Annotated in this window: 60 protein-coding genes and 3 pseudogenes; 42 read left to right on the top strand and 21 right to left on the bottom strand. The window is 74.2% G+C overall.

What is annotated here, in order from left to right; all coding sequences use genetic code 11:
• Nucleotides 1–91 precede the first annotated feature (91 nt).
• Together ACFYWL_RS28210 and ACFYWL_RS28205 are read right to left on the bottom strand one after the other, a co-directional pair.
• Nucleotides 92–532 carry a MarR family winged helix-turn-helix transcriptional regulator gene (locus ACFYWL_RS28210; protein ID WP_386978767.1) on the bottom strand — a complete coding sequence of 147 codons (441 nt, stop codon included), beginning with the start codon at nt 530–532 and terminating at the stop codon, nt 92–94.
• A gap of 26 nt (nt 533–558) precedes the next feature.
• On the bottom strand, nt 559–2,277 hold the full coding sequence (locus ACFYWL_RS28205) for an alkaline phosphatase D family protein (protein WP_386978765.1): 1,719 nt from the start codon (nt 2,275–2,277) through the stop codon (nt 559–561).
• 150 nt (nt 2,278–2,427) lie between these two features.
• Between ACFYWL_RS28205 and ftsY the strand changes: the two genes are divergently transcribed.
• The 9 genes from ftsY (at nt 2,428) to ACFYWL_RS28160 (ending at nt 15,272) form a co-directional block, all read left to right on the top strand.
• Nucleotides 2,428–3,615, top strand: a complete 1,188-nt coding sequence (gene ftsY, locus ACFYWL_RS28200) for a signal recognition particle-docking protein FtsY (RefSeq protein WP_386978762.1) — start codon at nt 2,428–2,430, stop codon at nt 3,613–3,615.
• A 7-nt stretch (nt 3,616–3,622) separates the two neighbouring features.
• Nucleotides 3,623–4,486, top strand: a complete 864-nt coding sequence (locus tag ACFYWL_RS28195) for a phosphotransferase (protein WP_386978759.1) — start codon at nt 3,623–3,625, stop codon at nt 4,484–4,486.
• Nucleotides 4,487–4,669: 183 nt separating this feature from the next.
• Nucleotides 4,670–6,079, top strand: a complete 1,410-nt coding sequence (locus tag ACFYWL_RS28190; RefSeq protein ID WP_386978756.1) for an ammonium transporter — start codon at nt 4,670–4,672, stop codon at nt 6,077–6,079.
• Between the two features lie 25 nt (nt 6,080–6,104).
• The gene (locus tag ACFYWL_RS28185) at nt 6,105–6,443 is read left to right on the top strand and encodes a P-II family nitrogen regulator (protein ID WP_176734061.1); all 339 of its coding nucleotides are present in this window, start codon (nt 6,105–6,107) and stop codon (nt 6,441–6,443) included.
• A 14-nt stretch (nt 6,444–6,457) separates the two neighbouring features.
• Nucleotides 6,458–8,773, top strand: coding sequence for a [protein-PII] uridylyltransferase (locus ACFYWL_RS28180; RefSeq protein ID WP_386978753.1), 2,316 nt, complete (start codon nt 6,458–6,460; stop codon nt 8,771–8,773).
• 193 nt (nt 8,774–8,966) lie between these two features.
• Nucleotides 8,967–10,523 carry a signal recognition particle protein gene (gene ffh / locus ACFYWL_RS28175; protein ID WP_386978750.1) on the top strand — a complete coding sequence of 519 codons (1,557 nt, stop codon included), beginning with the start codon at nt 8,967–8,969 and terminating at the stop codon, nt 10,521–10,523.
• A gap of 72 nt (nt 10,524–10,595) precedes the next feature.
• On the top strand, nt 10,596–11,675 hold the full coding sequence (locus tag ACFYWL_RS28170; protein ID WP_386978747.1) for an amidohydrolase family protein: 1,080 nt from the start codon (nt 10,596–10,598) through the stop codon (nt 11,673–11,675).
• A 424-nt stretch (nt 11,676–12,099) separates the two neighbouring features.
• Nucleotides 12,100–13,506: a proline--tRNA ligase gene (gene proS / locus ACFYWL_RS28165; protein WP_386978744.1), complete on the top strand. Its 1,407-nt coding sequence runs from the start codon at nt 12,100–12,102 to the stop codon at nt 13,504–13,506.
• Nucleotides 13,507–13,709: 203 nt separating this feature from the next.
• Complete coding sequence (locus ACFYWL_RS28160) at nt 13,710–15,272, top strand: chloride channel protein (RefSeq protein WP_386978741.1); 1,563 nt, start codon at nt 13,710–13,712, stop codon at nt 15,270–15,272.
• Nucleotides 15,273–15,300: 28 nt separating this feature from the next.
• Here ACFYWL_RS28160 and fxsT read toward each other — a convergent pair whose 3' ends face one another.
• From fxsT to ACFYWL_RS28130, 6 genes are all read right to left on the bottom strand, one after another.
• Complete coding sequence (fxsT, locus tag ACFYWL_RS28155; RefSeq protein WP_386978738.1) at nt 15,301–18,291, bottom strand: FxSxx-COOH system tetratricopeptide repeat protein; 2,991 nt, start codon at nt 18,289–18,291, stop codon at nt 15,301–15,303.
• A 103-nt stretch (nt 18,292–18,394) separates the two neighbouring features.
• Nucleotides 18,395–19,615 carry an FxsB family cyclophane-forming radical SAM/SPASM peptide maturase gene (locus ACFYWL_RS28150; protein WP_386978735.1) on the bottom strand — a complete coding sequence of 407 codons (1,221 nt, stop codon included), beginning with the start codon at nt 19,613–19,615 and terminating at the stop codon, nt 18,395–18,397.
• Nucleotides 19,612–19,842, bottom strand: coding sequence for a hypothetical protein (locus ACFYWL_RS28145; RefSeq protein ID WP_386978732.1), 231 nt, complete (start codon nt 19,840–19,842; stop codon nt 19,612–19,614). The genes ACFYWL_RS28150 and ACFYWL_RS28145 overlap by 4 nt, the downstream gene beginning before the upstream one ends.
• A gap of 159 nt (nt 19,843–20,001) precedes the next feature.
• On the bottom strand, nt 20,002–23,385 hold the full coding sequence (locus ACFYWL_RS28140; RefSeq protein WP_386978729.1) for an SAV_2336 N-terminal domain-related protein: 3,384 nt from the start codon (nt 23,383–23,385) through the stop codon (nt 20,002–20,004).
• Nucleotides 23,385–24,395, bottom strand: a complete 1,011-nt coding sequence (locus tag ACFYWL_RS28135) for an AAA family ATPase (RefSeq protein WP_386978726.1) — start codon at nt 24,393–24,395, stop codon at nt 23,385–23,387. Before ACFYWL_RS28135 ends, ACFYWL_RS28140 begins: the two co-directional genes overlap by 1 nt.
• Nucleotides 24,396–24,430: 35 nt before the next feature.
• A complete protein-coding gene (locus tag ACFYWL_RS28130; protein ID WP_386978723.1) occupies nt 24,431–26,347 on the bottom strand; it encodes a trypsin-like peptidase domain-containing protein in 1,917 nt (638 codons plus the stop codon).
• A 295-nt stretch (nt 26,348–26,642) separates the two neighbouring features.
• Between ACFYWL_RS28130 and ACFYWL_RS28125 the strand changes: the two genes are divergently transcribed.
• The 12 genes and pseudogenes from ACFYWL_RS28125 to ACFYWL_RS28070 all read left to right on the top strand — a co-directional run bounded on the left by ACFYWL_RS28125 (nt 26,643) and on the right by ACFYWL_RS28070 (nt 34,599).
• The gene (locus ACFYWL_RS28125; protein WP_386978720.1) at nt 26,643–27,290 is read left to right on the top strand and encodes a DUF402 domain-containing protein; all 648 of its coding nucleotides are present in this window, start codon (nt 26,643–26,645) and stop codon (nt 27,288–27,290) included.
• 254 nt (nt 27,291–27,544) lie between these two features.
• Nucleotides 27,545–27,997: a 30S ribosomal protein S16 gene (gene rpsP, locus ACFYWL_RS28120; protein ID WP_386978716.1), complete on the top strand. Its 453-nt coding sequence runs from the start codon at nt 27,545–27,547 to the stop codon at nt 27,995–27,997.
• Nucleotide 27,998: 1 nt separating this feature from the next.
• Nucleotides 27,999–28,232 carry an RNA-binding protein gene (locus tag ACFYWL_RS28115; protein WP_036374728.1) on the top strand — a complete coding sequence of 78 codons (234 nt, stop codon included), beginning with the start codon at nt 27,999–28,001 and terminating at the stop codon, nt 28,230–28,232.
• Nucleotides 28,232–28,789: a ribosome maturation factor RimM gene (rimM, locus tag ACFYWL_RS28110; RefSeq protein ID WP_386978712.1), complete on the top strand. Its 558-nt coding sequence runs from the start codon at nt 28,232–28,234 to the stop codon at nt 28,787–28,789. The genes ACFYWL_RS28115 and rimM overlap by 1 nt, the downstream gene beginning before the upstream one ends.
• Nucleotides 28,790–28,808: 19 nt before the next feature.
• A complete protein-coding gene (trmD, locus tag ACFYWL_RS28105; protein ID WP_386978709.1) occupies nt 28,809–29,597 on the top strand; it encodes a tRNA (guanosine(37)-N1)-methyltransferase TrmD in 789 nt (262 codons plus the stop codon).
• A 140-nt stretch (nt 29,598–29,737) separates the two neighbouring features.
• Nucleotides 29,738–30,094 (top strand): 50S ribosomal protein L19, encoded by a 357-nt coding sequence (rplS, locus tag ACFYWL_RS28100; protein WP_043962345.1) that lies wholly within the window; start codon nt 29,738–29,740, stop codon nt 30,092–30,094.
• Between the two features lie 193 nt (nt 30,095–30,287).
• Nucleotides 30,288–31,159: pseudogene (gene lepB, locus ACFYWL_RS28095) on the top strand (signal peptidase I).
• Between the two features lie 9 nt (nt 31,160–31,168).
• On the top strand, nt 31,169–31,804 hold the full coding sequence (lepB, locus tag ACFYWL_RS28090) for a signal peptidase I (RefSeq protein ID WP_386978706.1): 636 nt from the start codon (nt 31,169–31,171) through the stop codon (nt 31,802–31,804).
• Between the two features lie 70 nt (nt 31,805–31,874).
• Nucleotides 31,875–32,387, top strand: coding sequence for an NUDIX hydrolase (locus ACFYWL_RS28085; protein WP_386978703.1), 513 nt, complete (start codon nt 31,875–31,877; stop codon nt 32,385–32,387).
• Nucleotides 32,381–33,193: a ribonuclease HII gene (locus tag ACFYWL_RS28080; RefSeq protein ID WP_386978700.1), complete on the top strand. Its 813-nt coding sequence runs from the start codon at nt 32,381–32,383 to the stop codon at nt 33,191–33,193. The genes ACFYWL_RS28085 and ACFYWL_RS28080 overlap by 7 nt, the downstream gene beginning before the upstream one ends.
• Nucleotides 33,190–33,513 carry a DUF2469 domain-containing protein gene (locus ACFYWL_RS28075; RefSeq protein ID WP_007075222.1) on the top strand — a complete coding sequence of 108 codons (324 nt, stop codon included), beginning with the start codon at nt 33,190–33,192 and terminating at the stop codon, nt 33,511–33,513. The genes ACFYWL_RS28080 and ACFYWL_RS28075 overlap by 4 nt, the downstream gene beginning before the upstream one ends.
• Nucleotides 33,514–34,131: 618 nt before the next feature.
• Nucleotides 34,132–34,599 carry a murein hydrolase activator EnvC family protein gene (locus ACFYWL_RS28070; protein ID WP_386978782.1) on the top strand — a complete coding sequence of 156 codons (468 nt, stop codon included), beginning with the start codon at nt 34,132–34,134 and terminating at the stop codon, nt 34,597–34,599.
• 139 nt (nt 34,600–34,738) lie between these two features.
• On the opposite strand, the gene ACFYWL_RS28065 is transcribed toward ACFYWL_RS28070, so the two are convergent.
• The 5 genes from ACFYWL_RS28065 to ACFYWL_RS28045 form a co-directional block, all read right to left on the bottom strand.
• Nucleotides 34,739–35,920 carry an aminotransferase class V-fold PLP-dependent enzyme gene (locus tag ACFYWL_RS28065; RefSeq protein WP_386978695.1) on the bottom strand — a complete coding sequence of 394 codons (1,182 nt, stop codon included), beginning with the start codon at nt 35,918–35,920 and terminating at the stop codon, nt 34,739–34,741.
• Nucleotides 35,921–36,017: 97 nt separating this feature from the next.
• Complete coding sequence (locus tag ACFYWL_RS28060; protein WP_386978779.1) at nt 36,018–36,989, bottom strand: tyrosine recombinase XerC; 972 nt, start codon at nt 36,987–36,989, stop codon at nt 36,018–36,020.
• Nucleotides 36,990–37,161: 172 nt separating this feature from the next.
• A complete protein-coding gene (locus ACFYWL_RS28055; RefSeq protein ID WP_386978692.1) occupies nt 37,162–38,346 on the bottom strand; it encodes a DNA-processing protein DprA in 1,185 nt (394 codons plus the stop codon).
• Nucleotides 38,343–39,863, bottom strand: a complete 1,521-nt coding sequence (locus ACFYWL_RS28050; protein WP_386978689.1) for a YifB family Mg chelatase-like AAA ATPase — start codon at nt 39,861–39,863, stop codon at nt 38,343–38,345. The genes ACFYWL_RS28055 and ACFYWL_RS28050 overlap by 4 nt, the downstream gene beginning before the upstream one ends.
• 13 nt (nt 39,864–39,876) lie before the next feature.
• Nucleotides 39,877–40,236 (bottom strand): YraN family protein, encoded by a 360-nt coding sequence (locus tag ACFYWL_RS28045; RefSeq protein ID WP_043962354.1) that lies wholly within the window; start codon nt 40,234–40,236, stop codon nt 39,877–39,879.
• Between the two features lie 208 nt (nt 40,237–40,444).
• Between ACFYWL_RS28045 and ACFYWL_RS28040 the strand changes: the two genes are divergently transcribed.
• The 8 genes from ACFYWL_RS28040 (at nt 40,445) to ACFYWL_RS28005 (ending at nt 49,569) form a co-directional block, all read left to right on the top strand.
• Nucleotides 40,445–41,770 (top strand): hypothetical protein, encoded by a 1,326-nt coding sequence (locus ACFYWL_RS28040; protein WP_386978685.1) that lies wholly within the window; start codon nt 40,445–40,447, stop codon nt 41,768–41,770.
• A gap of 202 nt (nt 41,771–41,972) precedes the next feature.
• Entirely contained in the window at nt 41,973–42,824 is an 852-nt protein-coding gene (gene rpsB, locus ACFYWL_RS28035; protein ID WP_386978682.1) for a 30S ribosomal protein S2, read from the top strand.
• A gap of 152 nt (nt 42,825–42,976) precedes the next feature.
• Nucleotides 42,977–43,804: a translation elongation factor Ts gene (gene tsf / locus ACFYWL_RS28030; protein ID WP_386978679.1), complete on the top strand. Its 828-nt coding sequence runs from the start codon at nt 42,977–42,979 to the stop codon at nt 43,802–43,804.
• 194 nt (nt 43,805–43,998) lie between these two features.
• Nucleotides 43,999–44,766: a UMP kinase gene (gene pyrH, locus ACFYWL_RS28025; RefSeq protein WP_043962358.1), complete on the top strand. Its 768-nt coding sequence runs from the start codon at nt 43,999–44,001 to the stop codon at nt 44,764–44,766.
• A gap of 81 nt (nt 44,767–44,847) precedes the next feature.
• Complete coding sequence (frr, locus tag ACFYWL_RS28020; RefSeq protein ID WP_043962359.1) at nt 44,848–45,405, top strand: ribosome recycling factor; 558 nt, start codon at nt 44,848–44,850, stop codon at nt 45,403–45,405.
• Between the two features lie 324 nt (nt 45,406–45,729).
• A complete protein-coding gene (locus ACFYWL_RS28015; protein WP_386978776.1) occupies nt 45,730–47,058 on the top strand; it encodes a phosphatidate cytidylyltransferase in 1,329 nt (442 codons plus the stop codon).
• A 104-nt stretch (nt 47,059–47,162) separates the two neighbouring features.
• Nucleotides 47,163–48,314, top strand: a complete 1,152-nt coding sequence (gene rlmN / locus ACFYWL_RS28010; RefSeq protein WP_386978674.1) for a 23S rRNA (adenine(2503)-C(2))-methyltransferase RlmN — start codon at nt 47,163–47,165, stop codon at nt 48,312–48,314.
• A gap of 31 nt (nt 48,315–48,345) precedes the next feature.
• Nucleotides 48,346–49,569: a DivIVA domain-containing protein gene (locus ACFYWL_RS28005; protein WP_386978671.1), complete on the top strand. Its 1,224-nt coding sequence runs from the start codon at nt 48,346–48,348 to the stop codon at nt 49,567–49,569.
• A gap of 110 nt (nt 49,570–49,679) precedes the next feature.
• Here the strand turns inward: ACFYWL_RS28005 and ACFYWL_RS28000 are convergent, their stop codons facing one another.
• Entirely contained in the window at nt 49,680–49,901 is a 222-nt protein-coding gene (locus ACFYWL_RS28000; protein WP_386978668.1) for a DUF2631 domain-containing protein, read from the bottom strand.
• A 294-nt stretch (nt 49,902–50,195) separates the two neighbouring features.
• Here ACFYWL_RS28000 and ACFYWL_RS27995 point away from each other — a divergent pair, with 294 nt between their 5' ends.
• Nucleotides 50,196–51,758 (top strand): Rieske 2Fe-2S domain-containing protein, encoded by a 1,563-nt coding sequence (locus ACFYWL_RS27995; RefSeq protein WP_386978665.1) that lies wholly within the window; start codon nt 50,196–50,198, stop codon nt 51,756–51,758.
• Nucleotides 51,759–51,834: 76 nt separating this feature from the next.
• Here ACFYWL_RS27995 and ACFYWL_RS27990 read toward each other — a convergent pair whose 3' ends face one another.
• The gene (locus ACFYWL_RS27990; protein WP_386978661.1) at nt 51,835–53,460 is read right to left on the bottom strand and encodes a phytoene desaturase family protein; all 1,626 of its coding nucleotides are present in this window, start codon (nt 53,458–53,460) and stop codon (nt 51,835–51,837) included.
• Between the two features lie 239 nt (nt 53,461–53,699).
• On the opposite strand from ACFYWL_RS27990, the gene ACFYWL_RS27985 reads away from it, so the two are divergent.
• Nucleotides 53,700–54,866: an alkaline phosphatase PhoX gene (locus tag ACFYWL_RS27985; RefSeq protein WP_386978658.1), complete on the top strand. Its 1,167-nt coding sequence runs from the start codon at nt 53,700–53,702 to the stop codon at nt 54,864–54,866.
• Nucleotides 54,867–56,792: 1,926 nt separating this feature from the next.
• On the opposite strand, the pseudogene ACFYWL_RS27980 reads toward ACFYWL_RS27985, so the two are convergent.
• Nucleotides 56,793–57,398, bottom strand: a pseudogene (locus tag ACFYWL_RS27980) (DNRLRE domain-containing protein); the annotation flags it as partial.
• Nucleotides 57,399–58,846: 1,448 nt separating this feature from the next.
• On the opposite strand from ACFYWL_RS27980, the gene ACFYWL_RS27975 reads away from it, so the two are divergent.
• Nucleotides 58,847–66,640, top strand: coding sequence for a ricin-type beta-trefoil lectin domain protein (locus ACFYWL_RS27975; protein ID WP_386978655.1), 7,794 nt, complete (start codon nt 58,847–58,849; stop codon nt 66,638–66,640).
• A gap of 540 nt (nt 66,641–67,180) precedes the next feature.
• On the opposite strand, the gene ACFYWL_RS27970 is transcribed toward ACFYWL_RS27975, so the two are convergent.
• Entirely contained in the window at nt 67,181–67,555 is a 375-nt protein-coding gene (locus tag ACFYWL_RS27970; protein ID WP_386978652.1) for a helix-turn-helix domain-containing protein, read from the bottom strand.
• Between the two features lie 219 nt (nt 67,556–67,774).
• Between ACFYWL_RS27970 and ACFYWL_RS27965 the strand changes: the two genes are divergently transcribed.
• From ACFYWL_RS27965 to ACFYWL_RS27955, 3 genes and pseudogenes are all read left to right on the top strand, one after another.
• Nucleotides 67,775–67,909, top strand: a complete 135-nt coding sequence (locus ACFYWL_RS27965) for a hypothetical protein (protein WP_386978785.1) — start codon at nt 67,775–67,777, stop codon at nt 67,907–67,909.
• Nucleotides 67,870–68,037: pseudogene (locus ACFYWL_RS27960) on the top strand (hypothetical protein); the annotation flags it as partial. The gene ACFYWL_RS27965 and the pseudogene ACFYWL_RS27960, both read left to right, overlap by 40 nt.
• Before the next feature lie 90 nt (nt 68,038–68,127).
• Entirely contained in the window at nt 68,128–68,307 is a 180-nt protein-coding gene (locus tag ACFYWL_RS27955; RefSeq protein WP_386978773.1) for a DUF397 domain-containing protein, read from the top strand.
• Nucleotides 68,308–68,347: 40 nt separating this feature from the next.
• Here the strand turns inward: ACFYWL_RS27955 and ACFYWL_RS27950 are convergent, their stop codons facing one another.
• Complete coding sequence (locus ACFYWL_RS27950; protein ID WP_386978649.1) at nt 68,348–69,187, bottom strand: YhjD/YihY/BrkB family envelope integrity protein; 840 nt, start codon at nt 69,185–69,187, stop codon at nt 68,348–68,350.
• A 51-nt stretch (nt 69,188–69,238) separates the two neighbouring features.
• Here ACFYWL_RS27950 and ACFYWL_RS27945 point away from each other — a divergent pair, with 51 nt between their 5' ends.
• From ACFYWL_RS27945 to ispG, 5 genes are all read left to right on the top strand, one after another.
• Nucleotides 69,239–69,787, top strand: a complete 549-nt coding sequence (locus ACFYWL_RS27945) for a GNAT family N-acetyltransferase (RefSeq protein ID WP_386978646.1) — start codon at nt 69,239–69,241, stop codon at nt 69,785–69,787.
• 95 nt (nt 69,788–69,882) lie between these two features.
• Nucleotides 69,883–70,503, top strand: a complete 621-nt coding sequence (locus ACFYWL_RS27940) for a Uma2 family endonuclease (RefSeq protein WP_386978643.1) — start codon at nt 69,883–69,885, stop codon at nt 70,501–70,503.
• Nucleotides 70,504–70,555: 52 nt separating this feature from the next.
• Nucleotides 70,556–71,824 (top strand): 1-deoxy-D-xylulose-5-phosphate reductoisomerase, encoded by a 1,269-nt coding sequence (dxr, locus tag ACFYWL_RS27935; RefSeq protein ID WP_386978640.1) that lies wholly within the window; start codon nt 70,556–70,558, stop codon nt 71,822–71,824.
• Nucleotides 71,824–73,074 carry a M50 family metallopeptidase gene (locus ACFYWL_RS27930; protein ID WP_386978637.1) on the top strand — a complete coding sequence of 417 codons (1,251 nt, stop codon included), beginning with the start codon at nt 71,824–71,826 and terminating at the stop codon, nt 73,072–73,074. Before dxr ends, ACFYWL_RS27930 begins: the two co-directional genes overlap by 1 nt.
• Before the next feature lie 9 nt (nt 73,075–73,083).
• A complete protein-coding gene (gene ispG, locus ACFYWL_RS27925) occupies nt 73,084–74,256 on the top strand; it encodes a flavodoxin-dependent (E)-4-hydroxy-3-methylbut-2-enyl-diphosphate synthase (RefSeq protein WP_386978634.1) in 1,173 nt (390 codons plus the stop codon).
• 180 nt (nt 74,257–74,436) lie between these two features.
• On the opposite strand, the gene ACFYWL_RS27920 is transcribed toward ispG, so the two are convergent.
• Nucleotides 74,437–75,042 (bottom strand): PadR family transcriptional regulator, encoded by a 606-nt coding sequence (locus tag ACFYWL_RS27920; RefSeq protein WP_091277487.1) that lies wholly within the window; start codon nt 75,040–75,042, stop codon nt 74,437–74,439.
• Between the two features lie 175 nt (nt 75,043–75,217).
• Here ACFYWL_RS27920 and ACFYWL_RS27915 point away from each other — a divergent pair, with 175 nt between their 5' ends.
• The gene (locus ACFYWL_RS27915; protein WP_386978629.1) at nt 75,218–76,057 is read left to right on the top strand and encodes a GNAT family N-acetyltransferase; all 840 of its coding nucleotides are present in this window, start codon (nt 75,218–75,220) and stop codon (nt 76,055–76,057) included.
• Nucleotides 76,058–76,325: 268 nt separating this feature from the next.
• The gene (locus ACFYWL_RS27910; protein ID WP_386978626.1) at nt 76,326–79,880 is read left to right on the top strand and encodes an ATP-binding cassette domain-containing protein; all 3,555 of its coding nucleotides are present in this window, start codon (nt 76,326–76,328) and stop codon (nt 79,878–79,880) included.
• Nucleotides 79,881–80,035: 155 nt separating this feature from the next.
• Here ACFYWL_RS27910 and ACFYWL_RS27905 read toward each other — a convergent pair whose 3' ends face one another.
• Nucleotides 80,036–81,103 carry an NADH:flavin oxidoreductase/NADH oxidase gene (locus ACFYWL_RS27905; RefSeq protein ID WP_386978622.1) on the bottom strand — a complete coding sequence of 356 codons (1,068 nt, stop codon included), beginning with the start codon at nt 81,101–81,103 and terminating at the stop codon, nt 80,036–80,038.
• Between the two features lie 21 nt (nt 81,104–81,124).
• Entirely contained in the window at nt 81,125–82,429 is a 1,305-nt protein-coding gene (locus tag ACFYWL_RS27900; RefSeq protein WP_386978770.1) for a dicarboxylate/amino acid:cation symporter, read from the bottom strand.
• Nucleotides 82,430–82,798: the final 369 nt, after the last annotated feature.

Here is an 82,798-nt window from a genome sequence, read left to right as displayed (position 1 = left end):
CGAGGCGACCTTCCCCACCAACGATCCTCCAACCAGCCCACCTACACGGTCAAGCCAGCCGGCATCTTGACAACCGATCCCCGATAGGGAATCAGTCGAGGGCGTCGTTGAAGCGGCGCAGGAGGCGGCCGAAGTCCTCCACGTCCCGTCTCGACCAGCTCTCCACTATGCGCCGGAACAGGGCGAGCCGGGTCGCCCGGGCGGCGTCGAACCGGCGCTGCCCCTCCTCGGTCAGGGTGAGCCGCCACGCCCGCCGGTCCTCCGGCTCCGGCTCCCGGCGCACCAGCCCGAGCGCCTCCAGGCCGTTGATCTGCCGGCTCAGGGTCCCCTTGCTGATCCCGAGCCGGGCGGCCAGGTCGGTCAGCCGGGTCGCGTCCGACCGGCGCAGCCACAGCAGCAGCCCGTACGCGTTCTGGTCCAGGTTGGGGTGCACCTCGCGGGCGACCTCGAAGGAGAGCGAGCGGCCCCGGCGCAGCAGCGCGGTCAACTCGTGCTCGACGAACCGCAGGGTTTCCGGGGAATGATCGTCCACGCCGCAAGGGTACGGGCGCGACGGGCTCAGCCCTCGGAGGCGAGCCGCCTTCGGAAAACCGTGCGCAGGCGTCCGTCGCCGGTGGTGCCCTCGATCGTCACGTCGGCGGTGCGGCCGGTGTGGGCGAGGGTGGCCACCGCGTTGCCGAAGAACGGGCCGGCCAGCTTGCGCCAGCGCACGCTCGGGCGGCGTACCCCGGCGCAGCGGGCCAGCGCGCGGGCGGCCCCGGCCGGCCCCGGCGACCAGCCCAGCCGCATCAGCGGGCGCATCGCCGCCGGCACCTGGTTGTGGATCGGCGAGCAGGTGAGCTGGTGCACGGGGGTGCGCACCCCCGGGTCGGCGAAGCGGGCCCGGGCCACGTACGAGTGGTGCACGTCCCCGGAGAGCACGCTGATCGACGCCGGCGGGGGGTACGCCGGCCCCGCGCCGACCCGGTCGCCGGTGTGCCCGGCCGGGCCGCTGCCCAGCCGCGCGAAGAGCGCGCCGAGGGCGTCGAAGGAACGCCGGAACGCCGCCCAGTGCTCCAGGTCGAGCGCCCGGCGCAGCCGCTCGGCGAAGGCGGCCACCCAGCGGTGCCGGGAGTCGGCGAGCTTCTCGTTCCACGCCTCGACGTGGTGGATGCCGGGCGGCAGCAGCCAGGGCAGCGACGCGCCGACGACGAGGTGGTCGTAGACGCCGTGCGCCCGGTCGAGGAACCAGGACCACTCGCCGGGCGGCAGCATCGCCCGGTGGCCCCGCTCCAGCACCCGGCTGCACCGGTTGTCCAGCATCACCAGCCGCGTGCGCCCCAGGTCCAGGGCGTAGCTCCACTGGTATTGCACGGCGCGCCAGCGCTCGGTGTCGTGCGCCTCGTCGGCCTCCCGGTCGACCCGGGCGCCGAACTCGCGCAGGACCTCGGTGGCGTCCGGGGCGGCGGCGGTGACCTTCGCGTACACGGGGTCGGCGGCGATCTCGTCGGGGGCGAGATTGCCCAGGTGCTGGTAGACCCAGTAGGAGGCCAGGCCGCTGCCGATCCGCTCGGCCCACCAGGGTTGGGCGCGCATGTCGTCGCGCCACGACGCGGAGGTGTTCCAGTCGTCGATCACCTCGTGGTCGTCGAAGATCATCACGCTGGGCACGGTGGAGAAGAGCCAGCGGATCTCCGGGTCGCGCCACGACTCCAGGTAGAGCTTGGTGTACTCGTCGAAGCTGACCACCTGCGTCGCCGGTGCGCCCTCCGGCCGCCTGCGCCGCCGCTTGAGCAGCCGCCGCACCGTCGGCGAGGTCTCGTCGGCGTAGACCTGGTCGCCGAGCAGCACCAGCAGGTCGGGCTGGGCGGCGGCCAGGTCGGGGTCGGCCATCAACCGCCGGGCGTACGCGTCGAGCGCGTCGGGGGGCAGCTTGCGGGCGGTGGAGTGCTGGGTGGTCTCCCGGCAGGAGCCGAAGACCAGGCGCACCGGCTGGTCCCGGTCGTCGGCGGCCCGGGTGCGGATCACGCTGGGCGGGAAGGCGGAGCGGGGCTCCGGCCAGGCCACCTCGTCGTCGAGCAGCACCTCGTACGTCGTCGCGCTGCCGGGGGCGAGCCCCTCGACGACGACGAGCGCGTAGTGGTGGTCGTACGCGGAGAAGGTGGCCGCCGTGCCCTCGGCGCCGTCGGCCGTGCGGACCCGGACCGTCGCGGGCGCGCTGGTCTCCACCCAGACGGTGGCCCGCGTGCCGACGACCCGGCGCAGCAGCGGGCCGATGAGCAGGCGGGGAGCCGGCATGGGGAACCTCCAGGAGGACGAGACGATCTCATCATTTCTACCCGGCCGGCCGTCGCGCCACCCCTGGCCGCCGCGAGCGTACCCGCAGCTCGCACCCCCGTCGGCAGCGGTGGCTGGGACGTCGTCGCCGGCATCTGACAGGATTTCGGCATGACGGAATACCTCCTCATCGCGCTCGCCCTGCTCGGCGTGCTGATCCTCGGCGGCCTCGGGCTGGTGGTGCCGCGGCTGCGCCGGCGTCCGCAACCGCCGCTGCCGGAGACGGAGGTGGACACCCGCGCCGGCCGGGACCTCGCCGGGCCGCCCGTCGAGGCGCCCGAGACGGACCTTTCCACGGGGATCCTGGTCGAGCCCTCGCCCGTGGTGGAGGCGCCGCCCGCCGTCGAGGTGCCCGAGCCGACCGCCGGCCGGCTGGTGCGGCTGCGGTCCCGGCTGTCCCGCTCGCAGAACGCCTTCGGCAAGGGCCTGCTCGGCCTGCTCAGCCGGGACCGGCTCGACGAGGACACCTGGGAGGAGATCGAGGACAGCCTGATCACCGCCGACGTCGGCATCGACGCGACCCGCCAGATCGTCGACCGGCTGCGGGAGCGGACCCGGGTGCTCGGCACCCGCACCGTCGACGAGCTGCGCGCCCTGCTCGCCGCCGAGCTGGTCGAGGCCCTCGACCCGGCCCTGGACCGGTCGCTGCGCACCGCGCCGTCCGACGGGGTGCCGGCGGTGGTGCTGGTGGTCGGCGTCAACGGGGCCGGCAAGACCACCACCTGCGGCAAGATCGCCCGGGTGCTGGTCGCCGACGGCCGCAGCGTGCTGCTCGGCGCGGCGGACACGTTCCGCGCCGCCGCCGCCGACCAGTTGGAGACGTGGGGCGGCCGGGTCGGCGCGGAGACCGTCCGCGGGCCGGAGGCCGCCGACCCGGCCAGCGTCGCGTTCGACGCGGTGAAGCGCGGCATCGACACCGGCGTCGACACGGTGCTGATCGACACCGCCGGCCGGTTGCAGAACAAGGTCGGCCTGATGGACGAGCTGGGCAAGGTCAAGCGGGTCGTGGAGAAGCACGGGCCGATCGACGAGACCCTGCTGGTGCTCGATGCCACGACCGGCCAGAACGGCCTGGAGCAGGCCCGGGTCTTCACCGAGGTGGTCAACGTGACCGGCGTGGTGCTGACCAAGCTCGACGGCACCGCCAAGGGCGGCATCGTGATCGCCGTGCAGCGCAAGCTCGGCATCCCCGTCAAGCTGGTCGGCCTCGGCGAGGGCAAGGACGACCTGGCCCCGTTCGACCCGGCGCAGTTCGTGGACGCGCTGCTCGGCACCGAGCCGCTCGCCCGCGACGCGTAACCTCGCAGTGACCAGTGACGATCGCGCCTACGCCGGGTGGCGCGAGGACCGCCACCCGGCGCCGGGCCTCGGGAGACCGTACGTGACTTCGCAGGAGATCCCGCTGCACGGCGGGAACGTCAGCACCGTCGTCCGGGTCGGCGACACCGTTCGGCGCAACGCCGGCCCGTGGACCCCGTCCGTGCATGCGCTGCTGCGCCACCTGGAGTATGTCGGGTTCACCGGCGCGCCCCGGGCGCTCGGCATGGACGAGCGCAACCGGGAGGTCCTGTCTTACCTGGAGGGGGAGTGCGGGGAATACCCGCTGGCCCCGCACTGGGTCACGGACGAGGCGCTGGTGACGGTCGCCACGATGCTGCGGATGTTCCACGACGCCCAGTACGGTTTCGCCCCGCCGCCCGGGGCGGTGTGGCGCTCGTTCGGCCCGCCCCCGCCGGACACCGAGGTGATCTGCCACCACGACGCCGCCCCGCACAACGTCATCTGGCGGCCGGACGGCACCCTCGGGCTGATCGACTTCGACCTCGCCTCGCCGGGCGCGCGGATCTACGACGTGGCGTACGCGGCGTGGACCTGGGTGCCGATCTTCTCCGACCGGGACTCGATCACCCTGGGTTGGCGGCACCCGGACCGGCCGCGCCGGCTGCGGCTGTTCGCCGACGCGTACGGGCTGATCCCGCGCGACCGGCACCGGCTGGTGCGCACCATCCGCAAGCGCGTCGTCGACCACGTCGAGGGCATCCGCCGGATGGCCGCCGCGGGTGAGCCGGCGTTCGTCCGGATCGTGCACAAGGGTCACCTTCGCCGCCCGATGCGCGACCTTCGCCTGTTGGACTACGAACGGCACGCTCTCGAGCACGCGCTGCGCTGAACCGCCGCCCCGGCCGGCGGCGGTGAGGTTTTCTTCACACGTCCGAAACACAGCGTCACGGGCTGGAAATCGCGTGGTGACGCTGAAGGAAACAGGAGGCGACCAAGCTTCCGCGCAACCGGCGTACGGGCGACGCTGCCCCGGAAGCCGCGAAGGAGGGAACTTCACCTTTAGGAGGCCAGCGTGCCTGAAGCACCGACGATCGACGGCGGCAACACCGTTTGGCTGCTGGTTTCGACCGCGCTCGTGCTGCTCATGACGCCCGGACTGGCGCTGTTCTACGGCGGGCTCAACCGGGCCAAGGGCGTGCTCAACATGATGATGATGAGCTTCTCCGCCATTGGGCTCATCTCTGTTCTGTGGTGGTTCTACGGTTTCAGCGTCGCCTTCGGGACCGACGTGAACGGCTTCTGGGGCGACCCGGGGGCGTACCTCGGCACCAAGACCTTCCTGGCCGAGACCGACCTGTGGGGCGCCACGGCGGAGAACCCCAGCGGCATCGGGGTCCCGCTCTACGTGTTCATGGCGTTCCAGATGGTCTTCGCGGTGATCACCGTCGCGCTGATCAGCGGCGCGATCTCCGACCGCGCCAAGTTCGGCGGCTGGCTGCTGTTCGCCTTCGGGTGGGCCACGCTGGTCTACTTCCCGGTCGCCCACTGGGTGTGGGGCGGCGGCATCATCGGCGGTGACATCCACGCGCTGGACTTCGCCGGCGGCACCGCCGTGCACATCAACGCCGGTGCGGCGGCCCTGGCCGTGGCGCTGGTGCTGGGCAAGCGGCTCGGCTGGCCCCGCGAGGGCATGAAGCCGCACAACATCCCGCTGGTCGCGCTCGGCGCCGGCCTGCTCTGGTTCGGCTGGTTCGGGTTCAACGCCGGCTCGGAGCTGACCGTCGACTCGGTCGCCGGCCTCGCCTTCATCAACACCCAGCTCGCCACCGCCGCAGCGGTGCTCGGCTGGCTCGCGGTGGAGTGGATCAAGGACAAGAAGCCGACCATGGTCGGTGCGTCCTCCGGCGCGGTCGCCGGCCTGGTCGCCATCACCCCGGCCTGTGGCTTCATCGCCCCGTGGGCCGCGGTCCTGCTCGGCATCGTCGCCGGTGCGGTCTGCGCCCTCGCCATCGCCCTGAAGTACAAGCTCGGCTACGACGACTCCCTCGACGTGGTCGGCGTGCACTTCGTCGGTGGCTGGATCGGCTCGCTCTGGCTCGGCCTGTTCGCCACCAACTCGGTCAACTCCGCGATCACCGACGTGGTCGGCGCCTCCGACGGCCTGTTCTACGGCGGCGGGGTCACCCAGCTCGGCCGCCAGGCCATCGCCGGCCTGATCGTGACCGTGTGGTCCTTCGGGATCGCCTGGCTGCTCGCCTTCGCGATCGAGAAGACGATCGGCTTCCGGCTCAAGCCCGAGGCCGAGGTCGAGGGCATCGACCTCGCCGAGCACGCCGAGAGCGGTTACGACCTCTCCGTGGCCGGTGGCAGCGGCGGCGGCAGCGCGTTCGCGCTCGCCGGGATCGGGACGCCGGCGGGCGTCGCCGGCACCAAGCCGGCCGCGGACGAGTCCGAGCCGGTCAGCGAGAAGGTCGCCGGTTAACGTTCCTGGGATGGAGGGGTTGGACATGAAGCTGGTGACCGCGGTCATCAAGCCGTACCAGCTGGACGCGGTGAAGGAGGCCCTGCACGCCCTCGGCGTGGCCGGGCTGACCGTCAGCGAGGTCCAGGGCTACGGCCGGCAGAAGGGGCACACCGAGGTCTACCGGGGTGCCGAGTACACGGTCGAGTTCCTGCCGAAGATCCGGGTCGAGGTGCTCACCGACGAGATCGACGTCGAGAAGATCGTCGACGCGATCGTCGGCGCCGCCCGGACCGGCAAGATCGGCGACGGCAAGGTGTGGGTGACCGGCGTCGAGGACGTCGTCCGGGTCCGCACCGGCGAACGCGGCCTGGACGCCCTCTAGGCCGGCCCGACCAGATGACCTCGTTGATCAAGGGGAACGCGTCGGACAAAGCCGGCGACGGCGACGCGAACCTCTTGATCAACGAGGTCGTCGGCGTTCCCGGGGGGATCGGGGACGCGGCGCGCCGGGCGCGGGCCGCCGCCTTCGACCGGTGGCTGGCGCCGCTGCTGCCGGAGAGCTCCGGCATCGCGCTGGTCGCCGTGGGCGGGCTCGGGCGGCGGCAGTGCGCCCCGTACGGCGACCTTGACCTGGTGCTCGTGCACGCCGGGGTGCCCGGCATGGACGAGCTGGCCCCCAAGCTGTGGTATCCGATCTGGGACGCCGGCCTGCGGCTCGACCATTCGGTGCGGACCCTGGCCGAGGCGCTGTCGGTGGCCCAGGACGACGTGAAGGTCGCCCTCGGCCTGCTCGACGCCCGGTACGTCGCCGGCGACCGGGAACTCGCCGACACCCTCGCCCGCACCGCCGCCGACCACTGGCGGCGCACCGCCGTCCGTCAGCTGCCCGCCCTGCGGGAGATCACCGAGGCCCGCTGGCAGGCCCACGGCGAGCTGGCCTTCCTCCTCGAAGGCGACCTCAAGGAGGCCGCCGGCGGGCTGCGCGACGTGGGCATCCTGCGCGCCATCGCCACCGCCGGCATCACCGACGCGCTGCGTCCCGCCGTCCGGGCCGCCCACCTGCGCCTGCTCGACACCCGCGACGCCCTGCACGAGCAGGCCGGCCGCCGCGTCGACCGGCTGGTCGCCCAGGAACGCGACGGCGTCGCCGCCCGGCTCGGCCTGCGCCAGCCGGCGGGCGACGCCGCCTCCGGGGCCGTGGCCGCGCACGACGGCGACGTGCTGCTGCGCCGGGTCGCCGGGGACGCCCGCACCGTCAGCCACGCCCTCGACGACGCGTGGCGGGCCGCCGACCGGCTGCGCTCCCGCCGCCGGGGGGCCGACCCCCGCCCGGCGCGCCGCCCGGTCGCCCGGGACGTCGTCGAGCACGACGGGGAGCTGGTGCTGGCCCGCACCGCGATCGGCGCGCGCCCCGACCCGAGCCTGTCCCTGCGGATGGCCGCCGCGGCGGCCACCACGCGGCTGCCCATCGCCCGCGCCACCTGCGAGTGGCTGGCCGCCTACTGCCCGCCGCTGCCGTCACCCTGGCCGGCGGAGGCCCGCGCCGCCCTCATCACCCTGCTCGGCGCGGGTCCCGGCCTCGTACCCGCCTGGGAGACCTGCGACCGGTACGGGCTGATCGACGGCTGGCTGCCCGAGTGGACCCGGCTGCGCAGCCTGCCCCAGCACAACCCCGTGCACCGCTACACCCTCGACCGGCACCTGGTGCAGGCCGCGTACGAGGCGAGCCGGCACACCCGCGACGTGGACCGGCCGGACCTGCTGCTGCTCGGCGCGTTCCTGCACGACATCGGCAAGGGGCTGCCCGGGGACCACAGCACCGTGGGCGCGCCGCTGGCCGAGGCCGTGGTGGCCCGCATCGGCCTGCCCGAGCCCGAGGTGGCGCTCATCGGCACGCTGGTCCGGCTGCACCTGCTCCTGCCCGACGTGGCCACCCGCCGCGACCTGTCCGACCCGGTGACCATCGCCCGGGTCGCCGAGGCCGTCGGCGACGGCGCCACCCTCGACCTGCTGCACGCCTTGGTCCGCGCCGACGCGGCGGCCACCGGCCCGGCCGCCTGGTCGGACTGGAAGGGCCGCCTCGTCGCCGAGCTCGTCGCCCGGGTCCGCACCGCGCTGGACACCGGCGTGCTGCCCGCCCCGCCCGCCCCCGACCCGGAGCTGCTCGACGGGCCGCTGCCGGTCGTACACCTGACGGGGGACCGGGTGGCGGTGGCCGCGGCGGACCGGCGCGGCCTGCTCGCGACGGTGGCCGGCTGCCTGGCCCTGCACCGGCTGGAGGTGGTCTCCGCCGACGCCTCCACCGTCGACGGCCGGGCCTTGGTGGAGTGCCGGGTGCAGCCCCGCTACGGCCTGCCGCCCGACCCGATCGCGCTCGGCGGCGACCTGCGCCGGGCGGTCGCCGGGGACGTCTCGGTCACCCAGCGGCTGCGGGGCCGGGCGCTCGCCGCGCGCGGCTCCGGCGCGGCACCCCGGGTCGTGTGGCACCGGGACGCGGCCACCGACGCGGTGCTGCTGGAGCTGCGCGCCGCTGACGCCGCCGGCCTGCTCTACCGGGTGACCTGCGCCCTCGACGAGGCCGGCGCGCAGGTGCGCGCGGCCCGGATCTCCACCCTCGGCGGGGACGTGGTGGACGCGTTCTACCTGGTGGGCGGCTGGCCGTCGGACGACGAGCGGGCCAGCCTGGAGGCGGCGGTCCTCGCCGCCGTGTAAGGAGGGGCCCCTTGTTAACGCTTCCGGTAGAGGAAGGGCCCCCTGCTAACCGCCGATCCCCGCGAGCGCGAGCGGGCGCGGGTGCTGGGCGGGCCGGAGCGCGGGTGCGGCCGTCGGGCTACCCTAGCGATGGCCGGACACCTGCGCCCGGTCGCGTTGTGCCCGCCGAAACACTGACAAACGGGATGTTCGCGTGTTTGACACCTTGAGTGACCGCCTCTCCGGGATCTTCACCAAGCTCCGCGGCAAGGGCCGGCTCACGGACGCCGACATCGACGCCACGGCGCGCGAGATCCGCCTGGCGCTGCTGGAGGCCGACGTCGCCCTGCCGGTGGTCAAGGGCTTCATCGCGAACGTCAAGGAGCGGGCGCGCGGCGCGGAGGTCTCCCAGGCGCTCAACCCGGCCCAGCAGATCGTCAAGATCGTCAACGAGGAGCTGATCAACGTCCTCGGCGGCGAGGGGCGGCGGCTCCAGTTCGCCAAGCAGCCGCCGACGGTGATCATGCTCGCCGGCCTCCAGGGCTCCGGCAAGACCACCCTGGCCGGCAAGCTGGCCCGCTGGCTCAAGAGCCAGGGCCACCAGCCGCTGCTGGTCGCCGCCGACCTCCAGCGCCCCAACGCCGTCGGGCAGCTCCAGGTGCTCGGCGGCCGGGCCGGCGTCGAGGTGTACGCCCCGGAGCCCGGCAACGGCACCGGCGACCCCGTGCAGGTGGCCCGCGCCTCGATCGAGCACGCGAAGCGGGCCGCCCGGGACATCGTCATCGTCGACACCGCCGGCCGGCTCGGCATCGACGCCGAGATGATGCAGCAGGCCGCCGACATCCGCGACGCGGTCGACCCCGACGAGGTCATCTTCGTCATCGACGCGATGGTCGGTCAGGACGCCGTGCGCACCGCCGAGGCGTTCCGCGACGGCGTCGGCATCACCGGCGTGGTGCTGTCGAAGCTCGACGGCGACGCCCGGGGCGGCGCCGCGCTGTCGGTGCGCGAGGTGACCGGGCAGCCGATCCTGTTCGCCTCCACCGGCGAGAAGCTGGAGGACTTCGACGTCTTCCACCCCGACCGGATGGCCAGCCGGATCCTCGGCATGGGCGACGTCCTCACTCTGATCGAGCAGGCCGAGGCGGCCTTCGACACCGATCAGAAGGAGAAGATGACCGCCAAGCTGATGGGCGGCGAGCAGTTCACCCTGGAGGACTTCCTCGACCAGCTCATCGCGGTGCGCCGGATGGGCCCGATCGCCAACGTGCTGGCCATGATGCCGGGCATGGGGCAGATGAAGGACCAGCTCGCCGAGCTGGACGACAAGCACTTCGACCGGGTCACCGCGATCATCCGGTCGATGACCCCGGCCGAGCGCACCAACCCGAAGATCATCAACGGCTCGCGCCGGGCCCGCATCGCCAACGGCTCGGGCGTCACCGTGATGGACGTCAACCAGCTGCTCAACCGCTTCGCCGATGCGCAGAAGATGATGAAGCAGATGGGCGGCATGATGGGCCTGCCCGGCGGCGGCCGGCGCAAGGCGACGAAGTCGCCGAAGAACAAGCGCAAGGGCACCAAGGGCGGCAACCGGCCGCGTACCGGGGCGGGTGCGGGGATGCCGGGCGGGTTCCCGGGCGGGATGCCGCAGCTCCCGCCGGGCCTGGACCCGGGCGACCTGGCCGGCGGCCAGGGCCTGCCCCCGGGCTTCAAGCTGCCGAAGATCGACTTCAACAAGCTCGGCAAGGGCGACAACCGGCCCCGCTGACGCGTGTCGGTGGCGGTGGGCGACCACGGGCCGCTCGCCACGGACGGGGAGTGATCGGGTAGGACTGTGCGCATGGCTCTGCATGTGCGCGGTGTGCTCCTGCCCGACGACGAGGTCCGGGACCTGTGGCTGGTCGGCGACCGGGTCACCTTCGACCCGGTGCCCGGCGCGGAGACCGTCGTCGACGGCGGTTTCGTGCTCCCCGGGCTGACCGACGCCCACTGTCACCTCGGCATCGCCCGGGGCGGCGCCCCGATCACCTCCCTCGACCAGGCCCGGGCGGCGGCCCACGTCGACGTCGACGCCGGGGTCCTCGCCATCCGGGACGCGGGCTCGCCGTACCCGTATCCGGAGCTCGACGACGACCCGGGGCTGCCGCGACTGGCCCGCGCGGGCCGGCACGTCGCCCCGCCGCGCCGCTACCTGCGCGACATCGGGGTCGAGGTCGACGCGCCGCAGGTGGCCGCCACCGTCGCCGCGCAGGCCGCGGCCGGCAACGGATGGGTCAAGCTGGTCGGCGACTGGATCGACCGGGACGCCGGCGACCTCGCGCCCGCCTGGGACGCCGACACGATGACCGCCGCCGTCGCCGCCGCGCACGCCGCCGGGGCCCGGGCGGCGGTGCACACGTTCTCCGAGGCGGGCGTCGAGATCATGGTGCGGGCCGGGGTGGACTCCGTCGAGCACGGCACCGGGCTGAGCCTCGACCTGATCGACCTGATGGCCCGGCAGGGCACCGCCCTGGTCCCCACGATGATCAACATCCGGACGTTCGGCGGGATCGCCGAGCAGGCCCGCGCGAAGTTCCCCGGGTACGCCGACCACATGCTCGCCCTGCGCGACCGCTTCCCCGAGGTGGTCCGGTCGGCGTACGAGGCGGGGGTGCCCATCTACGTCGGCACCGACGCGGGCGGCGGCATCGACCACGGGCTGGCCGCCGAGGAGATGCTGCTGCTGCACTCCCAGGCCGGCATGCCGGCGGTGGACGTCCTCGCCGCCGCCTCCTGGCGGGCCCGGGAGTGGCTCGGCTTTCCCGGCCTGGTCGAGGGCGGCCTGGCCGACCTCACGGTCTACCCCACCGACCCCCGCCGCGACCTGAGCGTGGTGCGCACCCCGAGCCGCATCGTCCTGCGCGGCCGGGTCCTGCGCTGACCGTCGCCGGGCGAGGACGCGGAGCCCGCCGCATTGCTCGCGCTCCGTGATGGCCCGCTGGCCTGTGCCCGGATGCCCGGCCGCCCCTACGGTCCGTCACGCCCTCCTGGCCGCACAGGACGTCCGCGTCCCCCTTTGCTCTGCACCCACTGCCGCAACACGTTGCCCGAACAGGGCGGATGCAGGAACCGGCGGGTGGAGGCGGGTGAGGTCGTGTCGCGCTGCGTGACCGTTGCGCATGTGGGTGCAGAGCAAAGGGGTCCGCTGATCGGTGGTGCCGCCGGTGGGCGGGGTTGCGCCGCGTCACGGTGCCCCGAACGGGCCCCTGCCGTGACGGGTGACGATCCGGTCCGAGCGGGACGGCGCGGGCCACGAGCGCGCCCGCCGACGGCGTCGCGCGGCGGGGCGCATAGGATGTGCGGTCATGGCACGCGTGCTCACTCCCCGGGCGGAGGACTTTCCCCGCTGGTACCAGGACCTGATCGCCAAGGCGAAGCTGGCCGACAACGGCCCGGTCCGGGGGACCATGGTCATCCGACCGGCCGGCTACGCCATCTGGGAGCGGATGCAGGCCGAAATGGACGCCCGGATCAAGGCGGCCGGCGCGGAGAACGCGTACTTCCCGCTGTTCATCCCGGAGAGCTACCTCAAGCGCGAGGCCGAGCACGTCGAGGGCTTCTCGCCGGAGCTGGCGGTGGTCACCCACGGCGGCGGCAAGCAGCTCGCCGAGCCGGTGGTGGTGCGCCCCACCAGCGAGACGGTGATCGGCGAGTTCATGGCCAAGTGGATCGACTCCTACCGGGACCTGCCGCTGCTGCTCAACCAGTGGGCGAACGTGGTCCGGTGGGAGCTGCGCCCGCGCGTGTTCCTGCGCACCAGCGAGTTCCTCTGGCAGGAGGGGCACACCGCCCACGCCACGCGGGACGACGCCCGCGCGTACGCCCGCAAGATCCTGCACGAGGCGTACGAGGACCTGATGGTCAACGTGCTCGCCATTCCGGTCGTGGTGGGCCTCAAGACCGCCCGGGAGCGCTTCGCCGGGGCCACCGCCACGTACACGTGCGAGGGCATGATGGGCGACGGCAAGGCCCTCCAGCTCGGCACCAGCCACGAGCTGGGGCAGAACTTCGCCAAGGCGTTCGACATCAGCTACTCCTCGGCCGAGGGCGGCCGGGAGCACGCCTGGACGACGTCGTGGGGCACCTCGACCCGGATGCTCGGCGGCCTGATCATGGCCCACGGCGACGACAACGGCCTGCGGGTCCCGCCGAAGCTGGCGCCCGTGCAGGCGTACGTGATGATCGTCAAGGACGGCGAGGGCGTCGGCGAGGCGGCGGCCAAGCTGCGCGACGCGCTGCGCGACGCCGGGGTCCGGGTCGCGCTCGACGATCGCACCGACACCGCGTTCGGCCGCCGGGCCGTCGACGCCGAGCTGCGCGGCTATCCGGTACGCGTCGAGGTCGGCCCCCGCGACCTGGCCGCCGGCAACGCGGTCGTGGTCCGGCGCACGGACGGCTCGAAGTCCCCGACCCCGGTCGCCGACGTGGTCGGCGCGGTGCTGGCCGCCCTGGAGGCCGACCAGCGCGCCCTGCACGACCAGGCGCTGGCCCACCGCGAGTCCCGCACCGTGGAGGTGGCCACGCTCGCCGAGGCGATCGAGGCGGCTGCCACCGGGTGGGCCCGCGTGCCGTGGTCGGCGGTCGGCGTGGCCGGCGAGGCCGAGGCGAACGGCCAGGGCGTGACGGTGCGCTGCCTGCTGCGCGCCGACGGCTCCGTCCCCGACTCGGAGGACGAGCCGGACCTGGTCGCGATCCTGGCCCGCGCCTACTGACCCACCGCCTTTCCGAGGGGCGGCCGGCACGTTCCGGCCGCCCCTCGGCGCGTCCGCAGGCCGGGCGTCACCCGGGCGCGGCGCGGGCGTTGGTCCGGTCGGGATGCCGACTCGTCGAGCGGGCACCGCGCCGACGGATCGGTCGCTATCATCGGGCACGCACCGCCTCGTGCTCCGAGGCACGCTGGTGATGGAGTTTGCCGATGCGCGGTAGCCGCGGGCCGGGGGCCCTGCGCCGGTGGCTTCCCCTGGCCACCCTCACCGGCGCGCTCTCCGGCCTGGCCGCCGCCGCGTTCGCCGAGCTGCTGCACCTCGGCAACGAGCTGCTGCTGCGTGGCATCGGCGGGCACGAGGTGCCGGGCCTGGCCGGCGAGGGCGGCCCGGCCGAGTCCGGTGGCTTCCCGACCCCGCTGCTCATCCCGCTGCTCGTCGCCGCCGGGGCGTTCGTCGCCACCGCCCTCGTGGTCTGGGTCGCGCCCGAGACCAGCGGGCACGGCACGGACGCGGCGATCCACGCCGCCCACCACGACCCGACCGGCATGCGGGCCCGGGTGCCGGCGGTCAAGATGCTCGCCTCCGCGGTGCTGATCGGCTCGGGCGGCTCCGGCGGCAGCGAGGGGCCCACCGCGCAGATCACCGCCGCCCTGGCCTCGGTGGTCGCCCGCCGGTCCCGGCTGACCTACGAGCAGGCCCGGATCACGGTGGCGATGGGCCTCGCGGCCGGGGTGGGCGCGATCTTCCGGTCCCCGCTGGGCGGGGCGCTGCTCGGGGCGGAGCTGCTCTACCGGGCCGACGTCGCGTCCGGCGTGGTCGTGCCGGCGCTGCTCGCCTCGGCGGTGTCCTTCCTGGTCTTCGGCCTGTTCCACGGGTTCGAGCCGATCTTCGGCACGGTCACCGGCACGGGGTGGGACCAGCCGGCCCAGTGGCTGGTCATCCCGCTGCTGGGCCTGCTCGCCGGCCTGCTCGGCCGGCTCTACGCCTGGGCGTTCTACGCGACGGCGGGCTTCTTCTCCTCGGCCCGGCTGCGCCGGCTGCCCCGCGTGCTGCGGCCCACCCTCGCGGGGCTGGTGGTCGGCGCGATCGGGCTGGCCGTGCCGGGCGTCCTCGGCACCGGCTACGGCACCGCCCAGCGCGCCTTCGACGCCGAGGCGATGCTGTCGACCTCCGTGTGGGTGCTGCTGGCGATCCCGCTCGTCAAGATCGTGTCGACCTCGCTGTCGGTCGGCTCCGGCGGCTCCGGCGGCATCTTCGGCCCGGGGCTGGTGATCGGCGCGACCGCCGGGGCGGCGGTGTGGCGGCTGCTGGAGCCGCTCGGGCTCGCCCCCGGCTCCCCGGCCCCGTACGTGATCATCGGGATGGCGGCGTGCCTCGGCTCCATCGCCCACGCGCCGCTCGCGCTGGTCGTGATGGCGGCCGAGACCACCGGCAACCTGAGCCTGCTCTTCCCGGCCATGCTGGCCACCGGCATCGCCTGCCTGGTCGTCGGCGACCGGACCCTCTACCGCAGCCAGCTTCGGGACCGCTCGGAGGACCCGCCGGCCCCGGGCAGCGCGCTCAGCGGTCCCGCCGTGGTCGGGCCCCGGGTGCCGGCCTCCGGGCCACCGGCCGGCCGTGCCCCGGCCCGGTCCGGGCGACGCCCGACGCGTCGGCCCCGCGACCGCCAGCCCGCCGCGGCGGCCCGCGTGCCACGCCGCTGGACGGCCCGCCGCTACCCGCCGGCCGACCCCGCCGGCAGGGCCGGCGAGCTGACCGGCCGCGAGGGCTGACCGGCCGGGCCGGACAGGCGCACCCGGCTCAGGTCGGCGGCGGCTCCACGTCGCAGTCCAGCCGCGTGCGGGCCGCCGCCGCCTCCGCCTCGGGATGGCCGACCCCCAGCGTCCGCTCGTAGCCGGCCATGGTCTCCCGCAGCAGCTCGCGGGCCCCCTCGTGGTCGTCGTCGGCCCGCCGGTCGTCGGCCAGGTTGGCCGCGCAGGCCAGGGTGTACGGGTGTGCCGCGCCGCGCACCCGCCGCAGGCGGTCCAGCAGTTCCTCGCCGAGCCGCCGCGCCGCGCGCACCTCGCCCAGCGCCCGCAGGTCGCTGGCCAGGTTGGTGGCGCAGGCCAGGGTGTACGGGTGGTCCGGTGCGAGCACCTCCGCCAGCCCCGCCCGGGTGCGCTCGTCGAGCCGGCGGGCCTCCTCGGGCTCGCCGGACAGCCGCAGGCAGATCGCCAGGTTCACCGCCGCGCAGAGGGTGTACGGGTGCTCCTCCCCGGCGGTGGCGCGCAACCGGTTCACGGCCTCCTCGGCGCGGGCCCGCGCCCCCGGCGCCTCGCCCAGGCAGCGCAGGTCGTTGGCGAGGTTGGTGGCCGCCGCCAGCGTCTCCGCGTAGTCCGGCCCGAACCGGTGCCGGTGCCGCGCCAGGCAGCCGCTGGCCAGCCGGTACGCGTCGAGGTAGTGCCCCGCCTTGCGACGGGTGACCGCGAGGTTCTTCATCGCCCGCAGCGAGTCCGGGTGGTCCGGGCCGAAGAACACCCCGTACCGCTGGAAGACGCCCTCCTGCATCTCCCACGCCCGCGCGTACTCGCCGCACTCGCGCAGGTCCCGGGCGACGTTGTTGGCGGAGAACAGGGTCGACCGGTTCTCCTCGCCGCCGAACCGGATCCGGTAGCGGCGCAGCGCCTCCTGGTCCAGCTCCAGCGCCTTGGGGAACTCGCCCATCATCCGGTGCGACACCGCGAGGTTGTGCGCGGTGAGCAGGGCCCGCGGATGGTCCGGGCCGAGCGCGCGCAGCGCCTGCTCGTGGGCCTGCCGATCCAGCTCGTACGCGGTCCGCCAGTCGCCGAGCCGGCGCAGGCTGGCCGCCAGCCCGTTCGCCGCGCCGAGCGTCTCCGGGTGCCCCTCGCCGAGCTCCGCGCGGGCGCGGGCCAGGTTCGCCTCGTCCAGCGAGCGGGCCGCCCGGTATTCGCCCCGGCTGCGCAGCGCGTTGGCCAGCGTGACGCTCAGCGCCACCACGTCGGGGTGGCTGCGCTCGATCACCTCCACCCAGGCCGCCCGCGCCCGGCTGCCCAGGCGCTGGCAGGCGGTGTACTCGCCCCGCGAGAAGAGGTAGCGGCACAGGTTGATCACCAGGGCGCGTACCGCCGGGTCGTCCGCGGCGGCGGCCACGTCGGCGGCCTCGGCGTGCACCAGCAGGTCGGCGTACCGGGGGCGGTGGGCGATCTGGTCCGGCTCGCCCGGGTCGGCGGCGGCGAGCAGCCGGCGGGCCGCGCGGGCGTACGTCCGGCGCTCGACCTCGGTGAGCTGCTCGCGGAGGAACTGCTGGAAGACCCGGTGCAACTGCACCGTCTCCCGGCCGTCGCGCTCGCCGATGCGGGCCAGCCCGCAGGCGCTGATCTCCCGGAAGATGTCCCCCCGGGACATCACGTCCCCGATCTCCTCGTCGAGCGGGGCGGGCAGCTCGACGGCCGGCCGGCTGCCGCCCGGCGGGCCCAACAGCAGGGTCAGCGGCACCGGCTCCGGGCCGAGGAACGCGCACAGCCGCAGCAACTGGGCGGCCGACCGGCGGCGTTCCCGCAGCCGGTTCATCGGCAGCACCCAGGCCATCACCACCTGCCGCTCGTACGACGCGACCCGGGTCTGGCTCAGCAGCGCCGTCATCCGCTGCTCGCTCTCGGCGAGGTAGTCCCGCACGGGCAGGTGCGAGGTCGACAGGTAGCCGGCGCTGGCGTCCAGGGCGAGCGGCAGGTCACCGAAGCGGTCGGCCAGCTCGACCGCGTCCGGCTCGGTCAGCCGGGGCGCGCGCCGGCGCAGGAAGTCGACGCTCTCGGCCCGCCGGTAGACGTCCACCTCCAGCACGTCGGCGCTGGACCGCCAGCCCTCGTCGCGCGAGGTCACCAGCACGTGGCACCGCCCCCGGGGCGCCCGGCCGGTGGGCAGCAGGCGGGTCAGCTCCTGCGGGGTCGGCGCGTTGTCGAAGATCAACAGCCAGTCGCGCACCGGCTCGCCACGGCGCAGGGCGTCCAGCACGGTGTCGGCGGTCACCCCGAGGTCGTCGCTGATCCGCAGGCCCAGCGAGGCGGCCAGCCCGGCGAGGTCGGCCCGCACGGTGGCGAGCTGCTCGCTGCGCACGTACCAGATCAGGTCGTAGCAGGCGGCGAAGCGGTACGCGTACTCGATCACGAGCTGGGTCTTGCCGACCCCGGCCGTGCCCAGCACGGCGGTCGGCACCACCGACGTCACCCCCTCGGTGAGCCGGTCCCGCAGCTGCGCCAGCGCCTCCTCCCGCCCCGTGAAGTGCGGGTTGCGGGACGGGAAGGGCTGGCTCCAGTGCCGGGGCTGGCCGGGCGGCCAGGGCGTGCCGGAGGGCCGCTGCCGCTCCGGGGCGGCCAGCCCGAACAGGGCAAGGACCTCGCCCTGGGCGTCGGCCTCCTCCATCGCGCCGAGCACCGGGCACTGCGCCGGGGTGAGGAACGCCGGCCGGCGGGAGCCGACCGAGACCGGCCGGAACGCCTCGCCCCGTTCCGCCCGCAGCGCGGTCACCGCCTCCGCCCACCCGGGCGTCGGCCCGCCGCCCGCGCGCAGCAGCGCGTCGCTGAGCACCAGCAGCAGGCCGGCGTCGTCGCCCGCGGCGGCGCGCAGCAGCGCGGCGGCCTCGTCGGTGGCCCGGGGCTCGACCCGCTGCGCGACGGCGTCGGCCCCTCCGCGTTCGAGCTGCTCGCACAGCCACTCCGCCCACAGGCGGTCCGTGCCGGCGTGCGCCACGACGATCCGTCGCCGGCCTTCACCGGCGGTGCGCTGAGCGGTCATCGAGCCTCCCCCGTGCCGGCCGTCGGGCGCACCGCGGCCCGGTTGGCGCGGTCCGGAGCTCCGAGGATAGTTTCCGTCGTCCCCACCGCAGCGCCCGTCCGTCCTATCGGGAACCCGACAGCGGGCCGGCCGGGCGTGCGCGCACCCCGTCGGGCCGGGCCGGACGACAGGCGGCGTCCGGGGCGCCCGCGACCCGCCGGGCCAGGTGCTCGATCAGCCGGTAGAGGTCGGGGCAGTAGACCGACGGGTTGTCGAAGCCCTGCCCGGCGCGGAACCGGTGCGGGTACAGGCCGCCGCCGCAGACCCGCCGCGCGGGGCAGGCCCGGCACGCCGTGGGCAGCCGCGCCGCGCCGCGCTGGCCCGCCCGCACGGCCGGGTGCGCCAGGGCCGCGTCGAACCGGTCGGCGTGCACGGTCAGCCCGGTCGCGGCGGCGCCCGGATAGGCCGCCTTGAGCGTGTCGACCAGCTCGATCTCGCCGTCGGTCTCGACCACCACGTACGCCGTGGGGGAGAGCCCCACGGACTCGATCCGGCTCGCCCCGCCCAGCAGCAGCACCAGGATCTCCTCCAGCATCCGCACCCCGGTCTCCCGCTGTGGCGCGGTGTACCAGCGTTCGAAGACCGCGATCAGCCAGTCGGCGTACGGCGTGCGGGCCGGATCGGCGGGGCGGCCCGGCGGCGGGGCGGACCAGGTGCCGTGGGGCAGCAGGAAGTCGACCGTCGGCGGGGCGAACTCCAGCAGGGACTCGTAGGCGCGCACCGGGTCGGTGGCCAGGTCCACGGTGGCCAGCAGGCCGGCGAAGAGCGGCCGGTAGCGCGGCCCGGTCAGCAGGCCCAGGGCGCGGACCGTCGCCGGGTGGCTGCTGCCGCCGTCCGGGCGACGACGGTGCCGGTCGGTCGCGGCCCGGTCGCCGTCGAGGCTCACCCCGACGCGGACGTCGTGCCGCCGGAACAGCTCCAGCATCCGCCGGTCCAGCAGGGTGCCGTTGGTCTGCACCACGAAGGAGAGCGTGATCCGTGGCCCGGCCAGCCGGCGCAGCTCCGTCACCAGCCGTTCGAGCCGGTGCGCCCCGGCCAGCAGCGGCTCCCCGCCGTGCAGCACCACGGTGGCGGCGGTGAGCCCGTGCCCGCGCAGGTGCTCGGCGATCCGCTCCCCGGTGCGCCGCACCACCGCCGCGCTCATCACCCGGGGCCGGCGGGCCCAGCTCTGGTCGGCCATCTCGTAGACGTAGCAGTAGTCGCAGGCCAGGTTGCACCGACTGTGCACCTTCAGCACGAACTCCTGGAACGGCACCGGCGCGTCCTGCGGGTCGTCGGCCCTCACCGCCGGTGCTCGTCGGGCCCGGCGGTCGGGTCGCCCCGGCCCGCCGCGTGCGGGACCGTGGGCACCCCGCCGTTCTGGTTGTTGAACCGGGCGACGGCCGGGGCCCCCGCCTCGGCCCGGACCCGTCGGATCGCGTGTCGGAGCACGTCCGGGCCGGTGCGTTCCCACTCGTCGAGGAGTTCGTCCGGCAGGATCGTCGGTGCGGGCCCGACTTCGGCTTCCCTCATGCGCTCGGCCATCCTTCCGCCAAGTGCCGCAGGCCGCGCTCCGACGGGCGACCAAGATATGAACTTCGATGCCAGAAGCCGAGGATATCTCCTGTGCGCCCGCCGAAGGGCCCGAGCGGGCCGGGCGCCCGGCCCCACCCGCCCCGGGCCGGCCCGGTGTCAGCCCTCCCCGGCCAGCCGGTCCAGCGACTCGCGGGTCGCCACCGCGTCCGGGTCGTCCCCGCCCCCCTGGCGAACCTGCCCGGCGAGCACCTCCCGCAGCTCGCGGCGGGCGCCGTCGAGGTCACCGAGCCCGGCCAGCGCCCGCGCCGCCGCGTGCCGGGCGGCGAGCGTACGCCGATGCTCCGGCCCGAGCCGCTGGGTCAGGACGTCGACCACCGCCCGCAGCTCGTCCCGCGCCTCGGCGAACCGCCCTGCGTCGATCAGCGCCACACCGAACGCGGCCCGCGCCTCCACCGTCCGGTCGCCGTCCGGGCCGTGCCGGCGGCCGTACAGCTCGACCGCCCGCCGGTAGCACGAGACCGCCGCCGCGCGTTCGTGCAGCGCGACCAGCACCTCGGCCAGCAGCCGGACCCGGTCGGCCGAGCGGGGATCGGCGGTGGGCGTCGCCTCGACCGCGCGAACCAGGGCAAGGCGCGCGGCGTCCAGGTCGGCGCGGGAGCCGAAGCGCCCGGCCCGGGCCCGCAGCGCGTCGCTCAGGTCGGTGAGCAGCTCCGCGAGCCGCGGGCCGTTCGGCGGCGAGAGCCGCACCGCCTCCTCGAACCGGGCACACGCCTCCTGGATGTCGCCGGCGTCGCCCTCCACGCCGTATCTGAGGCGGAGGGCGTCGCCCAGCGTGGCGAGGTGGTGGTGCCGGTCCGGATGGGCGCCGGGCACCGCGTCGAGCAGCCGGCGGGCGGCGTCGACCAGCTCGTCCAGGTCGTCGGCGCGGCGGTCCAGGGCGGCGCGCGGTCGCAGCACCCGGGCGAGGGTGGCCAGGCATTCGGCGTGCGCCAGGTCGTCCCCGCCGCTGGCCGCCACGGCGGACCGCGCCGCCGCCAGCGCCGCGTCCAGCTCGGCCGGGTCGCCGGTCGCGGCGAACAGCTCGCGGTGGGTCTCGGCGAGGCCCCGCAGCACCCGGGCGTCGCGGTCGCGGCCGGCGGCCTTCGCGTAGAGCTGCGCCGCGCGGCGCAGGAGGCCCGGCTCGCCGTCCGCGGCCCGGCGCAGCAGCTCGGCCAGGCGTACCTGCCGGCTGAGCCGCGCCGGGGTGTCCGCGGCGGCGCCGGCCACCGCGTCCGCCCGGTGCAGCGCGGCCCGGTCGCCGGTCAGCACGAAGCGGCGCAGCAACGCGTCGACCGCCCGCAGCCGCAGGTCGTCCCGATCCTCGCCGGTGGCCGTGCCGGCCGCCGCCAGATAGAGCTGCACCGCCTCGTCGAGGTCGGCCACCGCGCCGAGCCGGTCGGCCCGCACGACCAGGGCGCGGGCCAACCCGACGGCGGCCCGCGAGGCCGCGGATCCGGGCCCGCCGCCGGCGACGACGCCGCGGAACAGGCCGACCGCCTCGGTCAGGTCGCCCGCCGTGCCGCGCTCGGCGAACAGCGCCAACCGGACCTCGGCGAGGTCGAGCACCGGCTCCGGGTCGCCCGCGCCCCGGCCGCCGCGCACCACCTGCTCCAGGATGGACGCCGCCTCCAGCAGGTCGGCGGAAGCGCCGGTCAGCCGGAACCGGGCACGCAACGCGCGGGCCAGCTCCGGCAGGTCCACGTGGGCCGGGTCCCCGGCCGTCGCCCGGCGCAGCGACCCGATGGCCGCGTCCAGGCCGGCGAGGTCCCGCTCCTGCACGGGCGGGTCCGGCTCGGAGCTGCCGGGCGGGAGCTGGATGGTCGAGGGCTTGCCGTTGACCCGGGACCGCGGCTCCTGGGTCCCGTCCTCGACGAACGCGATCAGCTCCCGGTGCCGGCCGCCCAGCCGGGTCAGCACCGTGGCCGGGAGGCGACCGATGGGAGCGCCGAGGGCCGCGTGGCCGGCCGTCCCCGACGGCCCGCTCAGCGCCGCGGCGAACTCCCGCATGCTGATGCCCATCTGCCCGGCCAGGAACCGGGCGATCTCGTGCCGCAGCCGCACCAGGTCGGTGTGCAGCAGCAGTTCCCGAAGCATCGGCCGGACGCCGGCGTGGAAGTCGAAGCGCAGGTCGCCAGGGGGGCCGGGCTGGCGGACGAGCAGCCCGCCGAGCAGCACCTCCGCCAGGTGCGCCGGGTGGGTCGGCGTCGCCGACGCCTGCTGCACCAGGCGCATGACCGGCAGGGTGACCGGCAGCTCGGCGAGCTGCGTGGCGAGCCGCAGCGCCTCCGGGCTGGCGGTGGCCCGGAACCGGCGCAACCGGTGGGCGGCGGCCTCCGGCCCGCCCCCCGGTGCCGGCTCGGTGGCGGCCGGCGGCCCGGGCTGCGGCGGCAGGGTGATCACGGCGTCGATCGAACCGGCCCCGGTCCCAATCAGCCGGGCCCACCCGGCCAGCCAGTCCGGCTGGATCTGCAACACCGGCACCGGCACGATCCCGGTCAGGTCGCGGCCGGGGCGCCACTGCCGGGGCGTGAACCGGAGCTGCCGGTTCCCGACGCCGCGGTCCGTCGCCGTCAGCCGGCCCCGCACCGGCACCAGACCGCTGCGCCGCCACATCCGTTGCGGCAGCGGTTGCAGGATGGCCACCGTCTCCCGCCGGGCCCAGTCCTGCACGGTGCGGAACATCGACCCGTCGTGCCACTGCGGCCCGGCGCAGTCGCTGACGACGAGGATCAGCCGGCGTCCCCTCGGGTCGAGCAGCTCCCGCGTCGAGTGCCCGGTGACGGCCGGGCCGCCGGCCGTCCCCGCCTCGAACCGCTCAGCCGGCCCGGACGGCAGCCGCACCCGTTCCACGCGCCGGAACGCCCGCAGCCGGGTGAGCGCCGTCGCCAGGTCGTCGACCAGCGGGTGCCACACGGCCATCGACGCCCCGGCGTCCACGGCCAGGGTCAGGTCGAACCAGGGCCGCCGCACCTGCCGCAGGACGGGCAGCCACAGGCCCTCCTCGACGATCCGCGTCGCGGTCGCCTCCTCGTCGACGACCACGGTGCCTGGGTCCGGCACCCGTCGCCGCAGCGGACGCAGGCTGCGGGTCAGCGCGCGGGCACCCAGGGCGGGCGGCTCGGGGGCGCGCACCGGCAGCCCCGCGCCACTGCCGCCGCCCGTGTCGCCCTCGCCCGCGCCGGGGGTCGCCAGGCCCGGCAGGTGCAGCCCGACCCAGGGCCGCGAATCGGCCGCCCCGGGCTCCGGCGGCTCGGCCCCGCCCTCGGCCGGGCGGACCCGAGAGCCCCGTCCCGGCCCCGCCCCGGGGTCGGCCGCCTCCGGCGGGTCGGCTTCGCCGGCCGCGGCGGACCCCGGCGACCCAGGCGTTGGCGGCTCCCCCCGCGACGGCGACGCGCCGCCGCCGGGCAGGAACCGGGCCAGCCACAGCGCCTCCGCGATCTCCCTCGGCAGCGCGTCGAGGCCACCGCCGCGAAGCGCCTCCACCAGCCGGGCGGTGCGCATCAGGAATCAGGCCCCGCGTCGAGCTGCCGCAGCACCAGGTCGGCCAGCCGCTCCCGGTCGGGCCGCCCGCCGTCGGGCGCCTGGACGGTGAGGTAGATGGCGTTGAGGAGCTGGTCCGTCGCGAGGGTGCCGCGTTCGCGCCGGGCCAGGAAGAGCTCCACCAGCTCGGCCGTCCCGGCTGTCGGCTCGGTGCCGAAGTGCGCGGCCACGATGGCGCCGAGCTGCTCGGCGTCCGGCTGGCCCAGATCGAGCCGCAGGCACCGCCGGTGGAAGGCGGGGGAGAACTCCCGCTCGCCGTTGCTGGTCATCAGCACCAGCGGGAAGGCGTTGCACCGCACCACGCCCCGGTGCACCCCGACCAGGTCGTCGCTGCCCTCGATCGGCAGCTCCACCCGCGGCTGGCTGGCGGCGATCCGTTGCAGCTCCGGGATCGGGTACTCGCCCTCCTCGAAGATGTTGAGCAGGTCGTTCGGCAGGTCGACGTCGCTCTTGTCGATCTCGTCGATCAGCAGCACCCTCGGGTGCTCGTACGGCAGCAGGGCCGTGCCCAGCGGACCCAGCCGCAGGTAGCGGCCGATCTGCAGGTCGCCCGTCGTGCCGAGCTGGTGGTGCAGGCTGGCCTCCTGGAGCCGGCCGATCGCGTCGTAGCTGTAGAGCCCCTCGGCCAGGGTGGACCGGCTGGTGATCGGCCACCGCAGCACCGGGCCGAGGGCCAGCTCGTGGGCCACCGCGTACGCGAGGGTCGACTTGCCCACCCCGGGCTTGCCGGTGATCAACAGCGGCCGGCGCAGGTAGAGCGCGGCGTTGATCAGCTCCAGCTCGTCCGGGCGGGGCTGGTAGCTCACCGCCCGGTGCAGCTCACCGAGCCGTCGCCCGGCGTCGCCGTCCAGGCTCGACGGCGGCGGCACCAGGGGGGTGCCGTCGAACACCCGCCAGGGCGGGGGAGGCGGGAGCCGGAGTATCCCGGAGTGGGGCCGACCCGTGCCCCGGTAGATCCACCAGTCCTGCACGTCTCTTCCCTCCTGTCGGCCGGCCCGCGCCGGTCTCACCACTGCGCGTCGAGCGTCGAGGAGCCCCGGAAACGCCGAAACGGGTTGTCCCAGAGCAGGACCAGCCGGTGCCCGCAGTGGTTCTCGTCGCGTGCCTCCACCGCCGCGGCGCGCAACTGCCGGACGTCCAGGGGCAGCGCCCCGATCGGCCGGTGCCGCAACCGGGGCGCCAGGTCCGCGAGGAACGCCTCGCCCCGGCAGCCGCCCGTGCCGCCCGTGCCGTCGTGCCGCTCGCAGCCGACCCGGCTCCATAGCGCCACCGGCGGCCCGGCCCGCAACGCGACCTCCAGCAGGGTGCGCCGGGCCCGGTCCGTGGTCGGGCCGGGCAGCAGCACGCCCGCCGGGTTGGTGCGGGTGAGGTGGGCGTAGAACCAGGTCGGCCCGACGTCGACCCCGCAGCCGACGGCGGCGAACGACATGCCGTCGGCGTCCGCCGACAGCGCGTCCCAGCGCTCCTCGGCCTCCGGCCGGGACCCCGAGTCCTCGTCGTCGGCGAGACGCACCAGCACGGGCCGGACCAACCCGAGCGGGACGGGGTCGTGGTCGAGGACCCATTCGTCGACCGGCAGGTCCAGCAGCTCCGGCGGGAGGGTCAGCTCGACCATCACCCGGCGGCCCCAGCCGAGGTGACCCAGACCGAGGCGCAGCAGCCGCCGCAGCGCCGCCTCCAGCTCCGGCAGGGGGATCGGCTCGTCCTGCTGGGCGAGGCAGCGGACGTCGTCCCGGCTGCGGTACACCGACATCGACAGCAGGTACCGCTGCTGATCGTGGCCGGCCGGGGTGACCTCCAGGAGCACGGACGGCAGCTCGGCGGGCGTCGGCGTCCACGCGGTGGTGTGCCCCGCGAGCTGCCCCCGCTGGCCGAGGCGGACGGCCAGGTCGTCGATCCAGGCCCGCAGCACGGCCCGCTCGGCCGCCGGGTAGCGGGGCATCAGCTCGGTGGCGAGGACCAGCAGCGGGTGGAGCTCCCCGCGCCGGGCCCGCGCCACGTCGTCGAGGGCGGCGATGACGTCGCGCCGGTCCAGCAGCGGCTGCGCCGGCATCGGCGCGGCGGGCCCGCCGCACGCCCGCTCGTAGAGTTGGTACGCGTCCTCGGCCACCGGCAGCCGGGCCAGCAGCCCCCGCAGCCTCGCCTCCTCGGTGGCGCGCAGCACCGGCAGCCTGGCCGCCGGGTCCAGCAACTCCGCGACCTCGGGCCGGACCGTCTCGGTCCGTCGGTCCCGCAGCCGGTCGATGGCGTACGCCCAGCTGCCGTCGGCCCCGTGGTGCCGGTCGTGTCCGCGCCACAGCTCGCGCAGCAGGGCGATGGGCAGCCCGCGCAGCTCGGCCAGGGGGATGGCCAGCCCGCCGTCCGCCTCGCCCGGGCGGTGGGTGGTCTGCACCATCGCGCACACCTCGCCGGTGGTGAGGTCCAGCACCGGGCTGCCGGGGCTGCCCTTGGCGAGCTCGTCGCCGCGCAGCCGCAGCGCGGTGCCGCCCCGGACGCCCTGCGGGCCCGCCGACCTGGGCCAGGCCGGGGTGGACTCGGCCGTGGCGTGCTCCCCGGCGAAGCCCACGGTGTGCAGCGGCGTGCCCTCCGGCGGCGGCTGCTCGCCGAGCCAGACGCACGGGTGCCCGGCGGGCGCGTCGGTCACCCGCAGCACGGCGAGGTCGGGCGGGGACCAGCCCGGCCGGCCGCCGGGCGAGGACGGGGCGGCGTGCACCACCCGCGCGGTCAGCGCCCGGCCGTCCCAGCGCACCGGCAGCACCTCGCCCTCCCGGCCGCCCACCACGTGCGCGCAGGTCAGCGCGAACCCGGGGGCGACGAAGAAGGCGGTGCCGCCGGGGCCCGCGCCGGGGAGCACCTCGAGCACGGTGGAGCGCAGGACCCGCCCGAGGTCGTCGAAGCCGTCGGTGACCAGTGGAGCTCCCATGTGCCGCCCCTCAGTCGTCCGCCCCGGCGGACGCGGGGCGGACGGCCCCGCCCCCGCGCCGGCCCGGCTGCGGGACCCGCACGTCCTCCGACACAGGCTCGTCCTTCCCTCGACGACGCGCGCCCATCACACCGTAGCGATTCAGTGACGGGGATCGACAGCCCGCAACGGCCGATCGGGTGTCGGAACATGGGCTCGCCGCCGTACCGGCCCGCCGCCCGCCGCCGTACCGGCCCGCCCGCCGCCGGCCGGTGCCGCAGCGGGCCGGGACCGCCCGCCCGATAGGGTCGGTGCCATGAGGTTCGAGCCCGGCCGGCTGATCGTGCACCGCAACGTCCGGCGCGGCCGGATCGGCTGGGCCCGAACGGGGCGGGTGGTCAGTGACGACGAGCGCGGCCTGCTGGTCTACGTCGCCCGCGACTCGCCGGTGGCCACCGAGGTGACCGCGGCCGGGCTCGGCCTGCGGGGGGTGCCGTTCGCCGAGTGGATCACCTCGTCCTACCGGCTGGCCCTCGGGCGGTGGAGCGGGCCGGCGCTGCTGAAGTTCCTGCCCGTGGGCGAGGCGCACTCCGTCTGGTGGTTCTCCGACGCCGCCGGCCGGTTCAGCCACTGGTACGTCAACCTGGAGGAGCCCGGCGTGCGCTGGGACGACGGCGACGTGGCCGGGGTGGACATGGTCGACCAGGACCTCGACGTGGTGATCCGGCCCGACCGCACCTGGGAGTGGAAGGACGAGGAGGAGTTCGCCGAGCGCCTGGCCTTCCCCGCCGACTACTGGGTGGCCGACGAGGCGGCGGTCCGGGCCGAGGGCAAGCGGGTGATCGCCCGCGCCGAGGCCGGCGAGTTCCCGTTCGACGGTACCTGGTGCGACTTCGTCCCGCCGCCCGGGTGGGACGTGCCGGCAGAGCTGCCGCCCGGCTGGGACCGCCCGCCCGCCCGCTGACGCGAACCACCGCAAACAGCGCGAAGCGCGCGTTCCGGTGCCGTCGGGCGGTGGCGCGGGCGGCCGATGTGAGGAATCCCGGCCCGATCTGGCAGAATGGGTCGCTGGTATCCGGCGCGCGTCCGGCGCCCTCTACCCCGGGCGCGTCGCCAGTCCACCGAGCAGTCTCCGGCCCAACCCCACTGTGCCGGTCGGCGCTCACCCGTGCACCGCCCGGACCGGGCCGGTGAGATCGCAACAGGAGCGAAACAACTGTGGCCGTAAAGATCCGGCTCCTGCGGATGGGCAAGATCCGCAACCCGCAGTACCGCATCGTCGTCGCCGACTCGCGCTCCAAGCGTGACGGTCGCGCGATCGAGTTCGTCGGTGTGTACCAGCCGAAGGAGGACCCTTCGGTGATCGAGGTCAAGTCGGAGCGGGTCCAGTACTGGCTGTCCGTCGGCGCGCAGCCGAGCGACGCGGTGCAGCGCCTGCTGGAGCTGACCGGTGACTGGCAGAAGTTCAAGGGCCTGCCGGCCCCGCCGCCGCTGAAGGTCGCCGCCGAGCGCGCCGACCGCAAGGCGGCGTACGAGGCCGAGGCGAAGGCCGCCGCCGGCCTGGCCGACGCCCCGGCGAAGCCGGCCAAGAAGGCCGCCAAGGCCGAGGCCCCGGCCGCCGAGCAGGCGCCGAAGGCCGAGGAGCAGCCCGCCGCCGGCGAGCAGGCCTGACATGGCACTGCGTCCGGCGCTTGAGCACCTGGTCAAGGGCATCGTCGACCACCCGGACGACGTCCGGGTCCGGCTGGTCGACAACCGTCGGGGCAAGCGGCTGGAAGTCCGCGTGCACCCGGAGGACCTCGGCACGGTGATCGGGCGGTCCGGCCGGACCGCCAAGGCGCTGCGCCAGGTGATCGGCTCCATCGGTGGGCGCGGCGTGCGCGTCGACATCGTCGACTCGTACTGATGCGGCTCATCGTCGGCCGGATCGGCAAGCCGCACGGCATCCGCGGTGAGGTCACCGTCGAGGTGCGCACCGACGAGCCCGAGGCACGCTTCGCGCCCGGCTCGGTACTCGCTACCGAGCCGGGCGCGGTGCCGCCGGCCAACCCCGCCCCCGGCCCGGGCGTGCCCTTCCGCGTCCCGGCCGAGCTGACCGTGGAGTCCGCCCGCTGGCACCAGGGGCGGCTGCTCGTCGCCTTCGAGGGCGTCGGAGAGCGCGACGTCGCCGAGGCGCTGCGCGGCACCCTGCTGGGGGTGGACAGCGCCGACGTCGCCCCGCCGGAGGATCCGGAGGAGTTCCACGACCACCAGCTCGTCGGGCTGGCGGCCGTCACCCCGGCCGGCGAGCACCTCGGCGAGGTGGTCAAGATCGACCACGCGCCCGCGTCCGACCTGCTGGTGCTGCGCCGCCCCGAGGGGCGCACCGCGCTGATCCCGTTCGTCAGGGCGATCGTGCCCGAGGTCGACCTCGCCGGCGGTCGCGTCGTCGTCGACCCGCCCGGCGGCCTGCTCGACCTCTAGGCCCCTGGAGCACCCGCGCATGCGCGTCGACGTCGTGTCAATCTTCCCCGAGTACCTCGCCCCGCTCGACCTGTCGCTGATCGGCAGGGCCCGGGCCGCCGGCACGCTGCGGCTGGCCGTACACGACCTGCGGAGCTGGACCCACGACGTGCACCGCACGGTCGACGACACGCCCTACGGGGGCGGGCCCGGCATGGTGATGCGGCCCGAGCCGTGGGGCGAGGCGCTCGACGCCCTCGCACCGGCCGAGCTGGCCCCCGACGGCGTCACCCTGCCCCGGCTGCTGGTGCCGTCGCCGGCCGGGCAGCCGTTCACCCAGGCCATGGCGCACGAGCTGGCCGCCGAGTCGCACCTGCTCTTCGCCTGCGGCCGGTACGAGGGCATCGACCAGCGGGTGCTCGACCACGCCGCGACCCGGATGCGGGTGACCGAGGTCTCCCTCGGCGACTACGTGCTCTTCGGCGGCGAGGTGGCCGTGCTGGTGATCCTGGAGGCCGTGACCCGGCTGCTGCCCGGGGTGCTCGGCAACGCCGGCTCGCTGGACGAGGAGTCGCACGCCCACGGGCTGCTGGAGGCGCCGATGTACACCAAGCCGGCGACCTGGCGCGGCCACGAGGTGCCGGAGGTGCTGCGCTCCGGCGACCACGGCCGGATCGCCCGCTGGCGGCGCGACGAGGCGCTGACGCGCACCGCCGCCCGCCGGCCCGACCTGCTCGCCGCGCTCGACCCGGCCAGCCTGGACAAGCGGGACCGGGCGGCCCTGGACCGGGCCGGATTTCCGCTGCCGGCGGGAGATGTGGCAAAGTAGGGAGGTTGCCGTGACCGCCCGCGCCGCGGGCGGCTGCGAGGATCCTCGACCGGGGCCGCCCGCGGTCGCCACCCGGGGATCAGAATCACCCATCCGCGCACCGACTGACGGTGCGCCGTGAGCCTCACGAGGACGCAGCGATGAACATCCTGGACGCCCTTGACGCCCAGTCGAAGCGGGTCGACATCCCCCAGTTCCGCGCCGGTGACACCGTCAAGGTGCACGCGCGGGTCGTCGAGGGCAGCCGGTCCCGGGTCCAGATCTTCCAGGGCGTCGTCATCCGCCGCCAGGGTGACGGCCTGCGCGAGACCTTCTCGGTCCGCAAGATGAGCTTCGGCGTGGGTGTCGAGCGCACCTACCCGGTGAACAGCCCGGCGATCGACCGGATCGAGATCGTGACCCGTGGCGCCGTGCGCCGCGCCAAGCTCTACTACCTGCGCGAGCTGCGGGGCAAGAAGGCCAAGATCAAGGAGCGCCGCGAGAAGCAGCCGAGCTGACTTCCCGCTCGCCACGCCGCCTGAGCTGCGCGGATGTCGTACGGGCCCGCCCCGGTTACGCTGGTCGCACGGGCGCAGGCGGGCATCGATGCGTCGCGGCGTCAGCCGTGGTCGCGGATCGTCCCACTACCGCCCGTGGGGCCTCGTCGAGGCTCCCGGGCGGTAGTGGCGTTTCTGCGAACCGGGGAGTGGCATGGCGCGCACGCTTGACGAGGGCGACACGGTCGATCCGTGGCGTCGGCGGGAACGACGTTCCCGCCGGCAGATGCCGCTGTGGCAGGAGCTGCCGCTGCTGTTGATCGTCGCCTTCTGCCTGGCGGTGCTGATCCGCACCTTCCTGCTCCAGGCGTTCTTCATCCCCTCCGGCTCCATGGAGGACACGCTGCTCGTCAACGACCGGGTGCTGGTCAACAAGGTCGTCTACGACGTCCGCGACCCGCAACGCGGCGAGGTGGTGGTCTTCCGGGGCACCGACAAGTGGGTCGCCCAGGAGGTCCAGGAGCCCGAGCCCGGTATCGTCGGCAAGGTCGGCCGCACCGTCGGCGACCTGGTCGGGGTGAGCCGCCCCGGCGAGAAGGACTTCATCAAGCGGGTGATCGGCCTGCCCGGGGACCGGGTCCGCTGCTGCGACGCCCAGGGCCGGGTCACCGTCAACGACATCCCGCTCGACGAGCCGTACGTGATTCGGGACTCGCCGCTGGACCTGCCGCCCAACCCCGGCGAGTGCCGGTCGCGGCGCTTCGACGAGGTGGTCGTCCCGCCCGGCCAGATCTTCGTCATGGGCGACCACCGGCTCGTCTCCCAGGACGCCCGCTGCCAGGGCCCGGTGCCGATCGACAACGTCGTCGGCCGGGCGTTCGCGGTGGTCTGGCCGTCGTCGCGGTGGGCGTCGCTGCCGGTGCCGGAGACCTTCGCCACGGTCACCGGGCCCACCCCGGCGGCCGGGCAGCCCCTGGCCCCGGTGCGGCCCAGCGGCACGGGCGGTGTGCTGCTGCTCCTCCCGGTCCCGGCCGCGCTGTCCGTTCTCGCGCGTTCCGGGCGGCCGGTCCGCCCGCGGCGACGTAGGCTCCACCCGTGATTGACGAGCAGACCGACAAGAAGAGCGGCTCCTTCTGGAAGGAGCTGCCCATCCTCCTGGGCGTGGCGATCCTGGTAGCGGTGCTGGTGCGGGCCTTCGTGCTCCAGACCTTCTACATCCCGTCGCCGTCCATGGAGAACACCCTCCAGATCAACGATCGGGTGCTGGTCAACAAGCTGGTCTACGACTTCCGATCACCGCACCGGGGCGAGGTCGTGGTGTTCAAGGCGCCCACCGAGTGGAGCGGAAACCCCGACGGCGAGGACTTCATCAAGCGGGTCATCGGCGTCGGCGGCGACCACGTCGTCTGCTGCGACCCGCAGGAACGGATCATGATCAACGGCAAGCCGATCGACGAGCCGTACATCTACTCCGCCAACGGCCAGCAGGACAAGGCGGCCGACCAGGAGTTCGACATCACCGTGCCGCAGGGGCGGCTGTGGGTGATGGGCGACCACCGTTCGGCGTCCGGCGACTCGCTGGAGCACTGGCAGCAGTCGGGCCAGAACATCGACAGCGCCACCATCCCCGAAGACCAGGTGGTCGGGCGGGCGTTCACCGTCTTCTGGCCGGTCGACCGGGCCACGTGGCTCACCGTGCCGAAGTCGTTCGACGGCGTGCCGAACCCCTGACGCGCCCCCGCGACCCCAACGGCCCCGGGTGGGCATGGGCGTCGAGGGCCGCGTCTGGCAGGCTGGGACGGTGACGGTCTACACCCCCCGACGCGCGGCGCGCGTGCTGCTCGTCGACGCCGCCGGCCGGGTGCTGCTCCTCGCCGGGCACGACCCGGCGCGGCCCGAGCACCGATACTGGCTGACCCCCGGCGGCGGGCTGGAGCCGGGCGAGTCCCCGGCGGCCGGCGCGGCCCGGGAGCTGGCCGAGGAGACGGGCCTGCGGCTGACCCCGGCCGAGCTGGGCGAGCCCGTGGAGCAGGAGCGGATCCGGTTCCCGTTCGGCGGCGTCCACTACGAGCAGGAGCAGCAGTTCTTCCTGGTCCGGGTCCCCGGGTGGGAGGTCGACACGGCGGGCTTCGACGCCGTCGAGCGGGCCAGCATCACCGGGCACCGGTGGTGGCCGCCCGACGAGCTGGCGACCTCCGCCGAGCGCTACTACCCGGCCGACCTGCCGGCGCTGCTGCGCCGGGCGCTCGCCGCGCGCCCCGAGGTGTCCGGCCCCCCGGCCGCCGGGTCCACCGCCGGGGGCACGCCGTGCTGACCCCACCGCGCACCGTCGTGCGCCGCGAGGCCGGGCTGTACGCGCTGGAGCGCGCCCTGCAACGCCGGGGCTTCCGGCACGTGGCCGGCGCCGACGAGGCCGGGCGGGGCGCCTGCGCCGGCCCGCTCGTGGCCGCCGCGGCGGTGCTGCCCGAGGGGCGGCGCGGCGAGATCGACGGGCTGGCCGACTCGAAGCTGCTCACCCCGGCCAGTCGGGAGCGCGTCTACGACCAGGTGGTCGCCCGCGCCCTCGCGTACGCGGTGGTGGTGATCCCGGCCGACGAGGTCGACGCCCGGGGCCTGCACGTGTGCAACCTCGCCGCGATGCGCCGGGCCCTCGCCTCGCTGGCCACCCGCCCCGACTACGTGCTGACCGACGGCTTCGGCGTCGACGGCCTGGACGTGCCGGGGCTGGCGGTGTGGAAGGGCGACCGGGTGGCAGCCTGCGTCGCGGCGGCCAGCGTGCTCGCCAAGGTCACCCGGGACCGGATCATGGTCGAGCTGGACGGGTCGTTCCCCGGCTACGGCTTCGCCGAGCACAAGGGCTACGTCACCGCCGAGCACACGGCGGCCCTGCGGGAGCGCGGCCCCTGCCCGGAACACAGGTTCTCGTACGTCAATGTGGCCGCCGTCTCCGGACTGGACGGGCGGCCACCCAGATCGCGCCGACCGGTGGGTGCGCGGCCGGTCGAGCCGATGGAGCGTTTCGAGGCGGCAAAGGGTACCGTCGGCGTGGCGTTGGGCGAGCAGCCCCGACCTCCCGCGCCGGTGGGGGAGGATGTGGTCATGGAAGGCGGAGTGCGATGAGCGCGGAAGATCTCGAGAAGTACGAGACCGAGATGGAGCTCCAGCTCTACCGGGAGTACCGCGACATCGTCCGCCAGTTCTCGTACGTGGTGGAGACGGAGCGCCGCTTCTACCTGGCCAACCAGGTGGACCTGCACGTGCGCAACTCCGACGGCGAGGTCTACTTCGAGGTCGAGATGCACGACGCCTGGGTGTGGGACATGTACCGTCCGGCCCGGTTCGTCAAGAATGTCCGGGTGATGACGTTCAAGGACGTCAACGTCGAGGAGCTGGAGAAGCCCGACATCTCCCTGCCGGCCGACTCCGGCTTCGGCGGCTGACAGCCCCCACCGCCCCCCCGTCCCACCGCCCGTCCGACGCCGGGCTCGCCGGCACGTGTCCTCCCGGCTGCGCCAGCCACTCGAAGCGCCACCGTCGCCACGCCCCACCGCCCGCCCGCCCGCCGGCGGAGTCCACCACCGCCGGCACCCACCTCGCCCCGCCGGCGGTGGCACCCACCGATGCCGCCCGGAGGCGGCCCGCGCCCACCGGACATAGCAGATCATCGGGCCCGGCGGGGGTTGTCCACAACGACGCCGGCTGTCCACAGGCGAGCCGGTGTGCGGTGGCGGGCGCCCCGGGGAGTCCGGCACGCTGCCGGCATGCGGACGAGGCACGAGCCGGGCGGTCCCGGCCTGGTCAGGAACGCCGGCGACACCGGTACGGGTGGCCCCGGTGGGGGCGGCGTCGCGGACCGGATCGGGGATCCGCCGGTCCTGCGCCGGTCGCGGTCGGCGGCGGTGGTCGGGGCCGTCCTCTGCGGCTTCCTCCTCGCGGCCACCTCCGCCTCCGGCACTTCCGCCTCCGGCCCAGCCGCTTCCGGCCCAGCCGCTTCCGGTCCGGTCGCTTCCGGTCCGGCCGCTTCCGGCCCAGCCGGCTCCGGCGCAGCCGCTTCTGGCCTGGTCGCTTCCGGCTCGGTCGTTCCTGGCCCGGTCGGTTCCGGCTCCGGTGCCGGATCCCCTGCCTTCAGGTGGCCGCTCGACGGGGCACCGCGACTCACCCGCCGCTTCGAGCCGCCGCCGCAGCCATGGCTGCCCGGGCACCGGGGCGTCGACCTGAGCGCCGAGCCCGGGGCCGCGGTCCGCGCCGCCGGGCCCGGGGTGGTGCTCTTCGCCGGGCAGGTCGCCGGCCGTCCGGTGATCACCGTCGGGCACAGCGCCGGGCTGCGGACCACCTACGAGCCGGTGGCACCCGACGTGCGGGCCGGCGACCGGGTGGCGGTGGGGGCGCCGCTGGGCCGGCTGCACCCCGGGCACGTGGGCTGCCCGGACCGGGCCTGCCTGCACTGGGGCCTGCGCCGGGGCGAGGAATACCTGGACCCGACGGCCCTGCTCGGCCTCGGCCCCGTCCGGCTGCTGCCGCTCTGACCGTCGCACCGGCCCGGGGCGCTCGGCTGCCCGGGCGCGCTCGCCTGTCGGCGTCATGGCGGCGACATGGCGGTATCCCGGCCTCACGATGCCCCCATGTCGCTGGCACGGCGGGGCAGGGGGCAGCCCGGGCAGGTCGTCAGCGCTGGGCGAGCAGCGCCGGCAGGCGCGCGGCGAGGCGCTCGTACTCGTGCGGCGCGTTGTAGACCTGGCCGCACAGCCGCAGCCAGCCGCGCCCGTCCCAGGACATCACCGCCACCTCGGCCGACAGCTCGTCGGCGATCCGGTTGCGCAGCGCACGGGCGGCGTCGATCGTGGTGGCCAGCCCGGCCGGCAGCGGGACGAGCCGCATGGCCACCGTCGGCCCGCCGGGCTCCGGCAGGTCGGCCGGCGTCACCCCCAGCGCGTCCCCCAGCACCCGCTGCCCGTACGCGGCCAGCGCGGCGTTGTGCGCGCGTACCCGTTCGACGCCGAGGCTGCGCAGGGTCCAGACCCCGGCGGGCGCGGCGAGCCACGACGTGTAGTCCAGGGTCGCCTGCCACTCGACGTTGCCGGGGAAGCCGGCATCCTGCTCCCAGGAGACCACCAGCGGCTCCATCCGCTTTCGCCACGTCGGCGTCACCACCAGCGCGGCGGTGCCGCGCGGGGCGTACCCCCACTTGTGCAGGTTGCCCACCCAGAAGTCCGCGCCGATGCTCGCGACGGGGGTCGCCAGCATGCCCGGCGCGTGAGCGGCGTCGACGAGCACCGGCACCCCGTGTGCGTGCGCCGCCGCGACGATCGCCGCGACCGGGAACAGGCGGGCGGTGGCGGAGGTGACCTGGTCGACGACGAGCAGCCTGGTGCGGCCGGGGCGCAGCCCGGCGCGGATGATCTCGACGACCTGCTCGTCGGTCGCGGCCAACGGCACCGGCAGGATCCGCCGGGTCGCCCCGGTGCGCCGGCACTCCCGGTCGACGGAGAAGCCGACCGCGCCGTAGCCGTGGTCGGTGGTGAGCACCTCGTCGCCGGGGCGCAGGCCCAGCGACTGGAGCACCACGGCGACGCCGGTCGTGGCGTTGCCGACCAGGGCGGTGCCCTCCGCGTCGGCGCCGAGGAAGGCGGCCAGGTGCCGGCGGGTGTGGGCGATCCGGTCCACCAGGCTGAGCCCGAAGAAGCGCAGCGGGTTCGCCTCCATCTCGTCGCGCAGCCGCTGCTGCACGCGCTGCACGTTGACCGGCACCGCGCCGAACGAACCGTGGTTGAGGTGGCTCACGGCCGGGTCGAGCGAGAAGAGCAACCGGGCGCCGGGGATGGGTTCGGGCGGCTGCGGCGCGCTCATCTGATGATCGTAGCCCGGCAGGGTGGGCCGCGCCCTCCGACGAGGACGGGACCGCGACGGGGCCGGCCCTCGTCGCCGGGGGGCGTGACCGGCCGGCTCAGGCGCGCGGGTGGGCCTGCCGGTACGCGGCCCGCAGCCGCTCGACCGACACGTGGGTGTAGATCTGCGTGCTGCCCAGCGACGAGTGCCCCAGCAGCTCCTGCACCGCCCGCAAATCCGCGCCGCCCTCCAGCAGGTGGGTGGCGGCCGAGTGGCGCAGGCCGTGCGGGGTGGTCCGGGGCAGGCCGGCGGCCTCGGCGTACCCGGCGACGACCCGCCGCGCCGCCGTCGGGTGCAGCCGCCCGCCCCGCGCCCCGAGCAGCAGGGCGTCCCCGGAACCGGGGCCCGCCAGGGCGGGCCGCCCGACCCGCAGCCACTCGTCGAGGGCGCGTTGCGCCGGCACCCCGTACGGCACGGACCGCTCCCGGGAGCCCTTGCCGAGCACCCGCACCACGCGGCGGCCGTGGTCCACGTCGGCGGTGTCCAGGCCGCACGCCTCGCTGATCCGTACGCCGGTGGCGTAGAGCAGTTCGAGCAGGACCCGGTCCCGCAGCAGCACCGCGTGCGCCCCCTGCCCGCTGCCGACGGGCGCGGTCGGGCAGATCCTGGAAGGACGAGGCCCCTCCGGGGGCGCTCCGCTTCGAGCATCCTCCACGAGGGCCGGGGCCTGCATCAGGGTGGCCGCCTGGTCGGCGCGGAGCACGGTCGGCAGCTCCCGGTGGGCGCGGGGGCTCGCCAGCGGCGCGGCCACGTCGGTGGGCAGCAGCCCGGCGCGGTGCGCCCACGCGCTGAAGGCGCGCGCCGCGGCGGCCCGCCGCGCCATCGTGGTGCGGGCCGCCCCGGTCGTGCGCTGTCTCGCCAGCCAGCTACGCACCACGCCCAGGTCGAGGTCGGCCACCTCGGCGCAGCCCATCCGCGCGGCGTGGTCGAGCAGGAAGACCAGGTCGCCGACGTACGCGCGGACCGTGTGCGCCGAGCGGTTGCGCACCCGGGCCAGGTGGTCGGCGAAGGCGTCGACCGCCTCCCGCATCGGTGCCGGCAGGGCCGCGTGGGTCGCCCGGCTGTCGGGGCCGGCGCGGCTCACCGGGGGCCGCCCCGCGCGCCCGCGGCCCGCCGCCGCCCCCGTCCGTCGCCTCGCACCGGCTCAGCTTACGAGCGCCCGGCGAGCCCGGCCCGACACCGGCGTCGGGACACCGCACCCGTCACGTCGCCGGAGTAGGGGCGGGGCCGGTGGCCAGCGCGTACCCGTCGTCGCGCCGGCGCACCAGGCCCAGCTCCTCCAGCAGGGAGAGCTTGCGCAGGGCGGTCCGGACGTCCACCCCGGCGCGGGCGGCCAACCGGTCGACGCCGACCGCTCCCCGGCGGGGCATCGACTCCAGCACCTGCGTCGCCTCGTCGTCGAGCAGGTCCCGGGGCCGCTGCGGGGCGCGCGCGGGCGGGGCGAGGTCGGCCCCGATGCGGCCGACCTCCTCCAGCACGTGCGCCACGCCGGTGACCAGCCGGGCCGACGGGTGCTCGCGCAGCAGCTCGTGGGTGCCGACCGACATGGCGGAGGTGACCGGCCCCGGCACCACCATGGCGCGCCGGCCGGCCGCGAGGGCCCGGTTGACGGTCTGCGTCGCGCCGCTGCGGGCCGACGCCTCCACCAGCACCGTGCCCCGGGTCGCCGCCGCGATCACCCGGTTGCGGATGAGGAACCGGGGACGCAACGGCTCCGCCCCGGGCAGCCACTCGCTCACCAGCAACCCGGTCTCGCCGATGCGGTCGAACAGCGCGGCGTTGCCCATCGGGTACGGCCGGTCGATCCCGCAGGCGAGCACCGCCACCGTCAGCCCGCCCGCGTTGAGCGCGCCCCGGTGCGCCGCCGCGTCGATGCCGAACGCGCCGCCGGAGACCACCGTCCAGTCCCGGTCGGCCAGCCCGTAGCCCAGCTCGGTGGCGACGTGCACCCCGTACGGGGTGGCCGCCCGCGCGCCCACCACCGAGACCGCCCGGTCCAGCGCGTCGCCGAGCGGCCACGCGCCGCGTACCCAGAAGCAGAGCGGGGGCGCGGTCTCGACGTCCACCCGGCGGGTGGCGCTGGGCAGGGCCAACCGGCGCAGGTGCTCCACGGTGGCGGGCCACTCCCCGTCGGCAGGGGTGACGAGCCGGGCGCCCAGCCGTTCCGCGCGGGCCAGGGCGTCGGCCGCCACGGCCCGGGCGTCCCCGTCCCGGCAGCGGGCGGCCACGGCGGCGCGCAGCCGGTCGTCCGGCGCGTCGCCGCGCAGCAGCAGCTCCAGCGCGCCGGCCGCGCCGAGCTCGTCGACCAGCCGGTGCACCGAGCGGGTGCCGGGCTCGGCCAACCAGGTCAACGCCACCCGGGACTGCCGATCCTCGTCGCCGCTCATGCCCCGTCCCCCAGCCTCAGTTGCAGCGCCTCCCGGACGTCGTCGGCGTGCGGGCGGTCCCGCCCGTCGAGGTCGGCGATCGTCCACGCCATGCGGACGACCCGGTCGAACCCGCGCGCCGACAGCGACCCGGAGTCGAGCCGCCCGCGCAGCTCCCGGGTGTCCCGCTCGGGCAGCCGCCACGGCGGCCGGCGTAGCCAGGGGCCGGGCACCTCCGCGTTGACCCGCCAGCCGCTGCCCGCCCAGCGGTCCGCCGCGGCCCGGCGGGCGGCCGCCACCCGGGCCGCGACCGTCGTCGACGACTCGCCGGTGACCCCCGCCTCCATCAGCTCCGCCGCCCGCAGCGGCGGAAGGGTCACCTGCACGTCGATGCGGTCCAGCAGCGGCCCGGAGAGCCGGCCGAGGTAGCGGCGGCGGACCAGCGGCGCGCACTCGCAGTACGCGTCGCCGGCCGGCCGCGCGCAGGGGCACGGGTTGGCGGCGAGCACGAGCTGCGTCCGGGCCGGGTATTCCGTGCCGCCCCGGCTGCGGGCGAGCTGCACCCGGCCGTGCTCCAGCGGCTGCCGCAGCGCCTCTAGGGCCCCCTTGCCGAACTCCGGCGCCTCGTCGAGGAACAGCACCCCGCGGTGGGCGAGCGACACGGCGCCGGGGCGGGCCAGCCCGGACCCGCCGCCGACCAGCGAGGCCACCGTGGCGGTGTGATGCGGGGCCTGGAACGGCGGGCGGCGCAGCAGGCGACCGCCGGCCGGCAGCAGCCCGGCGATCGAGTGCAGCGCGGTGACCTCCAGCGCCGCGTCGTCGTCCAGCTCGGGCAGGATCGACGGCAGGCGCTCGGCGAGCATGGTCTTGCCCGCCCCGGGCGGCCCGAACAGCGCGAGGTGGTGCCCGCCGGCCGCGGCCACCTCCAGGGCCCGCCGGCCCAGCGCCTGCCCGGCCACCTCCGACAGGTCCGGCCCGTCCGGCCCGTCCGCCGGGGCGGGGCCGGGCGGCTCGATCAGCGGCGTGCCGTCCCGGACGAAACCGACCATCCGGTGCAGCGTGTCCACGGCGCGGACCCGGACGCCCGGGATGACCGCCGCCTCGGCGGCGTTGCCCACCGGGACGACCACCCGGTGCAGCCCGGCCCGCGCGGCGGCGGCCACCATCGGCAGCACCCCGCGCACCGGCCGGACCGTGCCGTCGAGCCCCAACTCCCCGAGGACCACCACCCGTTCCAGCGGCAGCAGCGGCAGCTCGCCGGAGCCGCCGAGCAACGCCACCGCGATGGCCAGGTCGAAGGCCGAACCGAACTTCGGCAGCGTGGCCGGCAACAGGTTGAGGGTGATCCGCCGGTTGGGCCAGCGTTGGCCGGAGTTGACGATCGCGGCGCGGACCCGGTCGCGGGCCTCGTGCAGGGCGGTGTCCGGCAGCCCGGAGATCGCCACGGCCGGCAGCCCCGGCGCGAGGTCGGCCTCCACCTCCACCACGTGCCCGGTCACCCCGACCAGGCCGACGCAGAGCACCTTCGCGTAGCTCACGCCCGGCCGCCCATCAGAACGCGCCCTTGAGGTGCTCGACCCGGGCCGCACCGGCGTCGGGCAGCTCGACGGAGAGGACGTCGAAGCGCACCTCGCCGGCCGTGGTGCCGGTCTCGGCGAGCCAGCGCGCCGCCAGCCCCCGCAGCCGCCGTGCCTTCGCCGGCACGACCGCCTCGGCCGGCGTCCCGTAGTGGGTGGTGCGCCGGGTCTTCACCTCGCAGAAGGCGAGCACGGGGCCGTCCCAGGCGATGATGTCGATCTCGCCGGCGGGGCAGCGCCAGTTGCGGGCGACCGGGCGCAGCCCGGCCCCGATCAGGTGCCGGACGGCGCATCGTTCCCCGTACGCGCCGACGGCCTGGTTCCGCTTCGTCATGGGCCGCACCATGCCGAACCGCCGTCGCCTGCGCCGTACGCCTGTGGATGACGGAGGCGGTTGTGGACGAACGGACGATCATGCCCTTGCTGTGCTATGTGCGGACGGCCGGCCGACGCCCGTTTCGGCGTACTCCTGCGGTTCTCGTCGCCGGCGCGCCGTCCGTCCGGATGGCGCGGGGGTGCGCCTGTCACATACGGTGCCGATCGTGAACGCACGACGGAGCTTTCCCGAAGATCAGGAGTCGCGTTGGTACCCCGGCGAGCGCGGGTACGACGAGTCGGACTGGCGTCCGGCGGGCGAAGACCGCTATCGAGCGGACGAGTTCCGCGTCCCTGACCAGCGCGGCGACACCGGCGAGCGGCGTTACGACGAGCTGACCGACCCACCGGTGGGCCGGTACGGCGAGACCGGGCGGCACGGCGCGGACGACGCGTTCGGGACCGGCGACCCCGATACGGACAGTTACCGTCCCGCGCGGTCCCGCCGGGCCGACACGGGTTCGTTCGGGGTGTCGCTGGACGAACTCGCCGCCGAGCGGGAGGCGCGCCGGGCGGCGCGGGCCGCCGACCCGGCCCCGTCCGCCGACGCGGCGCTGCCGGCCGGTCAGCACTCCGTCGCGTTCCCGCTGCCGCCCGCCCGGCGGGCGGTCGAGTTCCCGCTGACCATCGGGCAGCGCCCCGCGCCGCCCTCCGCCCCGGCGCACGAGGACCGAGCCCTGTCAGCCCCGCCCCACGAGGACCGAGCCCTGTCCGGTCCGGCGCGGGAGGGCGCCCTGCTGTCCGGTCCGCCGCGCGAGGCGGGTCCCCGGGACGCCCCGCTCGATGCGGACCCGCTCGGCGTCGACCCGGCGGGGCGCGGGCCGGAGCCGTCACGCCCCGCGCCGCTCGGCGGATACCCGATCATCGAGCCCGGTCGCCCCGGCGAGTCGGGTCGTCCGGGCGAACCCGGCCGTTCCGGCGAGTCGAGCCGCCACGCCGAGCCCGGCCGCCCGGACGAGCCGGCGGACCGGGGCGTGGGGGAGTGGGGCCCGGTCGACCGGGGCGCGGGCGTCGCCACCGGGGAGCTGGCGCGCGCCGCCGATCCGGGTCGCCCCGCCGAGCCGCATCCGCTGGACCTGCCGACCGGGCCCATGCCCCCGGTGACGCCCCGTCCGGACCTGCCGCCGCCCGGCCTGGACCAGGCGTACGCCCCGGACGGGCTGCGCCGTCCGGGGCCGGCGCCCTCCGACGGCGTCTACCGCACCCGCCGCCCGGCGCTCGCCGTGCTGATCGCGGTGCTGGTGGCGGCCTTCGAGGTCCCGGCCCTGCGGGTGCTGCTCCACGGCGTGCTCGGCGACCCGCTGTCGGCGGCCGACGTCGTGGTGGGCATCTTCCTGGTCGGCGGGCTGCCGATCTTCGGCATCGGGCTCTACGGGCTGCGCACGGGCGGTCTCGCGCTCGCCGAGGGCGGCCGGGGCTGGCTCCGCCCGCCGACGGCGTACCTGACGGTGGGTCTGGTGCTGTTCCTCGCCGCCGCGCTCGCCGCCCGCTGACCGGCGGGCCGGGCAGGGGCGTACACTGGGCGCTTGGCGACCGCCTCGCGCGGTCGACCTCGCGCGCCCTCCCCACGTCCCGTGGGGCGGCGGCCTCCCTGGTCCCGATCCTCGTCGGGCCCACCACGGCCGGCGACCGGGCGCCAGGACGCCCGGCCGCCGGCCGGGCGACGCAACCAGGGATCACAAGGAGTACCCCACCATGGCCGTCGTGACCATGCGTCAGCTGCTGGAGAGCGGTGTCCACTTCGGGCACCAGACCCGGCGCTGGAACCCGAAGATGAAGCGCTTCATCTTCACCGAGCGCAACGGTATCTACATCATCGACCTGCGCCAGACCCTCGACTACATCGAGAAGGCGTACGACTTCGTGCGCAACACGGTGGCCGAGGGCGGCAGCATCCTCTTCGTCGGCACCAAGAAGCAGGCCCAGGAGGCCATCGCCGAGCAGGCGACCCGGGTCGGCCAGCCGTACGTCAACCACCGCTGGCTCGGCGGCATGCTGACCAACTTCCAGACGGTGTACAAGCGGCTCCAGCGGATGAAGGAGCTGGAGGCGCTGGGTGACCTGAGCGGCACCGCCGCCGGTTACACCAAGAAGGAGACGCTCCAGCTCTCCCGCGAGAAGATCAAGCTCACCCGCACCCTGGGTGGCCTGCGGGACATGCAGAAGCTCCCGGCGGCGATCTGGGTGGTCGACACCAAGAAGGAGCACATCGCCGTCGACGAGGCCCGCAAGCTGGGCATCCCGGTGATCGCGGTGCTCGACACCAACTGCGACCCCGACGAGGTCGACTTCCCGATCCCGGGCAACGACGACGCGATCCGCTCGGCCGAGCTGCTGACCCGGGTCGTGGCCGCCGCCGTCGCCGACGGCCTGATCGCCCGCTCGGGCCGTCGCCGGGGTGGCGACGAGAAGCCGGAGCCGGGCCAGGTCGGCGCCGACGAGCCGCTGGCCGAGTGGGAGCGCGAGCTGCTCGAGGAGCCGAAGAAGGCCGACGAGCAGCCGGCGCAGGCCCCCGCCGAGCAGCCGGCGGCCGCCGCCGCGGAGTGACCGCGCCGCCGCGCGCCCGCCGTCCGGTTCCCCGGGCGGCGGGGCGCGGCGGGCACGCCGGGCACGCCCGGCCCGGATCCGGGTGACCGGCCCCGGCTCGATCCACCCGCCCCCAGACCAACCCACCGAGTCCCAACACCGAAGAGAGAGTCATGTCCAACTTCACCGCCGCGGACGTCAAGAAGCTCCGCGACCTCACCGGCGCCGGCATGATGGACTCCAAGAAGGCGCTGACCGAGGCCGAGGGCGACTTCGACAAGGCCATCGAGATCCTGCGCGTCAAGGGCGCGAAGGACGTCGGCAAGCGGGCCGGCCGCACGGCCGCCAACGGCCTGGTCGCCCACTCGGGCAAGGCGCTGCTGGAGCTCAACTGCGAGACCGACTTCGTCGCCAAGAACGACGCCTTCATCGCGCTGGCCCAGCAGCTCGTCGAGCACGGCGAGGCCAGTGGCGCGACCTCCGCCGAGGAGCTGCTCGCCAGCAGCATCGACGGCAAGCCGGTCGCCGACCTGATCCAGGAGCAGTCCGCCAAGATCGGCGAGAAGCTGGTGCTCAACCGCTTCGCCAAGCTGGACGGCACCGTCGCGGTCTACCTGCACCGCAAGAGCCAGGACCTGCCGCCGGCGGTCGGCGTGCTGGTGGAGTACGCCGGCAAGGCCGACGAGGCCGGGGACGCCGACGCGCGTGGCGTCGCCATGCAGATCGCCGCGATGCGGCCGAAGTACCTCACCCGTGACGAGGTGCCGGCCGACGTCGTCGAGTCCGAGCGGCGCATCGCCGAGCAGACCGCCCGCGAGGAGAACAAGCCCGAGGCGGCGCTGCCGAAGATCGTCGAGGGTCGGGTCAACGCCTTCTTCAAGGACTACGTCCTGATCGAGCAGCCGTCGGTCGCCGACAACAAGAAGACCGTGAAGCAGGTGCTGGCCGAGGCCGGCATCGAGGTGACCCGTTTCCTGCGGTTCGAGGTCGGCCAGGCCTGAGCCGCCGGTCGGGCGCGTTACGCGCGCCCGCGGGCAGGGAACATCGACGAGGAGGCCGCTGGTGTACGTGACAGGCACCGCGGCCTCCTCGTCCCATGCCTGGCCCGCGCGGCCGGACGGGCGGCGTAGGGTCAGCGACGGCAGGTACGCGGTAACCGGCGCACGTGGGGTGCGGCCGGGGAAGGGCGGGGCGGATGACGCAGGTTGTGAGTGACCGGAGCCTGGCGGCGGATGATCCGACCGCCCCACCGCCCGGCCGGGCCCGTCGGGTGGTGCTGAAGCTGTCCGGCGAGGTCTTCGGCGGCGGCGCGATCGGCGTCGACCCCGACGTCGTCCAGGCCATCGCCCGGCAGATCGCCACCGTGGTCCGCCGCGGCGTGCAGGTCTCCGTGGTGGTCGGCGGCGGCAACTTCTTCCGTGGCGCGGAGTTGCAGAAGCGGGGCATGGACCGGGCCCGCGCCGACTACATGGGCATGCTGGGCACCGTGATGAACTGCCTGGCCCTACAGGACTTCCTGGAGAAGGAGGGCATCGAGACCCGGGTGCAGAGCGCCATCACGATGGCCCAGGTCGCCGAGCCCTACATCCCGCTGCGCGCGATCCGGCACCTGGAGAAGGGCCGGGTGGTCATCTTCGGCGCCGGCGCGGGCATGCCGTACTTCTCCACCGACACGGTGGCCGCCCAGCGGGCGCTGGAGATCCGCGCCGACGTGGTGCTGATGAGCAAGAACGGCGTGGACGGCGTCTACACCGCCGACCCCCGGATCGACCCGACCGCCAGCAAGCTCGACTCGATCACCTTCTCCGAGGTGCTCCGCCGCAACCTGCGGGTCGCCGACGCGGCCGCGTTCAGCCTCTGCATGGAGAACGGCCTGCCGATGCTGGTCTTCGGCGCGCAGGGCGACGACACGATCATCCGTGCGGTGGGTGGCGACAAGATCGGCACCCTGATCACCGCCTGAGCGGCCGTGGGCCGCACGAGACGGCCCCGCGACACCACAGCACAGCCCACGACGAGCACAAAGAAGGAGGCGAGGAGACCGGTGATCGACGACACCCTCCTCGAGGCCGAGGAGAAGATGGAACGGGCCATCGAGCACGCCAAGGAGGAGTTCGGCGCCATCCGCACCGGTCGCGCCAACGCCGCCATGTTCTCCAAGGTCATCATCGACTACTACGGCACGCCCACGCCGCTGCCCCAGATGGCGTCCATCGGGGTCCCCGAGCCGCGCATGGTCATCATCAAGCCGTACGACAACTCGCAGATCGGCGCGATGGAGCGGGCGATCCGCGACTCGGACCTCGGCGTGAACCCGAACAACGAGGGCAACCAGCTGCGCATCCTGCTCCCGCAGATGACCGAGGAGCGCCGCCGCGAGATGATCAAGGTGGCCCGGCACAAGGGCGAGGAGGCCAAGGTGGCGGTGCGCAACATCCGCCGCAAGGGCAAGGAGGAGCTGGACCGGCTGGTCAAGGACGGCGAGGTCGGCGAGGACGAGGGCCGCCGCGCCGAGAAGGACCTCGACGACCTGACCCAGAAGTTCGTGGCCACCGTCGACGAGCTGGTCAAGCACAAGGAGAGCGAGCTGCTCGAGGTCTGAGCCCCTACCGGCCCCCGTGGGCCGGCGCGTGACCTGTCGTGGCACCGGTGTGCCGCCGTCGTCGGGCGGCGGCGCCGGTGCCTCCGTCGTCACGGGGCGAAACCGGGCGAACCCGGGGCGCGCCGCAGGGGGCGGCACGGAGGGCTCGTCCACCCTGCCGGGGCGACCCGTGCAGTAGGCTCGGCACGATTCCGGCCACCACGCGGTGAACGGGCGGGATCGCCCGGCCGTCGCGCCGGTCAATCGGACGGAACAGTCGTCGTAGGGGATGGTCTTGCTCGTACGTCATGTGGTGAACCCCGTACCGCGTCCGCTCGGTGCGTGATGTCCCACCTCGACCCCTACCGCAGCCCCGAGCCCCGCAACTGGGACCGGCCGGACGCCCCGACGGCGCTTCCCTGGCCCGACCGTGAGCTGGAGCCGGGGCAGTGGGCCCGCAGCGTCACCACCGACGCGTACGCCCCCGCCGCCCCCGGCGGCCGGCCCGAGACGCGCCGCCCGGCGGGCCGGCCGCAGCCGTTCGACGCGGACGCCACCGACCCGTACGGCGCCCGCCCGGTGCCCGACGAGCCGCCGCGACCCGGTGACCCCGTCGACCCGCCGGGTTGGCACGGCGACCCCGGGCCGGGCGGCCGGTTCGCCCCCGAGCGCCCCGACGGGCCCTTCCCCGACCGGCCGCAGAGCGGGCCGTACCTGCCCGACGAGCCGACCCGGCCGGCGTATCCGCTGGACGATCCGACCGGCGGCGTCGCCGAGCCGGAGCCGCCCCGGGGCCGACGCGGGCCCGGCCGGCGGCGGGCGAGCGCGGAGCGACCGCCCACCCAGCAGGCCCCGTCCGGCCGCGCCGGCCGCAACCTGCCGGCGGCGATCGGGGTGGGCGTCGGCCTCGGCGCGGCCGTCCTGGTGCCGCTCTTCTTCTACCTGCCCGCCTTCCTCCTCGTGCTCGCCGCCGCGATCGCGATCGGCACCTGGGAGATGGCCCGGGCGGTCCGCCGCAGCGGGGCCCGCCCGCCGCTGGTGCCGCTGATCGCCGGTGGCGTGCTCACGGTCGGGCTGGCCTGGTTCGCCGGCCCCGACGCGCTCTGCCTCGGCCTGCTGGTCACCGTGCTGGGCACGATGATCTGGCGGCTGGGCGACGGGCCGGGCGACTACCAGCGCGACCTGACGGCGGCCACCCTCATCGCGGTGTACGTGCCGTTCCTCGGCGGGTTCGCGGCGATGCTCGCCGCCGCGCCCGGCGACGGGCACCTGCGCGTGCTGGTCACCCTGGTCGCGGTGGTGCTCTCCGACACGGGCGGGTACGCCGCCGGGGCCAACTTCGGCAAGCACCCGATGGCCCCCTCGATCAGCCCGAAGAAGTCCTGGGAGGGCTTCGCCGGCTCGGTCACCGCGGCGGCGGCGGGCAGCGCCCTGCTGATCTGGCTGCTGTTCGACGTGGCCCCCTGGTGGGGCGCCCTGTTCGGCGTGGCCGTGTCCTGCGCGGCGGTCCTCGGCGACCTGGCCGAGTCCATGATCAAGCGGGATCTCGGCGTGAAGGACATGAGCAACCTGCTGCCCGGCCACGGCGGCCTGATGGACCGCCTCGACTCGATCCTGTTCGCGGTGCCCACCGCGTACCTGTTGCTGGCGGTTTTCGTCCCGGTGGTGGGCTGAGGCATGAATCACGCCGGTCAGCCCGTTCCGGCCGCGTGGTCGGGTCCGATTCGGCACCTCCGGCCAGGTGCGTCGGGCGAACGGCGTGGGAGACTGGACGGGTCATGACGAGCCTTCCCCTGATCCCCGTCAGCCCGGACGCCCCCGCCGCACGCCGCGCGGCCATGCCGCCCCGTCACCTCGCCGACCTCGACCTGCCGGCCCGGCAGGCGTTGGTCGCCGAGCTGGGTGAGCCGGCGTTCCGCGCGAAGCAGATGTCCACCCACTACTTCGGCCGCCTGGTCCGCGACCCCGCGTCGATGACCGACCTGCCCGCGGCCACCCGGGACAGGCTGGCCGGGGAGCTGCTGCCCACCCTGCTCACCCCGGTCCGCGAGCTCGCCTGCGACGACGGCGCCACCCGCAAGGCGCTCTGGCGGCTGCACGACGGCTCGCTGGTGGAGAGCGTGCTGATGGGATACCCGGACCGCGTGACCGTCTGCATCTCCAGCCAGGCGGGCTGCGGCATGGCCTGCCCGTTCTGCGCCACCGGCCAGGCCGGGCTGACCCGCAACCTGTCGACGGCCGAGATCGTCGACCAGGCGGTCTACCTGGCCGGGGTGGCCGCCTCCGGCGCGGTCGCCGGTTCACCGCCCCGGCTGTCCCACGTCGTGTTCATGGGCATGGGCGAGCCGCTGGCCAACTACTCGCGTGTGGTCGCGGCGATCCGCCGGCTGGTCGCCCCCGCCCCCGAGGGGCTCGGCCTGTCCCAGCGGCACATCACCGTCTCCACGGTCGGCCTGGTCCCGGCGATCCGCCGCCTGGCCAGCGAAGACCTGTCGGTGACCCTTGCGTTGTCCCTGCACGCGCCCGATGATGAGCTGCGCGACGAACTCGTGCCGGTCAACCAGCGGTGGAAGGTCGCCGAGGTGCTGGACACGGCGTGGGACTACGCGGCCCGCACGGGGCGTCGGGTGTCGATCGAGTACGCGATGATCAAAAACGTGAACGACCAGCCGTGGCGGGCCGACCTCCTCGGCAAGCTGCTGGCCGGCAGGTTGACCCACGTCAACCTCATTCCGCTCAACCCGACCCCGGGCAGCCGGTGGGACGCGAGCCCGAAGCCCGTCGAGCGGGAGTTCGTCCGGCGGCTGCGCGCCGCCGGGGTGTCGACGACGGTGCGGGACACCCGGGGCCGCGAGATCGACGGCGCGTGCGGGCAGCTCGCCGCCACCGGGGACAGGGACACCGAGACGCCGCAGGAGGCAACGGCGTGACGGGGCGTACCGAACGAGACCAGGAGACATAGTGGCGAGTCAGGGTCAGCGTTTCCGGCGCAAGGCGCTCCGCCGGGGTTACAAGGTCGACGAGGTGGACGCCTTCCTGGACCGGGTCGAGGCGACGCTCGACGGCCGGCCCGTCGGCGCGCCCGTGGCCTCCCAGGAGGTCCACGACGTCGTCTTCCGGGTCCGCTTCAACGGCTACGACGAGTGGCAGGTCGACCTGCACCTCGACCGCGTCGAGCGGCAACTGGCCGAGTTGGAGGAGCGCGGCGGCTCGCCCGGTCGCGGCGTCGACCCCCGGATGCCCGACCGGATGGGCCCGCCGGACCGGATGGGCCCGCCGATGCGCGACGACCGTGGGCCCGGCCCGATGCGCGACGACCGGGGCCCCGGCCTGATGCGCGACGACCGTGGGCCCCTCACGATGCGTGACGATCGGGGCCCGGGGCCGATGCCGCAGCCCATGCCGCCCCGGTCGATGCCGGCGCAGGCCGGCCCGCCCGGCGACCGCTACGGCCGCTACGACGAGCCGACCGGCGGCTTCCCCGGCGGTTACGACGAGCCGACCGGTGGTTTCCCCGGCGGGTACGACGCGCCGCGCGGCGGGTACGACGCACCGCGCGGCCCGGGCGGCCCGGGTGCCGGCCCGATGGGTCCGGGCGGCCCGATGGGCCCCGGCCCCGGCATGGGGCACGGCGGCCCGCCGCCCCGGGGCCTGCCCCCGGGCCCCGGCGGCTACGGCCCCGACGAGCAGCGCTTCGACGGCTTCGAGGCCGGCCGGCACGGGCGGGCCGACATGACCGCCGAGATCCGGATGCCCGAGCGGGACCTTCGCGAGCTGCGCGGTCGTGGCCCCGCCGGGCCGCTGCCGCCCATGCCGCCGCAGCCGATCGGGGGCCCGCCGCCGATGGCCGGCCCGCCCGTGGGCGGCCCCCCGGTGGGTGGCCCGCCCGTCGGCGGCCCCCCGGCCGGCGGCCCGCCGATGGCCGGTCCGCCGGGCAGCGACCTGCACCGGGTGGACCAGATCCGCCGCAGCTTCCAGGTGCGCCGGTTCGGCAGCGGGTACGACCCGGACCAGGTCGACCGGCTCTTCGAGGGCATCCTCGGCGGCATGGCCGGCCGGGGCCCGATGCCGGTCAACCCGAAGGACCTGGACACCCTGCGCTTCGGCCTGGTCCCCGGCGGCTACTTCGAGGCCGAGGTCGACGCCGCGCTCAAGGACGTTCAGGACATCCTCTTCGGCCGCTGACCACCCGGCGGGCGCGGGCGAGCCTGCCCGCGCCCGCCGGGCGCGCGTACACGACGAAGGGCCCGCCCCCGACGGGGCGGGCCCTTCGCGCGTTGTCGGTCGGGGTCGGGTCAGGACCGCAGGCCGTTGCGGCGCAGCACCGTGTCGCCGACGACGACGGCCAGCAGCAGCACGGCCAGGCCGACCAGCCAGATGTCCTCGACCCTGCCCTCGTGGTTGCCGCACAGCATGGCCAGCATCGCCAGCGCGGAGACCACCGCGCCGATCCGCCCGGCCTTGCGGTGCCCCGGCTTGTGCTGATCTGGCGACGTCACCGGCTCGCTTCCTGCCACTGTCGGTCCTTCCCTCGCGATCGGATCTCCGGTTAGTCTGGCACGCCCCGCGGCTGACCTCGTGCGGTGGGGGTTTCCCGCCCACCCGCCCACCCGCCGGCCCGCCCACCCGTCGGCCGCCCACCGGCCGGCCACCCGCCCCGCCGTCCGGTGCCCGCCGTCGGTTTCCCGTGGACCGGCCGGAGGCCGCAGGACCCGGGCCGGAGGACACTACCGGCGTCGCGGGCCGGCGACCAGACTGCCTCCGGTAGCGTCGGGACGTACACCTTGATTGTCTTTTTGAGGGGGACTGCGGTGCGAGTGACCGGTACGGGACACGCCAGCATGCGGATCGACACGGCCGCGGGCAGCATCCTGTGCGACCCGTGGGTCAATCCCGCCTACTTCGCCTCGTGGTTCCCGTTCCCCGACAACTCCCAGCTCGACTGGGAGACCCTCGGCGACGTCGACTACCTGTACGTGTCGCACCTGCACCGGGACCACTTCGACGCCGCGCACCTGCGCGACTTCGTGTCCAAGGACGCCACCGTCCTGCTGCCCGAGTTCCCCACCTCGGAGATGGAGGACGAGCTGCGGGCGCTCGGCTTCACGAAGTTCCTGCGGGCCCCGAACGAGCAGGTCGTGGAGCTCGACGGCGGCCTGCGGATCATGATCCAGGCGCTCACCAGCCCGACCGACGGCCCGATCGGCGACTCCTCCCTCTGGGTGGAGCACGACGGGGTGCGGCTGCTCAACCAGAACGACGCCCGCCCGACCGACCTGAGCGTCTTCGCCGAGCTGGGCCACGTGCACGCGCACCTGCTCCAGTTCTCCGGGGCGATCTGGTATCCGATGGTCTACGAGCTGCCGCAGTCGGCGAAGACCGCGTTCGGCAAGCAGAAGCGGGAGCGGCAGTTCGACCGCACCTGGCGCTACATCGCCGACCTGAAGGCCGACCACGTCTTCCCGATCGCCGGCCCGCCGTGCTTCCTCGACGACGAGCTGTGGCAGTTCAACGACATCCACGGCGACGAGGGCAACATCTTCCCCGACCAGTCGGTCTTCCTCACCGAGTACGCGAAGGTCGGCGGCGCCAACGGCATCGTGCTGCTGCCGGGCAGCGTCGCCGAGGTGACCACCTCCGGGGCGACCACCACCCACCCGCAGCCGGTCGAGGAGTTCTTCGCGAACAAGGCCGCCCACCTGGAGGAGATGCGGGAGCGCAAGCGCGGCGTGATCGAGGCGGAGAAGGCGTCCTGGCGGCACCCCGAGGTCGACGTGCTGACCGGGATGAAGCGCCGCATCGAGCCGCTGCTGGAGGAGTCGATCTACCTGGCCAAGGGCGTCGGCGGCCCGGTCCGCTTCGACCTGGTCGGCTACGACGGGGAGTCCGTCGAGTCGATCGTGGTGGACTTCCCGGGCAAGGAGGTGCGGCCGTACGCCGACGAGAAGGTCCGCTACCGGTTCCGCACCGAGCGGGCCCTCGTGGAGCACCTGCTGCACATCGGCGAGGTGGACTGGGTCAACTCGCTGTTCCTGTCCTGCCGGTTCTCGGCGGCCCGGATCGGCCAGTACAACGAGTTCGTGTACGCCTTCTTCAAGTGCCTGTCGACCGAGCGCCTCCAGTACGCCGAGGGCTGGTACGACGAGCACGAGCGCACCAGCGACGCCGAGGACATCACCCTCGGCGACTGGGTGGTGCAGCGCCGCTGCCCGCACCTGAAGGCGGACCTCACCCGGTTCGGCATCGTCGAGGGCGACCAGCTCACCTGCCAGTTGCACGGCTGGAAGTTCGACCTGCCCAGCGGGCGCTGCCTGACCAGCGTCGGGCACAAGGTCCGGGCGCACCGCGCGGACGCGTCCACGCCGGCCCCCTGACCCCGGCGCGTTTCGTGGCGGGCCGCCCCCCAGCCCTCGTCGGAAGAGATCGCCCCGGCCGGGCGGTGGGCGGGGCTCACCCCCAGTCGGCGAGGATGCGGCGGGCCGCGTTGTGGCCGGCCGCCCCGATGACGCTGCCCGCCGGGTGGCAGCCGGCGCTGCCGGCGTACACGCCGTCGACGCCGGTGGCGTACGGCATCCGGTCGGTGAAGGAGACCGTGTTGTCGACGTGGTGGATGTGCCCGCCCGTGATGCCGAAGTGCGCCTCGATGCCGGGCGGGGGCAGCGGCACGGCGTCGGCGATCAGGTCGCCGGTGCCGGGCGCGTACCGCTCGCAGATGCCGACCAGCCGGTCGACGTAGCCGGGCAGGGCCGCGTCCCAGGTGCCGTCGGCGAGGGCGTAGGGCACCGACTGCACGAACAGCGCCGACGAGTGGTGCCCTTCGGCGTCGGACAGCGACGGGTCGACGGTGGTGTGCAGGTACCACTCGATGGTGGGCTCGGCGGGCAGCCGCCCGGCCTGGACGTCGGCCCACATCGCGCGCAGCGCCGCCATCGGCGGTTCGCCCCCGCCGCCGACCAGCGACGCCGAGCCGGGCAGCAGGTGGATGGTGGAGCCGAACGGGCTGGGCGCGCCGGCGGGCAGGCAGGAGAAGCGGGGCAGCCCGGTCAGCGCCAGGTTGACCTTGAGGGTGGTGCCGGGGCGGCGGACGGCCGCCATCCGCGCGCCCAGCTCCGCCGGGAGCGCGCCGTCGGGCAGCAGGTCCATCAGCCGGTACGGGTCGCAGGCCCCGAGCACCACCCGCGCGGCCACGTGCCGGCCGTCGGCGAGGGTCACGCCGCCGGCCGTGCCGCCGTCGAGGGTGATCGCGGCGACCGGGGCGTTGGTCAGGATGCGCGCCCCGGCGGCGCGGGCGGCGTCGGCGAAGGTGCGGGAGACGGTGCCCATCCCGCCCTCGGCGATCATCCAGGTGCCGTCGGAACCGGGCAATCTGCACATATTGTGCACGAGGAAGTTGTGGCCGGTGCCGGGGTCGTCGGGGCCGGCGTTGAGCCCGGACAGCCCGTCGGTGACCGCGTACATGCTGACCAGCAGCTCGGAGCGGAAGTCGAAGCGGGCCAGGTAGTCGGCGACGGAGCCGCGCACGAGGTCGACGAAGACCTGCCGCAGGGCGGGCCGGACGTGCCGTTGCGCGATCTCCTCGACCGGCAGCGGCTCGGCCAGCCAGGCGGGGGCGAGGTCGTCGCGGAGCTGGGCCAGCTCGGCCTGCATCGCGTCGTCGGCGGCCACGTCGGCGGGGGAGAAGAACTCCGCGAGCTGCCGCCGGGTGGCGGCCGTGTCGCTGCCCATCAGCAGGTACGGCGACCCGGGGCCGCCCGGGGTGGGCAGGAAGTAGTGCGGGTCGCGGCGCAGCACGGGGATGCGCACGTCGAGCGTGGCCAGCAGCTCCGGCGGCATCAGGCCGAGCAGGTACGACCCGGTGGAGTGGCGCAGCCCGGGCACCTTCGGGAACGGGTTCTCGGTGCGGGTGGCCCCGCCGATCACCCCGGCCGCCTCCAGCACCAGCACGTCGAGGCCGGCGCGGGCCAGCAGGATCGCCGAGACCAGCCCGTTGTGCCCGGAGCCGACGACCACCACGTCGGCGCGGGCCGGCAGTTCACTCGCCTTGCTCGTCGCGGTCGTGCCGCTGTGCTCGCTCATGCTCGGGCAGCCTAGTGCCGCGCGGACCCGGCCGGGAGGCCCTTGCCGTTCCCGGTCGGCGGGGCCGTCGCCGGATGCCCCGCGGAGCTGGGCGAACAGCGCGGCGAGTTCGGTCTGGCGGCCGAGCCGGGCCCGTCGGGCCGGAGAGCCGTCACCCCGCGTTCACTAGGTAGTCATTGGTGTCGATGCCTCGCCGGCTCTACCGTCGGTAAGGCATCGACCCTACCGGGAGGTAACCGATGGACCGCCGTACCATCCTGCGCGCCACCGTCGCCGGCGGGGCCGCCGCCTTCTGCGGCAGCCTCTGGGCCTCGGCCGCCCTCGCCGCGCCCGCCCAGCCCGGCCCCGGCCCGTACGGGGACCTGCTCGCCGCCGACGGCAACGGCCTCCAACTGCCCGCCGGCTTCACCAGCCGGGTGGTCGCCCGCTCCGGGCAGCGGGTCGCCGGCACCTCCTACCTGTGGCACTGGGCCCCCGACGGCGGCGCGTGCTTCCCCGCCCCCGACGGCTGGATCTACGTCTCCAACTCCGAGATCCCGCTCGCCGGCGGCGCGTCGGCCGTGCGGTTCCGCGCCGACGGCAGCATCGCCTCGGCGTACCGGATCCTCGGCGGGACCAACCTCAACTGCGCCGGCGGGGCCACCCCGTGGGGCACCTGGCTCTCCTGCGAGGAGGCCCCGCTCGGCCGGGTCATGGAAACCTGGCCCGACGGCAGCCGCGCCGCCGAGGAACGCACCCGGATGGGCCGGTTCACCCACGAGGCCGCCGCCTGCGACCCCGACCGGCGCGTCGTCTATCTCACCGAGGACGAGGAGGACGGCTGCTTCTACCGGTTCGTCCCCGACACCTGGAGCGACCTGCGCACCGGCCGGCTCCAGGTGCTCTGCGCGCCGGCCGGTCAGGTGACCGGCCCGGTCACCTGGGCCGACGTGCCCGACCGCGACGGCCTCCCCGTGCCCACCCGCCGCCAGGTCGGCGCGGCGCAGCACTTCGACGGCGGCGAGGGCTGCTGGTACGACCGGGCCACCTGCTGGTTCACCACCAAGGGCGACAACCGGGTCTGGGCGTACGACGCCGCCAGCCAACGCCTCGACCTGGCGTACGACGACTCGCTGGTGCCCGCCGGGGCGGCCCCGCTGACCGGCGTCGACAACATCACCGGCACCCGCTCCGGGGACCTGTACGTGGCCGAGGACGGCGGCAACATGGAGATCAACATGATCACACCGGCCGGCGTGGTCACCCCGTTCCTGCGCCTGCTCGGGCAGTCGGGCTCGGAGTTGACCGGCCCGGCGTTCTCCCCGGACGGCAGCCGCCTCTACTTCTCGTCCCAGCGGGGCGTGAGCGGGTCGGTCACCGGCTCCGACGGCATCACGTACGAGATCACCGGCCTCTTCCGCCGCTGACCCCTGACGCAACCCGGACGACTGCTTCCCGGACGACTGCGCTGCCGAACATCCGCAGACCGCCCGAGCCGCCCCACCCACCCACCCCACCCACCTGCCTCCTGGGCCACCCACCCCAGCCTCCTCGGTGATCAAGAGAAATGTGTCAGGGATGATCTCGACGATGACGCAAACTTCTTGATCACCGCGCCGGGGCGGGGCGGGGCGGGGCCGCCGGGGCGCGGGGGGACTGCGGGGTGGGGGTGATGTCGTGAGTGACTCAGCTCCCCAGCGGCTGTCTTCACCGTGTTGGCTGGTTCTGCTTGCGGAGGCTGCTGGCTGTCGTGGGGTGGATCAGCCGAAGGACTTCATCGTGCTCCAGTCCGAGCCCAGCACGACCTTCACCGGGGACCCGACACTCGTGGCGGAGGGGTGGTAGACCCGGATCTGACCGTCGGAGCCGTACCGGACCCAGAGGTCGGGCACCTGGTCGCCGCTGACGTCCGGGATCGCGATCACCGCGCTCATCGCCGCCTCCGTCCAGCCGGTGCCGTAGGAGACGTCGCCGTCACGCGAGTTGGCGGCCTGCTTGAGCGAGTGCAGGTCGACGCTGCCCGCTGCCGTCCCGGGCAGGCCGTGGCGGACGTACATGTTGCCGTTGTCCAGGTTGCGCCAGAGCAGGTCGGGGGTGCCGTCGACGTCGACGTCCGCCACGTTGACGATGTCCCGGCGAGCCCAGGCGGACCCCTCCATCAGGGTCGCCTCCTGGAAGCTCGCCCCGGTGTAGCCACCGAGCATCCAGAACGCCGTCCCGGCCCGCACCACCAGGTCCGGTCGTTGGTCGCCGGTGACGTCACCGACGGCCTTGATCTGGGTCCAGGTATTCGGATCCGGTACGCCGGGCGGCAGCAGGACCCGCAGCCGACGGTTGACGTCGAAACTGCCGTACCCGTCGCCGGGGTAGAGCCAGAACCGGCCGTCGGGGGTGCGGGCGAACAGGTCGGTGACGCCGTCGCCCGGGTAGGTGTCGTCGTACTTGGCGATCAGGGCCGCCTTGGCGGTGCCCGCGTCCCACCAGTGTCCCGGCGGGTTCAGTTCGTTGCCGGTGGTGTAGGAGGCGGCGAGCCACGAGTACAACTCGCCGCCCTCGTCGCCCGCGTAGGTGCGCAGGTTGCCCGTGGCGTCGACGAGGAGCAGGTCGGGCAGGTCGTCGCCGGTGACGTCGCCGGGTTTGTCGGCAGCCTCACTCGGCGGCACGTAGAAGGTGTAGTCGGTGCGGACGCTGCGGTTGCCGACCGCGTCGAGGGCGTACACGTGCAGGGTGTTCGGGCCGGAGTGCCGGGGAGCCAGACCGGCCACGGTGGCCTTGCCTCCGCTGGCCGGGATCGTGAGAGGGTTGATGCTCTCGAACGAGTAGGTGAACTGTGCGGCGCCGGCCGCGCTGAACTCGATCGGACCGGTCTGCCCGAACTTGACCGTGGACCAGGTGGCGCCGTCCGGGGTGGCCTCCAGCCACACGTTGCTGGCCACGTCGGGCGCCGGCGGCGCGGAGGCGTCAATGGTGAAGCGGCACGGTTCGGTGCCCGGCGGATAGTACGAGGACGAGGCGTTCGAGTGGTCCTCGGCGCGGACGTCCCAGGAGTAGGTGACCCCGTCGTCAAGGCTGCTGACGGGGACCGTCCAGCTGGCCTTCCTGTAGGAACCCTCGGCTTGCGTGTCGGTGACGAGGGTGCCAGCGGGCACCGTGGTGCCGGTGCGCCAGAAGCGGAACCGCAGTCCCTTGAGGTTGCCGTCCGGGTCGATGGCCTTTGCCGACAGGGAGATCGTGGTCCGGGCGATGGTGGCGCCGCCGCCGGGGCCGGGCACGCAACCGCCGCCGGGTGAGGTCCTGCCGTCCGTCGGCTCGCCCGGGGGACGATTGTGGACGACCTCCAGCTCGGCCGTGTTGGCCTTGAACTTGCGCCAGGTCAGCGTGTCGGACTCGCTCGTGGCGCGCATGCCGAGGGTGATGCTTCCCCAGCCCTTGGTGGCGGCCTCCTGGGCCGCGCCCAGCACGTCGAACCGCACGTACTCGTCGTCGCAGTCGCTGCCGTAGCCGTGGGCGAAGGACCGCTTCTGTTGCAGGGATTCCCATGCGGGCTGCTTCTGCCAGGTGCTACTGGACGAGATGGCGCCGGTGAGCCAGAGCTGCATCTCCCGCGCCGTGCAGGACCAGGAGTGGTTGTTCAGCACCCGGAAACCGGCCTCGCTGACCACCGTTCCCTTGATCTTGCTGTCGAAGCCCATCCGCCAGAAGGAACGCGTCGTCAGCGGGGTGTCCTTGTCGTAGCCGACCCGGGCGTCGGAGGTGCCGCTGTTGAAGTTGGTGCTGTGGTAGGTGTTGGTGTTCGGGCTCTGCTTGTAGACGGTGGCCCAGGACTGCAGTCCCGTCTTGAGGGTCGGGTCGAGGAAGAGTGGGAAGAGCGCGTCGGGGTCGGAGAGCAGCCCGGTGGCGGCGGCGTCCAGGTGTAGCCGGGCCTCGCCGGTGTCCTCGCCGTCGAGTCGGGTGGGCATCGGTCCCTGACGGGAGCCGGGCTCAGCGCCGCTGAGGCCGGAGAGTTGCAGCACGTCGGCGCTGGTGGCCACCGCCGTGCGCAGCGGCGTCTCGGGAGAGGTGGGTTCCCGGCCGGCGGAGTCCCAGGCGAACGGGCTGGGGATGGAGCCGATCTCCGCACCGCTGGCCGGGTCGAGGATCTGCACCCCGTTGGTGGGTTGCTGGTGACGGAAGACGGCCGTCGCGGACCGCAGCCCGTAGGTCAGGGTGTCGACGGCGTCGAGGGTGGCGGCGTTCCGGTTCTTGACGATCAGCAGCTGCCCGAACCCGCCCTCTTCGCGGGCGACGACGAGCAGGTCGACGCCGGGCCGCACCTCGGGGTAGAGCGCGCGGGGCCCGTCCAGCACCGGTTCCGGCAGGGGGCCGGGCCACAGGTACGTGATCGTATGGCCGTCGATCTGCACCTCGGCGAGGGCGGTCTCGGCAGGAGTCTCGGGCTGGGCGGCCGGGGCGAGCCGAAGGGACTGGGTGGTGCCGCTCGACTGCCCGCCCTGCTTCGCCGCCGATGGGCTGCCGGCCGAGAAGCGGACCGGTGCCGGCGGGTTGGCCGGCGTGACGTCCAGTCCGGTGGGGGTGTCGCCGGCGCGGGTGAGGGTGGTGTCGATCGGGGCCCACTGCCCGGAGGCGGTCTTCGCGCGCCGGGGCACCGCGTGGAAGGTGGTGCGGAGCTTGCTGTCGGGGCGCGCCCAGGTCAGCGAGGTGGCGGTGGTCGCGGTGTCGACCGGCACCTCCTGACCGGTGCGCCGGGCCTCGGCCATCGCGGCTGCGTAGTCCCGGCCGACGGTGTCCACCGGCGCGGCCTCGGTGGCCCGCTGCGGTCGGGAGGGTCGGCTGTCGTCGGCGCGCAGCCAGTACGGCAGCCCGGCCACGAGGAGCGCGACCAGCAGGAAGCCCAGGGTGCAGAGCTGCCGGGTGCGCGTACGCACGAAGGGACTGAGCAGGCGAGGCACGGTCACGGCGGTCTACTCCCGTGGGGGCCGGGCGGACAGGGCGGCGGCAACGACGAGCGATCCCGTCCGGCGGAGGGCCACGGGGCAGCAAGCGCGGGCACACGATCGCACAACCAGTCGCCGGCTCGTCACACTTTCTTCCGTTATCAATTCGTGATCTTGCACTCGCTGTCGTCGGAAGCTGCGACCGAGAGTTGACCTATGCGGCATTCATCGGCCGCACTTGCCCGTCATCTGCCGATTGATCCGTCAAAAGCGAATCCATTGACTCGGTGGCTCTCGGGAGGAAATTGGCGGTGACCAGGATCACAAATATGTCGCTCTGATCACATCCAGTCACCTTGAGTAAGAGCGCGAGTTGATCCACAGTGCTCGGGCGTGCCACGCCCGGCGCGTGCCGTGCCATCGCGGTCGTACCGCGATCTCTTCCGTCTTCGCGCCTGGGTGGGAGCCGACGTATGCCTGCTACCGGATTGCTGTCCCGACGGCGTCCCGGCCGACCCGCCCGACCGGTCGCGGGCCGCCGGCGCTGGTCGCCCACCCGTCGGGCCCTGGCGCTGGCGCTCTCGGTGAACCTGCTGGTGGCGCTCGCCCCCGCGCAGGCGTGGGCGGTGCCGGGCGCCGGGATGAGCCGCACCGGGATGCCGGTCGAGCTGCCCGACATCCCCACCATCAAGCACGTCGACCACGACTCGGACGCCGAGACGGAGCTGACCACCGCCGACGAGGTTCCGGTGGACCCGTACGAGCCGCAGGCGGTCACCCCGTGGCAGCAGGACAGCGGCGAGGTGGACCTGACGGCCGCCACCCCCGGCAGTCCGCTGCCGGTGGAGGACCTGCCGGTCGCCCTCGGCGTGCCCGATGGCGGCGACCCGGCCGACCTGGCCGGCACCTGGAAGGTCGACCTCTCCGGCCCGGAGGCGTCCCAGGCCGTCGGGGCCCCCGGCCTCATCATGAAGATCACCCCGCCGGCGACCGCCGACCCGGACGCGGAGGTCGCCCTCAGCGTCGACTACACGCCCTTCGCCGACCTTTACGGCCCGCAGGCCGCCGACCGGTTCGGCCTGGTGCTGCTGCCCAGCTGCGTCTACGACGACCCGGACGGCGGGGACTGCGCCCCCGACACGGGCGCCCCGCCGCCCCCGTCGTTCGCCCCCTACCAGGCGCCCGGCCCGGACGCCGGGGCTGCCGTGTCCAGCGAGACGGAGCTGGTGCCGGCCGACGAGACGCCGACGGCGACCGACGACGGCACCCGCCGGATCGTCAACGGCAGCGTCTCGATCGGGTCGCTGCTCGCCGGCCCGACCGGTTCCGCCAGCGCGCGCAGCGCGGCGAGCACCGCCGGTGCCGGGGTCGTCGGCGTGCTCGACACCGGGGCCTCGGCCGGCGGCGACTTCACCGCCACCCCGCTGCTCTCCTCCGGCTCCTGGGCGGCCGGCGCCTCCTCCGGCGCGTTCACCTACGGCTACCAGGTGCAGGTGCCGGAGGCTCCCGGTGGCCTGATGCCCCGGGTGAACCTGGGCTACTCCTCGCAGTCGGTCGACGGCCGGACCTCGGCCACCAACAACCAGGCATCCTGGATCGGCGACGGCTGGGACTACAGCGCCGGATCCATCACCCGCAGCTACGCCAACTGCACCCAGGACTCGAAGAAGCCCGGCGCGAACAACGCCACGCACCGCACCGGCGACCTCTGCTGGGGCTCCGCCAACGCGACCCTCTCCCTCGGCGGCATGACCACCGAACTGGTCTGGGACGCGGACGAGGAGACCTGGCTCACCGCCAACGGCGACGGCTCCCGGGTGGAGCTGGTCGAGGACACCGGCAAGGCGAACGGTGACGCCGACGGTGAGTACTGGATCGTCACCACCCGCGACGGCACCCGCCACCACTTCGGGATGCACCGCCTCCCTGGCTGGTCCACCGGGGACCCGGTCACCAACTCGGTGCTGACCGTCCCGGTCTACGGCAACCACGCGGGCGAGGACTGCTACCAGGCGGGCAACTGGGCAGGATCGGTCTGCACCCAGGCCTGGCGCTGGTCCCTGGACTACGTCGAGGACGTCCACGGCAACGCGATGAGCCTGTGGTGGGCCAAGGAGACCAACCACTACGCCCGCAACTTCAACTTCAAGTCCCCCGTCCCGTACGACCGGGGCGGCTATCTCACCCGGATCGACTACGGGCAGCGCGCCAACACCATCTTCTCCGCCGCCCCGGCCGCCCAGATCACCTTCACCGTGGCGGAACGGTGCTTCGCCGAGGGCACCGTCACCTGCACCGAGTCCAACTTCACCAGCAGCGACCCGGCCAAGTACCGGATCTGGTACGACACCCCGGCCGACCTGCGCTGCGGCGACGACAAGAAGTGCTGGAACGCCTCCCCGTCCTTCTTCACCCGCAAGCGGCTCGACAAGATCACCACCTCGGCGCAGCGGCAGCCCGGCAGCACCGCCCGCCAGGTGGTCGACGAGTACCAGCTCACGCAGGCGTTCCCCACCACCCGCACCGGCCCGAACACCGCCCTGTGGCTGGAGTCCATCACCCGCACCGGGTACGAGCCCACCGGCGGCACCGACAAGATCACCCTGAACCCGGTGCGCTTCGAGGCCAACCCCGAGGACATGCCCAACCGGGTACGCAACGACAACCGCCCCGGGTTCTCCCGGCTGCGCATCGCCCGCATCATCAACGAGTACGGCGGCGAAACCGTCGTCAGCTACAAGCAGCCGACGGGCGACTGCGCCACCGGCACCGGACTGCCCGGCAAGACGGACACCACCGCGCTGAAGAACAACAACCGGCTCTGCTACCCGTCCTTCTGGCACCCCGACCCCAGCGCCGAGGAGATCGACTGGTTCCACAAGTACGTGGTGGACAGCGTCGAGGAACTCCCCGCCATCGACGGCCCCGCGGTCAGCACCCGCACCCGGTACAGCTACGCCGACCCCGGATGGAAGCTCGCCGAGCAGGAGTTCACCAAGAAGTCGGCCCGGACGTACTCGCAGTTCGCCGGCTTCGCGCAGGTCACCGTCCGCACCGGCGAGACCGACGCGGACCACGGCGACGGCAGCGTGGCGACCAAGTCCGTCACCCGCTACTTCCGGGGCATGGGCGACGACGTGTCCGTCGAGGACACCGCCGGCCAGGAGATCGCCAAGGACCGTGAGCCGTTCGCCGGCCGTATCGCCGAGGAACTCACCTATCCCACCGCCGACGCCGCCACCGGCGACTGGCTCACCCGCAGCGTCACCTACCCACAGGCCGAGGAACTCGGCCGGCGCAACCGGGACGACGGGCTCAGCCCGCTGCGCGCCTGGCGGGTCACCGAACCCCGGGTGGTCGCGCACAGCCGCTCCTCCGGCACCGGCGACGACACCCGCACCACGCGGAAGGTCGAGACGAAGACCAGCTACGACGCCACGCACGGCCTGCCGACGCAGATCGAGTCGCTCGGCGACACCGGTAAGACCGGCGACGAGACGTGCACCCAGCTCACCTACCTGCACCGGACCGACCGGAACCTGGTCGGCCTGACCCAGCAGATGCTGACCAGCCCCACCACCTGCGCCGCCGCCACCTGGACGAACCTGGCGTCGCTGAGTTCCGCCAGCCGCATCGCCTACGACGGCGCGGCGTACGGCGCCGCCCTGGCGGCGGACGCCCGCGCCCTGGTCACCCAGACCTGGTCGCTCAAGGGCGACGGCTCCGGCTTCCAGTCCGACGGCACCGTCGGCTTCGACGCCCTCGGCCGGGTCGTCTCGCGCACCGACCCCGACCTGAAGACCTCCACGACCACCTACACCCCGACCACCGGCCAGCCCTTCCAGGTCGAGGAGAAGAACTCCCTCAACCACCGGCAGATCCAGGAGTTCGACCCCGGCCGCGGGGTCGTGGTGCGCAGCACCGACCTCAACGACCGGGTCAGCGAGTCGAAGTTCGACGCCCTGGGCCGCCTCGTCGAGGCGTGGGCCGCCGGCCGTACCCCGTCGGCCGGCGCGATCCCCGACTTCCGGGCCGAGTACACCATCCAGGCCGGCAAGCCCTCGTACGTGACCACGAAGGCCCGCAGCCACGAGAACCGGGTGGAGACCGCGGTCACCATCTACGACGGCCTGGGCCGGGAACGGCAGAGCCAGCAGGAGGCGGTCGGCGGCGGACGGCTGATCACCGACACCCTCTACAACCGGGCCGGCGAGGTGGGGCAGACCCGCAACGCCTACTACGCCGACGGCGACCCGGGCGGCACCCTGTTCACCCCGGCCGCCGACACCGCCGTGCCCAACGCCACCCGCTACACCTACGACGGGCTCGGGCGGGTCGTCGAGGAGATGCCCGTCCACAACGGGGTCGAGGTGCCGCTGCGGTCCACCCGCTACGAGTACGGCGCGGACCACTCCACCGTGCTCAACCCGGCGGGCGCGGCCTCGTACCGGCTGTTCACCGACGCCCTGGGCCGCACGGCGCGGGTCGACACCTACACCAAGGGCGACCGCAGCGCCTTCGTCTCGATGCGCTACCAGTACGACCCGCAGGGCCAACTGACGCGGGCCACCCACTCGGAGAACCCGAAGGAGTGGACCTGGAGCTACGACCACCGGGGGCGGCCGGTCAGCGCCACCGATCCGGACACCGGCGTCACCACCCTCACCTACGACCACCGGGACCGGCAGGTCACCAGCACCAATGCCCGGGGCGTCACGGTGTGGAACGGCTACGACGAGCTGTCCCGCCCCGTCCAGCAGCGGCTCGGCGGCAGCGGCGGCGCCCTGCTCGGCGAGTACACCTACGACACGGTGGCCGGCGGGAAGGGCCTGCCGGCGACCGCCACCCGCTACACCGACGGGCTGCCGTACACCCAGAGCATCGGTGGCTACACCGACGACTACCAGCCGACGTCGACCACGCTGACGCTGCCGGCGTCCGTCGCCGGCACCTGGGGGCTGCAAACCTCCTACACGTACGGCTACACCTACACCGACACCGGTATGCCGGAGTCGACGGTGCTGCCCGGCGTCGGGACGCTGCCCAGCGAAAAGGTGCTGGTCCGCTACACCAAGGACGGCCTGCCCCTGTCGGTCTCCGGCAAGGACTGGTACGGCGCGGAGACGGTCTACTCGCCGTACGGTCAGGTGTTGCGCTCGACGCTCGGCGCGCAGCCGCACCGGGTCTGGGCCATGGCCTCGTACGACGACGCCAGCGGCGCACTGACCAGCCAGCAGGTCTACCGCGAGAAGGCCGGCGACACCGGCGTCGTGGGCGGCAACCTGGTGTCGAACCGCCACTACTGGTACGACAACGCCGGCAACGTCCTGGCCATCCGCGAACAGGCCGGCGGCATCCAGGAACGGCAGTGCTTCCAGTACGACGCGCTCGGCCAGCTCAAGCGGGCATGGACCGCCGCCGACCAGGCATCCTGCGCACCGGGCCCGGCGGGCACGGGCGGTGTGCCCAACGTGGCGGCCGGCGCGGACGGCTCCGGCTACTGGCAGGAGTACGAGTACGACCTGCTCGGCAACCGCACGAAGCTGGTGGAGAAGGACCTCACCGGCGACACGGCCAAGGACGCCACCACCACCTACGCCTACGGCAGGGCCGACGGCAGCCAGCCGCGCACCCTCACCACGGTCACGAAGAACTACGTCACCCCGGCCGGCGCCGCGATCACCGCCGCCGCCCAGCGGCTGTACGAGCTGACCGGCGAGACGAAGTCGGTCACCTCGGTGCAGAACGGCGACGAGCAGACCCTGACCTGGACGTACGACGGTCAGGTCGAGCGGATCACCGGGCAGGGCAGCAAGGGCCGGACGCCGTACGTCGGCCTGGGCGGCAAGTGCCTGGACCTGAACGCCGGCCACGCGGCGGCCGGGCAGCCGGTGCAGCTGTTCGCCTGCAACGACACGGTGGCGCAGAAGTGGGCGTTCACCCCGGCCGGCGGGCAGCCCGACCCCAACCTGGGCACCCTGTCCATCTACGACACGTGGTGCGTCCAGCCGACCGGCACGACGGCCGGGTCGGCGGCGCAGATCCGCGCCTGTGACAGTGGCGCCGACCAGCAGGTGGAGCGACTGTCCACCGGGCAGCTCCGGCACACCTCGTCGGGGCTGTGCCTCGCGGTGCGCGACGCGGCAACCGCCGACGGCACCCCGATCGTCCTAACCGCGTGCGCGGGCGGGGCGGCGGCGCAGCAGTGGCAGGCGCAGAACGAGACCCGGCACATCTACGGGCCGGGCGGCTCACGGCTGCTGACCGTGCAGGGCCGGCAGGCCACCCTGCACCTGGGCGAGTCGCAGGTGACCACCCAGCAGGGCGGCGCTCTGGTGAGCAGCCAGCGCTCCTATGCGGCCCCGGGCGGGTCGGTGCTGCGCTACGCCCACGGCACCAACCCGTCCGCCCTCGCCGCCGTCGTCGGTGACCACCAGGGCACCCCGTACGCCGAGGTCACCCTCGACGCCACCATGACCACGCGGATCCGCAAGCAGGACCCGTTCGGCAACCAGCGCGGCACCGCCGCCCTGGCCGCCAACATGCAGACCCCGGCCGGGTTCCTCGGGGCCAACCGTGACGACCCCTCCGGGTACGTCCCGTTGGGTGCCCGCCTCTACGACCCCAGCGTCGGCCGGTTCCTCTCCGCCGACCCGGTGCTGGACACCGCCGACCCGTTGCAGTCCAACGGCTACGCCTACGCCCACAACAACCCGGCCACCCACACCGACCCCTCCGGCCTGTCCATCTCCCTGACCCCGTCGGAGACCGCCGCCGCCCTCGCTGGCGCGGGCCTGTCCGCAGCCCAGGTCGCCGACGCCCAGGCCATCATGGGCAAGTCGGTCACCTCGATCATCTTGTCCGTCGCCTGGGACGTCCTGAAGGACTTCCTCGGCATCAACGCCGCCCTCGGCTGCTTCGGCGGCAGCGTCTGGTCCTGCATCGACCTTGTCACCAGCCTGAACCCCGGCTGGAAGGCCGCCAGGAGCGCGCTGAAGATCGCCAGCGCGGTGAAACGCACCTTCAGCGCCATCCGCGCCCTCCAGAACGCCAAACGCGCCGCCGAGAACGTCCTGCGCGCCGCCAAGGCCGCGGAGACCGCCGCCCTCAACGCCAAGAAACTCGCCATCGAACGCGCCAAGCAGGCAGCCCAAGCGGCCAAGAAGAAGGCCCAGGACAAGGTCAACACGGTCAGCAACCGCGCCACCGAGCAGGCCAAGAAGACCGGTAACCCCGTCCAGAAGCAGGCTCAGGCCCGCGCCAATCCCAAGGGCTCCACCGCAGCCACCACCAGAAGCGGTGGCGGCGGAAAGTCAACGGGCTCCAAACCCGGCGGCAGCTCGGGCGGCTCCAACCGGTCCAGCGGTGGCTCCAGCGGAGGCGGCGGCTCCGGCAAGGCCGACGGCGGTGGCTGCAACTTCGACAACAGCTTCGTCCCCGGCACCAAGGTCCTGATGGCCGACGGCACCACCAAGGCCATCGAGGACATCGAACCCGGCGACAAGGTCGTCGCCACCAACGCCGACACCGGCGAGACCGAGGTCGAGACGGTCACCGCCGCGATCACCGGCACCGGTGCCAAGCACCTCGTCACCATCACCACCAGCGAGGGCCAGAGCGACGGGGACGGTGACGACGGCACCACCAAGATCACTGCGACAGACGGACACCCCTTCTGGGTGCCTGAGCTTCGGCAGTGGGTCGACGCCACCGACCTCCAGGCCGGACAGTGGCTCCAGACCAGCGCCGGCACCCGCGTCCAGATCACCGCGATCCAACGACACGTCACCACCTGGGCAACCGTCCACAACCTCACCATCGCCAACACCCACACGTACCATGTGGCAGCCGGCAACACTCCGGTCCTCGCACACAACTGCGGTGACGGTCTCCTGCATCCTGGTCGAAATGGCGCGGATGATAGTCCTCAAGACTGGATTCCCATGAATTCATGGACGAGGAACGGTGCGAATCTGGCGGAGGGAAACTACCATTTCGTGGTCATGCCAGATAGGTCAGTTCGAACCTTCCATGAGAGTATCTGGGAGATCGCGCCAGGCGCTGGTCACACCAGCCTCTCGCGGGGTAAGGGTGTGCTGGCGGCTGGTACGTTCGACGTGGGATCGGGTGGAGTGATCAATCGGTTCGACAACTTCTCAGGTCACTATCGGCCAGGTGCTTCCACTCAAGGCGTAATACGTGATGCCTTGAGTCGCAATGGGTTCGACCTAAGAAATGCGCAATGGGATCCATTCGAATTTAGCTAGCCGCTAGCGTGACTATTCCTGGCTAGATAGCCTGCGGGATCACCGACGCATCCAGACCGATGCGTCGGTGATCCCGCTTGTGCTAGGTCAGGGGGTCTTGCTGCCGGGCTTGCCGCGGTCGGAGGGACTCGGGCCGGTCAGAGTGCCCGTGCTGCCCGTACGCAGGCGGCGTCGGCGGTGGCCCGGGGCTAGTCAATCAGTCCCTGCGCGCCGAGTTGGTCCAACGCGGCGACGTTCAACCTGCGCCGCAGCCCGGCAGCCGTCCACGCCTGGAACGGCGATGTGCGGTGGCGATAGATACCCCGAACCCTGGCGGCAGATGTCGGCAGACACAACCGTTGGTCAGCACGTACACGATCGCTGCGAACACCACCCGCCCATCCTCGGCGGCGTCCCTCCGCCCTGCCGACGCCGAGACGGTGGCGGGATCAACGGGCCGGTCAGGCTCCACAACTCTTCAGGCACCCACTGCTGGATCAACCGCTTGACGGTAGAAGCGACCTACCACGAAGATTATCCGACCGCCACCCGAGGAATGCGCTAAGGGGTGCCCCCGCGATGTTCTTGGGTTTCGCGCCTGAGAGCTTTGGCGGATTGGACTAATAGCGTGACCTCTGGGGGGGTCAAGAAGCTGGCGGCAGCAACGAGTTGGCCTATCTCCACAGTTGCAGGGTATGGCTCGCGCGCGACATTTTCGGAATCCACGCAAAGGTCTGCAATGACAAACAGGTCGGCTGTGTCTAGTTGCAGTACGGGCGCGAGATCCCGAAGGATATCGCGCGTTGGTTGAAGCTTACCCGTAAGTAGTTGATTGAGGGTCGACTCGGCCCGACCAGTAGCTCGGCTGACGGCTCTGGCCGATAGTCGACGATTCTGCATAAGGCCATGAAGAACTCTAGCGAAATCGGCGCTCATTATTGAATTCTACACAGGTCCGACGTCCGTCTGAGTCAGCCTGGAGCGCGGTTGTGTCGCGGAGTTGTGCGCTGACGGGCCTGGCGGTGCGCGTCGGTTGCTGTGGGTGGACCGGGACTGCTGGTCTGGCTGCACAAGCAGCCACGCAACGTGCTCCTGGCCGTCCTGAGCGCGATCCTTGGCTTGGTCTCCGACTCTGCGCCACGGAACGCGACCGAGATGCGCGACGGTTCCGGTGCTGCGCGACTGGTGGCGATGGCCCGGCAGTTCGACGCCCTGACGGTGGCGGGCAGCAGCACCACGTCAGTGTCCAGGTGCTGCCGCCCGGCCGCCGGGCTGGTCCGCTGGTCGTAGGCGGGCACCTTCACCATGCTCGACTTCCCGCAGCAGGTTCGGGAGCCCGAGCCGACCACCCATCTAATCTGACGGGCCGTGGCGCGGTCTACCTAAACAGGCCGAACGAGATCGAAATCTACGAGGAAGCCTGGCGCTCGGTCGCCGAACAGGCGCTGAGCGGGGCCGAGTCCCGCGAACTGATCGCATCGATGGCGAAGGAAATGTCCAGTGGCCGTGTGTGGCGCACGTCCACCCGCTCCGGCGGGGAAGGTGACTGCGTCGAGGTGGCGGCGTTCGCCGAGGCGGTCGGCGTGCGCGACAGCAAGGACCGGCAGGGCCCAGCGCTGAGCTTCGCCCCGGCGGCCTGGGCCGGCTTCGTCGGGGCCACCCGTTCGGGCTTGCTCGACCGCCCCTAGCGGCACCCGGGCGGGAGGCCCGCCGCGCCCCCGCGCGTGCTCATCGTGCGGCGGCGCGGCGGGCCCGCCAGTCCGACAGGGCGAGCGTCGCCGAATACCCGGCCAGCACGATCACGTGGAAGAGGTAGAGCCACAGCAGCACCGCCACCCCGCCGCCGATCGCGTCGAAGCCGCCGAACGGCGCGCCGAGGTCGAGCGGCAGCGAGGCGAACAGCACGAAGCCGTGCAGGAAGCCGGACAGGTTCGCCGCCGTGAACGACCCGATCACCAGCGTCGACAGGAAGTCCGGCGATGCCGGCCCCACCACCCGGAACACCCACATCAGCACCGGGGTGAGCACCAGCCAGACGCCGAGGAAGGACAGCACCACGCCGAGCGCGCCCAGCCAGCCGCCCTGGCGTACCAGGCGGGTCGTGAGCGGCAGGGCCAGCAGGATCGACAGCAGCAGCGCGGGGGCGGGCGCGAGCAGCGGGAGCAGCAGCAGCCGGCCCCGCCAGCCGACCAGCGTCCCGCCCGGCTCGTGCGGCGTGGCCACCGAGACGAAGGCCCGGCGCAGCCCCTCGCCGTACAGCGACGCCGGCAGCAGCGAGGCCAGGGCCAGGGCCGGGGTCAGGCCGAGCCCGCCCTCCAGCAGCGCGGCCACCGCCCGGTTCGCACCGATGTCGGTGGGCAGCGTCTCGATGGCGTACGAGGTGAGCCGCCGCACCCGGTCCGCCCCGGCGACCAGCCCCGTCGTCCAGATGGCCAGCAGCGCCACGGGCACCACGGCGATCGCGCCGTAGAACGTGATGGCGGCGGCGTGCAGCGACAGGTCCCGCCCGCGTACGGGCCGGAACGCGGCGCTGACGATCCGCTTCGTCCGCTGCCATCCGTCTGCCACCGCGACCTTCTTCCCCGCCTCACCTGCCGGTACGCACTACGATCCCGCGTCATGACCGTGCTCACCACGGAACGCCTCAGCATCCGCGACTGGACCGCCGGAACGGGCGACCTGGCGCGGATCTACGACATCTACTCCAGTGCCGAGGTGGTGCGCTGGCTGGGCACGGCCCCGGGCCTGCCGCTGACCGATCCGTCCGGCGCGGCCGACCGGCTCGCCGCCTGGCGGGAGCGGCACTGCGCCCACGGCGACCGGTACGGCACCTGGGCGATCGAGACGCGCGCCGACCGGCGGGTCGTCGGCACGGTGCTGCTCAAGCCGCTGCCGGGCCGCGACGAGCGGGTGCCGACGACCGACATCGAGGTCGGCTGGCACCTGCACCCCGACTCGTGGGGCCACGGGTACGCCACCGAGGCGGCCCGCGCGCTGGTGGCCCGGGAGCTGGCGACGGGCACCCCGCAGGTGTGGGCGGTGGTGTCGCCGGGCAACACGGCGTCGGCGGCGGTGGCCCGGCGGCTCGGCATGGCGTACGTGGGCCGGCGCACCGACTGGTACGGCGGCGAGGAGCTGGACGCCTTCGTCCTGCGCGCCGGAGCCTGACGGCACGGTCGGACACCGTGTGCGAGCAGGGCGGATCGGGGCTGCGCGACTAGGCTGGATGCCAGCAGGATGTTCCGCTGAGGGGGTGAGCCCGGATGGCCCAGGCAGCGTTCGCGCCCGAGCCGGCGCCGCAGCGGCCCGAGCCGTCGTTCGACGTGCTCCGGTGGCACGACGAGCCGTGGACCGCGCGGCTCGCTCTCGACCTCTTGCCGGAGACCAACGGCCCCAAGGTCGAGGTCCTGAGCGGAAGCGTGATCGTGACACCACATGCCGGCTTCGACCACCAGAACGTCGAACTCGACCTGGCTTACCTGCTCAAGCAGGCGGCCCGGCGGGCGGGGCTCTGGCTCTACCACGAGGTCAACATCGTCTCCGGCGACGATCTGTTCATCCCTGACATCGTCGTGCTGCGTGCCTCGGGTGGCGGCCGGACGACGATGAAGATCAGCGACGCCGTGCTGCTCGGGGAGATCGTCTCGCCGGGCAACCGGCGTAAGGACGTGATCGACCGGCCCCGGGAGTACGCCGCCGCCGGCGTGCCCTTCTTCCTCCGCGTCGACCTGCGCAACCGGGTGCCGACGCTGGCGCTGTACGAGCTGGTCGACGGCGACTACCGCCCGCTCGCCGCCGCCGCGGCCGGCAGCACGTTCACGATGGTCCGCCCGTTCGACTTCTCCGTCGACCCGGCCGACCTGCTCGACGACGAGGCGTCCTGACGGCGGTGAGGCTCCCAGCGGGCGCGCAGCCCGGCTGGGGAAGAATGGGCGGGTGACAACTCCCCGCGATCTTGTGCTGCTCGGCTCGACCGGCTCGATCGGCACCCAGGCCATCGACATCGTCCGGCGCAACCCCGACCGGTTCCGGGTGGTGGCGCTCGGCGCCGGGGGCGGCAACGTCGAGCTGCTCGCCGCGCAGGCCCTCGAACTGCGCGTCGAGGCGGTCGGGGTGGCGAAGGCGTCGGCCGCGCAGGACCTCCAGCTCGCCTTCTACGCCGAGGCGAGCCGGCGCGGCTGGTCCAGCGGCGACTTCAAGCTGCCCAGGATCGTGGCGGGGCCGGACGCGATGACCGAGCTGGCCCAGTGGCCCTGCGACGTCGTGCTCAACGGGGTGGTCGGCTCGCTGGGGCTCGCGCCGACGCTCGCGGCGCTGCGCGCCGGGCGTACCCTCGCGCTGGCCAACAAGGAGTCGCTCGTGGCCGGCGGCCCCCTCGTGAGGGCCGCGGTGACGCGGCCGGGGCAGATCGTGCCCGTCGACTCCGAGCACTCGGCGCTGGCCCAGTGCCTGCGCGGCGGCGCCCGGGGCGAGGTGCGCCGGCTGGTGGTCACCGCCAGCGGCGGGCCGTTCCGGGGGCGGCGGCGCGACGAGCTGACGCAGGTCACGCCCGCGCAGGCGCTGGCGCACCCGACCTGGAACATGGGGCCCGTCGTCACGATCAACTCCGCGACGATGGTCAACAAGGCGCTGGAGGTGATCGAGGCGCACGAGCTGTTCGACGTGCCGTACGCCGACATCACCGTCATGGTGCACCCCCAGTCGGTGATCCACTCGATGGTCGAGTTCGCCGACGGGTCGACGCTGGCCCAGGCCAGCCCGCCCGACATGCGGCTGCCCATCGCGCTGGGCATCGGCTGGCCCGACCGGGTGCCGGAGGCCGCCGCCGCCGTCGACTGGACCACCGCGCACACCTGGGAGTTCGCCCCGCTCGACGACGAGGCGTTCCCGGCGGTGGCGCTGGCCAAGGCGGCCGGGGAGGCGGGGCGCTGCCGCCCGGCGATCTACAACGCGGCCAACGAGGAGTGCGTCGCGGCGTTCGTCGCCGGCCGGCTGCCGTTCCTCGGCATCGTGGACACCCTCCGGCGGGTCCTGGAGGACGCTCCCGATTTCGCCGAACCAGGTACCGTCGAGGACGTGCTCGCCGCCGAGTCGTGGGCGCGCGCGCACGCGCAGGAGATCATCGTGGCGTCGCCGTCGGCGGCGTCAGCGTCGTCGGTCTCGGCGTCGTCGTCATCGGCATCGGCATCGGTGGAAGGAGCTTGATGGCGTACCTGCTCGGGGTGGTCCTGTTCGCCCTGGCCATCCTCGTCTCGGTCAGCCTGCACGAGGCGGGGCACATGCTCACCGCCAAGGCGTTCGGGATGAAGGTCACCCGCTACTTCGTCGGCTTCGGCCCCACCATCTGGAGCTTCAAGCGGGGCGAGACCGAGTACGGCCTCAAGGGCATCCCGCTCGGCGGCTTCTGCAAGATCGTCGGCATGACGCCGCAGGACGACGACGTCGAGCCGGGCGACGAGCACCGCGCGATGTGGCGCTACCCGGTCTGGAAGCGGACGATCGTGATGTCCGCCGGTTCGGTCACCCACTTCGCGCTGGCCCTCGTCGCGACCTGGATCATCGCCGTCTCCGCCGGCCTGCCCAACCCGGACTTCCCGACCACCGACGCCGAGGCCCGCCAGGAGCCGGCGGTCATCGCCCTGGCCAAGTGCGTGGTGCCGGAGAACGCCGTGCGCGAGTGCGCGGCGAGCGACCCGGCGAGCCCGGCCGCGACGGCCAACCTGCGCGACGGCGACAAGATCACCTCGTTCAACGGCGCCCCGATCGCCAACTACGGCGAGCTGCTCGTCGCGCTGCGGGCCACCAAACCGGGCGAAACCGCCCAGATCGGGTACGTCCGCGACGGCCAGCCCGGCACCACGAGCACCGTGCTCGCCCAGACCCAGCGCCCGCCCCTGGACGACCCGAAGGGCGCGGTCGGCCCGGTCGCCGCGCTCGGCATCGGCCTCCAGTTCAGCACCCCCACCCGGGTCCAGTACGGGCCGGTCGCCGCCCTCGGCGGGACCGCCCGGTTCACCGGCGACATGGCCGTCGGCACGTACGAGGCGATGAAGCGCATCCCGCAGAAGGTGCCCGCCCTCTGGACGGCCATCAGCGGCGGCGAGCGCGACGTGGACACCCCGATCAGCGTGGTCGGCGCGAGCCGGCTCGGCGGCGAGGCCGTGGAGAACAACGCCTGGCTGGTGTTCTTCATGCTGTTCGTGTCGCTCAACTTCTTCATCGGCGTGTTCAACCTGCTGCCGCTGCTGCCGCTCGACGGCGGGCACATCGCCATCGCCTGGTTCGAGCGGGCCCGGTCCTGGGTCTTCGCCCGGTTCGGCCGCCCGGACCCGGGCCGCGTCGACTATCTCAAGCTCATGCCCATCACGTACGTGGTGATTTTGATCGGTGGCGTGTTCACGCTGCTGACCGTCACCGCGGACGTCGTCAACCCCATCACGCTCTTCTCAAGGTGAGTGCCTGAAGTGACCGCAGTCAGTCTCGGTATGCCCGCCGCGCCGCCCCCCGCCCTCGCCCCGCGCCGGGCCAGCCGCCAGATCATGGTCGGCTCGGTGCCGGTCGGTGGGGGCGCGCCGGTGTCGGTCCAGTCGATGACCACCACCCTCACCTCCGACGTCAACGCCACCCTCCAGCAGATCGCCGAGCTGACCGCGTCCGGCTGCCAGATCGTGCGGGTCGCCGTGCCCTCGCAGGACGACGTGGAGGCGCTGCCGGCCATCGCCCGCAAGTCGCAGATCCCGGTGATCGCCGACATCCACTTCCAGCCCAAGTACGTCTTCGCCGCGATCGACGCCGGCTGCGCCGCCGTGCGGGTGAACCCGGGCAACATCCGGCAGTTCGACGACAAGGTCAAGGAGATCGCGGCGGCGGCCTCCGCCGCCGGGGTGCCGATCCGCATCGGCGTCAACGCCGGCTCGCTGGACAAGCGGCTGCTCGCCAAGTACGGCAAGGCCACCGCCGAGGCGCTCGTCGAGTCGGCGCTGTGGGAGTGCTCGCTGTTCGAGGAGCACGGCTTCCGGGACATCAAGATCTCCGTGAAGCACAACGACCCGGTGGTCATGATCCGGGCCTACCGGCAGCTCGCCGAGCGCTGCGACTACCCCCTGCACCTCGGCGTCACCGAGGCCGGCCCCGCGTTCCAGGGCACCATCAAGTCGGCGGTCGCCTTCGGCGCGCTGCTGGCCGAGGGGATCGGCGACACGATCCGGGTGTCGCTGTCCGCCCCGCCGGTGGAGGAGATCAAGGTCGGCAACCAGATCCTGGAGTCGCTGGGGCTGCGCGAGCGGGGCCTGGAGATCGTCTCCTGCCCGTCGTGCGGCCGGGCCCAGGTCGACGTCTACAAGCTGGCTGAGGAGGTCACCGCCGGCCTGGAGGGGCTGCCGGTGCCGCTGCGGGTGGCCGTCATGGGCTGCGTCGTCAACGGGCCGGGGGAGGCCCGCGAGGCCGACCTCGGCGTCGCCTCGGGCAACGGCAAGGGGCAGATCTTCGTCAAGGGCAAGGTCGTCAAGACCGTCCCCGAGGGGCAGATCGTGGAGACGCTGATCGAAGAGGCGCTGCGGATCGCCGACGAGATGGGCGCGGAGCTGCCCGAGGAGCTGCGGGGCCTGGTCCCGGGGGCCACCGTCACGGTGCACTGACCCGCCGCACTGACCCGTCACGCCACGCCGACAGGGGGCCGTTCCGCCGGGAACGGCCCCCTGTCGTGTGCCCTGCTGTGCCGCGCCTGCCGCGCCTGCCTCCTGCCTCCTGCGCGGGCGGTGCCCGGGGCGTGAGAAGGGGACCCTTCTCGACCGTATGCGTTAACAAGGGGCCCTTCCTTACCCCTCGGCGAGGATGGCGTAGAGCTTGCGCCGGGTCTCGGCGAGCACCTGCGCGGCGCGCTCCCGCTGGTCGTCGGTGCCGGTCATCATCACCTGCCGCAGCGCGTGCATCGCCTGCGTGCCGGCGTCGCGGATGTCGTGCCAGCTCGCGACGGTGTCCTCGGCGAACTCGCCCCACGGCGGGGCCTGCGCCGCCTCGTCGGCCTCGGCCCGGCCCGCCTCGGTGACGGTGAACCGCTTGCGCCCGCCGCCGGCCTCCTCGGTCGCGGCGACGACGACGCCCTCGTCCTCCAGGAGCTGGAGGGTCGGGTAGATCGACCCGGGGCTGGGCCGCCAGGCCCCGCCGGTGCGGGAGTCGATCTCCTGGATCATCTCGTAGCCGTGCATCGGCCGCTCGGTGAGCAGGGCCAGCACGGCGGCGCGGACGTTGGGCCGCCGCCCTCGGCCGCGCCCCCGGTGGCCGCCCCGCCCGCCGCCGTGCGGGCCCCCGTGCCCGGGCGGGACCGGCGGGAACGGTGGGCCGGGCGGGCCGGGTGGGAACGGCGGGAAGCCGAAGCCCCGCATCCGCGCCTCGTGCATGTGTGTCCGGCGGTGGAACCCCATGGGTTCTCTCCTCTCGAAGTTCTGTCGCTGATGCATCAACGATATATCGGCAACGGGTCGGCAACAACTCGTTTTTCGGCACCGCCTGGCGGGCCGGCGGGGGAGTCCCGCCCAGCCTGCGGCGGACTCCGTACTCGGCCGGCGGGGCGGGCGGCCGATCTGGCAGGCTGGAGGCGTGCTGACGGCGCCGGTGCGGCAACTCGGGGAATCGGAGCGGCGCGCGGTCGAGCGGCTGCTCGACCTCGACCCGTTCGCGGGGGCGCAGGTCGCCGAGCGGGTCACCGCGCGCGGGCTGGCCTGGTGGCGGGCCGAGGCACGCATCCTGGGCTACGGCGCGCGCCGCCACCTCGAGTCGATCTGCTGGCTCGGAGGAAACCTCACCCCCGTGCTCGCCTCGGAGCCGGCCGTCGCCGCCTACGCCGAGTTGCTCGCCGCCGAGGAGCGGCTCTGCTCGTCGATCGTGGGGCGGGCCGACGCGGTGCTCGGCCTCTGGGACCGGCTCTGCGGGCACTGGGGGCCGGCCCGGGACGTCCGGCCCAACCAGCCGCTGCTGGCCACCGACGCGCTCCCGTCGGTCGCCACCGACCCCGACGTGCGGCTGGTGCGCGGCAACGAGGTGGACCGCCTCTTCCCCGCCGCCGTGGCCATGTACACCGAAGAGGTCGGCGTCTCGCCGCTGGCCGAGGACGGCGGGCGCGGCTACCGGCGGCGGGTCGACGACCTGGTCCGGGCCGGCCGGGCGTACGCGCGGTTCGTCGACGGCCAGGTCGTCTTCAAGGCCGAGCTGGCGGTGGTGACCCGGCACACCGCGCAGGTCCAGGGCGTCTGGGTCGCCCCGGAGTGGCGCGGCCGGGGGATCGCCACGGCGGCGATGGCCGCGGTCACCCGCGACGCGCTGCTGCGGGTGGCCCCGACCGTCAGCCTGTACGTGAACGACTTCAACCAGCCGGCCCGCCGCGTATACGAGCGCTGCGGCTTCCGCCCGGTCGGCACCCTCGCCACCGTCCTCTTCTGAGGTGCAAGGAAGGGCCCCCTGTTAACGCCTGCGGTAGAGAAGGGTTCCCCTCTCACCCCGAGGCGCGGGAGGCGCCGGGGCACGGAAGGCGCGGGAGGCGCCGGGGGCACGGAAGGCGCGGGAGGCACCGGAGGCGCCGGGGGCGCCGGGGGCGCGGTTGGGTGGCGCGGACACCCGGGCGGGTGGCGCGGGCGGTAAATGCGTTGAAGGCGTCGACCGGATCACGGAGGGTGGAAGCACCGCCATCCGAGTGTCCGGGGGGACCGACATGCGCCTTTTCCGTGACCTGTGGGCCACCTCGGCCCGCCGGATGACGCTGGTGGCGACGCTGGTCGTGCTCGGGGCCGCCGGCCAGGCCGCCGCCGCGGCGCTCGCCGGCCCGGTGCTCGTGCACCGCTCGGGCTTCCTGTTCGCGGTCCTGGCCGTGGCGCTGTGCGCGGCCGTCGTGACCGACCTCACCATCGGGCTCGTGATGGCCGGCCTCACCGCCGACTGGTCGGCTGACGTGCGGCGGCGGTTGTGCCGGGTGGCGCTCGGGCAGGACCTGCCCACGCTGGAGGGCACCCCGGTCGGCGAGCTGCTTGACCGCATCGACGGCGACGTCTACCAGGTGGCCTCCGAGGTGCGCGGGCACGGCGTACGCATCGCCCAGATGGGCGCCACCGGCCTGCTCTCCACGGTCGTGGCCATGTTCGTCTGGTGGCCGGCCGGGGTGAGCATGCTCGCGCTGACCGTGCTGCTCGCCCTCGTCCTGCGCCGCCCGACGCGGCGGATCGCCCCGGCCCGGATGGCCGAGGAGGAGGCCTGGACCGACCTCGCCGCCGTCATGGAGGAGGCCGTCCACGGCCAGGACGACGTGCGCACCAGCCTCGCCCGGCCGTACGTGCTGCGGCTCTACGCCCAACGCGCCGCGGCGGTGCTGGCCCGGGGCAACCTGGTGTGGCGGATGTCGGCCTGGGTGACCGCGACCGGTGCCGGCGTCATCCGGGTCGGCATCGTCGGGGTGGTCCTCGGCGGGGCGTGGGCGTTGGCCGCCGGCCGGATCGACGCGGCCCGGCTGACCGCCGTGTGGCTGCTGGTGCTCGCCTTCGGCGCGACCGTCGAGCACGTCAGCCGGATGGTGCCCGAGCTGCAGTACGCGCTCGGCGCCTGGGGGCGGGTGCAACTGCTCCAGGACGCCCCGCAGGAGCCGGCCGGCGGCCGGGAGCCCGCCGACGGCGACCTGGTCGTGCGCCATCTCACCTACCGCTACCCGGCCGGCGGCTCCGACGGCGACCGCGCGCCGGCGCTGCGCGACGTCTCGCTGACGTTCGCCCGGGGCCGGTCGTACGCCCTCGTCGGCCGCACCGGGTCCGGCAAGTCGACGCTGGCCAAGGTGCTCACCCGGGCCGTGGACCTGCCGCGCGGTACCGTCCTGCTCGGCGACACCGACCTGCTCGACCTCGACGTCGAGCTGCTGCGCCGGTGGATCGCCGTGGTGCCGCAGCGCACCGAGATCCTGGCCGGCACCCTCGCCGAGAACGTCGCGCTGTTCGACCCCGACCTGCTCGACGACGCCGCCCGGGCGCTCGACGAGCTGGGCCTGGCCGGCTGGATCGCCGGGCTGCCCGACGGCCTGGACACCCGGCTGGGCGAGGGCGGGCACGTGCTGTCCGCCGGGCAGGAACAGCTCGTCGCGTTCGCCCGGATCCTGGTCCGCGACCCGCACGTGGTGATCCTCGACGAGGCCACCGCGCGGCTGGACCCGGTCACGGAGACGCTGGTGCAGCGGGCCACCGACCGGCTGCTCGCCGACCGGATCGGCATCGTCATCGCGCACCGGCTCTCCTCGGTGCGCCGCTGCGACGAGGTGGTGGTGCTGGCCGACGGCGCGGTCGTCGAGGCGGGGCCGCTGCACACCTCGGAGCGGTTCGCCGAGCTGCTGGCCGTCAGCCACGCCTCCGCGTACGCCGGTGCGGGGGTCGGGGCCGGTGCGGGCGGCGGCGGGCGGGCCGGCGGCGCGGCCGTACTGACCGATCCGCCGCCGCCGTCGGACGCGCCCGGCGGCCCCGCGGGAACCGGCGCGCCCGGGTCCGCCGCCGCGCCCGTCGGGGCCGCGCGGGTGAAGGCCGAACCGCCTCCGCTGCCGCCGGCACCGCGCACCCGCACGATGCGGGAGATCCTCCGCCTCACCACCAACAACCCGCGGTACGGTCTCGTGGCGATCGCGCTGTTCGGGTTCGGGGGCCTGCTCGGCCTCGACGGCTCGGTGCTGCCCTGGCTCTGGGCCGACCTGGTCGACGGGGTGGGCGACCCGTGGTGGCCGGCGGTCGGGATCGTCGCCGCGCTGCTGGTGACGACGCCGGTGCCGTACCTCACCAGCACCCTGTTCCCCAACTGGTGGGTGCGGCAGATGCTGCGGATCAGCCTGCGGCTGGTGCACGGGCAGACCGGGCCCCGCCGGATCAGCGGGCACACCCCGGCGGAGGTGGTCGCCCAGGGCGGCGACACCGAGCGGGTGGTGATCCTCGCCGACAACATGCTCGACCAGGGCATCTCCGTGCTCATCGTGGTGACCATGACGCTGGTCTCCGGGAGCTGGGTCCCGGCCCTGTTCTTCGCCGGGACGATGATCGTGTCCGGGCTGGCCGCGACGCTGTTCGGGCCGCGCCTGGAACGGTCGGCGCGGGCCACCGTGGCGGCGCGGGCGGCGTTCGCCACCGCGCTGGTGTCGTCGCTGTCGGCGGCCCGCACGGTGAAGCTGGCCGGCGCGACCCGGCCGGTGCTGGGCCACCTCGCCGACCTCGACACCGCCCGCAGCGAGCGGCAGCGCCGGGAGATCTCCGTGCAGGTCTGGGCCCGCTCGACGCCCGCCCTGGCCAGCGGCCTGCTGCCGATCGGCGCCTGGGCGCTCTACCTCGGCGGTGGGTTGTCCGCCGGGGCGACCCTGGTCGCGGTCTCCACGCTCGGCGCGGCCCGCTGGTTCGCGTGGACGACGGCGTCGCTGGTGTCCCAGCTGCCGTCCGCGCGGGTGTGGACGCGCCGGACGGTCGCGATGGCCGGGGTCGGGGCCTACTCGGCGTCGGTGCCCGGGGTCGACCTGGCCGCCGGTACCGCGCCCGCGCCCGAGCCCCCGCCCCGGCACCCGCTACGCCGGCTGGAGCTGGTCGGCTTCGGCGCGCTGCACACCGACGGGACGCTCGCCGCCCACGACGTCGACCTGACCGTCGAACGCGGGCAGCTCGTGCTCGTCGTCGGGCCGGTCGGGTCGGGCAAGTCGTCGCTGCTGCGCGCCCTCGCCGGGATCGTGCACCACACCGGCACCCTGCGCTGGAACGGCGAGCCGGTCACCGAGCCGGAGGTGTTCCTGCGCCCCCAGCAGGTCGGCTACGTCGGCCAGTTGCCCCGGGTGCTCTCCGGCACCGTCGCCGACAACGTCGCGCTCGGGCACGACGTGGACGCGGCGGCGGCGGTGTCGACGGCCCAGCTCGAACACGACCTGGCGGCGTCCGGGGGCGTCGGCGGGGGCGGGCTCGGGCTGCTCATCGGGCACAAGGGCACCCGGCTGTCCGGCGGGCAGCTCCAGCGGCTGGCGCTGGCCCGGGCGCTGGCCCCGCGTACGGAACTGCTGGTCGCCGACGACGTGTCCTCGGCGCTGGACGTCACCACGGAGCTGGAGCTGTGGGCGGCGCTGCGCGAGCACGGGGTGACGGTGGTGGGCTCGACGTCGAAACGGGCGGCGCTGGTCCGCGCCGACCAGGTGGTGGTGCTCGTCGACGGCACGGTCGCGGCCCACGGCCCCTGGCGGGACCTGGAACGGGACTGGGGCCACCTGGCCGGCTGACCCGCCCCGCACCCCCGAACCCCGCGCACCGACCTTGCCCCGGGGCCCGCGCGCCCCCGCAGGCCCCGCAGGCCCCGCGGGCCGACCTTGGACAGTTGCCGTCACCGTCGAACGACAACTGTCCAAGGTCCGGGCCCGCGCGCACCCGGTCGGGGTCAGAAGGCGCGCTCGTACTGGGCGGGCCAGTCGGGCGTCGCGCCGAGCTTCGCCGCCGCCCGCCGCGGCCAGTACGGGTCCCGCAGCAGCTCCCGGCCCAGCAACACCAGGTCCGCCTCCCCGCCGGCCACGATCTGCTCGGCCTGCTCCGGCTCGACGATCAGGCCGACCGCGCCCGTCGGGACGCCCGCCTCCCGGCGGATGCGGGCCGCGAGCGGCACCTGGTAGCCGGGGCCCACCGGGATGGTGGCCCGGGGGGCCGCCCCGCCGGACGAGGCGTCCACCAGGTCGACGCCGGCCGCCGCCAGCTCCCCGGCGAGCACCACGCTGTCCTCGATCGTCCAGCCGCCCTCGGTCCAGTCGGTGGCGGAGATCCGGGCGAGCACCGGGACGCTCTCGCCGACCGCCACGCGCACCGCGCGGGCCACCGCCAGGGTCAGCCGCATCCGGCCCGCCCGGTCACCGCCCCAGCCGTCGGCACGGTGGTTGGTCAGCGGCGAGAGGAACTCGTGCAGCAGGTACCCGTGCGCGGCGTGGATCTCCACGGCGGCGAAGCCGGCGTCCACCGCGCGGCCGGCGGCGGCAGCGAACGCCGCCACCACCCCCGCGATGCCCGCCTCGTCGAGCGCGGCCGGCACCCGGTAGTCCGGCACGAACGGCTCCGCGCCGGGGCCGACCGGCGTCCAGCCGCCGTCGGCGTCGGGCACCCCGCCCCGCCCGGCCGCCCACGGCCGGTACGTCGACGCCTTGAACCCGGCGTGCGCGAGCTGCACCGCCGGCACCGCGCCCTGCGCCGCGACGAACGCGGTGACCGGCCGCCACGCGTCGACGTGCGCGTCGGACCAGAGCCCGACGTCCTGCGGGCTGATCCGGCCCTCGGGCACCACGGCGGTCGCCTCGGTGAGCACCAGGCCCGCGCCGCCCACCGCGCGGGAACCCAGGTGTACGCGGTGCCAGTCGGTCGGCAGGCCGTCGGGGCCCGCGCTGTACTGGCACATCGGGGCCAGGGCGACCCGGTTGGGCAGGGTGACGGCGCGCAGCGCCAGGGGCGTGAACAGGCGGCTCATGTCGTTATCCTCTCCGAGCTGTCAGGCGGGGACGGGAGCCGGCGCGTCGGGGCGGGCGGGACGGCCGGCGTCGCCCGTCCCGGCGTCGGCGAGGCCGCGGCGGCCCGCCGAGTCGTACGCGGCCCGGTCGAGGATGCCCTCGCGGGCGGCCACGATGGTCGGCACGACGGCCTGGCCGGCCACGTTGGTGGCGGTGCGGATCATGTCGAGGATCGGGTCGATGGCCAGCAGCAGGCCGGCGCCGGCCAGCGGCAGGCCCAGCGTGCTCAGGGTCAGGGTGAGCATCACGATCGCGCCGGTCAGGCCGGCGGTGGCCGCCGAGCCGACCACCGACACGAACGCGATGAGCAGGTAGTCGCCGACGTCCAGGTCCACCCCGAAGACCTGCGCGACGAAGATCGCCGCGAGGGCGGGGTAGATCGCCGCGCAGCCGTCCATCTTCGTGGTCGCGCCGAACGGCACGGCGAACGAGGCGTACTCGCGGGGGACGCCGAGGCGCTCGACGGAACGCTGGGTCACCGGCATGGTGCCGACCGAGGAGCGGGAGACGAACGCCAGCTCGATCGCGGGCCACGCCCCGGCGAAGAAGCGCAGCGGGTTGAGGCGGCCGGCGGCGACCAGCAGCAGCGGGTAGACCACGAACAGCACGATCGCGCAGCCGACGTACACGGCGGTGGTGAACTTCGCGAGCGGGGCCAGCAGGTCCCAGCCGTACGAGGCGACGGCGTTGCCGACGAGGCCGAGGGTGCCGATCGGGGCGAGCCGGATCACCCACCACAGCGCCTTCTGCACGATGCTCAGCAGCGACCGGTTGAGCGCCACGAACGGCTCGGCGGCCTCGCCGACCAGCATTGCCGCCGCGCCCACCACGAGGGCGAGGAAGACGATCTGGAGCACGTTGCCCTCGACGAACGCGCCGACGGGGTTGGTGGGGACGATGCCGGTGAGGAAGTCGGTCCAGGAGCCGGTGGTCTTCGGCGGGGCGGCGGCGCCCACGTCGAGGGTGACGCCCCGGCCGGGGTCGGTGAGCAGGCCGAGGCCGATGCCGATGCTCACCGCGACCAGCGCGGTCGCGCCGAACCAGAGCAGCGTCTTCAGCGCCAGCCGGGCGGCGTTGGCGACGCCGCGCAGGCCGACCACGCTGACCACGATGGCGGTGAACACCAGCGGCGGCACGGCCAGCTTGAGCAACTGGACGAAGAGGCCGCCGACGGTGTCGAGGGCGCCGGCCAGCCAGCCCAGGTCGTTGGCGCGGGCGACGAAGCCCAGCGCCACGCCGAGCACGAGGCCGAGCAGGATCTGGAGGGAGAAGGGAAACTTGCGCAGGACGGAAGCCATGGGAACGTCCAAGCGGGAGAGGGCGGTCGGGCGGGCGTCAGGAGGAGACGGGCCGCGCCGGACAGACGCCGCTGGCCTGCCGTCGGAGGTCGACGTACAGGCGGACGGTGAGGTCCCAGACGTTGGTCATCGCCCGCCGACGATACGCCCGCCACCCGCCGGGCGGAAGGATCACTCCGCGTGAGGCTCCTTACACAGTCGCCCGTCGATGCGAGGGCCGCGCGCCGCGGGCCCTGCGTTAGGAAGGGCCCCCTGTACAACAGCTTGGGGTCTAGCGGTCCTCGCAACGCCTAGTTCTTCTGGGGGTTGCGAGGACCGTGGTCGTTTCCGCTGAGGTCAAGGCAGAGTTCTTCCGGA

It is taken from the genome of Micromonospora sp. NPDC002575, assembly GCF_042889525.1.
Classification (GTDB): domain Bacteria; phylum Actinomycetota; class Actinomycetes; order Mycobacteriales; family Micromonosporaceae; genus Micromonospora; species Micromonospora carbonacea.
Note: the sequence above shows the minus strand (reverse complement) of the source record. Positions and strands in the feature narration are given on the sequence as shown.

Coding starts and splice junctions, on each gene's coding strand:
- ACFYWL_RS27940 (WP_386978643.1), top strand. CDS start 69,883: ATGGCCCAGGCAGCGTTCGCGCCCGAGCCGGCGCCGCAGCGGCCCGAG.
- ACFYWL_RS28170 (WP_386978747.1), top strand. CDS start 10,596: ATGGCTCTGCATGTGCGCGGTGTGCTCCTGCCCGACGACGAGGTCCGG.
- ACFYWL_RS27905 (WP_386978622.1), bottom strand. CDS start 81,103: ATGAGCCGCCTGTTCACGCCCCTGGCGCTGCGCGCCGTCACCCTGCCC.
- ACFYWL_RS28060 (WP_386978779.1), bottom strand. CDS start 36,989: ATGCGGGAGGCGGTCGACGCCTTCGCCGACCACCTGGCCCGGGTGCGC.
- ACFYWL_RS28045 (WP_043962354.1), bottom strand. CDS start 40,236: ATGACGAAGCGGAACCAGGCCGTCGGCGCGTACGGGGAACGATGCGCC.
- ACFYWL_RS28185 (WP_176734061.1), top strand. CDS start 6,105: ATGAAGCTGGTGACCGCGGTCATCAAGCCGTACCAGCTGGACGCGGTG.
- rlmN (WP_386978674.1), top strand. CDS start 47,163: ATGACGAGCCTTCCCCTGATCCCCGTCAGCCCGGACGCCCCCGCCGCA.
- ACFYWL_RS27920 (WP_091277487.1), bottom strand. CDS start 75,042: ATGGGGTTCCACCGCCGGACACACATGCACGAGGCGCGGATGCGGGGC.
- ACFYWL_RS27930 (WP_386978637.1), top strand. CDS start 71,824: ATGGCGTACCTGCTCGGGGTGGTCCTGTTCGCCCTGGCCATCCTCGTC.
- ACFYWL_RS28115 (WP_036374728.1), top strand. CDS start 27,999: ATGGCACTGCGTCCGGCGCTTGAGCACCTGGTCAAGGGCATCGTCGAC.
- proS (WP_386978744.1), top strand. CDS start 12,100: ATGGCACGCGTGCTCACTCCCCGGGCGGAGGACTTTCCCCGCTGGTAC.
- pyrH (WP_043962358.1), top strand. CDS start 43,999: ATGACGCAGGTTGTGAGTGACCGGAGCCTGGCGGCGGATGATCCGACC.
- ACFYWL_RS28055 (WP_386978692.1), bottom strand. CDS start 38,346: ATGAGCGGCGACGAGGATCGGCAGTCCCGGGTGGCGTTGACCTGGTTG.
- ACFYWL_RS27910 (WP_386978626.1), top strand. CDS start 76,326: ATGCGCCTTTTCCGTGACCTGTGGGCCACCTCGGCCCGCCGGATGACG.
- ACFYWL_RS28065 (WP_386978695.1), bottom strand. CDS start 35,920: ATGAGCGCGCCGCAGCCGCCCGAACCCATCCCCGGCGCCCGGTTGCTC.
- ACFYWL_RS27990 (WP_386978661.1), bottom strand. CDS start 53,460: ATGAGCGAGCACAGCGGCACGACCGCGACGAGCAAGGCGAGTGAACTG.
- fxsT (WP_386978738.1), bottom strand. CDS start 18,291: ATGACCGCTCAGCGCACCGCCGGTGAAGGCCGGCGACGGATCGTCGTG.
- ACFYWL_RS28180 (WP_386978753.1), top strand. CDS start 6,458: ATGACCTCGTTGATCAAGGGGAACGCGTCGGACAAAGCCGGCGACGGC.
- ACFYWL_RS28125 (WP_386978720.1), top strand. CDS start 26,643: ATGAGGTTCGAGCCCGGCCGGCTGATCGTGCACCGCAACGTCCGGCGC.
- ACFYWL_RS28160 (WP_386978741.1), top strand. CDS start 13,710: ATGCGCGGTAGCCGCGGGCCGGGGGCCCTGCGCCGGTGGCTTCCCCTG.
- ACFYWL_RS28205 (WP_386978765.1), bottom strand. CDS start 2,277: ATGCCGGCTCCCCGCCTGCTCATCGGCCCGCTGCTGCGCCGGGTCGTC.
- ACFYWL_RS27945 (WP_386978646.1), top strand. CDS start 69,239: ATGACCGTGCTCACCACGGAACGCCTCAGCATCCGCGACTGGACCGCC.
- ACFYWL_RS27975 (WP_386978655.1), top strand. CDS start 58,847: ATGCCTGCTACCGGATTGCTGTCCCGACGGCGTCCCGGCCGACCCGCC.
- ACFYWL_RS28140 (WP_386978729.1), bottom strand. CDS start 23,385: ATGCGCACCGCCCGGCTGGTGGAGGCGCTTCGCGGCGGTGGCCTCGAC.
- ftsY (WP_386978762.1), top strand. CDS start 2,428: ATGACGGAATACCTCCTCATCGCGCTCGCCCTGCTCGGCGTGCTGATC.
- trmD (WP_386978709.1), top strand. CDS start 28,809: ATGCGCGTCGACGTCGTGTCAATCTTCCCCGAGTACCTCGCCCCGCTC.
- ACFYWL_RS28015 (WP_386978776.1), top strand. CDS start 45,730: ATGTCCCACCTCGACCCCTACCGCAGCCCCGAGCCCCGCAACTGGGAC.
- tsf (WP_386978679.1), top strand. CDS start 42,977: ATGTCCAACTTCACCGCCGCGGACGTCAAGAAGCTCCGCGACCTCACC.
- rplS (WP_043962345.1), top strand. CDS start 29,738: ATGAACATCCTGGACGCCCTTGACGCCCAGTCGAAGCGGGTCGACATC.
- rpsB (WP_386978682.1), top strand. CDS start 41,973: ATGGCCGTCGTGACCATGCGTCAGCTGCTGGAGAGCGGTGTCCACTTC.
- ACFYWL_RS28075 (WP_007075222.1), top strand. CDS start 33,190: ATGAGCGCGGAAGATCTCGAGAAGTACGAGACCGAGATGGAGCTCCAG.
- ACFYWL_RS27965 (WP_386978785.1), top strand. CDS start 67,775: ATGCGCGACGGTTCCGGTGCTGCGCGACTGGTGGCGATGGCCCGGCAG.
- ACFYWL_RS28130 (WP_386978723.1), bottom strand. CDS start 26,347: ATGGGAGCTCCACTGGTCACCGACGGCTTCGACGACCTCGGGCGGGTC.
- ACFYWL_RS27970 (WP_386978652.1), bottom strand. CDS start 67,555: ATGAGCGCCGATTTCGCTAGAGTTCTTCATGGCCTTATGCAGAATCGT.
- ACFYWL_RS27985 (WP_386978658.1), top strand. CDS start 53,700: ATGGACCGCCGTACCATCCTGCGCGCCACCGTCGCCGGCGGGGCCGCC.
- ACFYWL_RS28145 (WP_386978732.1), bottom strand. CDS start 19,842: ATGAGGGAAGCCGAAGTCGGGCCCGCACCGACGATCCTGCCGGACGAA.
- rimM (WP_386978712.1), top strand. CDS start 28,232: ATGCGGCTCATCGTCGGCCGGATCGGCAAGCCGCACGGCATCCGCGGT.